Origin of the sequence: Ideonella livida, assembly GCF_010499455.1 — a bacterium.
Taxonomy (GTDB): Bacteria; Pseudomonadota; Gammaproteobacteria; order Burkholderiales; family Burkholderiaceae_C; genus Ideonella; species Ideonella livida.
Map to the genome: position 1 here is coordinate 223,791 of NZ_JAAGOH010000001.1, position 112,994 is coordinate 336,784.

Genomic DNA, 112,994 nt, shown 5'->3' on the forward strand with positions numbered 1-112,994 from the left:
GTAGACCGGGATGGACGAGACCTCGTTGGCGTCCAGCACCTTGATGCCCAGGGCCAGCAGGCGCTCGGTGCTCTTGACCGAGGACGACACCGCACCGGCGATTTGGTCCTTCAGGGGGGCCAGCGCGTCGATGAAGCAGTTCACCGTCGAGCCCGTGCCCACCCCCACGATGCTGCCCGGGACCACATGGGCCACGGCAGCCTGGCCCACGAGGGCCTTGAGTTCGTCTTGCGTCATGCGCCGATTATCCCCAACTCGGCGAAAATCAAGGGTTTTCCGCCTCCGCTCCCGCCCCATGGCCCTCATCCCCTACGCCCTCGCCCGCCCCTTCCTCTTCGGCATGGATCCGGAGGCTGCGCACGACCTGACGATGCAGCGCCTGGCCCAGTTCCAGAACACGCCGCTGCAGTGCCTGTGGGCGCAGCCCCGGGTCAGCGACCCGGTGACCGTGGCGGGGTTGAAGTTCCCCAACCGGGTGGGTCTGGCCGCAGGCCTGGACAAGAACGGCCGCTGCATCGACGGCCTGGGCGCCATGGGCTTCGGCTTCATCGAGGTGGGCACCGTCACGCCCAAGGGCCAGCCCGGCAACCCCAAGCCGCGCATGTTCCGCCTGCCCGAGCGCCAGGCCCTGATCAACCGCCTGGGCTTCAACAACGAGGGGCTGGACAGCTTCCTGGCCAATGTGAAGCGGGCGCACAGCTTCCGCGCCGCCGGCGGCGTGCTGGGCCTGAACATCGGCAAGAACGCCGCCACCCCGATCGAGAACGCGGTGGACGACTACCTGATCGGCCTGGAAGGCGTGTTTCCGCATGCCGACTACATCACCGTCAACATCTCCAGCCCCAACACCAAAAACCTGCGCGCGCTGCAGAGCGACGAGGCGCTGGACGGGCTGCTGGGCGCGCTGACCGAGCGCAAGGCCCGCCTGAGCCAGGCCCAGGGCCGGCAGGTGCCCATGTTCCTGAAGATCGCGCCCGACCTCGACGAGGCCCAGATCGGTGTGATTGCCGCCACGCTGCGCAAGCACGGCGTGGAAGGGGTGATCGCCACCAACACCACCCTCAGCCGGGAGGCGGTGCAGGGCCTGCCCCACGCCCAGGAGGCCGGGGGCCTGTCCGGCGCGCCGGTGCTGGCCGCCAGCAACCGGGTCATCGCCGCCTTGCGCGCCGCGCTGGGCGCGGCTTACCCCATCATCGGCGCCGGCGGCGTGCTCAGCGGCGAAGATGCCCGCAGCAAGCTGGCCGCCGGCGCCGACCTTGTGCAGGTCTATTCAGGCCTGATCTACCGGGGCTCGGCCCTGGTGCCCGAGGCGGCCCGGGCCCTGGCCCGCCGCCCCTGAGGCGGCCACCGCGGCCGCCCGCATCCCACGTCCTACAAACACCCACTGGGAGATCCACATGTCTGACACCCCCTCCGCCGTGCGCCACTACGGCTTCGCCGGCGCCGGCCTGTCCTGCGCGGTCATTGCCCGCGAGCTGGCCGAGGCCGGCCACCGCTGCACCCTGTTCGAGGCCCGCCCCCATGTGGCCGGCAACTGCCACACCGAGCGTGACGCCGACTCCGGGGTGATGGTGCACATCTACGGCCCGCACATCTTCCATACCGACGACGACGAGGTCTGGGCGCTGGTCAACCGCTACATGCGCTTCATGCCCTACGTGAACCGGGTGAAGGCCGTCACCGGCGGGCGGGTGTTCTCGCTGCCCATCAACCTGCTGACCATCAACCAGTTCTTCGGTCAGACGCTCAACCCGACCCAGGCCCGCGCCTTCATCGAGGCCCAGGCCGACACCTCCATCACCGACCCGCAGACCTTCGAGGAGCAGGCGCTGCGCTTCATCGGCCGGCCCCTGTACGAGGCCTTCTTCCGTCAATACACGCTCAAGCAGTGGGAGGTGGACCCCAAAGACCTGCCCGCGTCCATCCTCAAGCGTCTGCCGGTACGTTTCAACTACGACGACAACTACTTCGCCCACAAGCACCAGGGCATGCCCGAAGAGGGCTACACCGCGATGGTCGAGCGCATGCTGGACCACCCGAACATCACCGTGCACCTGGGCCAGCGCCTGGAGACCTCGCAGGTGGGTCAGTACGACCACGTGTTCTGGTCCGGCCCGCTGGACGCCTACTTCGGCCACCGCGAAGGCCGCCTGCCCTACCGCACCCTGGACTTCGAGCGCTTCGACGCCGAAGGCGACGTGCAGGGCTGCGCGGTGCTGAACTACTGCGACGACAGCGTGCCCTTCACCCGCATCACCGAGCACAAGCACTTCGCCCCCTGGGAGACGCATGCGCGCTCGGTCTGCTACCGCGAGTTCAGCCGCCGCTGCGGCGAAGACGACATCCCCTACTACCCGGTGCACCTGACCCAGGGCGATGACGTGCTCAAGCGCTACCAGGCGCTGGCCGCCGCCGAAGCCGGCGTGACCTTCGTGGGCCGCCTGGGCACCTACCGCTACATGGACATGGACGTGACCATCCGCGCCGCCCTGGACGCCGTGCGCGCCTTCCGGGCCGCCCGCGGCGCCTGATCGGTGCAGGCCGCGCCGGGGCTCAGTACACCAGGGCGCCGTCGCGGCCGATCATCGACAGGCTGCGGTAGCCCGGCGCCCGCCGGTTGACCGCCACCGGCAGGTCGGCCACCTGCACCTGTGGCGGCAGACCCGCCAGGGTGCGCCACACGCCGGCCGCCGTGGGGCGCGGGCCACTGCGGCGCAGGCTGTCCAGCAGCAGCCGGGCGGCGATGTAGGACTCCGTCATCGCCAGCGTCGGGCTCAGGTCGGCCGGCCCCCACCGCTTGTAGGCCGCCAGGAACTCGCGCGAGAGCAGGCGCTTGGGGTCCCGCGGGTTGGGCACCAGCTGCGAGATCAACACCCCACGCGCGGCCTGAGGCCCCACCACCGCCGCCAGCTGCGTGGCCTCGGCCGACGACAGCGCGATGAGCTGCGCCCGCCCGCCAGCCTGGGTGTAGAGCTTGGCGAAGTTGGCCACCGCCGCGGTGTTGGAGGCCAGGATCACCGCATCCACGCCCTGCCCGGCCAGGGTCTGGGCCGCCGCCATCACCTCGGCGCTGCCCGTGGGATGGGTGTGCACCCCCAGCAGCCCCACCTTCTCGGCCTGGGCCTGCTGGCGCACCAGGGCGCTGACCTCCTCCCCGTCGGCATCGTCGGTGGTCACCAGGGCCACCCGCCGGCTGGCGATGGTGCCCAGGTGGCGGAAGACCGACTCCACCTCATCGGCATAACTGCCCCGGGTGAGGACCACCCCCGCCGGCAGCGGGGCCAGGGCCTGCACGCTGCCACTGAAAACCCCGACCAACGGCAGCTGCCACTGCGTCAGCCAGCCGCCCGGAGTCCCCTGGGCCAGCTCTTGCACGCTGTGGCGGCCCACCAGACCGAACAGGGCCACCGGCTGACGGGCCAGCGCTTGGCGCACCTGCTGCACCACCTGGCCACGCTGCTCGTCCAGGGTCAACAGGCTGACCGGCCCGCCCGGCACCGGGTCCTGGGCATTGGCCTCGTCAAAGGCGATCTGGGCCCCCAGGCGGACGTGATACCCCAGTCCCCCGTCCACGCCGGTCAGCGGCGCCACCTGCAGCACGGTCAGCTGGGCCAGGGCGGCCGGGGATCCGGCCATCAGGCTGCCAGCCAGGGCGGCGCAGCGCCACAGGCGGCCCGGGGCCGCGGGTCGGACCGCCTGCGGCGGCAGTGTCTTTGGCATACACCCTCACGTTCATTGCAAAACAATTGAACGTTAATATCTTGTTCATTTTCAAGACATCGGGGAATGCCCTGCGGCGTCCAACGCTGCACCCGCCCCAGCGGGGCCGGTGCGGGCTCAGGCCGGGGCGGCGGTCTGCAGGTGCGGCAACTCCAGCAGGAACACGGCCCCATTGCCGCCGGGACGGTTCTCCGCCCACAGCCGCCCGCCGTGCTGCTCCAGGATGCCGTAGCTGATGGACAGGCCCAGGCCGGTGCCCTTGCCCACGGGCTTGGTGGTGAAGAAGGGGTCAAACAGCCGGGTGAGGTGCTCGGGCTGGATGCCGGTGCCGTTGTCGGCAAAGGCCAGGCGGGTCCAGCGGCCGTCGCCGTGCCCACTGATCTCCAGCCGGGGTGTCACACCGGGCCGGCCGCTGGCGGCGTCCCAGGCGTTCTGGATGAGGTTCATCATCACCTGCAGCAACTGGCCGGCACTGCCCATGACCATACACGGCGGCCCCGGCGTCCAGACCACCTCGAAGCCGGGGGCCGTGCCCTTGCGCACCCAGTGGATGGCCCGCTCGATGACCCCATTGAGGTCCAGCGGTGCGCGCTCTCCCCGGTCCATGGCCGAGAAGCGCTTGAGCCCGTTGACGATGTCGGCCGTGCGCTGCGCGCCCTCCAGCGTGCCATCCATCAGCGAGGGCAGGTCCGCCAGCAGGTGGTCGATGCGCAGCTTGACCCTCAGGGCGGCCCGCTCGGCCTCGGGCAGCCCCGCATGCACCGCACCCAGATAGGTGCGCAGCCGTTCGGTGTAGCGCTGCAGGGCGTGCACATTGCCCAGCACAAAGCTGATGGGGTTGTTCAGCTCATGGGCCACGCCCGCCACCAGCCGCCCCAGCGAGGCCATCTTCTCGCTGTGCAGCAGCTGCTGCTGGGTGCGCTTGAGGGCCTCATGCGCCTCGCGCAGCTGGTGATAGGCCCGTTTGATCTCGCCCATGGGCCGGCCCACGAAGACCATGCCCACCCGCCGCCCGCTGGCGTCCATGCGCGGGGTGCAGTTGAAGTCCACCGGCACGCGCTGGCCCTGGGCGTCGGTCAGCTCCACCTCCACCACGGTGCCGCTGCGCTGCGGTGCCGGCGTGGCCAGCACATGGCGGATGCGCGCGGCGCCGCCCTCGTCGGCCACCAGTTCGGTCAGGGGCAGGCCACGCAGGGCCTGCTCGGGCCGCCCCACCAGCTCACACAGGGCGGCATTGGTCTCCTCGATGCAGCCCGCCTCGTTGCAGGCGGCCAGCACGTCGCTCATGGCCGTGAGCAGGCTGAAGATGAACTGCTGGCTCTGCTCCAACTCGGCGTTCTTGTGCTCCAGGGCGATCTCGTCGGCCACCAGCTGGGAGTAGACCTCGTCCATCTTGTGGATCACGTCCAGCCAGGTGGACTCGTCCACGCCTTCCAGCTCCGGTCCGGGCAGGCCCGGTGCGGCAGGAGGCAGAAGGCTGGCGTGTCGGGGGGCGGGAGGCATCAGGAGACTCCTGGGGCGGGGGGCTCAGGGGCAGCGGCATCCGCCACCGCCAGTTGGTCCAGCAACTGCTGCAAACATTGTTCCAGGGTGGCCACGGCCTCGGGCACGCCCGGCGTGGCCGCCGGGGCCCGGGGCTCGGGCGCGGTCTCGCACAGCAGCTGCAGACGGCCCGCCGCCTGCTGGACCGCCTCGGCCCCCACGGTGCCGGCCGCGCCCTTGAGGGCATGGGCCAGGCGCAGCAGGCCCTCGCCGTCGGCGGCGGCCAGGGCAGCCCGCAGCCGGGGGCCGTCCTCGGCATGGTGGGCCCGGAAGGCGCGCAGCACCCGCAGCAGCAGGTCGACCCGGCCACCGCAGTGGGCCAGGCCACGCGACCAGGACAGGGCCTGCACCCCGCGCCAGGCCGGCGGAGGCCGCGCCCCGCCGGCCACGGGATCGGGCAAGGCCGGCGCCGCCGTCTCGGCGGCGCTCAAGGACACGGCCCGGTCCCTGCCGGGGGTGGCGGCCATCGTCATGCCTGGTGGCATGTCAGGCGGCGGGACCGCCGGCGCGTGGGCCCCGGGCAGCCAGCGCAGCAGCTCGGTGGCCAGCAGGTCCGGGTCCACCGGCTTGGTCATGAAGCCGTCCATGCCTGCAGCCAGGCAGGCCTGCCGGTCCTCGGCAAAGGCATTGGCGGTCAGGCCCAGGACCGGCAGGCGCAGCTGCAGCGGCGGCCCACGCAGGGCACGGGTGGTGGCCAGTCCATCCAGCACCGGCATCTGCATGTCCATCAGCACCAGGTCCACCGGCAGCCGCGCCAGCAGGGCCAGGGCCTGGCGTCCGTCGGCCGCCGTCTCCACCTGCACCCCGAAGTCGGCCAGCAGGTCCTGGGTGACCTCCCGGTTCACGGGGTTGTCCTCCACCAGCAGCACGCGGGCCGGCGGCTGGCGGGCCAGCAGCTGCTGCACGGCCTGCTCGGCCGTGGCCAGCGGTCCGGTGGGCAGGCGTGCTGGCAGGCCCTGGGAGCCCGTGCGCAAGCGGACGGAGAACCAGAAGGTGCTGCCCTGCCCGGGCTGGCTGCTGGCCCCGGCGTCACCGCCCATGAGCTGGGCCAGCTTGCGGGTGATGGCCAGGCCCAGGCCGGTGCCCCCGTGCTGCCGGGTGATGGAGCTGTCGGCCTGCTCAAAGGGCGAGAACAGTCGGGGCAATTCAGACTCGGCCACGCCCATCCCGGTGTCCTGCACCTCCAGGCGCAGGAGCCAGTGGCCATCGGCCTGGACCGGACCGGCTAGGGCACGCAGACACACCTCGCCTCGGTCGGTGAACTTGACGGCGTTGCTCACCAGATTGAGCAGCATCTGCCGCAGACGCGTGGGGTCGCCATGCAGCGGCTGCCCTGGCGGCGCCGGCTCCACCCGCAGCCGCAGGCCCTTGGCCGCGGCCTGGGGCCCCAGCAGGGCCTGCACCTCGTCGAGCAGGGCCTGCAGACAGAAGTCGCGCCCCTCCAGCTCCACCCGGCCGGCCTCGATCTTGGAGAGGTCCAGGATGTCGTTGAGCACCGCCAGCAGGTGGCGGGCGGCGGTGTTGACCTTGTCAAGCCGGTCGGCCTGCTGGGGGTTGACCGCGGAGCGCCGCAGCAGCCGGGTCAGGCCCAGGATGGCGTTCATGGGCGTGCGGATCTCGTGGCTCATGTTGGCCAGGAAGGTGGTCTTGGCCCGGTTGGCGGCCTCGGCGCGCTCGCGGGCCTCGGCCAGCTGCGCGGTGCGCTGGGCCACCAGCTCCTCCAGGTGGTGGCGGTGGGCCTCCAGTTCCAGGCGCAGGCGCCGCTGCTCGGTGATCTCCTGGGTGAAGCCTTGCAGGGCGACCACGCGCTCGCCCCGAACCACCGGCAGGCCGGCGGTGCGCACCCAGCGGTTGGGGCCCAGGTGGTCGGCCAGGGGCAGCTCCAGGTCGTAGGGCTCGCGCAGGCGCACCGCGCGGGCCACCGCCTCACGGGTCGCGGCCATGCCCTCGGGCTGGTAGAGCGTCTCCAGCATCTGGCCGGTGAAGGGCGCGCCCGGTGACAGGTCGGCGATGCGGTTGACTTCCTCGGTGGCGTGGCCCACGCCGCTGACCAGGTCAAAGCGCCAGCCGCCGATCTTGGCCAGGCGGCTCATGGCCCCCAGCAGCTCGGCGTTGTCGGTCAGGCGCCGCTCGTCCTCGCGCTGCGCCGTCACGTCGCGGGCGATGCCGGCCACCCCCATCAGCCGGCCCTGGCCATCGAGCAGCGGCCCCAAGGTGGTGTGGAAGGTGCGCAGCCCGTCGGCCAGCGGCAGTGTGAATTCGAACTGGCGCTGGCCGCCATCGCGCATGACCGCCTGGGCCTCGGCCCGCAGCTGCGCGGCCTGGACCGGCGGCAGCAGGTGGGTGTCGTCCTGACCGATGACCGATTCGGCCGGCCGCCCGGCCAGCCGGGCCCCCGCGGCGTTGAACAACAGGTAGCGGCCGGCCGTGTCCTGGGCAAAAAGGATGTCGGTGCTGCTTCCGGCCAGCCACTCCAGCAGGCGCAGGTTGCGCAGCTCGGTTTCTTGCTGCTGGTTCTGGGCCTCGGCCCGGGCCAGGGCGCGGCGCTCGCGCAGCAGAAAGACCGCGATGCCGGCGCACAGCATGGCCGCCAGCACCGCGGCGGCCAGCGCCACCGCATCGTGCAGCACCCCTTGCCAGAGGTCAGCCTCCCGCACGCTGGTCAGCAGCCACCAGTCGGTGCCGGCCAGGGGGGTGACCAGGCCACGCACCGGCTGCCGGTCCTGGTCGTGGCCCTCACGCACCTCGCCCAGCGCCAGCTCGCCGCGGGCCACCCGCCCGGGCAGCCACAGGGGCGGCTGCGCAGCCAAGGCAGCGGGCAGCTGGCCCGGCCGCACCACCTGCCCGCCTTCCACCCGCAGCAGCTCGGTGTGGACCGGCAGGCCGCCGCCGGGCCCCACGGCCCGGGCCGGCAGCAGGTGCGCGGGCAGCACGGCATGGAACAGGGCCACGGCCCCGGCCGGCTGCCCGGTGCGCACCAGGGGCACCACCAGGTCGAGGCCGCCGTGGCCGTCGGTGCGCAGCCCGCTCAGCCGCGTCTGGCCATCAAGGGCGGCCTGGCGCACCAGGGTTAGGATCTGTTCGGAGAGTTCATGGTGGCTGCCAACCTCGCGCAGCAGCACCCGGCCCTGGCCATCCAACAGGGTCACGTCCTGCAGGTGGTTGATGGTGCGGGCATCGACCAGGCGAGCCATCAGCCGCTCGGCGGCCTGGGGCGAGCCACCGCCCTGCCAGTCCCGGTGCAAGTCGGCCATGTAGGTGCTGCCGCGCACAAACTCCGCCTGGCTCACCCGGTCGGCCAGCCAGCCGGCCACCTGCTGGGCCTGCTGGCCGCTGTAATCCTGCAACTGGGGCACCAGCCGCTGCAGGGCCTGGTGGTGGCTCAAGGCCAGCGCGATGGTGGCCGCCGCGGCCACACCCACCGCCAGCACCGCCATGGCCAGCGGCAGGCGCACGACAGGCACGCGGCCGGCTGGCTCGGCCCCCGCCGCGGCCTGCGGGCGACGCAGCACCAGGTACAGGCCCAGCGTCACCCCGGCCACCGCCAGCCAGTCCGTGAGCCCGTCCAATCCGGCCAGCACGCCCGGGTCGTCCACCAGCCAGTCCAGCAGCAGGTCGGACAGCAGCACCCAGGCCGATGCGCCCACCCCAAAGGCCAACGCCACGCGCCCGGCCCAGCGGCGCTGCGCGGCCGGCGTGCGTCCACCGGTGCTGTCGCTCATGCGCGTCTCCATCGACGTCCCACGCCTCGTGTCTCCTCAACGCGCGGCCTCTTGGGACCGGCAGAGGCCCGATGCTGCCACGACCGGACAGATCATGGCGGCAACGCCCGTCCGGCGGTGGGGGCCGCCCGGCCGCCGACGCGGGCCGGACGGTCTCAATGCACCGTGCAGACCATGCAGGGGTCGAAGGAACGCACGATGTGCTGCACCGCCACCGGCTGGGTCTCACCCGGTCGCACCGGGGCGCCGGCCAGCGCGGCCTCCAGGGCCCCGGGGCGGCCTGCGGCGTCACGGGGCGAGAAGTTCCAGCTGGTGGGCGCCACGATCTGGTAGTGCGCCAGCCGGCCACCCTCGATGCGCAGCCAGTGGCCCAGGCTGCCGCGGGCGGCCTCGGTGAAGCCGGCTCCTTGGCCCTCCTCGGGCAGGACCGTGGGGACGGCAAACGGCTCACGCGGCACGATGGCGCCCAGCCAGCCCTCCATCATCGGCAGCACCCGGGCCAGTTCCAGCAGACGCGCCAGCACCCGGGCCAGCACCGAGGACCCGGCCCGCGCCACCAGCGCGGCCACCAGCGGCTGGCCGCTGGCCAGCTGCCGGGCCAGGGCGCCGGTCTCGACCACCTGACCGGCCAGGCGCGGGGCCTTGTTCCAGGTGTAGGCCCCCGGTTTGTCGGGATCGGGCCGGGTGAGGCCCCGGGCCGGGTGCAGGGGGCCGCCGGCGTCGGCCAGCCAGGCGTGGGTGCAGTCCTCGGTGATGCGGCCGGTGTCCACGGGCTGCAGCCCGCCGTCGCGCCACACCCCGCCGGCCAGGGCATGCCCGCCGCCGGGCAACCGGTAGGCGCCCAGGCTCAAGGTCTGGCCGGGCCCGGGGCCCAGGCGGTCCAGCCCCAGGTCGGCGGCCACGGTGAGGAACAGGCGCAGATCGCCGCGGCCGGGGTCCCGGGCCTGCCAGGCGGCCAGGGCGGTCTCGTCGGCCAGCGCGGCCACCTCCTCCAGCGGGGCGGCAAAGAGCACCTGCTCCAGAAAGGCACGGAACTCCCGCAGCTTGGCCAGCAGCCGGATGCGCTCGGCCGGCTCCAGGGCCCGCGAACTGCCGCCCGGCAGCACGGCGTGGGTATGGGGCCACCGCCCGCCCAGGGTGCCCAGCAGCGTGAACCAGCGCTGGCGGGCGGCCAGGGCCTGGCGGGCATGCAGGCCCTGGCCGCAGGGGGCGGCCGGCCCGCCACCGCCAGGCCCGTCTTGGACGACCGCGGCCAGGCGGTCGGCGGCGCTGGGGGCGGACCAGCGGCGGCAGGCCTCGGCATGCCAGGGGCGGTCGGCATAGACCGGCCGGGTGAAATCCGGGGTGAAGAACAGGTAGAAGTGCGCCAGGTGGTCGGCCAGGTTCTCGCAGGCCAGCATGAGGTTGGTGGCCAACAGGCCGTTGGGCGGCGGGCTCACCCCGGCGGCGTCGGCCAGGGCCTGGGCCGCGGCCACCGACTGGGAGACCGAGCAGATGCCGCAGATGCGGGGCACGATGACCAGCGCGTCCAGCGGGTCGCGCCCGGGCAGGATCTGCTCGAAGCCGCGGTACATGGTGGCATTGACCTGGGCGGCCGCCACCCGGCCGTCCTGCACCGTCAGCTGCACCTCCAGGTCCCCCTCCACGCGGTTGAAAGGGCCCATGAGCAGGCGGCGGGTGCCGGCGGGCGGGGTCGCGGGGGCATCGGGATCGGGCATGGGCGGCACGGGGCGGGGGTTCACTTCAGGCGGGTGCGGCGCACCACGGGGGGCGTCACCACATGGTCGGCCGTGGCGTTGGTCTTGACGCGCTTGGGGGTGGCGCTCTTGCTCAGGCTGGCCAGGGCCACGAACCAGGCCTTGGGCATGTCGGTGGGCAGGCCGATGGGGATGCCGGCGACCTTGGGCGTGGCATGGAAGGGGTGGCCGGGGTCCTGGAAACCGGGCTCGGTGCAGCTGATGCAGGCGTAGCCGCCGCGGGTGCAGCTGCCCTCGCCGTTCCACAGCCGGGTGTTGCAGTCGGCATGGGCCTGGGTGCCCTTGCAGCCCATGTGCTCCATCATGCAGCCCAGGTCGCTGGGCTTCTCGGCACTGGCCTTGAATTCGTAGAACTCATTGCGGGTGCAGCCGTGGTGCACCAGCTGGTCGGCATAGAAGCGCGGGCGCTGCAGCGGATCCAGGTCGGCGGCGCTGAACTGGTTGGCCGCCAGGGCCATGAGGCTGTCCATCACCCAGCCGGGGTGGGTGGGGCAGCCGGCGATGTTGACCACCGGCAGACCGTCCCCCGCGCGGAAATCAGCGCCCAGCAGGCCACCGGGCACGTCGTCGTCGTACTGCAGGCCGCAGGCTTCGGTGGGGTTGGGCCCGGCGGCGGTGACGCCGCCCCAGGCGGCGCAGGCGCCCACGGCCACCACATGGCGGGCCACGCCGGCCAGGCGCCGCACCCACTGCACCATGGGCACGCCGGTGCCTGCCAGCAGGTGGAAGCGGCCGGTGCCCTGCGGCCCTTGCAGCAGCGAGCCCTCCACCGCCAGCACGTCCAGCGCCACCCGGCCCTGCAGGCAGTCCTCCAGCACGGCCAGCAGCTCGTCGCCGCTCTCCAGCGACAGCGAGGGGTGCCACAGCAGGCGGATGCCGGCGGCCTGGAGCTGCCCCATGAAGTCGGGCGTCTCGTCGTTGAGCAGGGACATGCTGCAGCCGCCGCAGCCCCCCGATTGCAGCCAGAGCAGATTCATGCGGACGCTCCTGCGTGAAACGGGGCCTCGTCCAGGCCCAGGCGTTGCAGCTTGGCCCTCAAGCCCATGCGCGAGAGGCCCAGCTCGGCCGCCGCGCGGGTTTTGTTCCAGCGGTGGCGCAGCAGCACTTCGCGCAGCACCATCGCCTCCACCGCCTCCAGGCGCTCCTGCAGGGTGCCGCTGGCGGGCAGGCCCGGCTGGCCGGCGGGATCGGGCAGGCGGGTGCCGGCACGGCCCCGCAACACGCGCGGCGAGAAGGCGGCGGCCGGCAGCTCGGCGCCCTCGCTCAGGGCGATGGCGCGGGCGATCTCGTTGCGCAGCTCGCGGATGTTGCCGGGCCAGGGGTAGGCCACCAGGCAGGCCAGGGCATCGTCGCCCAGGCGCAGGCCCGGCCGGCCCAGCTCGGCCCCCACGTCCTGCAGCAGACGCTGGGCGATGGGGGCGACGTCGCCCGGACGCTCGCGCAGGGCGGGCATCTGCAGGGTGACGCCGGCGATGCGGTAGTACAGGTCCTCGCGGAAGCGACCGGCCCGCACCTCCTCCTCCAGCTGGCGGTGGGTGGCCGCCACCACGCGCACATCCACCGGCACGGCACGCGGCGAGCCCACCGGGCGCAGCTCACCTTCCTGCAACACCCGCAGCAGCTTGACCTGGAAGGCGGGCGAGGTCTCGCCGATCTCGTCGAGGAAGACGGTGCCGCCGTGGGCGCGCTGGAACAGGCCCACATGGTCCTCAAAGGCGCCGGTGAAGGCACCGCGCTTGTGGCCGAAGAGCTCGCTCTCCAGCAGGGTGTCGGGGATGGCAGCGCAGTTCTCCAGCACGAAGGGGCCCGCATGGCGCGGGCTGGCGTAATGCAGGGCACGGGCCAGCAGCTCCTTGCCGGTGCCGGACTCGCCCAGGATGAGCACCGGCAGGTCATAGCGGGCCAGGCGGGCGGCCATGTCGCACACCCCGTCCAGCGGACTGCCCGGGGCCCGCACGATGCGCTCGAAGTCGAAGGCCGCCCGGGCTTCGCCCAGGCGGCGCTGGCGCCGCTCGCGCAGGGCAGGCGCGCCGGCGCGCAGGTCCAGCTCCAGGCGGCTCAGGCCGCGCTGCAGGTGGCGGGCCTCCACCGCGGTGCGCACGGTCTGCAGCAGGTGGTCGGGCACCCAGGGCTTGAGGATGTACTGGTAGATGCCGGCGTCGTTGATGCCGGCAATGATGTCCTCGCTGTCGGTGTAGCCGCTGATGACGATGCGCACCGTCTCGGGCCAGCGCTCGCGCACCTCCTTGAGGAAGGCCACGCCGGTCTGGCCGGGCATGCGCTGGTCGCAGAGGATGACGTCCACCTCCTGGCGCTGCAGCCAGTCGCGGGCCTCGTCGGCACTGCCGGCGGTGAGCACGCGAAAGTCTTCGTCCAGCGTGCGGCGCATGGCGTCCTGGGAGCGCACCTCGTCGTCCACCACCAGGACCAGGGGCAGGTCGTCGGCCGGTGGCACAGGAGGCGGCAGGAAGGAATCAGCGGACATGGGGAGACGGCGGGTCGGTCGATTGTGCCGGCGGGGGGCCGGGGCGCGGGCCCGGGCGGACCCGCAGGGGGGACGCTCAGCGGTGAAGCGCCAGGTGGCGCGGGGTCCAGGCCTCGGGGCTGCGGTACACAAAGTGATGCCGCGCCACGTGGTAACTGGGGTCGAAGCCGTAGAAGTTACGGCGCATGCGCGCCAGCTCCTCGGCGCGGTAGACGGCCAGGGGCTTGGCGGCCTCATCGGCGGCGCGGCGCGCCTGCTTGGCCGCCAGCGTGGCGGGCAGCGCCGGGTCGGCGGCCAAGGCCAGGGCACGGTCCAGGGCGGCCTGCTCCAGCCCGGCGCTGGCGGGGGTGAGCACCGCGTCCAGCAGGCCCAGCGCCTGCGCGGCCGCCGCCCCCAGGGGCAGGCGGCCCTGCGTGATCTCACGGGCCCGCTCGGCGCCCACGCGGCGCGGCAGGGTGTAGGTCCAGTACTCGCTGCCGTAAAGGTTGCCCATGTTCTTGTAGTGCGGGTTGAGCACCACGCCGGCATGGCTCCAGAGCTGGTCCGCGGCCAGGGCCAGAAAACAACCGCCCGCTCCGGCATTGCCGCGCAGCAGCGCCACGGTGAGCTTGCCGGTGCACTGCAGCACGGCCAGTGCGGCATCGTCCATCGCCTCGATGTGGCGCCAGGAGGCGTCGGCCGCGCTGTCTCCCGGCCGGTGGGCCGCCGCCTCGATCTCATGCAGGTGGATGCCGTTGCTGAAGAAATCCGGTCCGCCGGCCAGCACCAGCACCCGGGTGTCGTCCTGCGCCACCTCGGCCAGGGCGGCGGCCAGGCGCCGGCACTGGCGCTCGCTCATCGCCCCGTTGTGGAAGGCAAAACGCAGCCAGCCCACCTGCGCGCCAGGCGGGCCCAGGCGCTGGTAGTGCAGTTCGTCCCACTCCAGCGGCTCCGGCAGGCCGCCGGCCGCAGGGTGGCTGGGGCGCTGCAGCGGCACGGGCAGCTCGGGCAGCGCGGCGGCTTGCGCATCAAACGCCAGGGTGGTGGCCAGCTTGAGGCCGGCCGCCGGGCCGCAGGGGGCGGCGCCGGCCGTCCACGGCGCCTGCGGGCGCCGCACCTGGCCCACCCACAGGCCGGCCAGGGGCTGGCCGTCGTCATCGGCGGGCCAGGGCAGTGCGTCCGGGCTGAGGGCGCCGTCGCCGGCGCGGCAGGCCAGCAGCACGGCCGGACCGCGCCGTGCCAGCAACTGCCCGGGGTGGGCCGCCACGCCGCGGGCGCGGGCGGCGGCCACGGCCTGGGCCAGGGACGCGGCCGTGGCGGCATGGCCGTCAAACATGCGGCAGGGCTGGCCCCAGAGGGTGGCCGGCAGGCCGGGATGGCCGTCGGCGGCGTTCAAGTGGGCCCGCAACTCGGGCAGCGTCGCGGTGGCCAGGTCCAGGGTGCGATCGGCCGCGCGCAGCAGGGGTTGCCAGCCCAGGGTGGCGGGCGGCTCGAGGGCGTCGGGCAGGTCAGCGCGCCAGTCTTGGGCACCGCCAGGCAGGGACGGGGCCCCCTCACCCGCCGTGACCGACGGGGCCTGGCGGCGGGCTTGCACCCACCGCGCCAGGGCGCGGGCCACGGCGCGGCTGGCGGCGACGTTCACCTCATGGCGGTACAGGCTGCTCTTGGGCACGTCCGGGCGCAGTGCAAAACCGGCGCTGGCCCAGACGCGGCCGGTGTCCAGCCCTTCGTCGGCCTGCAGCACGGTCACGCCCCAGGCGCCGGGCGGGCGCAGCACGGCCCAGTCCAGCGCGCTGGGACCGCGGTCACCCGGCGGGCCGGGGTGCACGATCAGGCAGGGCAGGCGCTGCCAGATCGCCTCGGGCAGGCGTCGCTTCAAAAAGGGCGCAAGCAGCAAGTCGGGCTGGAACAGCGCCAGCGCCTCCTCGGTCACGGCGTCGGCAATGTCCAGCTCCACCGACACGGTGTGGCCGGCCGCGCGCAGGTCCGCCCACAAGCGCTGGCTCAGGCCATTGAAGCTGTGGCACAGCAGCAGGAGGCGCAGCGGGCGGCCCGCCGCCGCGGGGAAGGTCTCAGCCCACACGGTCTTTGGGTCTCAGTGGTGAAGATCGGCCAACAGGGCCCGGGCGGCCTTGCGGCCCATGTGGATGGCCAGCCGGGCGGCAATGTCGTCCAGCCCGGCGTTGAACTCGCGCCAGCCTGTGGCCTGCAGCGCGCGCTGCGCCACGCGTGGGGCGTCGGGCCCAAAGTGCTCCAACAAGCGGGGCATCAGGGCCTGGCGGGCCTGAGCCAGGGTCGCCGCGTCGGCTGGCGCCTCAGGTGGCTGGTGTTCCGCCGTGTCGGGCCCCGCCCGCAGGCGGGAGCCGAAGCTGCGGCTGTTCACCTCGACCACGGCCACACCGGCGGCTTCTATCCATCCCGCCTCCTGCAACAGGCGCAGGCCCTGCCGGGCCTCGGCCTGGCGCTCGGAGCCGGCCTCGGCCACCTGCAGCAGCAGTTTGCCGGCCGCATCCCGCCCGTTGACCATCACCAGCAGCGCCCGCAGCCGGGGGGTCAGGCTGACGGTGGCGGCCTGCGCCGCGTCGTGGCGCGACAGCGCGGCCTGCCCGGCGGCGGTCTTGCGGAAGATGGTCTCGGACAGCAGGGCCATGGGGGTCTCCTCTTTTGTGGGTGTGGCGGGGCCGGCGGGCCGAGCCGGCGCAGGCAGGTCAGGTGGGCGGCAGGCTCCTGTGGGGGTAACGGGTTCAGCAGATGCGCGGCAGGGGCTCACCGCTGAGCCAGTCCACCACGCGCTGGCCGCCAAAGCGGGTGGCCATCTGCACAAAGTGGTGCGGGTCGTCGGTGAGCACACCGATGCGCGCAGCCTGGCGGCCCAGGGGGTGGGCGCGCAGGGCCGCCAGCGCGGCGTCGGCCGCCTCAGGCGCGACGATGGCGATCAGCTTGCCTTCGTTGGCGATGTAGAGCGGGTCCAGGCCCAGCAACTCGCAGGCGGCTTCCACCTGGGGCAGCATGGGGATGGCGGCTTCTTGCAGCAGCATGCCGGCGCCGCTTTGTGCGGCGATTTCATTGAGGGTGGTGGCCAGGCCGCCGCGGGTGGGGTCACGCAGGGTGCGCACCGCGCCTTCGGGCACGGCGGCCAGCAGGTCGGCCACCAAGGTGTGCAGGGCGGCGGTGTCGGAGGTGATGGCAGTCTCAAACTCCAGCGATTCACGCAGCGAGAGCACGGCCACACCATGCTCGCCCATCGTGCCCGAGACCAGCACCACATCACCCGGCCGGCCACGGGCGCCGCCCATTTGCCGGCCCGGCGGCAGCGCGCCCAGGCCGGTGGTGCTGATGAAGACACCGTCGCCATGGCCCTGCTCCACCACCTTGGTGTCGCCGGTGACGATGGGCACGCCGGCCTCGGCCGCCGCAGCGGCCATGGACTGGACGATGCGTTTCAGATCCGCCAGCGGAAAGCCTTCTTCGAGGATGAAGCTGGCGGAGAGGTACAGGGGCTGGGCGCCCATCATGGCCACGTCGTTCAAGGTGCCGTGCACGCTGAGGCAGCCGATGTCGCCGCCAGGAAAGAACAGCGGGGAGATGACGTGCCCGTCGGTGGCCATGACGAGGCGGTGGCCCGGGGGCGGTGCGGGGAGCGCGGCACCGTCGTCGCCTTGGCGGAGGAATTCGTTGTCAAAGGCGCTGGCGAACAGCTCGCGGATGAGCTGGGCGCTGGCCCGGCCGCCGGCGCCGTGGTTCATGTCCACGCGGCCGGTTTTGAAGTCCAGGGGGCGGACGTAGTCTTTTTTGGCGGTCATGGGGTGGGGTGGATTCAGGTCGTGTGGGGGCTGGGCATCAGGCAGAGGTGGGCGTGCACAGGCGAGGGGTGCGCCATGGGGCTCGTGTCCCCCGGCCTGCGGCCTCCTCCTTGACCTCGCCCCACGGCACACCCCTCACCTGTGTTCGACGGCTGGAGGCTGGCCACGGTGGGCAGGCCACAGGGCGTACCCGATCAGGCGGGTGGGTGGCCCTGCAGAGCGAAGTCAAGGGGGAGACCCGCGCCGCAGGCGAGGGTCGGAGGACATGAGCGGCGCAGGGCCACCCGCCCGCCTGATCCCACGCCACGCTGCGCAAGTAAGTCATCACGCCGCCACCACCGGAATGTCGCGGAAGCGGCCGTAGCTGTAGTGGGCGGCGCAGGCGCCCTCGGAGGACACCATGCAGGAGCCCATGGGGTTTTCGGGCGTGCAGACGGTGCCGAAGAGTTTGCAGTCGGTGGGGCGCTTGACGCCGCGCAGGATGGCGCCGCATTCGCACTGCTTGTGGTCGGGCACGGGCTGGTAGCGCAGGCCGAATTTGCGCTCGGCGTCAAACGCGGCATAGGCCGGGCGCAGTTGCAGCGCGCTGTAGGGCACTTCACCCAGGCCGCGCCATTCAAAGCTGGGGCGCAGTTCCATCACCTCACTCACCACGGCCTGGGCGGCCAGGTTGCCCTCGGGCGTGACGGCGCGGGTGAATTCGTTTTCCACCTCGGCGCGGCCGGCGTTGACCTGGCGCACCAGCATCAGCACCGCCTGCATCACGTCCAGCGGCTCAAAGCCGGCGATGACCACGGGCTTGCGGTACTCCTCGGCAAAGTGCTCGTAGGGGCCGCTGCCGATGATGATGCTCACATGGGCCGGGCCGATGAAACCGTCCAGCGGCACGGTGCCCCACTGCCGCACCTCCGGGCTTTGCAGGATGTGGGTGATGGCGCTGGGCGTGAGCACGTGGTGGCACAGCACGCTGAAATTGCCCACGCCGCGCTGCTGCGCTTGGCGCACCACCAGCGCGGTGGGCGGGGTGGTGGTCTCAAAGCCGATGGCCAGGAACACCACCTCACGGTCGGGATGGGCCAGGGCCAGTTTCAGCGCATCGGCGGCGGAATAGACCATGCGGATGTCGGCGCCGCGGGCCTTGGCTTTCATCAGGCTGAGGCTCTGGCTGGCCGGCACCCGCATCACGTCGCCATAGGTGCAGAGGATCACGCCGTCGGTGCCGTCGCCCGCGGGGCCCAGCGCCAGCGCAATGGCCTGGTCCACCCGGCCGATGGGCAGCACGCAGACGGGGCAGCCAGGGCCGTGGATCATGCGCACCGCCGCCGGCAGCAGCTCGGTGATGCCGTAGCGTGAGATGGCGTGGGTGTGGCCGCCGCAAAACTCCATGAAGTGGTAGCGGCGGCCGGGCTGCACCTCGGCGGCAATGCGGCCGGCCAGGCCCTGGGCCAGGGCACCGTCGCGGAATTCGTCGATGTACTTCATGCGGCGGCTCCCGGGGCAGTGGCGATATCGCCTGGCGCGGCGGCGTCCAGCGCGGCCATTTCAGCGAACAGGGCCAGGGTGCGCTCGGCTTCCTCCGCGTCGATCACGCCGATGGCATGGCCCACGTGGACGATGACGTACGCGCCCGGCTGCACACCGGGGGTGAGCGCACCGCTGACGGTTTTGCGGATGCCGCCCAGGTCGATCAGCAGTTGATCGTCCTCACGGCATTCGATCACTCGGGCGGGTAGGGCCAGGCACATGGTGGTGGGGTCTCGCGGATGAGGGGTGTGGGTTCAGGGACGGGCCGCCAGGCGCCAAGCGGCCATTTGGACTTGGCCCAGGCTCAGGCCGCCGTCACCGGGCGGGGCGGCCTGGGCGTGCAGCACGAGCAGGCCAGCGGCTTGCAGCCGGGCCACCAGGCCTTGGCTGAGCAGGCGGTTGATGAAACAGCCGCCGCCCAGGGCGACGGTGCCCACGCCTTGGGCGCAGGCATGGTGTTGCACCCAGGCGGCCAGGGCCTGGACCAGGGTGTGGTGGAAAGCGGCGGCAGCTTGGGCTTGAGGGGCTGGCACCTCGGCTGCGGCCCCCCCGGAGGGAACCCCAGGTGCGACCTCCGGGGCGGCGTCCAGCAAGCGCGCCACCAGGCCCGGCCAATGCAGGGTGCCCGCCGCATCCACCTGCCACGCGCCCGGCCAGGGCGGCACGGCCAAGCCACCGGCCTGGGTCGCCCAGGCTTCCAGCCGCATGGCGGCCTCGGCCTCATGGTTTTGGTGGCTCAGGCCGCCGATCAAGGCGGCGGCGGCATCAAACCAGCGGCCGGCGCTGGTGCAACGGGCAGCGGCCAGGGCACTGCGGGTGGCGGCCACCGAGGCCACCGCCCCGCCCTGCCCCGCCGGGCCCCAGGTACTGGCTTGGCGCTGCAGCCACGACGCCAAGGCGCCTGCGCCGGGCACGGTGGGCCAGCGCTGCACCAGCTCCGCCCCCCTGCCCGCCTGGGCCAGCAGGCCGGCGGCCAGGCGCCAGGGTTCGGTGGCGGCCTTGTCGCCCCCCGGCAGGGGCAGCGGCGGCAGGTGGGCCAGCCGCCGCACCGGAGCCGCCGCGCCGGGCGCCAGCGCCAGCAGCTCGCCGCCCCAGACCTGGCCGTCATCGCCCAGGCCGGTGCCGTCCAGCACCAGGGCCAGGGCTGGGCCGGCGTGGCCGTGTTCCGCCAGCACAGCGGCGGCGTGAGCGGCGTGGTGCTGCACCGGCACGGCGGGCACGCCCCAGCCGGCGGCCAAGGCCTGGGCGTGCTGGGTGCTGAAAAAGTCGGGGTGCAGGTCATGGGCCACGGCGGCAGGCCGCACCGCCAAGAACTGGCACAGGCGCTCGGCCGACTCCACCAACGCCTGGCGGCTGGCGACGCTGCCCAAATCGCCCACGTGAGGCGAGAAAAAGGCCTCAGCCCCCCGGGTGAGGCAGACGGTGGCCTTGAGCCAACCCCCTGTGGCCAGCACGGGCGGCGCCTCGGCGGCCCAGGCGGGCAGCGGGATGGGGTCGGGCACGTAACCCCGGGCGCGGCGCACGAAGGGGAAGCGGACGGTGGGGGCGGCCGCCTCCATGCCCCGGCTAGGGCCACCCCCCGTGGCAGGACCCGTGGCAGGCCCCGTCGGTGGCGTGGACACCGCCACCATCGGCCGGCGCACGCTGTCGTCCAGCCGGCCCAGGATCTCGCGGTCATTCACCAGCAGCGCGTCCACCAGGGGGCGGCCGTCGGCCTGCAGCGCGGCCAGGCGGCTCAGGGCCTCGGCCTCACGGGTCACCAAGGGCTCACCGCCGGGGTTGGCGCTGGTCATCACCCACAGCAGGCCGGGCTGGGGCTGCTGACGCCAGGCGGTGCCGGCGGGGCGGCCCAGGGCTTCATGCACCAGCAGCTCATGCAGCGGGGTGGCGGGCAGCATCACGCCCCACTCGGCCAGGCCCGGGGCCACGCCGGGGTGGGCAGCCGCCACACCGGGCTGGCAGGGCAGCAGCAGGACGGGGCGGGCCGGGCTGGTCAAGGTGGCCAGCACCTCAGCGGCCGCCTGCTCACGCACAGCCCCGGCGGGCAGGCCCAGACCGGCCTGCACCCACAGGGCGGCGCTGGCCACGGTGGGCAGCATCAGGGCAAAGGGCTTGCTGGCGCGCTGCTTGGCGGCGCGCAGGCGGGCCAGGGGCTCGGGCTGAAGCGCATCGGCCACCAGGTGGTAGCCGCCTGCGCCTTTGATGGCCAGCACCTGGCCGGCACGCAGGCAGGCGACGGCGGCGGCCAGGGCGTCACCGGCCTCCACGCATTCGCGCCCATCGGGCGTCCACAGCGCCAGGCGCGGGCCGCAGGCTGGGCAGGCGATGGGCTGGGCATGGTGGCGGCGGTCGGCGGGGTGGGCGTATTCGGCCGCGCAGGCCGGGCACAGGGCGAAGCCGGCGAGACTGGTCTGCGGCCGGTCATAGGGCAAGGCGCGGGTGACGGAGAAACGCGGCCCGCACTGCGTGCAGTTGATGAAGGGGTGACGCCAGCGGCGGTTGGTGGGGTCGAACAACTCGTGCAAGCAGTCCGCGCAGGGGGCGGTGTCGGGCGGCAGGCCGGTGCCGGGGGTGGCGCCCTGCTCACTGGCGTGGATCTCAAAACGGCCCGCCGGCGCGGCGGCGTCCAACGGCAGCGGCTGCTGGCGGATGGCGCTGATGCGCGCCAGCGGCGGCGGGCACTGGCGCAGGCGGCGCAGCGCCTCGTGCAAGGCCGCCTCGGGGCCTTGCAGCTCCAGCCGCAGGCCTTGGCCGCCGTTGCGCACCCAGCCGCTCAGGCCCAACTCCGCCGCCTGCCGCACCCACCAGGGCCGAAAGCCCACGCCCTGCACGGCGCCCTGCACGGCCACCGCCCAGCGGGACAGCGCCGGCGCGGGGGCCAGCGCGGCGGCGGGCGAACGGGTGGACGGGTCCTGGGCCATGGGGGTACGGCGCGGCGTGGGCGTAGGGGGTCAGCCCTGCGACTGCAGCCGGGCTTCCAGCTCGGCGATGCGGGCGCGGGCGGCAGCCAGCTCGGCCGCCAAGGGGTCGGCCGCCGCAGGCGCAGCGGTGGCGGCCGAGGTGGGGGCTTGCAGCAGCCAGTCCAGCCAGGCGTCCATGCCGGTGCCCGTACGGGCCGAGACCAACAGCACCTCGATGCCGGGGTTCACCCGCCGGGCGTAGTCCATGCACTGGGCGACATCAAAGTCCAGGTGCGGCAGCAGGTCCACCTTGTTGAGGATCATCAGCCGCGCCGCAGCGAACATGTCCGGGTACTTGATGGGCTTGTCCTCACCCTCGGTGACCGAGAGGATGGCCACTTTGCCGGCTTCGCCCAGGTCCCACATGGCCGGGCAGACGAGGTTGCCGACGTTCTCGATGAACAGGATGGGGCCGGCGTGGTCGTGGTCGTGGCTGTGCGCGTGGCTGTGCGCGTGGTCGTGGTCGTGGTCGTGACCGTGCGCATGGCCATGCAGGTCCAAGCGGCCAAAGGCCTCGCCCACCATTTGGGCATCCAGGTGGCAGCCCTTGCCGGTGTTGACTTGAATGGCCGGGGCGCCGGTGGCGCGGATGCGGTCAGCGTCGTGGCTGGTCTGCTGGTCACCTTCGATCACGGCCACGGGCAGGCCGGGGGCGCGGGCCTTGAGCGCCTGGATGGTGGCGCACAGCAGCGTGGTCTTGCCCGAGCCGGGGCTGGACACCAGGTTCCAGGCGGTGACGCCGTGCGCGGCGAAATGCGCCCGGTTCTGCGCGGCCAGGCGGTTGTTCTCGCCCAGCACATCGGCCTCCAGCTTGATGGCGCGGGCTTGGCTCATGCCCGGCACCGAGACGCGGGCCGCGCCGGCGCCGTAGTGCAGGTCACCATTGGGCAGCACGGCGGCCACGCTGGCGGGGGGGGCCGGCGCATGGGCGTGGTCATGGGCATGCGGATGGGCATGCGGATGGCCGTGGTCATGTTCGTGGGGGGCGTTCGCCGCGCCGGGGGCGCAACCGCAGACGACACACATGGGGCAGCTCCTGAAATCGAGGCTTGGGGTGTTGGGGGAGGAAAAGGGCTCAGGGCGTGGCGGGCGCCGGGTCATCGTGCACCAGCAGGTCCACCACGCGCAGCTCGGTGCCGCTGGTGGGCTGCAGGCGGGCGCTGCCGCAGCTCGGGCAGTCGTCCAGCCGGCTGCGGATGGGCACGCTGCTGTTGCAGCCCAGGCACCAGGCGGTGCCGGGCGGCTCGTCGATCAGGATGTCGGCGCCGGCCAGCACGGTGCCGGGCGTGAGGGTGGACAGGGCAAAGCGCAGCGCCCGTACCTCCACGCCGGCCAGGGCACCGGCCTCCAGGCGCAGCTGGCTGACCCGGGTGAAGCGCTCGCGGGCGGCGGCGTCCTCCACCAGGCGCAACACGCCGCCGGCCAGACTGAGTTCATGCATGGTCGGGGCTCCGGTTCACGTCGATGTCAAAGGCCACGCAGGGGTCAAAGGCCACGGCCAAACGGCGCGCGCCGTCGGCATCGGCCGCGGGCAGGCGCTGCAGGGCCTGGGCCAGCACGCCCTGGGGGTGAAAGTTCCACTCGGTGGGGGCCAGCACCTGGGCGGCCAGCAGGCGGCCGGGGTCGGTCGGGTCCAGCGCCACATGGTGCACCAGCAGGCCCCGGGCCATCTCGATCCAGGCGATGCCACGGCCGGGGCCCAGGGGCATGGCCCCCAGGTCCAGCCAGTGCGCGCCTTGCGGCGCGGCCAGGCGCAGCACCTCCACCAAGCGCGCCAGCAGGCGGGTGCCGGCATGGTGGGCCGGGGCCCACAGCGGGTCGCCATGGCGCGACCAGGGGCCGGTGTCCGGCACCTCCCCCCGCCAATGCGGCTGCTGGGCGAAGGCGGGAGCACCGGCCGGCGCCGCGTGGCCTTCATGCAGCCGCTGGGCCAGCCAGGGCAGGGCCACCGCCGGTTCACGCAGCGGCGCCAGGGCGCAGGCGGGTGTGGTCAGCGTGACCAGGGCAGGCCATTGACGCCGCAACAGGCGGGCCAGTGCGTGCTCCTGCCGCTGCGCCCAGGCCAGGGCAGCGGCGCCGTCGGGGCGGTCTTCGTGGGCCTTGAGCCAGTCGGCCGGGGGCTGGCCGAGCCACTTCTGCGCCAGCCAGTCGGGCCAGGCGGCCAATCGGTCGGCGGGAGCCCAGTCGTCGCGCCAGAGCGGGCAGGCCCGCAGCAACACGGCGGCGGCAGGGGCGGCGGGTTCACCCGGCAGCAGGGCGGGCCAGTCTTGGGTGATGCGCAGCACCTGCTCCCGCGCGGTGGCCAGCCGGTGACGCTGCCGGGCTTCGTCGGTGGGCACCGGGGCCCGCCCCTGTGCGGCGGCAATGGCCTGCTGCGCGGCCCAGCGGTGGGCATGGCCGCACAGGCTGAAGACGGTGGCCAGCAGGCCAGGCCAGGCGGCTGCCGATTGGCCCCGCGCCAGGCGCGGCACCCAGTCAGGCCGGGTGCTGACCACAGCGCGGGGCCCCGGCCCCGGGCGCAGCGTGACCCGGCCGGCCAACGCCTCCGGCCCAGTGCCGGGCGCCGCCCGCTGGTCGGTGAGGGGCAGGTCGGGCGCGTTCATGCCGACCCCTGCGGTCCCAGGGCGGAGCGGCCCAGCAAAAAGCCGCGCCGTGCTGGCACCGGGGGCAAGGCCGGCGGTGGCAGGGCTGTGGCGGCTGGCGTGGCGGGGGCGGCCGCCCCGGCCATGGGGGCCTGCCGCAGCTGGCGCAGCACCTCCAGCCCGGTGGCAACGGCGGCGCCATGGTCGGCAAAGCCCTGCATGGGCGAGAACAGGGAACAGACCTCCAGGGCGCCCAGCTCACCGGCCATGCCGCTGCCCTCGAAGGCGCCGATGAAGTCAAGTTCGTGGCCGCCGAGGCGGCGCCAAGCCCGCTCACCCGCGGCCAGCCAGCCCGCGGTGACGGCGGCCACCGCGTCCTGCCGCAGCAGGGGCAGGCGCACCAGGTTCATGAACCAGGGGGTGACCAGCACGCCGCAGGCCCAGGGCAGGCGCTCGTTCTCTTGCACCATGGCCGGCTGCAGCTCAAAGCCCAGGGCCTGCACCCGCAGGCCAGGGTGCAGCAGCGGCATGCCGGCCATGCGGGTAGTGGCGATGTGGCGGTAGTGCGCCTCCATCACCTGCAGCCGGTGCACCAGGCGCTGGGCGGGCGCCAGGGCATCGGGGTAAGAGTTCGGGGTCATGGCGGACAGGGGTGAAGAACGCACGGCCTTTGCGCCGCTCAGTCCAAGACCATGAACTGGTCGGCGGCCCCATCGCATTGGGGGCAACGCCAATGCGCGGGCAGCTGGGCAAAGGCGGTGCCCGGGGGAACCTGCCACTGCGGGTCGCCGGTGGCGGGGTCGTACACCCACCAGCAGATCTTGCATTCCAGGCGCGAGGCCGGGTCCAGCCGGCTGCGGTCGCCCAGGTAGCTGCCTTCAAAGCGCGGAGAGGTGGCGTCCATGCGGTGCTCCCGGGCGGTCAGCCCTGCTCCACCCAGGCCAGCACTTCGTGCAGGCGCTCGGCGGAGTCGGCCAGGTCTTCGGGGGCGGCGCAGGCCACCTCGGGGATGCGCACCACCTCCACGGCGTTGAGGATGACCGTGTCCTGGGAGTTGTAGTACACGACCCGCCAGGTGTGGGGCACGCAGGCGTTGGTGATGCGGCAGTTGCCGTAGCCACGCGAGAGGATGAGCACGCGGCCGGTGCCGATCTGAGCGTCCAGGTAGGCGATGTCCTCGGGCGCCAGCGGCAGCAGCGAGAGGTTGACCACCTCCGCCGGCTGGCCGGCCCGCCAGGTTTGGCGGTGGGCAGCCAGCTCGGTCAGCACCGAGCGGGCGTTGAGCACCCCGGGCGGCAGGGGCAGTGGCGCAGGCGCATGGCGGCCGTCCTCCTGGGCGGCGTGCACCAGCACCTCGGGCACCGGGCCGATCTCGATCCAGTCGTGCTGGCGGCCGTCGTCGGCCTGCAGCACCACCCGCCAGACGCCGGCAAACACCGACTCCTGCACCCGGACCTGGGCGCCACCGGCCATGTCGCCGGGCCGGCGCAGCACCTGGGCGCTGACCTCCCCTTCCCCCAGCACCTGGTTGACCAGCTGCAGGTCGGCCGGGGCCAGGCCGCCCAGGTCGATGGCGCTCACCGGCTGGCCGGCCACCGCCTGGTGCAGGTGGGCCAAGGCTTGGCGCAGCACCCCCACCGCGCCGTCGTGGCCGGCCAGGTCTTCGGGCTCGGGCAGCACAGGCGCGCGGTAGGTGGCCATGCCGCTGGGCATTTGCAGCACCTCCAGCCCCTCCTCAGTGGGCTGGCTGCCGGCGCCCAGGGCGACGACGGGGATGGGAAAGGGCTTGGCGGCGAAGTCGGGGTTCATTGGGGGGGTTCCGGGTGCGTGAGGTGCGGGGCGTGGGCGTTGCAGGACGGCGGCGGTGGTCTCAGTGGCAGCCGCTGGCGGCGCCGTGGCCACTCACCAAGGCAATGGGGGGGCGGCTGGCCGGGGTGGCCAGGGCCCGGCCCACCTGCTCCACATAGTCGGTCCAGTCCAGCATGCCGGCCACCGTGGCCACGTACTGGCCATCGCGCAGAAAGACCAGCGAGGGCCAGCGCTGGGCGCCGTAGCGCCGGGCCACCTCGTCCTCGCCTTCCCGGCGCACCACCCCCACGCTGAAGCGGCCGGGAAAGGCCTTCTGCAGCTCGGGCAGCACCACGGCCACGTCCAGGCCCTCGGGAAATCGCACCGGATCACCGCTGAAGAACAGCACCTGGTCGCCGCCCCGGACGGTGAAGGCGGCCAGGGTGTCAGGGGTGATCCAGTCGGCGCCGAACTGATCGGCCAGGCGGCAGACCAGCGCGTGCTCGGTGGGGGCACGCAGCGGTGTGGGCCGGTCTGTGGAGGCGGCGGGCTGGGGCACGGGGGCGATGGCGGTGGTCATGGCGTGGGGTATGAAACGGTGGCGGTGGGACGGTAGGCGTGGAGATGCCGAGGTGACGGGGATGGGGCGGTAGGCCCGGGGGGTTCAAGGCACGGCGGGGCCCCCGGTCAGGGCGGCGAGTTGGGCCGGGTCCATGGCCGAAGGCAGGGCGAAGGCGGCGTCGGCCTGGGCCCCCGCGGCCCAGCCGCCCATGGCCGCGGCCACCAGGTCCAGGGTAGCGTTGACCTCGGCGGCGCGGGCCGGGCTGAGCGCCTCGCGGGCGCCGTCGATGAAGACCAGCAGCCAGTCGCCCACGGCGGGGGGCTCCGGCAGCAAGACGCAGTTCACCCGCTTGCGCTCGCCGCGGCCGGCCACCTGGGCCCAGCCGGCCTCCACGGCCTGCACTTGCATGGGTATGCCAACGCACATGGCTCAGGCCTCCTGTCCCGTCCGCTGGACCAGAAAGCGCTCGTCGCCCAGGCGGCAGGCCTGGTCGGCGCCAGGGCGGCCGCTCTCGTAGGCGGCCAGCGCCAGCGTGGGCACGGTCACGCATTCGGCGCCGGCGGGCGCGGCCTGGCGCGGCCGCGGCCGGGCGCCCCAGTCGGCCAGCCGCTGCACGGCCGCCGCCAGGGCTGGGCCCATGGCGGCCTTCACGCTGGGGCGCAGGCTGCCGCCGTAGTCTTCCAGCTCCTCGGGCTGGCAGCCCACCAGCAGCACCTGCTCGGGGTAGTGGCCGGTCAGCACGGAGAGCATCAGCACCTCCTGAAAGCCGGTCTGGTGCAGGCTCATCTTCTTGGCGCCCAGAAAGCGCGGCACCTCGTCGTTGGCCACCAGCTTGAGGGTGCCGGGGGCCAGGCCGTAGTCAATCGCGTCAAAGATCAGCAGCTGGCGCGCGGCCTGCACCTGCTGCAGCAGGTACAGGCCCTGGGTGCCGCCATCGACCAGGCGCACATGGGGGGCGAAGTCCCAGCCCTGCTGCAGGGCCTCAACACAGCGCACGCCAAAACCCTCGTCGGCCCAGAGCACGTTGCCGATGCCCAGTACCACGATGAGGTCGTCGGGATCGGCCATGTCGGCGGCCGGGCTGTCACCCAGGGGGTTACAGGGTGGAACGGGCAGGCGGGAGGTCATGGGGCGGTAACTCGTCAAGAAAATGGAGGGGAGAGGCCGCAGCGGCGTCAGGCCGCGGTGTGCGGCGCCGCCGCGGCCCGGCGGCGCAGGCGCCGGGCCGCGGCCTGCGAAGGGCCGGACGCGCCTGCCACCACCACCGGCGGCAAGGGCTGCCCGGCACGCACCTGGCCACGCAGGGCGCGCCAGGCTTGCCAGGCGTCCCACTGCACTTGCAGATGCAGCCAGAAGGTGACCGTGGTGCCAAAGGCAATGGCGCAGCGCAGCGCGGTATCGGGCGACATGGCCCGGTGGCCCATCACCAGTTCGTTGACCCGCCGGCGCGAGACGCCGAGAAGGGCCGCAGCGCGGGTCTGGCTGATGCCCAGGGGCTGCAGGAACTGCCGCTCCAGGAAACGCCCCGGGTGCACCGGCAGCCGCAGCGGCACGCCAGCCGGAGGCTCGGGCGGCAAAGCATGGGCAGCGGCAGACGGGACCCGGGTGTCCATGGCGGCGTTCGCCCGGCTTACTTCTTGAAGGTGCGGTAGCCGGAGATCATGGTGCTGACGATGCTCTGGCGGCCCATGATGTCCTCGCGGATGGCGGCGTAGACATGCAGGGTGACGAAGATCACCATGCCCCACATGCCGAAGTGGTGCCAGGTGTGCACGTCCTGGCTCTGGCCCATCAGCGGGATGACCCAGCCAAACAGCCGGTCGGCCCAGGAGCCCGCGCCCAGGCCCTCGCCATACATGGCAAAGCCGGTGAGGATCATGAACACCGAGAACACGAAGAAGCCGCAGAACATGGCCAGGCGCGCCATGGGGTTGTGACCGACATAGCGGCTGGGCTGCGGGATCAGGAAGGCATACCACTTGAGCATGGTGATGACCTCCTGCCAGTACACCTTCTGGAACACCGGCAGGGTAAACAGCTCGCGGGCATGGTGGTTGCCCACGAAGGCCCAGTACAGCCGACCCAGCAGCCCGACGGCCATGACATAGCCCGCGGCGAAGTGGGCAAAGCGGATGTAGCCCATCAGGAAGTGGTCGCTGGCCTCACCGGGCATGGTGGGCAACGGGCTGCCGATGAAGTAGCCGGTGACGCACAGCACGGTGATGGCCAGGGCGTTGATCCAGTGCCAAATGCGCACCGGCGCCTCGTACACGTAGACGGCCTTGATGGTGGCACCGTGCTCAATGGCTCCGGGGTCGGTGCCCCGGGCGTCGTTGAGCTTGTCGATCGATGTGGATGACATGCGGGTCTCCTCCTCGCAGGGGTGGGGCGCCGGCCGGCAGGCCGGCGTTCAGGCTCGGACGTTCAGGCGCGCACCAGCAGCAGCAGGCCGACGGCGGTCAGGGCCCCGGCGGCCGTGCGCCACACCCAGGCCTGGGCCTGGCGCAGGGCGCGACCCAGGCCCAGCCCAGCCACGTGCAAGGCGGTGGTGGTGACGCCAAAGCCCAGGGCGTAGGCGGCGAAGGTGCCGCCCGCCGGCAGCTCGGCGCCGTGCGCCAGGCCGTGGAAGGTGGCGGCCACGGCCACCACCCCCAGGCCGGCGGCCGTCGGCAGGCGGGCCCCGGCCAGCAGCAGCGCGCCCAGGGCGGCCACGCTCAGGGCGATGGCGCCTTCGGTGCCGGGCAGGCCCAGGCCCGCGGCGCCGGCGGCGGCGCCCAGGGTCATGGCCGCCAGAAAGGCCGCCGGCCCCAGCCAGCGGCGGGCGCCCTGCAGCGCGGCGGCGCTCCAGACGCCCACCGCGACCATGGCCAGCAGGTGGTCCAGCCCCAGGGGATGGGCCAAGCCCTCGAACAAGCTGTGGGTGCCGTGCCCGGTGTGGGCCGAGGCCGAGGCGGCGGCGCCCAGCAGGGCCGCCAGGATGAGGATCTTCTTCATCGGGTGTCTCCTTGTGCGGCGGGGCCTCAGCGGACCTTGACGGTGCAGAGTTCGGCGCCTTCGTCACTCATGACGTGGGTCGAGCAGGCCAGGCAGGGGTCGAAGCTGTGCAGCGTGCGCAGGATCTCGACGGGCTGCTCGGGATTGACCATGGGCGTGTTCATCAGGCTGGCCTCGAAGGCGCCGATCTGGCCCTTGTGGTCACGGGGAGAGCCGTTCCAGGTGGTGGGCACCACGCACTGGTAGTTCTCGATCTTGCCGTCCTTGATCTTGATCCAGTGGCCCAGCATGCCGCGCGGCGCAGCCACCGTGCCCACGCCCTTGGCCTCCTTGGGCCAGGTGCTCGGATCCCACTTCTCGACGTTGGCGGTGGCGGTGTCACCGGCCTTGATGTTGGCGACGAGCTGTTTGAAGTCGTCCATCATCATTTCGCCGCAGTACTGGCTCTCCAGCGCCCGGGCCAGGGTGCGGCCGATGGTGGTGGGCAGCAGCTGCTTGAGGCTGTAGCTGGTCTCGGGCAGGCCCAGGGCCTTGGGGATGGCGCTGTTGATCATCTGGGCCGAGAACTCCAGCTGCTCCTTGGGACGCTGGCAGTAGGTGTTGCCCTTCTTGGCATGGGCGTAGGCCAGGATGTAGCGCGACAGCGGGCCCACCTCCACGGCATGGCCACGCCAGCGCGGGGCTTTGATCCAGCTGTACTTGGCCGATTCGTCCAGGCTCTCGATGTGGGTCTTGGTGCCCTTGGTGCCGGCACCGAGCTTGAAGTGGGGCTCGGTCACGCCGTCCCAGGGGTGCAGGCCCTGGGTCTCGTCGGCGTACTGGTACCAGCTGTGGCTGACGAACTCCTGCACCTGCTCGGGGTCACGCGGGTCGATGGGGTGGATCTCATCCCACTTGCCGTTCAGGATCACGCCGCCAGGCAGCTGGTGGGTGGCGTGGTCGTAGGGCACCTTCTCGTAGGTGCCGTAGTCGGCCACGTTGGTGGCCGACAGGCCGCCGCCATGCAGCCAGCCGGCTTGCTTGTAGATCGTGCCGATGGCCAACACGTCCGGGATGTAGACGTTCTGGTTGAACTCGATCATCTCCTTGATGCGGGCCTCAACGAAGTTCAGGCGCTCCATGTTGATGGGCGCGCCGGCGGCACCGTTGCCGTCGATGTTGATCGCGCAGGGCACACCGCCCACCAGGTAGTTGGGGTGCGGGTTCTTGCCGCCGAAGATGGTGTGGACCTTGACCCATTCCTTCTGCAGGTCCAGCGCCTCCAGGTAGTGGGTGACGGCCATCAGGTTGGCCTCGGGCGGCAGCACATAGGCCTTGGAGCCCCAGTAGCCGTTCATGAAGGGGCCGAGCTGGCCGCTCTCGACGAACTTCTTGAGCCGGGTCTGCACGTCGCGGAAGTAGCCGGGCGAGGACAGCGGATGGCTGGGCGAGACCAGCTGCTGCAGCTCGGAGGTCTTCTTCGGGTCGGCCTTCAGGGCGCTGACCACGTCCACCCAGTCCAGCGCGTGCAGGTGGTAGAAGTGCACCGCATGGTCATGCACCTGCAGGGTCTTGGCCATCATCTCGCGGATGAGGTGGGCGTTGAGCGGGATCTTGATGCCCAGCGCGTCCTCCACGGCGCGCACGCTGGTCAGGGCATGGCAGCCGGTGCAGACGCCGCAGATGCGCTCCACAAAGGCCCAGGCGTCGCGCGGGTCGCGGCCCTTCAAAATGACCTCCAGCCCACGCCACATGGTGCCGGTGGAGACCGCGTTGCGGATGACGTTGTTGGCGTCGACGTTCACCTCGCAGCGCATGTGGCCTTCAATGCGGGTGACGGGGTCGACGACGATGCGCTTGCCGCTGTTGTCCAGCTTGAAGCCTTGGGTTTCGATGACGCCCATGATGGGGTTCCTCGTGAATGCGTGTCAGGAAAGGCGGGGACGCCAGGCTTACTTGCCGGTCTCGCTCATGTCGGGCTTGGAGGCCACGCGCTTGATGACCGAGGCCGCGGCATGCGCGGCCACGGCGGCGCCCACCACCCCGGCGGCCGTGCCCCCGATCTGGTCGGCCGTGCCCTCGATGCCGAACTGGTGGATCGTGGTCAGACGGTCGTAGAACGAGCCCTTGTCCCAGAAGCCGTCCTCCGAGCAGCCGATGCAGCCGTGGCCGGCCTTGATCGGGAAGCTGGTGCCCTCGTTCCACATCACGGTGGAGCAGGCGTTGTAGGTGGTCGGGCCCTTGCAGCCCACCTTGTAGAGGCAGTAGCCCTTGCGCGCGGACTCGTCGTCAAAGGCCTCGACGAACTGGCCGGCGTCGAAGTGCGGCCGGCGGTAGCACTTGTCGTGGATGCGCTGGCTGTAGAACATCTTCGGTCGGCCCTGACGGTCCAGCTCGGGGATCTTGTCGAAGGTCAGCATGTAGGTGATCACGCCCGTCATCACCTCGGCAATGGGCGGGCAACCCGGCACCTTGATGATGGGCTTGTCGGTGATGACCTTGTGGATGGGCGTGGCCTGCGTGGGGTTGGGCTTGGCGGCCTGCACGCAGCCCCAGGAGGCGCAGGAGCCCCAGGCGATGATGGCCTTGGCGTCCTTGGCCACGCGCTTGAGCTTCTCGATGAAGGGCTTGCCCGACTGGATGCAGAACATGCCGTCCTCGTTGAGCGGCGGGTTCCCTTCCACGGCCAGGATGTAGTTGCCCTTGTACTTGGCCATGATCTCTTCCAGGATGGCCTCGGCTTGGTGGCCGGCGGCGGCCATCAGGGTGTCGTCGTAGTCCAGCGAGATCATCGACAGCACCACATCCTTGGCCAGCGGGTGCGCGCTGCGGATGAAACTCTCGCTGCAGCAGGTGCATTCCAGGCCGTGCAGCCACAGCACCGGGGTGCGCGGCTTGGTCTCCATGGCGTGCGCGATCTGCGGCACAAAGGCCGGCCCCAGCCCCAGCGAGGTGGCGGTGAGCGAGCAGTACTTCAGCAGGCTGCGGCGGGAAATGCCCTGCCGCCGCATCACCTCGTAAAAGGTTTCCATGTGTTCCATCTCCTCCGGACTCCGTGACGACCCCGCCAGACGCGGCGTGCGTGCTGAGTCTCAAGGCCCGTGCCCGCGGCGGCGGGTCTGGGGTATGTCCGGAGGCGCGCGCCCAAGCACCTGTCAACACTGGACTTTTTACGCGTCTGCCGACGCGCTCCCGACAGGACCGGAGGCCAGCCGGCCAGTACCCTGCCAATCCGGAAAGTCAACCGGCAACCATCTGGCCATTTCAGGCTTGAGCGCGCTCAAGCTTGACGACCCTGAAATTCAAGGGTTAACCCGCAGCCTTTGTCCGTAGACTGGAGCCCTCTGCCGCCCCCCCAACCGCCCACCATGTCCGCCGACCTGCCACCCCTGCCCCATGAGCACCTGGCCCGACCGATCCAGGACATCGACAGCGAGATCGTCCGGCTGGCCAGCGTCTGCGGACTGCACCTGCACGACCCCTACGTCATCACCCGGCTGCTGCATGGCGACAGCGGCGTCTGCACCCAGCACAACCCCCGCGCCTTCGACAAGCTGCGCCAGCTGCTGGAGATGCACTACGTGGTCACCTCACGGGCGGTGCTGAACCTGGGCGCGGACGAAGCCACGGCCATGGCCCAGGCCATCGCCGCCCAACTGCGCCGGCGCTTCGGCCCCGAGCGGGGCGCGGACGTGGCGCAGGCGTTGTATGAAGAGGTGGACGAGCCACCGCCGCCAGCCACGGCGGACCGCCCCGGGGACGGCGATGCAGCCGTGGAGCCCCCGGCCCGCTGAGTCGGCCCCTGCGGTCAGCCCGGCAGCCGGGCTCAGCCCTTGGCGGCCTCACCGGCCCACAGCAGGTCCAGCTGCGGGAAGCCCCACTGGGCCGGGTTCTCCCGGGCCACGATGCGGTCGCTGGCCTGCGACAGGTCCAGCAGCTCCGGCGTCAGCGGCAGCTTCTGCAGGGTGGAGTAGAAGACCCGCACCCACGGGGTGGTGAGCCGACCGGACTGCTGCTCCACCACCACCGCCAGCCGACCCGACTGCAGGCGCACCAGCGACCCCACCGGGTAGATGCCCACGCTCTTGACGAAGGCCTGGAAGATGTAGGGGTCCAGATGGCCCTGCCAGCTGGCCATGCGCGAGAGCGACTCCGCCGGGTCCCAACCCTTCTTGTAGGGGCGGTTGGAGGTGACCGCGTCATACACATCGCACACCGCCCCCATGCGGGCCAGCTGGCTGAGCGCTGTGCCCGGCAGGCGGTAGGGGTAGCCGGTACCGTCCATGCGCTCATGGTGGTGCAGGCACACGTCCAGCGCCTCCGGGCCCACCGCCCGGGCCTGGCTGAGCATCTCGTGACCGCGCACCGGATGGCTGCGCATGACGTGGAACTCCTCGTCGGTGAGCTTGCCCGGCTTGTTGAGGATGTGCAGCGGCATCACCGCCTTGCCCACGTCGTGCACCAGGCCCGCCAGGCCGGCCACGCGCAGCTGGTCCTCGTCCAGGCCCAGCTCACGGCCCAGGGCAATCATCAGCGCGCACACCGCCACCGAATGGAGGTAGGTGTAGTCGTCCAGGGTCTTCAGCCGCAACAGGCTCACCAGCGCCTGGCGGTTGCGCGAGACCGACTCGGCGATCTCATGCACCAGCGGCAAGCACTGCTCGGCGTCGATGGCGCGACCCATGCGCGCCTCGGCAAACATCGCGCTGACCTGCTCCTGGCCCTGGCGCACCAGGGCACGCGCCTGCACCAGCTCCTCCTGCAGGGGCCGGCCGGGCCGCGGGGCCCGGACAGGCTCGGCCGGCGACGGCGCCGGGGAAGGCGGCTGCACCGCGGCGGCAGCCGCCGCCGCCACCGGCAGCGCGGGCGCCGGCGGCGCGGCCACCGGGGCCACATCCTCGCCCAGGCCGGTGTCGATCCACACCCCTTCCAGGCGGCTGCCCTGCAGCTTGGCCAGGTCGGCCGGGTCCTGCAAGACAAAGCGACTCTTCCAAAAAGGATGGTCCAGCCAAGCCCCTTCCAGGCCATGGATGTGCATGCCCAGACGGACCTGGTGGACGGGGATCTTCTTGAGCATGCGCGCAGGGCGGCCGTAAGAAAGGTGGAAGGGGCAGGAGGGCGGCTTCAGGGTCTATCGGCCCGCCGCCCGCGGGCTTGAGCCACCGCCGCACGCCTGCCCGGCCTGTGCCGGGGCATCGCCCAGGCGACGCGGGGCCACAGGCCCGGACCCTATACTCAAACGGCCCCATCCGGCCCGCTGGCCGCCCCTGCCGCTTCCCCGAGCACGCCATGAAATTCCAAGGAACCGAGCAATACGTCGCCACCGACGACCTGATGCTGGCGGTCAACGCCGCCCTCACCCTGCGCCGGCCGCTGCTGGTCAAGGGCGAGCCCGGCACCGGCAAGACCATGCTGGCTGAGGAGGCCTCCAAGGCCCTGGGGCTGCGCTTGCTGGAATGGCATGTCAAGAGCACCACCAAGGCCCACCAGGGCCTGTACGAGTACGACGCGGTCAGCCGCCTGCGCGACAGCCAGCTTGGCGACGAACGGGTCAAGGACATCCACAACTACATCGTCAAGGGCGTGCTGTGGCAGGCCTTCGAGGCCGACGAGCCGGTGGCCCTGCTGATCGACGAGATCGACAAGGCCGACATCGAGTTTCCCAACGACCTGCTGCGCGAACTCGACCGCATGGAGTTCCACTGCTACGAGACGCGCCAGACCATCCGTGCCAAGCACCGGCCGCTGGTGTTCATCACCAGCAACAACGAGAAGGAGCTGCCCGACGCCTTCCTGCGCCGCTGCTTCTTCCACTACATCAAGTTCCCCGACGCCGACACGATGAAGAAGATCGTGGACGTGCACTTTCCGGACCTCAAGCAGGAGCTGCTGGCGGCCGCGCTCAAGAGCTTCTATGAGGTGCGCAACCTGCCGGGCCTCAAGAAGAAACCCAGCACCAGCGAACTGGTCGACTGGCTCAAGCTGCTGGTGGCCGAGGACATCCCGCCCGAGGCCCTGCGCAGCACCGACAGCGCCGTGAGCCTGCCGCCGCTGGTGGGCGCCTTGCTGAAGAACGAACAGGACGTGACCCTGTTCGAGAAGCTGATCTTCATGCAGCGCCACCACCGCTGAAGGCCGGGCGCGGCGGCGGCGCTAAAACTCGTCGGCCCGCGCGCGGCGGCTGCCCTGGGCCAGCCGCTGGCGGTTGGGTGGCCCCTGGGGCGGCGGCGGCGGATCGGGAGCCAGGCTGACCTGGTTGCGGCCGTCGGCCTTGGCCTGATAGAGCGCGGCATCGGCGCGGCGCAACAGCGCGGCCACCCCGTCGTCGCCCGGAGCCAGGCCGGCCACGCCGATGCTCACGGTCAAGCCCAAGCGCATGCCGTCGTCCAGCGCCACCGGATCGGCCTGCAGCTGCTGACGCAGCCGCTCAGCCACCTGCAAGGCCGTCAGGCCATCCACGCCCGGCAGCAGCAGCAGGAACTCCTCACCGCCGTGGCGGCTGGCCCGGTCGGTGGGCCGCAGCTGCCGGTCCAGCAGCCGGGCGGTGTGCACCAGCGCCAGGTCGCCGGCGTGGTGGCCCCAGCGGTCGTTGACCTGCTTGAAATGGTCGAGGTCCAGCATCAGCAACGCAAAGCCCGAGCCCAAGCGCAGGTGGCGCTGCCATTCATCCTGCAGCACGTCGTGCATGGCCCGACGGTTGAGCAGGCCGGTCAGCCCGTCATGGCGGGAGAGGTGCAGCAGCCGACGCGCCAGGCGGGTCAGCTGCATGCCGCCATAGGCCAGGTGGATGCCGTTGCAGGCCAGCAGCATGCCGTAGCCCAGCGGCAGGGCCAGGTCCAGGGAGGCCAGGTCCTGCAGATGGCGATGGGGCGAAGCGGCCACGCCGGCCAGCACCGCCAGCAATACCAGGGCCGCCAGGAGCCCGGGCAGGTGCACCACCCAGGCCACCACCGGGCCGAACTCGTGGCGCATGGGCCCGTGGCTGCGCAGGGCCGCCGCGCCGATGATGCCCCCGATGGCCAGCAGCATCACCCACGCACGGGTGGTGGACTGCTCCGGCGCCGGCCCCAGGTACACCAGCGTGGCCAGCAGCCCCAGTGCCAGGGCACCTTGCCAGCCTCGATGGGGTGGCAGCCCGAAGAACAGCTCCACCGCCCGCCACACCAGCACAAAGGGCAGCAGCAGGAACACATTGGCCCCCACAACCCCGACCCAGGGGGGCAGCAGCGGCCGCATGACCGCCAGACCCAGGCCGGCCGCGGTGCACAAGGAGAAAGCCGCCCAGGCCCGCATGGCCGGTCGGCTGGCAGGCAGCAGGCGTGCCCCCGCGGCCCAGCCCAGGCCGTACAGCGCCTGCTGCAAGGCCACGGCCACGTACAGGTGATAGACCCCGTCGTCGCTCACATCCGCCCCCCACATGCGGCCCGGCGTATCCGTCCGCAAGCCACATCTTGCCACCGGTCGGTGACAGACGGTCCTGCTCCCAGTGGGCGTCCACCGCAACCAGGCGCTGCGGCCGGCGCCGCCCTTGGGCACAATGGACCGATCCCGCCACCGGAACGGCCATGCTCATCGACTTCTTCTACACCCTGCGCACGGCCAAGCTGCCCGTGTCGGTCAAGGAGTTCCTGACCTTGCTGGAGGCCTTGCGCGCCGGGGTGATCGGCCCCTCGGTGGACGAGTTCTACCACCTGGCCCGCATGACCCTGGTGAAGGACGAGGCCCACTTCGACAAGTTCGACCGCGCGTTCGGCGCCTACTTCAAGGGCGTGGAGATGCTCACCGACTTCGGCCGCGAGATCCCGCTGGACTGGCTGCGCAAGGTGCTGGAGCGCGAGCTCAGTCCCGAGGAGAAGGCGGCCATCGAGAAGATGGGCTGGGACGAGCTGATGGAGACGCTCAAGAAACGGCTGGAAGAGCAGAAGGAGCGCCACGAGGGCGGCAGCAAGTGGATCGGCACTGGCGGCACCAGCCCCTTCGGCCACGGCGGCACCAACCCGCAGGGCATCCGCATTGGGGGGCCCGGGCGCCACAAGAGCGCCGTGAAGGTATGGGAACAGCGCGCCTACCGCGACTACGACGACAGCCTGGAACTGGGCACCCGCAACATCAAGGTGGCCCTGCGCCGGCTGCGGCGCTTCGCGCGTGAGGGCTCCGACCTGGAACTGGACCTGGGCGACACCATCCACTGCACCGCCGCCAACGCCGGCCTGCTGGACATCAAGATGGTGCCCGAGCGCCACAACAAGGTGAAGGTGCTGCTGCTGATGGACGTGGGCGGCACCATGGACGAGCACATCCACCGGGTGGAGGAGCTGTTCTCGGCCGCCAAGGGCGAGTTCAAGCACCTGGAGTTCTATTACTTCCACAACTGTGTTTATGACTTCATGTGGAAGAACAACCGCCGCCGCTACGCCGAGAAGTCCCCCACCTGGGACATCATCCGCAAGTACAACAAGGACTGGCGCCTGATCTTCGTGGGCGATGCCACCATGAGCCCCTACGAGATCCTGCAGCCCGGCGGCAGCGTCGAATACAACAACGAGGAACCCGGTGCCGAGTGGCTGCAGCGCCTGACGCACGCCTTCCCCAAGTTCGCCTGGGTCAACCCCGAGCCCCAGGGGGTGTGGGAGTACCACCAGAGCATCGCCATCGTGCAGAAGATCATGCAGCAGCGCATGTTCCCGCTGACGCTGCAGGGCCTGGAAGGGGCCATGAGGCTGCTGAGCAAATGAGTGCACCGGCAAGCTGCGCCGCCCGACCGTGGCGACGCCTGCTCGCCCTGGCGCGGGCAGCCCTGCTGGCGGCGGGCGGGATGGTGGCGATGCAAGGCTGCGCCCTGCTCGACGGCCCCCCCCAACCGGCTGCCCCCGCCGACGGCGACGCCCTCCCCTCCCCCGCCGCCGGCGCTTCCGCCCCGGCCAGTACCCTGCCCCGGGACGCCGAAGGACGGCTGCCGCGGTTGGAGATCCGTGCCCCGTCCGACCTGCGGGCGCTGCTGGAGCAGCACCTGGACCTGGCCCGCGCCATGCGCCTGCCCGACGCGGCCAGCGTGGACCCGGCCGAATGGACCCGCCTGATCGAGGCCGCCCCGGCCCAGGCCCGCGAACTGGCGCGGGTGCTGGGCCGCTTCAGCGCCCAGGTCAGCGTGGAGGTGGGCCCGGACATGGAAGAGCCCGCCGCGCCCACACCGGCCGCCACGGCACCGGGCCCGTCCACCGCCACCGCCAGCCAGGCGGTGCCGGACACGCGCCAGGCCATCGCCGTGACCCGGGTGGTGCTCAAGGTGCAGGCCGGTCCGAAGGCCCGGGTGCGCCGCCTGGCCCTGGACGTGCAAGGCGAGTTGGGCAGCGCCGCCGATCAGGGTGACGAGCAGGCCCGCGAGGTGCGCGACCGCCTGCGCAGCAGCTGGGGCCTGCCCGAGGGCAGCGACTTCACCAACGCCGCCTGGGGCGACGCCAAGACCGCGGTCATCGCCCAGCTGCGGGCGGCCGGCTACCTCAGCGCCACCTGGAGCGGCACCAGCGCCCAGGTCGAGACCGACGGCCGCTCGGTACGGCTGTTCCTGGTGCTCGACAGCGGCCCGCTTTACCGGGCGGGCGACATCGAAGTCACCGGGCTGGTCCACCACGACCTGGCCCAGGTGCGGGGGCTCGCGGGCTTCACCACGGGACAGGCCCTGACCGAGGCCCGGCTCATCGCCTACCAGGAGCGCCTGCAGAAGACCGGCCTGTTCGACCAGGTCAGCGTGGCCGTGGTGCCGGCCCAGGCGTCGGCGGCGGCCGCGCCGGTGCAAGTGCGGCTCCAGGAGTCCACCCTGCAGAGCGCCACCTTCTCGGTGGGCTACACCAGCAATGTGGGCCCCAAAGCCACGGTGGAGCACCGCTACCGCCGCGTGCTGGGCTGGCCGCTGACCTCACGGGTCAAGCTGGGCTGGGCCGCCTCGGAGCAGACCATCGACGGCGAACTCTCCACCTACCTGGACACCCGCTTTGAGCGCCGCCTGCTGGGCCTGGTCGTCAAGCGCGAGACCGACGACGCGGAGATCGTGTTGTCCCAGCGCTGGCGCCTGGGCCTGGCGCACGACACCACCGCCGACGAATGGCTGAACTTCATCGAGGCCGAACGCGCCCGCGAATGCGACGCCAACGCCAGCGGCGTCGGCTTCCACTGCGAAGACCTCAACGCCCTGTCCCTGAACCGCCACCGCATCTGGCGCCGGGTCGACAGTGTGCTGCTGCCCACAGACGGCTACAGCGCCCAGCTGCAGCTCGGCGCCGGCGCCACCGATGGCAACGACTCCAACCCGGGCCCCTTCGGCCGGCTCTACGGCCGGGTCATCGGCTACTGGCCCACCGGCCGCAACTGGTACCTGCAAGGCAAGCTGGAGGCCGGCCAGGTGCTGCGCCGCACCGGCCTGCAGGTGCCCGACTCCCAGCTCTTCCGCGCCGGTGGGGACGACTCGGTACGGGGCTACGCCTACCGCTCCCTGGCGCCGCTCAGCGACAGCGGCACCGTGCGCGGGGGCACCGTGCTGTGGACCGGCAGCCTGGAGATTGCCCGCCCCTTCACCCGTGAAACCCCCGCCTTCTGGTGGGCGGCCTTCGTCGACGCCGGGCGCGCCGCCGACCACTGGACCGACGCCGATCCGGCCTGGGGCTACGGCCTGGGCGTGCGCTGGCGCAGCCCGGTGGGCCCGCTCAAGCTGGACTGGGCCTGGGGTCAGGAACTGGGCCACGCCCGGTTGCACCTGAACATCGGCATCGCTTTCTGACGCGCCATGCCGGCTCCTTCTCCCGTCCCTGACGACACCGCCCCCTTGGGGCCCGCCCCTGCGCCCGACGGGCCGGCCACCTCACCCACGGCGCCGCCCGTGCCCGGGTCGGCCGGGCCCACCGGGGCACCGCCGCCGTCGCCCCCCACCCGCGCCCGGCGCGTGTGGCAGGCCCTGGTGCAGACCCTGGGCGGGGCCATCACCCGCCTGGCCCTGCTGCTGGCCCTGCCCGTGGTGGTCCTGGCCGCGCTCCTGGGCACGGCCACCGGCAGCCGCTGGCTGTTGTCCAGCGTGCCGGGGCTGCAGGTGGAAGGCCTGGCCCAGCCCCTGCTGGGCAGCCGCCAATGGACCGTCGAGCGGCTGCGATGGCAAGGCCAGGCCGGCGAGCTGCAGGTGCAGGCGCTGGAGGTGCGCCTGCAGGCCCTGGACTGGACCGCCTGGGGCCTGCCCGCCCTGCAGCTGGACCTGCTGGCCGCCCGGCAAGTCACCTGGCGCAGCGCACCCGCAGACCACACCACGCCCTCCGCCCCCCCAACGGACCTGCGCCTGCCGGCCGCCCTGCGCATCGAGCAGATCGCCGTGGAACGCCTGGAGGTGGACCAGGCCCCCGCCCTCACCGGCCTGCAGGCGGAGCTTGACCTCGGCCATGGGCAGCCCGACCACCACCGCCTGCAGCTGCGCCAGCTGGACCTGCCACAGGCCCGCCTGCAAGGTGAACTGACGCTGGGCGCCTTGGCACCCCTGCCCGTTTCCCTGCAGCTGGAGGCACGCGGCCGTTCCCCGGCTGCCGGCCATGCATTGGCCTGGAACGCCCAGGCCCGGCTGGACGGTCCGCTGGCGCGTCCGACCCTGCGGGCCAGCCTGCAGGGCCGCTGGCAGGGCCTGTTCCAGCGCGCGCAAGCCGAAGCGGTGCTGCAGCCCTTGCGCCCGTGGCCGGTGGAGCGCCTGTGGGTGGAAACGCGCGAGCTGGACCTGAACACCCTGGCCACACCGTGGCCGGCCACGCGGCTGGACGCCCGGTTGGAGCTGCAGGCTCAGGGCCCGGACCAGCCGGTGCAAGCGCGCCTGCGCCTGGACAACCGCCGCCCCGGACGCCTGGACGCCGGCCAGCTGCCGCTGCGCCGCCTGGACCTGGCGCTGGACAGCCGCCTGAGCACGCCGGCGGGCGGCGGCGCCCCCCAGCTGGAGGCCCTGCAGCTGCGCCAGCTGGACCTGGACTGGGACGACGGCCAGGGTCGCGGCGGACGCCTGCGGGGCAGCGGCGCCTACGGTGCCGAGGGCGGCCAGGGCAGCGCCAGCCTCCGGCTGGCCCTGGAGCGCTGGCGGGTGCAGACCGTCGGCCCCACCCTCTCGGACATGCGGCTGGACGGCCCGCTGCAGCTCAGCCTGCACGGCCTGCCCACGCCGGCCAGCTGGCTGGCCCCGCCGCCCACCACCCTAGAGGCCCAACCCGGCCCCCTCCCGCCCTCCCCAGGCCGCCCCGCGGCCGGCAACGCCCGACGCTGGGAAGCCCGCCTGCAGGCCGCGTTGACCGGCGCCCTGACCCCGGAGCCCGCCAGCGCCCCGGCCGGCCAAGACCCCCCCACCGCGGCGGCCCTGCCCCTGCAAGTCAGCGCCCAGGCCCTGCTGGGGCCGCGGTCGCTGCAGTTGCGCCAACTCCATCTGCAGGCGGGCGAGGCCAGCGCCCACCTCAGCGGCCAGGTGCAGCGCGAGGCGGGGCAGCGCTGGCGCTGGGACCTCCAGGCCCGCACGACCGCCTTCGACCCCCGCCTGTGGCTGCCCGCGGGACTGGCCGCCTCGCTGGGCCGCGGCGAACAGCGCTGGAACCTGGAAGCCCGCAGCCAAGCCGGCGTGGACCTGTCGCGCCTGCTGGACAGCCACCAACCCTGGCAGCAGCGCCTGCAGCAGGGCCTGCAAGGCAGCGCCCATGTGGCGCTGGGCCGCAGCCAATGGCAGGGCGTGCAATGGCAGGGTGAGCTGGACTGGCAACGCGCCGCGCTGGGCACGCAGGCCCGGCTGCAGCTGCAGGTGGGCCGCAACCAGCTGGACCTCGGGGGTCAGCTGCCCACCGACCCTGAACAGCCCGACCTGCCCCCGCGCTGGACCTTGCAGGCCGACCTGCCGCAACCGGACCAGCTCGACGCCTTGGCCCAGGTCCTGCTGCCAGCCAGCGTGCGGGAGCGCTACTGGCCACGCCAGGGCGCCCTGCTGGCCGAGGCCCAGGCCCAGGGCCTGCCCGGTGAGCTGCAATGGAGCGCACGGCTGCAGGCCCCGGAATGGCAGGCCCGCGACCTGCAGCTCCAGGCGTTGCGGCTGCACAGCGAAGGCCGCTGGCAGGGCGAGCACCTCCAGACCGTGGGGGCCCTGAGTGCCGACCGTCTGGCCTCGCCAGGTTGGCCCGCCGCCCTGCAGGCCCTGAGCCTGCAGTGGCAGGGCAGCCCCCAGCAGCACCAGATCAGCCTGGCGATGCAGGCCGACCAGGCGCCGCCAGAGCCATGGCGGCGCCTGCTGGGCAGTCCCCTGGCCCGCCAAAGCCGCCTGCGCCTGGAGCTGGCGGGCCGCTGGCAGGCCGAGCCCACCCGCAGCGAGGCCCCAGCAGCCCTGGCGGCCGCCACCGTCCCGCCATCCACCGCCCCCCTGGCCCCGGGGGAGGCTGTCACGCCCGTGGGCGACACGGCCGGCAGCCGCTGGCAGGCGGAATTCAAACGCTTGCAGCTGGACAGCCCGGACGCCCCCGGCCCCGTCTGGCTGGACGCCCAGGGCCTGCAGCTGAACCTGGCGCTGGACCGAGAAGGCCGGCCCCTGGGCCTGGCCCTGGCGCCCGGCGGCCTGGCGCTGGCCGGCGCCAGCTTGCGCTGGAGCGAGCTGCAGTGGCAGCCCCGGCCAGGACCCGGACTGGATCTGGTGCGAGCCGACGTGCAGCTCGACCCCTTGGCCGCCGCGCCCTGGCTGCAGCGCCTGATGCCCGAAATGGGTTGGCAGGGCGACCTGCTGCTGGGTGGCCAGGCCCGGGTGCGGCTGCAGCCCGGCAGTGCCCCGCGGCTGGCGCTGAGCCTGGAGCGCCTGTCTGGCGACCTGAGCCTGGCCGAAGACCTGCGCGCCGCCGGTCAGGGGGCGCAGGCGCTCGGGCTCAACGCCCTGCGACTGGGCCTGGATGCCGACAGCGGCCAGTGGCGCAGCTCGCTGGGTCTGGCCGGCCAGGCCCTGGGCGAGCTGGCCCTGGCTGTGCAGGCCCAGCCTGGCGACCCCGGCGCCTGGCCGGCGGCCGACACCCCGGTCTCCGGCGTCATGCAGGGGCGGGTGGCCAGCCTGGGCGTCTGGTCGGCCTGGGTGCCTGCCGGGTGGCGCCTGGGCGGTGAGGTCAATGCCCAGGCCCAGCTGGCCGGCACCCTCGGGCAGCCCCAGCTGACCGGCACCGTGCAGGGCGAAGGCCTGTCCTTCCGACACATGCTGCAAGGCCTCCACTTCCAGCGCGGCCGGGTGGACCTGACGCTGGAGGGCACCGAGATCGCCTTGCGCGCGTTGCATTTCGAGTCCGGACAGGGCGAGGTCAACGGTCAGGGACGCGCCTGGCTGGACGGCACGCCGCGCGCCGCCTTGACGGTGCAAGCGCGGGCCTTCCAGCTGCAAGGCCGGGTGGACCGCCGCCTGGTCACCAGCGGGGAGATCCAGCTGGCGTTGCGGCCCGATGCCTTGCAGGCCCGCGGCGACTTGCGTCTGGATTCAGGCTATGTGGACGTGAGCCACGGCAATGCCCCCGAGCTCGATGACGACGTGGAGCTCCTGGGCGCGGACAGTGACGCCACCACCGCGCCGGCCAATGCCCGCGCCCCCCGACGCACCAACTTGCAGCAGGACGTCGCGCTCACCCTGGACCTGGGCGAAAACTTCGTGGTGCGCGGCCGCGGCCTGGACAGCGAGCTGCGCGGCACGCTGCGCCTGACCACCCCCGAGAACCGCCTGCGCCTGCAAGGCGAGGTCAACACCCAGGGCGGTACCTACGCCGCCTACGGTCAGAAGCTGCGGGTGGACCGCGGCCAGGTGCTGTTCTACGGCCCGCTCGAAGACCCGCGGCTGGACATCTTCGCCGTGCGCTCCGACCTCGACAGCCTCAAGGTGGGCGTGGCCATCACCGGCACGGCGCTCAATCCCCATGTGCGCCTGGCCAGTGAGCCCGACATGACCGACCCCGAGAAGTTGAGCTGGCTGCTGCTGGGGCGCGCCACCGACGGCCTGGGACAGGCCGACGTGGAGCTGCTGCAGAAGGCGGCGCTGGCCCTGCTGGCCGGCGAAGGCGAAGGGGTGGTGGAAGGCCTGATCAAGAACTTCGGCCTGTCGGACTTCGCCGTGCGCCAGGAGACCGACGGCGACGTGCGGGCTACCGTGGTCAGTGTGGGCAAGCAACTGACGCGCCGTTGGTACGTGGGCTACGAGCGCAGCGTCAACGCCACCGCCGGCACCTGGCAGCTCATCTACCGCGCCGCGCAGCGCTACACCGTCCGGGCGCAGTCTGGCACCGAGGAGCGGTCGCTGGACCTGGTCTGGACCTGGCGCTGGGACTGAGCCCGCCACCCGCAGCGGACGCCCCACGCGCTCATGCCAAAATGCAGGGTTCGCGCCGGCGGCGGCCATCCGCCGTTCATCGCCGGCCCGAAGTGCCGCCATAGTTCAATGGATAGAACGGGGACCTCCTAAGTCTCAGATGCAGGTTCGATTCCTGCTGGGGGCGCCACACCCAACTGCGGTGTGCGTGCACGCGTGGCTGCAGGCACCGGTCACCGCCGGGCCCGACCGGCTCAGAAGGCTGTCAGTCACCGGCGGAAGAATCCACCGTCATTCACCCCAAGGGTCGGATCGGTCACGCTGGTGCTGTGGAGGGATCACGGAATCAGGACTGCGCCGCTGGCCCTGCCTTGTCCTTTGGCGGCTTTGGCCGATAAGGGACACATAGAGCTTCCCGGACCGCCCACCTCCGATGATCATGCGACTGCTTCCCTTGCGCCCGGCCACGTCCGGCGCGCCGGAACGGCCCAGCCGGGCGCTGCGCGCCTCCGTGCTCACCCGCAGCCTGGAAAACGGCCGCCAGGCCCACCGCCTGTGGCACGAGGCCCTGGTCAACCAACTGCTGGGACGCGCCAGCCCCGAGGCCATGCGCGCCGAGGAGGCCTGCTTTGACGACCGCTGCCCCTGTGGCGACTGGGTTCACGGCGAAGGCCTGCGCCGCTTCGGCCGCCTACCGGGCTTCAAGGAGCTGGTGCGCCAGCACCAGATGGTGCACCTGCAGGCCTCCAACGTGCTGAGCTTCCAGCACAGCGGGGCCAGCGCCCGCGCCCGGGCACTGTTCAAGACCGGCTATGCCGACGCCAGCCGCCGGTTGATGGCCGCCCTGGACCACCTGGAGCAGCAGTGCCTGACCCGGCTGCACGGCCCGCTGCGCGAGGACCACGAGGCATGAGGCCGCGGCCGCCGCCGAATCTCCCGGCCTGTCACACCCGCGTCGCCGACAGGGACGACGGCCCCGGCGCCTATACTGATTCTCCGTGCTGCGAGGCGGTGTGAACGGCACCGCGCGGCACCCCCGAAACCGTGAATGAGTGGATGTCCAAGATGGGTGCGAAGCTGAAGATGATGGGCCTGCTGAGCCTGGGGGCCGTCGCCGGAGCCCTGGTGACCATCCAGCTTCAGGCGGTGGCCCGCAGCAACTATGGTCCGATGCCGCTGGAGGAGGTGCAGCAGCTCTCCGCCGTGTTCGACATCGTGCGCAGCGAGTATGTGGAACCGGTCGACGAGCGCAAGCTGCTGCGTGACGCCATCGCCGGCATGGTCTCCGGGCTGGACCCGCACTCGGTGTACCTCGACAAGAAGTCCTTCAAGGACTTCCGTGAAGGCACCAGCGGCAAGTTCGTCGGCGTGGGCATCGAGATCGGCCAGGAAGACGGGCTGGTCAAGGTCGTCACCCCCATCGAAGGCTCGCCCGCCGACCGCGCCGGCCTCAAGAGCGGCGACCTCATCACCCGCATCGACGAGACGCCGGTGCGGGGCCTGAGCATGGACCAGGCGGTCAAGCGCATGCGTGGCGAGCCCGAAACCCGGGTGGTGCTGACCATCTTCCGCAAGAGCGAGAGCCGCAGCTTCACTGTGACGATCGTGCGCGAGGAAATCCGCGTGCAGAGCGTGCGCGCCAAGGTGCTGGAGCCGGGCTATGGCTGGCTGCGGGTGTCGCAGTTCCAGGAACGCACAGTGGAGGACTTCGCCCGCAAACTCGACGAACTGCTCCGCAGCGAACCCAAGCTCAAGGGCCTGGTGCTGGACCTGCGCAACGACCCCGGCGGCTACCTCGACGGTGCCCTGGCCATCTCCGCCGCCTTCCTGCCCGCCAACGCGGTGGTGGTCTCCACCAACGGGCAGGTGGCAGACGCCAAGGCCACCTTCCGAGCGTCGCCCGAGTTCTACCTGCGCCGCGGCGGCGTCGACCCCATCCGCCGCCTGCCGGCGGACGTCAAGAACATCCCGCTGGTGGTCCTGGTCAACGAAGGCTCGGCCTCGGCCAGCGAGATCGTCGCGGGTGCGCTGCAGGACCACAAGCGCGCCACCGTCATGGGCGCCCAGACCTTTGGCAAGGGCTCGGTGCAGACCGTCAGGGAGCTGGGCAAGGACACCGCACTCAAGATCACCACTGCGCGCTACTACACCCCCAGCGGCCGCAGCATCCAGGCCAAGGGCATCGTGCCCGACATCTGGCTGGACGAGACCGCCGAGGGTAATGTCTACGCCGCACTGCGCACCCGCGAGGCCGACCTGGGCGGCCACCTGGCCAATGGCGAGGAGCGTGATGAGGCCCGCGAGCGTGCCCGTGAGGAAGCCCGCCGCAAGTTGGAGGAACAGTACCAGCGCACCCGCGAGGCACCCAAGCCCCTGCCGGAGCTGGGCAGCGCCGAGGACTTCCCGCTGCAGCAGGCGCTCAACCACCTCAAGGGCAAACCGGTGCAGGCCAGCAAGACGGCCGGCGAGCGCAAGGCCGAGCCGACCCAGAACGACTGACCCCACGGAGCCGGCATGAACGACGACCAGCTGCTTCGCTACTCACGCCACATCCTGCTCGACGAGATCGGCATTGAAGGGCAGGAGCGGCTGCTGGCCAGCCAGGTGCTGGTCATCGGTGCCGGCGGCCTGGGCTCCCCCGTGGCCCTGTACCTGGCCAGCGCGGGCGTGGGCCGCATCGTGCTGGCCGACCATGACACGGTGGATGCCACCAACTTGCAGCGGCAGATCGCCCACACCTATGACCGGGTGGGCCAGCCCAAGGTGGAATCGGCACGCGCGGCCATGCAGGCCATCTGCCCGCAGGTCGAGGTGCTGGCGCTGCAGACCCGGGCGGACGAGGGTTTCCTGCAGACCTGGGTCCCACAGGTCGACCTGGTGATCGACTGCAGCGACAACTTCCGCACCCGCCATGCCGTCAATGCCGCCTGCGTGGCGCACCGCAAACCGCTGGTCTCGGGTGCGGCCATCGGCTTTGACGGCCAGATCTCGGTGTACGACAGCCGCAGTGGCGAGCATCCCTGCTACGCCTGCCTGTTCCCACCCGACACCACGTTCGAGGAGGTGCGCTGCGCCACCATGGGCGTGTTTTCGCCGCTGGTGGGCATCATCGGCACGATGCAGGCCGCCGAGGCGCTCAAGCTGCTGGCCGGTGTGGGCACTTCGCTGGCCGGCCGCCTGCTCATGCTCGATGGCCGCAACCTGGGTTGGGATGAGGTCCGCCTGGGCCGTCAGCCCCACTGCCCGGTCTGCGGCCACCCGGCCTGAGCAGGCCCGTCGCCCACGCGCGCCGGCCCTGGATGTCCGTCACCTCCAACCCGCCATGACGACCGACCGTTCCCCGCTCACCGCCCCCAATTTCCCCACCGCGCAGGAGGAAGCCGCCCGGGCCCGGCCGGTGCCCAACTACGACGGTCCGCAAAGCGCCTACCGTCTGGCCTTCACCGACACCGATTTCCTGCTGCGTCAGGAACTGCGGCCGGTGCGCATGCAGCTGGAGCTGCTCAAGCCGGAGCTGGTGCAGCAGGCCCAGGGCATCCACTCGACCATCGTCATCTTCGGCAGTGCGCGCATTCCGGCGCCGGACGACGCCGCGGCGCGCCTGGCCCAGGCCCAGGCCGATGGCGACGCGGCGGCGATCGCCCGGGCCCGCACCGCACAGGGCATGAGCCGCTTCTATGCCGAGGCCCAGCGCTTCGCTCGGCTCGTCACCGAGCGCTCGCGCAAACTGACCACCCCCATCGTGGTCAGCACCGGCGGCGGCCCTGGCATCATGGAGGCCGGCAACCGCGGTGCCTATGAAGCCGGGGGCAAGAGCGTGGGGTTGAACATCGTCCTGCCGCATGAGCAGGCGCCCAACCCCTACATCACCCCGGAGCTGTGCTTCCAGTTCCACTACTTCGCCCTGCGCAAGATGCACTTCCTCATGCGCTCGGTGGCGCTGGTGTGCTTCCCCGGGGGCTTCGGCACGCTAGACGAGCTGTTCGAGACGCTGACCCTGATGCAGACGGGCAAGTGCCGCAAGCGCCCGGTCCTGCTGTTCGGGCGCGAGTTCTGGACCCGCCTGCTCGACTTCGACTGGCTGGTGGAGACCGGCATGATCAGCGCGGGCGACCTGGGCCTGTTCCGCTTTGTCGAGACGGCCGAGGAGGCCTGGCAGGTACTGGCGCAGGACTACGGCCTGGACCCGGGCCCGGACGAATCGGGCCACTTCGCCGACGACGTCTGAGCCCTGGATGGGTGGCGGCACGGAACGAGCCGCCCTTCCCGGGCCCGTCCATGCTTCACTGCGGCTGCGGGTCCAGGGCCATGGCCAGCAAGGGCTCGGTCACCCCCACCGTGCCCAGCACCGTGGCCCGGCCGGTGTTCACATCCAGTCGCACCCAGCGGGGCGCGCCCCCCTCCAGCGGGTTGAGTGCCGCGTAGGCCTGGTCGGTCAGGATGTCGATGTCCATCTGGGCCGAGGCGAAGGGCCCGGCCAGCAGCGGCCCCACGGTGCGCAGCTGCCCGGTGTTGGGCGAGACCACCGGCGTGGCGCCTTCCCGGCTGCCCTGGATCATGAGCAGGCCGCGGTAGGCCTCGATCACGTAGTTGGTGGTGATCTTGGGATTGGCCTTGTTGTAGCTGTAGGCCGCCGCCACCAGGGACACCGGCCGGCCGTGCAGCGGATCCCCCGCCACAGCCTGCAGCGGCCCGTCGGGCTGCCAGCCGGGCAACTCGGCATTGCCATCCACCGCCTCGCCGGTGTCCGGATGCAAGCGCAGGTTCATGCCGGCATCGCTCACCACCCGCAGCCGGTCGGCCACCGGGTTGAAATCGAAGCCCACATGCCGGCCGGTCAGCGGCGCGCCCACCGGCCGCCCCAAGGGGGTCAGCACAGCCGTGTCCGGGTCCAGGGTGTAGAGCTGGCCGGAGCTGCCCAGCAGGTAGAACGTCTCGTTCTTGACCCGGTGGTCCAGGCCCAGCACGGTCTCGCCGGGCTGCAAGCCCTGCAGGGGTCGGCGCCAGAGCAGGTGCTGGGGCTGGGCGGCGTGGAAGGCCACCAGCTGATGCGAGGCGGTGACGGCCAGCGCCACCTCCCGTGCAGGCCCCACCCCACCAGGGGCGGTGGCAGCGCAGCCGGCCAGGGCGAGCACGCAGGCGGCCAGGGCCAGGGAGCGGAGGGCGGAAACTCGGGTCAAGGTGGGCATTGGGCAATCTCCGGAACAGTCAGGGGTCCGCCGGGCCGGCGCAGCGCCAGCCGATGAGACGGATGATCGGGGCAAATCCCGCCCCGGTGCCATCCCGGGGTCTTGGCCCATTGGACACAATCCACCCCATGCACAACACCCTCGTCTCCCTGATCGGCGCTCCGACGGACATCGGCGCCGGCGCACGTGGCGCCAGCATGGGGCCGGAAGCCCTGCGTGTGGCCCAGCTCGGTCCCATCCTCGAAACCCATGGCGTGCACGTCCTGGACCGGGGCAACCTCTCCGGTCCGGCCAACCCGTGGCTGCCCCCGGTGGACGGCTACCGGCACCTGGCCGAAGTGGCCGAGTGGAACCGCAAGGTCCACGAGGCGGTGTATGCCGAATTGCGCGTCGGCCGCCTGCCCATTCTGCTGGGCGGAGACCACTGCCTGGGCCTGGGCTCGATCAGCGCCGTCGCCCGCCACTGCCGCGACGCCGGCAAGAAGCTGCGGGTGCTCTGGCTGGACGCGCACGCCGACTTCAACACCAGCGCACTGACCCCCAGCGGCAACATCCACGGCATGCCGGTGGCCTGCCTGTGCGGGCATGGCCCGCAGGAGCTGACTGGCATTGGCGGCCAGGTGCCAGCCATCAGCCCGAAGTGGGTGCGTCAGATCGGCATCCGCAGTGTGGACCCGGGCGAGAAGCGCTTTGTGCATGAGCAGGGGCTGGAGGTGTTCGACATGCGCTTCATCGACGAGATGGGCATGCGCCACACCATGGAACTGGCCCTGGCCACGCTGGACGCCAACACCCACCTGCATGTGAGCTTTGACGTGGACTTCCTGGACCCGGACATCGCCCCGGGCGTGGGCACCACCGTGCCGGGGGGGCCCACCTATCGGGAAGCCCAACTTTGCATGGAGATGATCGCCGACACCGGCCGGCTGGGCAGCCTGGACGTGATGGAACTCAATCCGGCGCTGGATGTGCGCAACAAGACGGCGGCCCTGGCGGTGGACCTGATCGAGAGCCTGTTCGGCAAGAGCACCCTGATGCGGGCCTGAGCCGGCCTCAGCGCGGGCAGCTGCCGTGCTGACGGCGGAAGTCGCGCGGGCGCTGCGGGGAGGCCCCCGCATGCAAGCCACGGCGGGCCCGGCGGGCTTCCGCCTCCGCCTGCTGGTAAGGACCCGGCCGCCGGCCCCAACCGGCGTCCCAGGCCCAGCCGGCGCCCACCAGGGCCGCGCCCAGGTCCTCCCGCCCGGGAGCGAGCCTCACCACGGCCACCACCCGCCCCCAGTCGTCCCGCGCCCGAGAGCGCACCTGGACCTTGCGGCCCTGCGCATGGGTCTGCAACCAGCGCGTGGCCTCCGGCCCCCCGGCCTGGCAGCGTTCGGGGGCGTCCACCCCGTGCAGCCGGATCTTGACCGGCGCACCGTCGCGGGCCGGGCGCACCCACAAGGTGTCACCGTCGGTCACATGGGTCACCGTGCCGGTCCAGACCTCTGCCGGCCGGGCCGACGCCACGGCGGGTGCCGTCAGCAGCCCTGCGGCCAATGCCAGCACGCCGGCCCCGACGCCGGCTGCCATCCTGGTGGCCTCCCCTGGCAGCACGCCCCTCATCCACCCCAGGCCGAGGCGGCCAGCCCCCAGAGCCAGTAGGCCAGCGCGGCCAGCAGCAAGAGCCAGGTGAGGATCACCAGCCAGACGCCGCGGAAAAAGTGCGGCAGGCGGCCGATGTGGGCCTGCGCCTGGGCCAGGCATTCCTGCCACAAGGGGCGGGGTGTCAGGCGCACCACCAGCAAGATGCCCAAGGGGATGATCAGCAAGTCGTCGAGTTGGCCCAGCAGCGGGATGAAGTCGGGCACCAGGTCCAGGGGGCTCAAGGCGTAGGCCAGCACCAGGAAGGCCAGCCAGCGCACCCCGCGCGGCGTGTGGCCATGGTGCGCCAGTTTCCACAATGCCATCACCTTCAGCGCCAGTCCGGGCGCACTCACGCGCTGCCACCAACGCCACCATCGCGGGGTCATGCCCATGCCTTGCCTGTCTCGGGAATCTTGGCCATCCACCATTTGACCCGAAGTCGCCAGATTTCTCCCGGCGGTTTGCCCGCCGGTGTCCCGCCGGCGCGGGACAGGCCTCGCCCGGCGCCGCCGCGCCCCGCGGTGGGCCACAGGTCCACCGGAGGCCTCAGCTTGGCACACCCGCGCCCACGGCCAGGGGGCGCCGGCGCGCCAAGCTGACACGGCCCGCGTGGCACACCCTGGGGAGATCCCGGATGACAGCCCCCCCGAGACTGGCCGATAGCGGGGCAGCCGCCGGGCACATGGCTTGCACCGCAAGCGTCATCCTGACACCTGACCTGGAGACAACCCCATGCGCAAGTCCTTCCTGCTGACCGCCGCCGTCCTGTCCCTGCTGGGCACCGCCGCCCAGGCCAACGATGGCGCGACCATCTACAACCAGAACTGCGCCATGTGCCATGTGCCGGGCCTGGCCAATGCGCCCAAGTTCGGCGACAAGGCCGCCTGGGGTCCCCGCCTGGGACAAGGCAAGGAAGCGCTGGTGAAAGCCGCCCTGGCAGGCAAGAACGCCATGCCGGCCCGCGGCGGCAATCCCAAGCTGACCGACGAGCAGGTGGCCGCCGCCGTGGAGCACATGCTGGCCGCGGTGAAGTGACACGCTGAGCGTTCAGGCACGCCGCCGGCGCCGCGGCACCGGCGGGGCCGCCTCGGCGTCCAGCGCCTGGTCCGCCTGGTCCAGCATGCGCCGCAGCCGGTCGGCCAGTTTCTCGGTGCTCAGCCGCTCCCGCAGCCGCTCGACCATCAGGGGCAGGGCCAGCGGGCTGGGCGCCTGCAAGGCCACGGCACGCAGGCGCGACGCCCGCAAGGTCGCCAAGGTCTGACGCAACCGCTCCACCTCCAGCTCCTGGGACAGCACTTCGGCCTGCGCCTGGGTAAGCAGGCGGTTGCCGGCGTCATGCTGGCGGAAGACCTCGTAGAACAGCGAGGCCGAGGCCTGCAGTTGCCGCACCCCCTTGCCAGCCCCCGGAAACCCGGTGAACACCAGGCCGGCCACCCGGGCGATCTCGCGAAAGCGCCGCTGCGCCAGCTCACTGGCGTTCAGGCTGGCCAGCACATCGTCGAGCAGCGCCTGCGGTGTCCCCTCCTCCAGCAGCTCGCCACGCCACAAGGCGTCCAGCACCACCGGCTCGGCCGAGAGCAGTTCCAACCCGTAGTCGTTGACGGCGATGGAGAAGGTGTTGGGCCGGTCCCGTCCCAGGCGCCAGGCCAGCAGCCCCCCCAGGCCCAGGTGCGCACTGCGACCGGCGAAGGCGTGCAAGAAGAGGTGGTGCCCCTCCCGGGAGCGCCAGGTCTCCACCAGCACCTCGCCCGGCAGGGGCAGGGCCGACAGCCGCGCCTGCGCCTGCAGCATGGGCTGCGCGGCCACCAGCTCGGGCTCGTCAAAGCGGCCTTGAGCCGCCTCGTGCACCAGGGACAGCGCCGCATCGGCCATCTCGCTGGAGAGCGACATGCGCGACCCACTCCACACCACCACCCGGCCCTTGGGCGACTTGGCCGCCCGCACATAGGCGGTGAGCTCGCGGCTGCGGACAAACTCCAGCACCCGCCCGGCGAACACGAAAGCGTCACCGGGCGAGAGCCGGGCGATGAAGCTCTCCTCCACCGTGCCCAGGGTGCCGCCATGCAACCAGGCCACCTTCATGGCGGCGTCGGCCACGATGGTGCCGACCTGCAGCCGGTGGCGCCGGGCGATGCCGGCATCAGGCACCTGCCAGCGGCCCTCCACCACCTGCAACTTGTGGTGTTCCGGGTAGGCCGCCAGGCTCTCACCGCCACGGCTGGCAAAGGCCAGCGCCCAGGCAAAAGCATCGGGCGTCAGCTGCCGGTAGGCCCAGGCTTGGCGCAGCTCCTGCAGCAGGGCAGCCGCGCCAGGCTGCCCCCCGGGCCCACTGGCGTCGGCCTCAAAGCCGCCCCCCAGCGCCAACGTGACCAAGTGCTGCACCAGCACGTCCATCGGCGCCTGCGGGCTGCGGCGGCACTCGACCCGCCCGGCGGCCACGGCGCGACGCGCCCCGGCGGCCTCCACCAGCTCAAACGTGTGGGTGGGTACCAGCGTCACGCGGCTGGGGCGCCCCGGCGCATGGCCCGAACGCCCCGCGCGCTGCAGCAGGCGGGCGATCCCCTTGGGCGAGCCGATCTGCAGCACCCGCTCCACCGGCAGGAAATCAACGCCCAGGTCCAGCGAGGACGTGGCCACCACCGCCTTGAGCCGCCCGTCCTTGAGTCCCTGCTCCACCCACTCCCGCACGCCACGCTCCAGCGAGCCGTGGTGCAGGGCCACCAGGCCGGCCCAGTCCGGCCGGGCGTCCAGCAGCAGCTGGTACCAGGCTTCGGCCTGCGAGCGCACGTTGGTGAAGACCAGCGTGGTGCCCGGCTGGGCCTCGATCTCCCGCACCACCGCCGCCTGCATCGACGCGCCCAGGTGCCCGGCCCAGGTGAAGCGCCCGGGCTCGGCCGGCAGCAGGGTGTCGATGACCAGGGACTTGTCCAGGCGCCCCCGCACCAGACGGGCCGGGGCCGGATGGGTCAGCGTGGCCATGGCCTCCTCCAGGTTGCCCAGGGTGGCCGACAAGCCCCAGACCACCAGCCCCGGGTTCAGGCGCCGCAACCGGGCCAGCGCCAGCTGCACCTGCACGCCGCGCTTGCTGCCCAGCAGCTCGTGCCACTCGTCGACGATGACGGTGTGCACGCTGGCCAACTCCTCCGAGGCCCGGGCGCGGGTGAGCATCAGGCACAGCGACTCCGGGGTGGTGACCAGGGTGGTGGGCCAGCGGCGGTCCTGACGCGCCCGCTCGGCCGAGGGGGTGTCGCCGGTGCGCAGGCCGCAGGTCCAGCCCGGCGCCAAGGCGCTCAAGGGAGCTTGCAGGGCCAGCAGGGTGTCGGCCGCCAGGGCGCGCATGGGCGTGAGCCACAGCACCCCCAGCGGGGGCGCCGTGCGAGCCCCCGCTGCACCGGCACCCGCCGCCAGACCGCGCAGCAGGGCACCGCCCCAGACAGCCAGCGTCTTGCCTGCTCCGGTGGTGGCATGCAGCAGACCACTCTGGCCCTCGGTCATGGCCTCCCACACCTCCTGCTGGAAGCCGTGGGCCTGCCAGCCGCGCGACTCGAACCAGGCCTGCAGGGCGGCGCGCGGGCCGCGGAAGACCGCGGCGCTCACGCCGCCGCCCAGGGTGCGGTCAGGATCCAACCCTCCAGCGGATCGACCTCGGGCGGCCAGCCATGTCGCGGCTGGTCCAGCGACCAGGCCACCTGCATCAGGCAGAGCACCGCGTCCAACAGATCGCCACGGGGCTCCTGACACAAGGCCTGGCACTGCTCAGGTGAGGCCTGCAGACGCAGGCCCAGGCGGGTGCAGCCGGCCCGCAGCGCCTGCAGCAGCTCGCCACGGGCCTGCTCCCGGTCAGGCGTCTGCCGGGCCACGTCGTCGCTCTTGTAGGAGCGCCGGCCCAGCACCTCGCGGGCCAGCAGGCCGGGATAGGCCTCCAGCGCCAGACGCTGGGGATCGCCGTCGTGCAAGCCGGGCAGGCTCACCCCCGCGGCCAGCAGGCCCGCCACCCCGGCATGGAGCATCCAGGCCACTGGCGGGTTGACCCACTTCATGGATGGCGAGGCCCCAGCCGGACCGTCGCAGCGGCGGTGGGCAAACTTGCCACCGGCGGGCCGCCCAGCGCAGAAGGCGGCAAAACGCGCCCGCAAGTCGTCCCGTTGCTGGCAGGTGTAGTGCCGCATCAGGGGTGCCCAGGACAGGGGCCAGCCCTGTGCCACCACCAGCTCGCGGGGCAGGCCAAAGGGGAGGTCAAAGCCACCGATCCACGGCCCGGGCTCCCGCAGGCTGTCCTGCCAGTCAGGCAGGCTGGCATGCCGGCGCCAGCCCTGCAGATGCACCACCGACCCCTGGCGCCAACCCTGGGCCTCCACAATGGGCTTGCGCCGGCTGGGCGCGCTGCTGAAGTCCACGCCCCGAAGGGGCACGGACGGGGCCGGGGAGCGGACAAGGGCGTTCATGAGCGGGTGAAGTCGAATACAGGGGGGCCTGCGCCCATTGCGCGGTGCCAAGCAGGGGGGGATCAGGGCCGGGATCCCCCGCCGGAGGGGAGAGGCAGGCCCGAGTTTGGCGGAAACTCCGCTCCGCCACCGGCCACAGGGTCTGCACAGATTGACAGCCCCATGGCCCCTGCGGAGCATTTGACTGCCGCGGTGTGCCCAGCCCAGGAGTACCGTCGTGATCGTCCAACCCCACACCTCTCTCGCCACCCGCCGGTGGCTGGCCGCCTGCACACTGGCGCTGGCCAGCGCGGCCGTCCAGGCCGCCCCCACCACCACCCGGTTCGAGCCCACCACGCAGGTGCAGGGTCAGGCCCTGCTGCTCAACGGCACCGGCACACGGGTGCGCGCGGTGTTCAAGGTCTACGACATGGCGCTCTACACCACCCGCAAGGTGTCGACCACCCAGGACCTGCTGAACCTCGGCGGGGCCAAGAAGCTGCATTTCGCCGCCCTGCGGGAGCTGCCCGGCACCGACCTGGGGCTGCTGTTCCTCAAGGGTCTGCAAGCGAACTCCACCAAGGAACAGGTGCAGAAGCACACGACCTCCTCCACCCGGCTGATCGAAATCTTCTCCGGCAAGAACAAGCTCATGCCGGGCGACACCTTCACCATGGAATTCATCCCCGACAAGGGCACGCAGTTCTACATCCAGGAGCAGGCGCAGGGCGGCCCGGTGGGGGATGCGGAGTTCTTCGAGATGATCCTCAAGATCTGGTTCGGCCCGGCCTCGGTGGACACCGGCCTGCGCGACGCGCTGCTGGGCCAGCGCTGAACACCCACCGCCCCGTCCCGACCGCCCGTCCCCCACCGCCCCGCCGACACGCCACTGTCGCGCGGCGCGCCTACGCTGATCCGATGTCGTCTGAGCATCCCTCCTCCCCGTGTCCCGCCGGCGGACGCCGCTGCCGGTGGGCCGCCCGGGTGCCCGCCCGCGCTTGGACGACCCTGGTCCTGGTGGCCGCCGCGGCACTCAGTGGCTGCACCGGGCTGCAATTGCAAGTGCGCAGCCCGGAAGCCGAGGCCCTGGATGGCCAGCCACCCGAGATCAGCACCACCTGGCGGTACGGCCAGTTCTGTGGCAAGGACCACCCGGCGCTGGATCCCGCCCAAGGCCCCCTGGGCCAGATCCGCTTCCTGCTGGGCCTGAGCCCGGTGGACGACGTGGACAGGGCCTGCCAGTTCCACGACATCTGCTACGTCGCCAACGGCAGCCCCTCGCGCCTGTGCGACAAGGCCCTGTCGTGGAACCTCAAGCTCATCGCCACGCGGCTGCCCAAGGTGGAGCACGAACTCTTCGGCGTGGTGCGCGACCGCGGCGCCCTGATGACCGACCCCTGCGCCCGGCTGGTGACCGAGATCGAGCACTATGCCGAGGTGGCCGCCGGCCTGAATGCCGACGACCTGCGCGACCGCGTGGTGGGCGGCCTGAGCGGCGTGGCCCTGGCCGTGGCCAGCGCCCCCACCCACCTGCTGGGCAGCGCCCTGTCCACGGTCTCGGGCGTGGGCCAGCAGCCCTCGCTTTGCCTGGCCACCGAGCCCCTGCCCCTGCTGTTTCCCTCCAGCCCGCAGGAGCTCAACGCCTTGCGCGGGTGCTACCGCGAACCCCAGGGGTTCGGGGCCTGTCCACTGGCCCCGCGACGCAGCCGCCATGACGGCCACCCCGCACTGCCCGACGCCGACCCCCTGACGGTACCGGCGGCCAGCGCGGCGCCCGGCTGAAGCCGGCCGCGCCGGTGCCGCCCGCCGGCAGACTGACCGTGGCGCAAGTGGGGCCAAGCCCCAGCAGCGACAATGGCGGGTTGCCCTGACCGGGCTCGCCGAGCCGCAGGCCGACTGCGGCCGGCCCGATTCCCCAGCCTTGCGCACCGCCATGAGCCACGCCGCCGCCCTTTCGCCCGAACGTCCCAAGCCGCTGTCGCGCTACCGTCCCTTCTGGGCCAAGCGCTTCGGCCCGGCCCCTTTCCTGCCCATGAGCCGCCAGGAGATGGACCAGCTGGGCTGGGACAGCTGTGACGTCATCATCGTCACCGGCGACGCCTATGTGGACCACCCCAGCTTCGGCATGGCGGTCATCGGCCGGACCCTGGAGGCCCAGGGCTTTCGCGTGGGCATCATCGCCCAGCCCGACTGGTCCTCGGCCGAGGCCTTCAAGGCGCTGGGCAAGCCCAACCTGTTCTTCGGCGTGGCGGCCGGGAACATGGACTCGATGATCAACCACTACACCGCGGACCGGAAGATCCGCAGTGACGACGCCTACACACCGGGCGGCGTGGCCGGCAAGCGGCCCGACCGGGCCACGCTGGTCTACACCCAGCGCTGCCGCGAGGCCTTCAAGGACGTGCCGGTGATCATTGGCGGCATCGAGGCCTCGCTGCGTCGCATCGCCCACTACGACCACTGGCAGGAGAAGGTGCGCCGCTCCATCCTGGTGGACGCCAAGGCCGACATGCTGTTGTACGGCAACGCCGAACGCGCCATCGTCGAGATCGCCCACCGCCTGGCCCAGCGCAAGCCGCTGGAGAGCATCACCGACGTGCGCGGCACCGCCTTCCTGCGCAAGCCCGACGAGGCCTCGCTGCACGGCTGGTACGAGATCGACTCCACCGAGGTGGACCAACCCGGCAAGATCGACCGCCTGCTCAACCCCTACCTGACGCTGGAGGAGCAGGCCGGCGAGGCCGGCGCCAGCTGTGCCCGCAGCGAAGCCGCCCCCGACGGGACGGCGACGCCTTCCCCGGCCGACGGCGCCCAGCCCATCCGCATCGTGCGCCAGCCGCTGGCCAAGACCGACGGGCGGGCGGTGACCACACCACGTGCCCAGACCGTCATCCGCCTGCCCGCCTATGAGCAGGTCAAGAGCGACCCGGTGCTCTACGCCCACGCCAGCCGCGTGCTCCACCTGGAGACCAACCCCGGCAACGCCCGCGCGCTGGTGCAGCGCCACGGCGAGGGCCCGGCACTGCGCGACGTGTGGATCAACCCGCCGCCGCTACCGCTGTCCACCGCCGAGATGGACCTTGTGTTTGACCTGCCCTACGCCCGCGCGCCCCATCCGCGCTACGCCGACGCGCAAGGCAGCCACGACGGCGCCACCAAGATCCCGGCCTGGGAGATGATCCGTTTCTCGGTCAACATCATGCGCGGCTGCTTCGGCGGTTGCACCTTCTGCTCGATCACCGAACACGAGGGGCGCATCATCCAGAGCCGCAGCGAGGACTCGGTCATCCACGAGATCGAGGCCATCCGCGACAAGGTCAAGGGCTTCACCGGCGTCATCTCCGACCTGGGCGGCCCCACCGCCAACATGTACCGCCTGGGCTGCCGCTCCCCCGAGATCGAGGCCGCCTGCCGCAAGCCCAGCTGCGTCTACCCCGGCATCTGTCCCAACCTCAAGACCGACCACGGCCCGCTGATCCAGATGTACCGGCGCGCCCGCGCGCTCAAGGGCGTCAAGAAAATTCTCATCGGCTCGGGCCTGCGCTACGACCTGGCGGTGGAGTCGCCCGAGTACATCAAGGAGCTGGTCACCCACCATGTGGGCGGCTACCTCAAGATCGCGCCGGAGCACACCGAGGGCGGCCCGCTGTCCAAGATGATGAAGCCGGGCATCGGCACCTACGACCGCTTCAAGGCCCTGTTCGACCAGTTCAGCGCCGAGGCCGGTAAGCAGCAGTACCTCATCCCCTACTTCATCGCCGCCCACCCGGGCACCAGCGATGAGGACATGATGAACCTGGCGATCTGGCTCAAGCGCAACGGCTTCCGTGCCGACCAAGTGCAGACCTTCTACCCCAGCCCCATGGCCACCGCCACGGCCATGTTCCACAGCGGGCTGAACACGCTCAAGGGCATCAGCCGCCAGGCGGGCAAGAGCGAGAAGGTGGACATCGTGCGCGGCGAGCGCCGCCGGCGCCTGCACAAGGCCTTCCTGCGCTACCACGACCCCAACAACTGGCCGCTGCTGCGCGAGGCGCTCAAGGAGATGGGCCGTGCCGACTTGATCGGCAACGGCAAGCACCACCTCATTCCGCTGTGGCAGCCCCAGACCGACGGCGGCTACCAGAGCGCGCGGCGCAGCAACTCCACCCCAGTGGGCAAGGCGTCGGCCGGAGCGCAGACGGCCAGCCGGCCTGCGGCCCCCAAGGCGGCCGCCCCCGGACGCCTGCTGACCCAGCACACCGGCCTGCCACCGCGGGCCGGCACCCGCGCCAAGCCGGTCAAGGGCAAGCCGCCCGGCCGTTGAGCCCCGCCGACCGGTGGCCCGGCCGGGCCGCCGGGCCTGGCAGCGGGATCGGGGACGATCCGTGGCGGGTCTGCGGCAATTCAGCGGCGGTGCGGCAGGCGTACCATCTCGGCCGCGCCGCATGGCGACGACGACAGGAGGAGCCCCTCATGAACCCCTTTCAGATCCCCAGCTGGCGCGGCCTGACCCGCGCCGGCCTGCTCACCCTGGCTGCCTGGGCCCTGATCCCGGTCGCCTCGCAGGCCCAAGCCCCGGCCGCCCCGGTAGCACCCACCGCGCCTGCGCGCGCCCCCATCCTGCCACCCACGCCGGAGCAGGTGCGCAGCCAGGAATCCGGCGGCCGCCCGGCCACCGGGATGTCGACCCCGGCCGCCAACCCGACGGCGGGCCAGCAGGCCACGGCGGCAACCCCGCCGGCCACGCCCGGCAAGGCAGTCGCCCCGGCAGCCGGCGCCGGTGCCCAGGCCGGCAAGGCGACCGGCAAATCCGCCGCCAAGGCCACCGGCCAGGCCGGGGCCAAAAAGGTGGGCAAGGCCGCCGGGGCCAAGGCCGGCGCCAAGGCCAAGCACGGCAAGGCCGCCAAGGCGGGCAAGGCCGGCAAATCGCCCAAGGCGGACAAGCCAGGCAAGGCCACCAAGGCGGCCAAGCTTGCCAAGGCCGACAAGGCGGCCAAGGCGGCCAAGGCGGCCAAGGCCCGCAAGCAAGCCGGCGCCGCCCGGCCCCGTCAAGCCCAGTCCCGGGCCGCCAACGCCCTGCGCTGACCCCCATCAGGCCGCCGCCTGCCCGCGCCGCCGCCATGAACGACCTGTTGAACGCCTCCACCGCCGGGCTGCCCATCGAGCCCATGCCACCGTCCCGCCTGTTCCTGAGCTTGGAGGGGCGGCTGCGCCGGCGCGACTACTGGCAGCGCGGCGTGCTGCCGCTGCTGCTGGTGCTGGTGGTGGGCACCGCCCTGCTCAACATTGCCGGCCTGCCGTTGGAGCGTGCCGAGGGCCTGATGAACCTGGTGCTGGCCTGGCCCATGCTGGCCGTCTCGGTCAAGCGCTGGCACGACCGCAACCGCTCCGGCTGGTGGATGGCCGTGCTGCTGGTGCCGGTGGTGGGCTGGCTGTGGCTGCTCATCGACAACGGTTGCCTGCGCGGCGACGCCGGCCCCAACGACTACGGCCCCCCGCCGGCCTGAGCCCGGACACCCCGAGGCCGCCTCAGGGCCGCAGCAAGGCGGGCAGGCCCGTGGCCAGGGGCGGCACCAGGGCGATGAGCACCGTGCCCACAAAGATCGCGCCCATGGCCGGCAGCACCGACACCGCCACCGTGCGCAGCGGCTGCCGGAACATGGCCGAGGCAAAGTAGAGGTTCATGCCCGCGGGTGGGCACAGGAACCCCGCCTCCATCGCCGCCAGGAAGATGATGCCGAAGTGCAGCGGGTCCAGCCCATAGGCCCGGGCCAGGGGCAGCAGCAGCGGCACCAGCACCACGATGGCGGCGTAGATCTCCATGAGCGCGGCCGCCACGAAGAGGAAGGCGCACAACGCCACCAGGAACAGGGTACGGTCCGGGATGGCCGACTGCACCCAGTCCACCGCCAGGTCGGGAATCCCGGCATCGACCAGGAAGTTGGTCAGCGCCAGGGCCATGCCCAGGATCAGCATCACCCCGCCGATGATCTGTGCCGACTCGGCCAGCACACGGCCCACCGCGGCCGCGCCCAGCTCCCGGCGCAGCACGGCCTGAGTGAACAGCGCATAGGCGGCGGTCAGCGCCGCGCTCTCCACCGGCGTGGCCCAGCCCCCCAGCAGCGACCCCAGGGCCACCGCCGGTGCGGCCAGCTCCCAGCGGGCGATCCAAGCCGCACGCAGCGCGGCGCGAGCATCCGGGGCCGAAGCCGGGGCTGGGGCCGTACCAGCATCGCGGCGCAGGAACCCGCCCAGCACCAGCAGCACCACCACCATGAGCAACGCGGGCACCACACCGGCCAAGAACATCTCGGCGATGGGCACCCGGGCGATCACCGCGTACAGGATGAGCGGCACCGAAGGCGCCAGCAGCACCCCCAGCGCGCTGGCGCTGGTCACCAGGCCAATGCCCCGCTGCTCCGGATAGCCCGCCTGACGCAGCAGCGGCAGCAGCAGGCCGCCCAGCGCCAGGATGGTCACGCCACTGCCGCCGGTGAAAGCGGTGAAGGCCGAGCACAGGAGGGCCGCGGCCACCACGGTGCCACGTGCGCCCCCCCCAAACAGGGCCACGAACAGGGCCGACAGGCGCTGGGCCGCCTGAGTGCGGGCCAGCACCAAGCCCGCCAGGGTGTAGAGCGGCAGCGCGGGCAGGGAGGCGTTGACGGTGATCTGGTAGTGCGACAGCGCCACGGAGGCCAAAGGCAGACCTTCATGCCAGAACAGCAGCAGCGCCAGGCCGCCCAGGATGGCGAACACCGGCGCCCCGGCCAGCAGCAGCACCAGCAGGCACAGCGCGCCCGGCAGCAGCGGCGGCGCGGCCGGGCCAGCCCCGTCCATTCCCCCCACCGACCACGCGGCCCAGGCGCCCAGCGCCGGCAGAACCCGCAAGGGCAGCGCCCACCCCGTGGGCCGGACCTCGACGCGGCGGGTGAACTGCAGACCCAGCCAGGCAAAGCCCAGGGGCATCGCCGCCTGGACCCACCACACGGCCATGCCGTAGGCCAACGGTTGAGGCGCCTGCATTTCGGACTGCACCAGGCGGGCGCTGGCGCCGGCCAGCAGGCCGCACAAGGTGCCTGTGCCGGCCAGCACCAGCGCCCGTACCCCGGCCTGCACGCGGGCTGTACCCCACCGGGCCAGGCTGCTGCCCAGGGCGCTGAGGTGGCCGTGGCGCTCGGCGGCCAGGGCGCCGGCCATGGTCATCAGCAGGCCCAGGTGCTGCACCAGCACCGAGGCGTTCTGCACACCGGCGCCCAGCAGCGGTCGCGCCAGCATCTCAGCCAGCGGTATGCCCACCATCAGCGCCAGGGCCAACCCAGCCAGCACCTCGTCAGGCCATGGCGGGCGGGCCGTGGGCTGAGCGGGCGCGACCGGACTCATCGCTGACCCGCGCGGTAGGCGCGGACATGGGTGAAGACCTCGTCAAAGGTCTCGGCCGGCACCATGGTGCCGCGGATGCGGGGGTAGAGCTGTTCGGCGAGCTGGTGCCACTCGCGCAGCTGCGCCTCGTTGGGACGGCTCACGGTCAGGCCGCGTCGAACCATGGCGGCGGTGGCCTCGTCCACCTCCTTGCGCGCCTGGGTCCGCATGGCCAAACCGGCCTTCTCACCGGCCTGGAGCAGGGCCTGCTGGCCCGCCGGGCTGAGCGCAGCCCAGGCTCTTTGCGTGAGCACCAGGGCCCCGACGATGGGCGCCCAGTTGATTTCCAGCATGTGCCGGGCGGTGCCATGCACCTGGCTGGCCAGGGCAAAGTACGGGGTGCTGGGCAGCACGTCGATCATGCCGGTCTGGATGGCGGCCAGAGCGTCACCTGTCTCCAGGGGCACGGGCGTGTAGCCCAGACCTTTCATGATGGCCTGCTGTTCGGGCTCGGAGCCCCAAGCGAAGAAGCGCCGGCCCTTGTAGTCGCCGGGCAGCACGGCCGGCTGCGTGCTAAAGAAACGCACCCAGCCCGCGTCTCCCCAACCCAGGACCACAAAGCCCTTGTCCAGGAAGCGCTTCTCCATGCCTGCGCGCATCCGGTTGCGCACATAGTCCAGCTCCTCCCAGCTGCGAAATAGCAAGGGCAGGTTCTGCAGCGCCGCAATGCCAGGTTCGATGTCGCGCAGACCCACGACCGACATCAGCCCGCCCTGGAGCTGGCCGATGCGCATGCGCCGGACCATTTCGGCCTCGCCCCCCTGGCTGCCGTCGGTGAACACGACAAAGCGCGCGCCGGGGCCCTGGGCGGCGCGCCAGGCCTCACCCAACTCCAGCAGTTCCTGGTGGTAGAGCGAGTGCTTGGGCACCACGCTGGCGATGCGCAGCTGCACGGCGGGCGTCTGGGCGCGCAAGGGCGCAGCCCAGGGCAAAGTGGCCAGGCCGGCGCCCAGCAGCTGTCGTCTAGAAGCGGTCATCGAGGGTATCCAGTAGCCACTGCGCCCGGTCGCGCATCACGGCATGGGTCAGGGAGGGATGTTGCGCGGCAATGGCCAGGGCCTCGCGCAGCAGGCGTTCAAAGCGGTCGCGGTCCTGGGAGGCCAGGGCCTCGGCCTCGGCCAGGGGCACGCCGGCTTGGCGGCCCTGGGCCAGCGCCCGGGCCCGGCTGAAATAGGCGTCAGCCCGTGCCCGGTTGCCGTTGGGCAGGGCGGCCTCCAGCGTGCCCAGCAGACTGGCCAGGGCCCCTTCAGCCAGGGTGGGCGCCAGGGCGTCGGCCTGCCGGGCCAGCTGCACCACGGCCGGCAGCTCGGCCACGCGCTCGGGCTCGCCCTTGCGCAAGGAGATGGCACCGGCCCAGGCGGCCGCCGCCCAATAGGCCAGCTCGGCCTGCTCGGCACGCAACGGCACCGGCCGACCTTCGCGCAGCGCCGCCTGCAGCCCGGGGGTCCCGACCTCCAGCGTGCGCAGGGCCTGCCCGGCCGCGCGGTCGTAGAGTCGGGCGGCGCGCTCGCGCAGGGCCAAGGCCCGCCGCGGCTGCTGCTGCTCGAGTTGCTCGGCCTCCAGCGCCACGAAGGCGTAGGTGTACTGGGTCAGGCCTGAGGCCACCGCGGTGGCCAGCGGCAGGTGGTCAGGCTGCGCGCGCAACACCGACTCCGACAGCTTCAGGTAGAAGGCTGCCGCCTCGCGGGCCAGCTGGGGGTCATCCTCCGGGCTGGCGCCCTGGGACGCGAGCGCATCGGCCAGGGGCCGTTGCACCCACCCGGCACAACCGCCCAACAGCAGGACCAGCACCAGTCCCCCAACCCTTCCCAGATGGCGCAAACGCGCAGCCCGCATGACAGCTCCCGGCAGCCCAGAGGGCGACGCAGCCGCAATGTAGGCAGCGCGGGTGACAGCGCAGTGTCACCGCCGGCCGCGGAGGATCAGTAGCGTCCGGTCAGGCCGGCCGTGCGCAGGTAGATCCGCGCCACCCAGGCCACGACCACACGGCCCAGCCAGGCGCGCCAACCCCGTGGCCGCGCCGCCGGCGCCACCTGGCGGGCGCCCTGCAGCGCGCGGTCGAACCAGGCCCGCAGGCCGGCGGCGAAGGCGGCATCGCGCACCACGGAATTGGCCTCCAGATTCAGCAGCAGCGACAGGGGATCGACATTGGACGAGCCCACCGTGGCCCACCGGCCGTCCACGCCCACCGCCTTGGCATGCAGGTGGGCGGCGGTGTACTCGTGGATCTCCACGCCTTCGGCCAGCAGCTCGGCGTAGAGCGCCCGGGCGGCCCAGCCGGCCAGCTGGTAGTCCAGCTTGCCCTGCAGCAGCAGCCGCACCCGCACGCCACGGCGCGCGGCGCGCAGCAGCACCCGGCGAAACACCCGCCCGGGGTAGAAATAAGGCGTCACCAGGTCGATGCTGGCCTGCGACTGGTGAATCGCCTCGATCATGGTCCGCTCGATGGTGCGGCGCTGGCGCAGGTTGTCGCGCACCACGAAGGCGGCCGACACGCCGAGGCTCGGCGCCGACCCGGGGGTGGCCTCCACCGCCGGCCCTGCGGCGGCTTCGGGCCGGGGCAGCACCATGCGGACCTGCCGCCACAGGGCGCGGGCCTGGTGCAGGGGTTCGGCGGCGCGCCAAAGCTGCACCACCTCCTGGCGCCAGTCGTGGCCAAACATGGCGCGGGTCCACACGGCCCGCACCGTCTGCTCCACCGCCAGGGCCACCGGCCCCTCCAGCCGCACGGCCAGGTCCAGACGAGGCGCCTCGCTCCAACCATGGGTCAGGTCGTGGCAGTCGTCGATCAGGTTGATGCCGCCGACGAAGGCCACCTGGCCGTCGACCACGCACAGCTTCTGGTGCAGCCGGCGCAGCTGGCTGGGCTGCAACCAGTGCCACCAGCGGCGCAAGGGCCGAAAGACCACCCAATCCACGCCACTGCCGTGCAGCTGGGCGGCCAGCCAGTCCAGCGCCGCCAGGCTGCCAAAGCCGTCGACCACCAGGCGCACCCGCACGCCGCGCACGGCGGCACGCCGCAGGGCCGCCAGCACTTGAGCAGCCGCAGAATCTTCGGCCAAAATGTAAGTGGCCACCCACACTTCATGATGGGCGCCTGCCAAGGCGCGGGCCATGGCGGGAAACAGCGATTGCCCGCCTTCCAGCAAGGTCACCTCGTGCCCGTCCTGGTACACCGCGCGGGCGGCGGCGTACCAGCCCAGGGAGGCGGTCCAGGCCTGAGGGGGGGCACCCGTCTCGGCGGTGGGAGGTGGCGTCGTGGACATGGTCCAGCGGTGGAGGTGACGGCCACACGCGGCAGCCCTCAGGCCCGCGCCAGCTCCGCCACCAAGGGCAGATGGTCCGACAGCCGGGCCCAGGCCGGCCCGCGGGGAGACTGCAGGGCCACGCAGCGCAGGCCGCGCAGGTACATCCGGTCCAGTCCAAACAAGGGCAGCCGGGAGGGGAAGGTCAGCACCCGCGCCGCCCCGGCGCTGGCTTGGGCCCGTAGCAGGCCCGCGGCGGCCAGGTGCTGGTCCAGCCGTTCGGACCAGTCGTTGAAGTCGCCAGCCACCAGCACCGCCTCATCGGCCGGCACCTCACGCCGCAGGTAGTCGCCCAGCCGCCGGGCCTGGCGCACACGGCTGCCGTGGATCAGGCCAAAGTGGGCCACCACCACATGCAGTGGCCGCCCATCCCACTGCAGTTGCACATGCAGCAGGCCACGCTGCTCCAGTCGGTGGTCGGACACGTCATGGTGGCGCACCTGGCCCACCGGCAGACGGGAGAGCAGCGCATTGCCATGCTCCCCCTGCCGGGTGACGGCGTTGGTGCGGTAGACCGACTCAAAACCCTCGGGCGCAAGAAAGTCCGCCTGCCCCTGGTCAGGCCAGCCCAGGTGGGTGTGATCAAAGCGGCGGGCATCGCCGGCATGGAACAGCCGCACCTCCTGCAGGCAGACCAGATCGGCCTGCAGGCCGTGGATGGCGCGGCCCAGGTTGTGGATCTCCAGCCGCTTGCGCGGCCCCACCCCGCGCACGCCCTTGTGGATGTTGTAGCTGACCACCCGCAGGCGCGAGAGCGTGGTCGCCGACCCGCCTGACGCCTCGTATCTCATGGTGCGCAGGGCGGCAGCGCCAGACGCCGCGGCAGTTGCAGGATGGCCTCGGCGTTGGAGGGTGAGAAGCAGCGGTCGGCCGCCTCGGGCCAGGGCAGCCAGGCCCAGGCGGTGTGCTCGCGCGGGGCCAGCACCGGCGTGGTGCCCGCCGGCACGCACAGGCCGAAGACCTGCTCGGTGTTGTGGGTCACGCCCGGAGCGTAGCGGTGGCGCCAGCGTGGGTAGATCTCGTAGACGTTGGCCAGCTGCCAGTCCACCAGCGCCGAGGGGGGCACGGCGGCAGTGCCGACGACGATGCCGGTTTCCTCGGCCACTTCTCGGGTGCAGGTCTCGGCCCAGGGTTCGTCCAGCCGGTCCTTGGAGCCGGTCACGCTTTGCCAGAACCCCGGCACATCGGCCCGCTCCAGCAGCAGCACGCGGCCGTCCGGGTCGTGGATGACCACCAGCACCGACTGGGGGATCTTTGGCGGCTTGGCCACCGGGGCCGGGGTGGGCGACATGGGGGGCGAATCGGCGGCCGAAGTTTCGGGCGCGGCGTCGGACGGCATGCTCATGCCACGATGATAGGAGCCCGCCCCGACCCCATGCGCAGGCGGGTCAGCGCAGCCGGGCGATGGCCGGCCGCAACCGGGCCACCTGGCGCGCATGGCGGATCCGCAGCCCCGCCGCCACGGCGGTGACGGAGAGAAAGCCGGGGCGGCTGGCCTGCAGCCGGCGCCGCGCCCGGGCGAGTCCGGCCAGGCGGGACATGCAGGCCCGACGGGCCTCAAGCCGGCTTGACCTGGTCCTTGACCTGCTGCAGCGCCGCCGGGTCTTCCATGGTGGTCAGGTCGCCGGGGTCGCGGCCTTCGCACACGGCTTGGATGGCACGGCGCAGCAGCTTGCCCGAGCGGGTCTTGGGCAGCACCGAGACGAACTTGACCATGGCCGGGCGGGCCACGGCACCGAGCTGGCCGTCCACCACCTTCATGATCTCAGCCTCATGCGCCTTGGCGCTGGCCACGTCGGCCGCCTTGGACGGATCCTTCAGCACCGCAAAGGCCACGGCCACCTGGCCCTTGAGCGGATCGGCCACGCCCACCACCGCCACCTCGGCCACGTTGGGGTGGCTGGAGATGCTTTCCTCGATCTCCCGGGTGCCCAGGCGGTGGCCGGCCACGTTGATCACGTCGTCGGTGCGGCCCAGGATGAAGAAGTAGCCGTCGGCGTCCTTGATGCCCCAGTCAAAGGTGCTGTACATCACCTTGTTGTGGATGCTGGACCAGTAGGTCTTCACATAGCGGGCGTCGTCGCCCCACACGGTTTGCAGGCAGCCCGGGGGCAGCGGGCCTTCCACCGCGATCACGCCCTTCTTGCCGGGTTCGGTGATCTCCTCGGCGGTGGTCTCGTCGATCAGCTTGACGTCGTAGCCGTACACCGCCTTGCCCGGCGAGCCGAACTTGGTGGGCGCGGTCTCCACGCCGTTGCAAATGGCCATGATGGGCCAGCCGGTCTCGGTCTGCCAGTAGTTGTCGATGATGGGCTTGTGGATGGCGCCCGCGATCCAGGTGGCGGTGGGCTCGTCCAGCGGCTCCCCGGCCAGGAACAGCGCCTTCAGGCTGGACAGGTCGTACTGGGTCAGGAAGGCCGGGTCCTGCTTCTTGAGCACGCGCGCGGCGGTGGGCGCGCTGAACATCACGCTGACCTTGTACTTTTCCACCAGGCTCCACCAGATGCCGGCATCCGGGCGGATGGGCAGGCCCTCGTACATGATGGTGGCCATGCCGTTGATCAGCGGGCCATAGATGATGTAGCTGTGGCCCACCACCCAGCCGATGTCGCTGGTGGAGAAGTAGGTCTCGCCGGGGTTGCCCATGTAGATGTGCTTCATGGACGCGGCCAGGGCCACGGCGTAGCCGCCGGTGTCCCGCTGCACGCCTTTGGGCTTGCCGGTGGTGCCGCTGGTGTAGAGGATGTAGCTGGGGTGGGTGCTGTCCACCCACTCGCAGGGCACCTGGGCATCCATCACGCCAGCGCGCAGGCTGGCGTAGTCCTCATCACGGCCCGCCACCTTGGCGAACTCGGCCAGGCCCCGGTCCACCATCAGCACCTTGGCGGGCTTGTGGCCGGCCAGGCTGATGGCCTCATCCAGCAGGTGCTTGTAGGGCACGCTCTTGCCGCCGCGCATGCCGGCATCCGCGCTCACGATGACCGTGGGCTGGGCGTCGTCAATGCGGCTGGCCAGTGAGTGGCTGGCAAAGCCGCCGAACACCACCGAGTGGATGGCGCCGATGCGCACGCAAGCCAGCATGGCAAAGCAGGCCTCGGCAATCATCGGCATGTAAATCAGCACCCGGTCGCCCTTCTTCACGCCCAGTTGCTGATAAATCGCCGCCATGCGGTTCACCTCGGCATGCAGCTCGCGGAAGCTGTAGGCCTTCTCGGTGCCGGTCTCGGTGGAGACGAAGATCAGCGCGTTCTGGTCCGGCCGGGTGGCCAGATGGCGGTCCACCGCGTTGTGGCACAGGTTGGTCTGCCCACCCGCGAACCACTTGGCAAACGGCGGGTTGCGGTAGTCGCACACCTGCGCATAGGGCTGGTGCCAATCGATCAGCTGGGCTTGCTCGGCCCAGAAGCCGTCACGGTCCTGGATGGAGCGGCGGTGGAAGTCGGCATAGCTCGTCATGGGTCTTGTCTCCTGGCGGATGGCTCTCAAGGGACTCTCAAGAATTGGGGACGGGCGCAGACCGCGGGGTCTGGGGCGCACCAGCGTGAATTCATAATTCAAAATGATGCTCCTGACAGGCGCCTGTCACCCACCGGGCGGGCTTGACCTGACGCAAGGGAAACGGCCCCCGGGACCCCTGCCCGGCAGGAACGCCAGTCACCCCACCAGCAGATCATGGGGCGAATCACGGCGGGCAAATTGCCCGGTCCTCGGCGGGCGAGCCACCCTGGGCGCCCACCGCTCGCCTGCCTATCGTCTGGGTCATTCCCACCCACCACCCGGCCTGCCGCCGCACCCGACGATGCGCCCCCCTCCCCCACCCTCCCTCCACCGCACGCCGGGCCCCGGCATGCCCCGCCCGGCGCGGACGCTGGCCCTGGCGGGGGTCACCCTGCTCGCCACCACGCTCACCCTGCCAGCGGCCTGGGCCGACATGCAAGCCGGCAGCGGCAGCTGCGGCCAGGCGCTGAGCGACCCGGCCAACGACCTCTCCGTCGCCCATGCCGCCCAGCAGCCCGCCAGCCTCATCACCTGCAGCGCCGGCTACCTGGCGGCCAAGTGCGGGGACTACGCCACCGCCAACGTCATCTTCGACAAGTGCATGGCCAAGGGCTATGCCGGCGCCATGATCTGGAAGGCGCACATGCTGGAGAACGGCCACGGCGTGGAGCGCGACCTGGGCCAGGCGGCCGCGCTGTTCCGCCAGGCCTCACAAAGCGAGGACGAGCAATACGCCGCCCTGGGCAAGCTGCACTACGCCAGCGCCCTGTTGGAGGGCCGGGGCGTCGCCCGCGACGAAGCCGCCGCGCGCCAGTGGTTTGAGGCCGCCGCCGCCCAAGGCAGTGACGACGCCAAGGAATTCCTGCGCACAGGCCACCACACCGCCTCCCGCGATGCCTTCGGCCGCGGCGTGGGCCAGGCGCCCGGTGCAGACAGCACGGCACAGCGCCTGCTGCGCAAGGTGCAGACCGCGCTGCCTGCCCTGCCCGACCTGTCGGCCACCTGGGCACTGCTGGCCGGCCTGTGCGCCCTGCTGGGCCTGGGCGGCTGGCGGCAGTGGCAGGCCACCACCACGGCCACCACCACGGCCACCACCACGGCCGCCCCCCCACGCCGCCCCGCCACCGCCAAGACCTGACCCCCGAGACCCACCCATGACCACCTCTCTGGAACACGCCCTCCACGGGATCAGCCAACTGTTCTTGCTGCCGGTGCTGCTGGCCATCGGCCTGCTGTTTGCCTACGCCTTCGTCGCCCTGGGCGCCTGTGCCGTGCAGGCCTGGCAACGCCATCGCGGGCAGGCCGCCGGCTTTGAGCTGCGCCACGCCGGCCGCCAGCCACCTCCCCCCAGCCCGGCGGCGTTGGAGCTCCTGGCCCTCAAGCGCCTGGAACCCGTGCGCATTGCCACCCGGGTGGCGCCCATGCTGGGCCTGGTGGCCACCATGATCCCGATGGGGCCCGCACTCCAAGCCATGGCCGGCGGCCAGATGGCCGAAGTGGCACAGGGGTTGACCGTGGCCTTCTCCGCCGTGATCCTGGCGCTGATCGCGGCGGCCATCACCTACAGCGTGGCCCAGGTGCGGCGCCGCTGGTACGCCAGCGATCTGCTGTGGCTGCAGTCGGGTGAGCCACAGGCGGAGCCCGCCGGCACCCCGGTGAAGGAGGCCAGCGCATGATCACCGAACGCCTGCTGCACGACGAGGACGAGGACCCGGTGCTCTCGCTGGTCAACCTCATCGACGTCTTTCTGGTCATCATCGCCGCCCTGCTGCTGGCGGTGGGCCAGCACCCCTTGCGGCCCTTTGCCCAGGAGGAGGACTACACCCTGATCCGCCGCCCGGGCCAGGCGGACATGGAAATCATCACGCGCAAAGGCCAGAAGCTGGAACACTACCGGGCCGAATCCGCCCCGCCCACGGACAGCGGCGGTGGCCAGGGCGTGCGTGCCGGCGTGGCCTACCGCCTGCCCGACGGCAGCATGATGTTTGTGCCTGAATGACCCTGCCTGCCTTGCCACCGCCCGCCACTGGCCCCGCCTTGCGGCTGGGCAGCCGCCTGCTGTGGCGGCTGGTCGGCGCCACCACGCTGCTGCTGCTGGCCCTGCTCTGGATGGCCTGGCACGACTGGCGCGAGCAACTCGCCACCGACCTGCCCGCCACCGCTGAGCTGGCCAGCCAACTGCTGCATGACGACCTGGCGGGCCGGGCGGGCGCCTTCAACCGCCCCCAGCTCACCGCCACGCTGGCGCCCCTGGCCCCGCTGGCGCGCCGCGCCGCCTTCTGCGCCGAACTGCGCAACCTGCAGGGCCGGCTGATGGACCAGGGCTGCCTGCCCCGGCTGCCGCCCGCTTCGCTCACCGGGGCGGCGGGTCCGCCAGCGGACTTCGGCCTCTTGCTGGTCGGCGCTGAGCCGTCGCCAGCCGACTGGCCCTGGCCGGCGCGGGCCGCCCGCTGGTTGGCCACGGCAGGCGGTGCACCCGCCAGCCAGACCCACACCCTGGTGCTGCCCGAAGGCCTGAAGCTGGGCACGCTGGAGCTGGAGCCCGACTGGACCCACGAGGCCGGCCAACTCGGCCGCCACCTGGGCCTGATCGCCCTGGGCGGCCTGGCCCTGCTGGCCGGCCTGCTGCACATCGCCCGCACCGCCACCCGCCAATGGGCGCAAGACCACCGGCAGCAGCAGCAACTGGCCAGCCACCTGCTGAACGCACGGGAGCAAGAGCGCCGCCGCCTGGCCCGCGAGCTGCATGACGAGCTGGGCCAAAGCCTCACCGCCCTGCATGCCGAAGCCGCCGTGGTGGCACTGGTCAGCGCCGGCGCCGCCGGCACAGCCCCCGCCCTGACCCAAAGCGCCCAGGCCATGCGCCGCCTGCTGGCCCAGATGCAAGAAGGCCTGCAGCGCGTGCTGGCCGATCTGCGCCCGCAGGCCCTGGACCGCTTTGGCCTGCCCAGCGCCCTGCAGGCCCTGGCCCGGCAAACCCGCCTGCATGCCGATGGCACCCCCCTCACCGTCACCCTGCAGCTGCCGGAGCCCTGGCGCCCGCTGCCGGCCGACCACGACATCCACGTCTACCGCATCGTGCAGGAAGCGCTCACCAACGCCTGGCGGCACAGCGCTGCCCGCCACGCCACGGTAAGCCTGCGCCCGGACGGCGACCTGCTGCACCTCAGCGTGCAAGACGATGGCCAGGCCAGCCCGCTGCAACCGGTGCAGCCCGGCCACGGCCTGCTGGGCCTGCATGAACGGGTGGCCGCCCTGGGCGGCACGCTGCGCTGCACCCACCCCGAGGGCGGGGGCCTGTGCCTGAGCGTGCGCCTGCCCTGCCCCCGCCCCACACCGGCCAGCGCCCCCACCGCCGCCACGCCCCCACCTGAAAGCCCCGCATGATCCGAGTGATGCTCGTGGACGACCACGCCGTGGTGCGCGAGGGCTACCGCCGCCTGCTGGAATGCCAGGGCGACCTGCAGGTGGTGGCTGAAGCCGGGGACGGCCAGCAGGCCCTGCAGGATTGGCGCCACACCCAACCCGATGTGACCGTGGTGGACCTGGCCCTGCCCGGCCTGGGCGGGCTGGAGCTGATCACCCGGCTGCGCCAGCGTGAGCCCCGCTGCCGCCTGCTGGCCTTCAGCATGCACCGCGACCCCGTCTGGGCCACACAGGCCCTGCGTGCCGGCGCGCTGGGCTATGTGACCAAGAGCAGCCCACCCGAAACCCTGGTGCAGGCCGTGCGCACGGTGCACGACGGCCGCCGCGTGATCAGCCCCGACATCGCCACCGAGGTGGCCACCGCCCTGCTGGACGCCCAAGGCGCCGAAACCGGCGCCCCGGCCGGCCTGAGCCCCCGGGAGTTTGAGGTGCTGCGCGCTCTGGTGGCGGGCCGCGAGGTGGCCGACATCGCCGAGGCCCTGCACCTCAGCCCCAAGACCGTGCACAACCTGCACTACCAGATCAAGGCCAAGCTGGGCACGCGCAGCGACTTCGAGCTGGCGCGCCTGGCGTGGCAAAACGGCTGGATGGACGCCTGAGACGGGGCGCGCCGTCGCCTCAGGGCGCGCTCGCCCACACCGGCGCATCGGTCCCCGGCGGCACGGCCGGCCGCCACGGTGTGGCCCAGGGCGCTGACCAGTCCCAGGCGCTGGGCATCACCCGCAGCGGGCCAAAGCCGCTGGCCTCGTCCTGCCAGTGGCCTTCGGGCGAGAGGGGCGGCAGCGCCAGGTCCCGCGGCGTGCGGCCCAGCTGGCGCAGCCACTGGCCCACGCCGGCCAGGCTCACGTCCACCGTCCAGCTGCCGCCTTCCTGCTGCTGGCGCCACAGCGCCACTTGGGTGCCCAGGGCCAGCAGGTGGCCGGCCGCATGGTCCAGCACCTGCACCGGCAGGGCGCGGGGCGTGGACTGCCCGGCGGCCTCGGCCTCCTCGTGGTTCAGGCCCAGGGCGCTCTGCACCAGGGAGTCAAAGCCACGCTGCTGCGCCCAGGGGCCCACCTGGCCCCAGGCGCTAAGCCGGGCCACCACCAAGCCGGGCCGCAGGCGGGTCAGCGCCTCGGCCGTCCAACCGCGGGCTTCCAGGGCGCCCGGGCGGTAGGCCTGCAGCCAGACGTGGGCGCCGGCCACCAGGGTGCGCAGGCGCTGGGCGTCGCCCGGCGCGCGCAGGTCCAGCACGGCCGATCGCTTGCCCCGGCTGGTCTCCGGCAGCACGGCGATGTTGGGCAGGTGCGGCCCGTTGACCAGCAACACCTCGGCCCCCAGCCAGGCCAGGGCCCGGCCGGCCACCGGGCCAGCCAGGATGCGGCTGAAGTCCAGCACGCGCAGCCCCTGCCAGGGCGGCGCGTGCGGTCCCTGCAGGGCGGGCCAGCGGCGGGGCGGCGCCTCGGGCTGGCCGGGGGGGGTGGGAAGGCGGCGGACCTGGACCGGCAGGGTGAAGTCCTGGCGGGCGGCCAGCGCCACGGCCTGCGGATGGACCGCCCACTGCGCCGGGGTCCGCAGGGCCACGCCCACGCCGCCAGCGGCCATCAGCGCGGCCTCCAGCGCCGGTGCGGACCAGCCGGCCAGGGCCGCCGCCACCGCCTCACGCGGTGTGAGCGCGCCGGTGGGCAAGCCCAACAGCGCCAGCAACCGGTCCCGGTGATGGGCAAAGTTGGCATGCACCCGCACCCAGCCCGGGGCGCCGCGGGCCTGCCCGCAGGGGTAGAGCCCGCTCACGGGGTCCCACACCGGGGGCGTCTGGCCGTCCACCTGCAGATGGCTGCCGAACAGCCGGGCTGCTGCCCAGCTGTCCACCCGCAGGCGGCTGCGCTGCGCCACGGCGGCTCCGGCCCGCCAGTCCAGGGCCAGCCAAGCTGCCAGGCCCGCCGCCGCCACACTGGCCTGCGCCGCCACCGTGACCGCAAAGGAGGACGGCAGCACGGCTGCCGGCCCGGTCAGCGTCACCTGGTCCAGTGCCGCTGGGGGCAGGCCCAAGCCGGTCCAGAGTGAGGCCAGGAGGTGCGGGGCCCCTTGAGGGGCCGGTGGCGCAGGAGGATGGCCAAGGACGTCGAGCATGGCGGTGTGGCGGGTAAGGAAGTGACCGGCCGCATTTCAGGCCGGCGGCCAACGCCCGTCCAGATGGACGCAATCGATCCACCTGGGCAGGGGCGGTGCCACGCGCTAGGCTGGGCGGGCACGCCGCCCCCCCTGCCCTGCCCCATGACCCAGGACCTCCCCACCGCCGACGCCCCGCTTTGGTGGACGGCCGATCAGGCCGCCGCCCACCTGGGCGTACGCCGCACCAGCCTCTACAGCTATGTCAGCCGCGGCCTCTTGCCAGCCCATCCCCTTCCCGGCGGCCGGGGCAAGCGCTACCGGGCCGACGATGTGCGCCGCCTGGCCGCGCAACGCCGCCAGGCCCGGGGTGGCCCGCAGGTGGCCGGCGCCGCGCTGGACTGGGGCCAGCCGGTGCTGTCCTCCGCCCTGAGCCATTTGTGGCAGGGCCGGCTGCACTACCGCGACCAGGACGCCGTGGCCTGGTCGCAGACCGCCAGCCTGGAGGACACGGCCCAGCTGCTGTGGGGCGAGGCGGTGGCATCGCCCGGCCCCTCAGCCACCCCGGACGACGGGCCGTCCGCCAGCGCCCCGCTGCTGTCCTGCACACCCGCACAGGCGCTGCAGGCCGTGCAACGTGCGCTGGGCGGCCAGCCCCCCGACCTGACCGGCTGGCCGCTGGTGCGGCAGGTGGCCCAGGCCCTGCTGGCGGCCGGCGCGCCACCGGCAGCGCCGCCTCCGCCCACCGGCCTGCCCGATGGCCCCCTGCACCTGGCCCTGGCAGCCCGGTGGGGCGTGCCCTCCCAACCCGGCTGGGCCGGGCACCTGCGCCAGGCCCTGGTGCTGTGTGCCGACCATGAACTCAACGCCTCCACCTTCGTGGCCCGCTGCGCCGCCGCCACCGGCGCCCCCGAAGCGGCCTGCGTGGCCGCCGCGCTGGCCACGCTGACCGGCCCACGCCATGGCGGCGCCACGGCGTTGATCGAAGCCGATTGGGACCGCTGGTTGCAGGCGGCCCAGGGCACCGCCCGGGCGCTGGCCGCCGTGGTGCGCCAGCTCCTGGCCGACCGGGGCCCACTGGCGGCCGGCTGCGTGGCCTTTGGCCATGTGCTCTACCCGCAGGGAGACCCGCGCGCCGCCGCGCTGCTGGCTGCGCTGCCGGCCGACCCGGCGCTAGACCGTCTGCTGGCGGAGGTGGTGCGCCAATCCGGGCTGGCACCGTCGCTGGACTTCGCCCTGGTCGCCCTGCGCCGCGCCCTGGGGCTGCCGCGCGGCGCGGCTTTCCAGCTCTTCGCACTGGGTCGCACCGTCGGCTGGATCGCCCATGCCCGCGAGCAGCGGCACAGCGGCGGCTTCATCCGCCCCCGTGCGCGTTATGTGGGTCCGTTGCCGGCGCCAGCCGCGGCGGCCGCAGGCCCCGCGGCACCGCCCAAGGGGCGCGTGGTGCGTTGCGTCGGCCCCGGGCGACGCTGAGAACGCCGCGGCGCCGTAGGCCCCGCGGCCCGTGACCTCTGCCGAGGCCCGACCGGGGCCTGCGTGGGGTCTGCTCAGCCCAGGGCCGCCACCACCTCGGGCGGGGCCTGCACCAGCTCGATCAGCACGCCTTCACCGCCCACTGGGAATTCGTCATTGCCCTTGGGGTGGATGAAGCAGATGTCAAAGCCCGCGGCCCCCTTGCGGATGCCGCCCGGGGCGAAGCGCACACCTTGGGCCGTCATCCATTCCACGGCCTTGGGCAGATCGTCCACCCACAGGCCCACATGGTTGAGCGGGGTGGCGTGCACGGCGGGCTTCTTGTCGATGTCCAGCGGCTGCATCAGGTCCACCTCCACGGCGGTGGGACCGGTGCCCAGCGCGCAGATGTCTTCGTCCACGTTCTCACGCTCGGAGACAAAGGTGCTCTTGACCGACAGGCCGAAGACATCGACCCACAGGCTTTTAAGGCGCTGCTTGTCGGTGCCGCCGATGGCGATCTGCTGGATGCCGAGGATTTTGAAGGGTTTGGGGGTGGCACTCATGGCGGGCCTCACTCAAACGAGATGATCGACTGGTCCACCGACAGGCTCTCGCCCACCTTGGCCTGCACGTCCTTGACCACGCAGTCCTGGGTGGCCACGAGGATGTTCTCCATCTTCATGGCCTCGATGACGGCCAGCTTCTCGCCGGCCAGCACCTTCTGACCCGGCTGCACGGCCACTTGCACCAGCAGGCCGGGCATGGGCGAGAGCAGGAACTTGGAGAGGTCCGGCGGTGCCTTGTAGGGCATGAGCTTGTGCAGCTCGGCCGCGCGCGGCAGCAGCACCAGGGCATCGAGCTGGGTGCCGTTGTGGATGACGCGGATGGCCAGCGGGTTCTTGCCGGCCACGCGCTCCACCTGGGCGCTGAAGGGCACGCCGTTGACCGTGCCGGTCATGCGCACCTCACCCAGCTTGGTGTGGCTCTGGATGAGGTAGGTCTTGCCCGCCACGCTCACCGGGGCGGTGCCAGCAGCGGGGTTGAAGTCACCCAGGGTCACGGGGTGGTAGACATGCTGGCCTTCGGCGCCCAGTTGCACCACCACCAGCTCATCGTTGTGCGCCACCTCATGGCCCGGCAGCTGGCCGCTGATGCCGGCCGCGCGCTCGCGGGCCTTGCGGCGCACAAAGGCGGCCAGGGCGACCAGGAACATCGGGTCGTCGTGGGGCACGTCCTCGGCCTTGAAGCCTTTGCTGTAGTGCTCGGCAATGAAGCCGGTGTTGAAGGCGCCGGTGACGAACTTCGGGTGGGCCAGCAGCGCGGCCTGGAAGGGGATGTTGCTGCTGATGCCTCGGATGACAAAGCCGTTGAGGGCCTCGCGCATCTTGGCGATGGCGTCGTTTCGGTCTTTCCCGTGCACGATGAGCTTGGCGATCATCGAGTCGTAGAACATCGGGATCTCGCCGCCTTCGTACACGCCGGTGTCCACGCGCACGCCACCAAAGCGGCCGTCAGCGTACGCCGGGCCTTGCAGGGTTTCGGTGCCTTGCGCCAGGTTGGCCGCCGGCGGCGCGTACTTCACCAGCCGGCCGGTGGAGGGCAGGAAGTTGCGGAACGGGTCTTCGGCGTTGATGCGGCACTCGATGGCCCAGCCTTCCTTCTTCACGTCGGCCTGGCCGAAGGCCAGCTTCTCGCCGGCCGCCACGCGGATCATCTGCTCGACCAGGTCCAGGCCCGTGATGCACTCGGTCACCGGGTGCTCCACCTGCAGGCGGGTGTTCATCTCCAGGAAGTAGAAGTCCTGGTCCTTGCCGACCACGAACTCCACCGTGCCGGCCGACTGGTACTTCACCGCCTTGGCCAGCGCCACGGCCTGCTCGCCCATGGCCTTGCGGGTGGCGTCGGAGATGAAGGGGCTCGGCGCCTCTTCGATCACCTTCTGGTGGCGACGCTGGATCGAGCACTCGCGCTCGTTGAGGTAAACCACGTTGCCGTGGCTGTCGCCCAGGATCTGGATCTCGATGTGGCGCGGCTCGAGCACGTACTTCTCGATGAAGACGCGGTCGTCGCCGAAGCTGTTGCGGGCCTCGTTGCGGCAGGACGAGAAGCCCTCGAAGGCCTCCTTGTCGTTGAAGGCCACGCGCAGGCCCTTGCCGCCGCCGCCCGCCGAGGCCTTGATCATCACCGGGTAGCCGATGCCTTTGGCGATCTCGACGGCCTGCTCGGGCGTGTCGATGGCGTCGTTGTAGCCCGGGATGGTGTTGACCTTGGCCTCGTTGGCCAGCTTCTTCGAGGCGATCTTGTCGCCCATGGCCGCGATGCTGAAGTGACGCGGGCCGATGAAGGCGATGCCTTCGTCCTCACAACGCTTGGCAAAAGCCTCGTTCTCCGACAGGAAGCCGTAGCCGGGGTGGATGGCTTCGGCGCCGGTGGACTTGGCCGCGGCGATGATCTTGTCGGCCACCAGGTAGCTCTCGCGGCTGGGCGCCGGACCCAGCAGCACGGACTCGTCGGCCAGGGCCACGTGGCGGGCCTCCTTGTCGGCCTCGGAATACACCGCCACGGTGGCGATGCCCATCTTCTTGGCCGTGGCGATGACGCGGCAGGCGATCTCGCCGCGGTTGGCAATCAGGATCTTCTTGAACATGTTTGTTTTTCTCCGCGCGGCGTGATCAGAGGGGGATATTGCCGTGCTTGCGCCACGGGTTGTCCAGCTTCTTGTCCTTGAGCATCACCAGGCTGCGGCAGATGCGCTTGCGGGTTTCGTGCGGCTGGATCACGTCGTCAATGAAGCCACGGGCGCCAGCCACGAAGGGGTTGGCAAAGCGGGCCTTGTATTCGGCTTCCTTGGCGGCCAGCTTCTCAGGATCGCCCTTGTCTTCGCGGAAGATGATCTCCACCGCCCCCTTGGCGCCCATCACCGCGATCTCGGCATTGGGCCAGGCGAAGTTCACGTCGCCGCGCAGGTGCTTGGACGACATCACGTCATAGGCGCCGCCATAGGCCTTGCGGGTGATGACCGTGACCTTGGGCACGGTGCACTCGGCGTAGGCGTAGAGCAGCTTGGCACCGTGCTTGATGATGCCGCCGTACTCCTGGCTGGTGCCGGGCATGAAGCCGGGCACGTCCACAAACGTGATCACCGGGATGTTGAAGGCGTCGCAGAAGCGCACGAAGCGCGCCGCCTTGATGCTGCTCTTGATGTCCAGGCAGCCGGCCAGCACCAGCGGGTTGTTGGCCACGATGCCCACGGTGGCACCGTCCATGCGGGCAAAGCCGATGACGATGTTGGCCGCGTAGTCGGGCTGGATCTCGAAGAAGTCACCGTCGTCCACGACCTTGAGGATCAGCTCCTTCATGTCGTAGGGCTTGTTGGGGTTCTCCGGCACCAGGGTGTCCAGCGAATGGTCCAGGCGGGTGGCCACGTCCTGGCTGGGGCGCACCGGCGGCTTGTCCTTGTTGTTCAAGGGCAGGTAGTTGAAGAAGCGGCGCAGCATCAGCAGCGCTTCCACATCGTTCTCAAAGGCCAGGTCGGCCACGCCGGACTTGGCGGTGTGGGTGATGGCACCGCCCAGCTCCTCGGCGGTCACGTCCTCGTGCGTCACGGTCTTCACCACCTCGGGGCCGGTGACGAACATGTAGGACGAGTCCTTGACCATGAAGATGAAGTCGGTCATGGAAGGGCTGTACACCGCGCCGCCGGCGCAGGGGCCCATGATCATGCTGATCTGCGGGATCACGCCGCTGGCCATGACGTTGCGCTGGAAGACCTCGGCATAACCGCCCAGGCTGGCCACGCCTTCTTGAATGCGCGCCCCGCCCGAGTCATTGAGGCCGATCACCGGGGCGCCGACCTTCATGGCCTGGTCCATGACCTTGCAGATCTTCTCGGCGTGTGACTCGGACAGTGCACCGCCGAACACGGTGAAATCCTGGCTGAAGGCGAAGGCCAGGCGGCCGTTGATCATGCCGTAGCCGGTGACCACGCCGTCGCCGGTGATCTTGTTGTCTTGCATGCCGAAGTCCACGCAGCGGTGCTCGACGAACATGTCCCATTCTTCAAAGGTGCCCTCGTCAAACAGCAGCTCCAGACGCTCGCGGGCGGTGAGCTTGCCCTTCTTGTGCTGCGCGTCGATGCGCTTCTGGCCACCGCCCAGACGGGCCTTGGCACGCTTTTCTTCCAGCATCTGGAGGATGTCTTGCATTTGGAGGGGCTCCTCGTTCGTCTTCGGGAAACAGGTCAGGGGGTGAGCGGCACGGGGCCGCTCAGGAAAACAGGTCCAGCAGCCGGCGTGCGGCCACCGAGGCGGCCAGCCGGCCGGCGCGCACCTCGGCGCCCCAGCCGCCCAGCTGGGCTTGCACGGCAGGGTGCGCACGAAAGCGCGCCTTCAGGCCGGCGTCGATGCGCTCCCACATCCAGGCTTCGTCTTGGGCGCGGCGGCGCGCAGCCAGGTGGCCGCTGGCGGTCTGCAGCTGGCGGTATTCGTTCACCGTGGTCCAGAAGGCATCCACCCCAGTGCCCTTCAAGGCGCTGATCTCCAGCACGCGCGGGTGCCACAGCGTGGCGTTGCCGGTGTCATGACTGGGATGCCCTTGTTGGCCGAACAGGCGCAGGGCGGAGGTGATCTGCGCCCGGGCGCGGGTGGCGGCATGGGGATCGATGTCGGCCTTGTTGATGACCACCAGGTCGGCCAGCTCCATCACGCCTTTCTTGATGGCCTGCAGGTCGTCGCCGGCATTGGGCAGTTGCAGCAGGCAGAACATGTCGGCCATGCCGTGCACGGCCGTCTCGCTCTGGCCCACGCCCACGGTCTCGATGATGACCACGTCGTAGCCGGCGGCCTCGCACACCAGCAAGGCCTCGCGGGTGCGCTCGGCCACGCCGCCCAGGGTGCCGCTGCTGGGGCTGGGGCGGATGTAGGCGGCTTCCTGCACGCACAGCTGCTCCATGCGGGTCTTGTCGCCCAGGATGGAGCCGCCCGAGACGGTGGACGACGGGTCCACCGCCAGCACGGCCACGCGGTGGCCCTGGGCGATGAGGTGCAGGCCCAGGGCCTCGATGAAGGTGCTTTTGCCCACACCCGGCACGCCGGAGATGCCCAAGCGGAAGCTGCGGCCGGTGTGGGGCAGCAGGGCGTTGAGCAGCTCGTCCGCCCGCGCGCGGTGGTCCGGCCGGGTGGACTCCAGCAGGGTGATGGTCTTGGCGATGGCGCGCCGGCGCGGCGCGATCTCTGCCGTCAGGATCTGGTCGTGCAGGCGCTGGTCGGCCTCGGGCAGCGGCGCGGGGGCTGCGGCGGGCGCAGCGGAAGGGTCCTGCGGGATGGGCATGGTGGAGAAGACGGGGCGCAAGGCCCGCAGGGCAGTCGGTGGGGCGAGGCCGCTTCAGCGCGCCGCGGACCGGGCCGGGCGCAGGTAGTACAGGTCCCACTCGCCTTCGGCCTGCAGCACGAAGCCGTGGCGCAGGTAAAAGCGGTTGGCGTCGGAGTGCTTGAGCGCGGTCACGCTCACGGCCTTGTGCTGTTCGTCAGCTTCTTTGAGCACCTGCTGCAGCACCCAGGCCCCTACCCCTTCGCCCTGGGCGCTGGGGTGGATGTAGAGGTGGTCCAGCAGCCAGTCGTGCTCGCGCGGCACCAGCACCACAAACCCCACCAGCGCCCCGTCCTTGAGGATGTGGCGGGTGTAGGCCGGCAGGTAGCCGCGGGAGAGGCGCTCGCGGGCACGCTGGGGGTCGAAACGGCCCACACGCTCCAGGCTCTCGCGCATGGCGGCCAGGCGCAGGGACAGCAGCGCGTCGAAGTCGTCCTCGCCAGCGGGCGCAAGCTTGAGGTCGGGGCGGTCGGTGGTGGGCATGGCAATGAGGCCGGCAGGCGGTCTACGAAGACGAGATGTGTCCAGTATCACGCGCCGCCGGCCCGGGTCATTCCAACTTCAGTTGGCCGCCTGCGCGGCCTTGATCTGCTCCAGCACATCCTTGGCGCTGGCCGGAATGGGCGTGCCCGGACCGTAGATGCCCTTGACGCCGGCGTCCCAGAGGTAGCCGTAGTCCTGCGCCGGGATCACGCCACCGACGAAAACGATGATGTCGTCGGCGCCCTGCTTCTTCAGCTCGGCGATGATGGCCGGCACCAGCGTCTTGTGGCCGGCGGCCAGGGTGGACACGCCCACCGCATGCACGTCGTTCTCGATGGCCTGGCGGGCGCACTCTTCGGGCGTCTGGAACAGCGGGCCCATGTCCACATCAAAGCCCAGGTCGGCAAAGGCGGTGGCCACCACCTTGGCACCGCGGTCGTGGCCGTCCTGGCCCAGCTTGGCGATCATCACCCGCGGCCGGCGGCCGGCCTCATCGGCAAAGGCGGCGATCTCGCCCTTGAGCTTGTCCCAACCCTCGGCGGAGTCATAGGCGGCGGCGTACACGCCGGTCACTTTTTGGATGTCCGCACGGTGGCGGCCATAGACCTTCTCCAGCGCGTCGCTCACCTCACCCACGGTGGCGCGCAGGCGGATGGCGCGGATGGACAGGTCCAGCAGGTTGCCCTGCCCCGACTGCGCGGCGGCGGTGAGGGCGTCCAGGGCGGCCTGCACGGCGGCGCCATCACGGGAGGCGCGGATCTGCTGCAGGCGGGCGATTTGCGCCTCGCGCACCTTGACGTTGTCAACCTCCAGGATCTCGACCGGATCCTCCTTGGCCAGCTTGTATTTGTTGACGCCCACGATGACGTCACGGCCCGAGTCGATGCGCGCCTGCTTCTCGGCCGCGCTGGCTTCGATCTTGAGCTTGGCCCAGCCGCTGTCCACGGCCTGGGTCATGCCGCCCATGGCCTCCACCTCTTCGATGATGGCCCAGGCCTTGTCGGCCATGTCCTGGGTGAGCTTTTCCATCAGGTAGGAGCCGGCCCACGGGTCCACCACGTTGGTGATGTGGGTCTCTTCCTGGATGATGAGCTGCGTGTTGCGGGCGATGCGGGCCGAGAACTCGGTGGGCAGCGCGATGGCCTCGTCCAGCGAGTTGGTGTGCAGGCTCTGGGTGCCGCCAAAGACGGCCGCCATGGCCTCGATGGTGGTGCGCACCACGTTGTTGTAGGGGTCCTGCTCGGTCAGGCTCCAGCCCGAGGTTTGGCTGTGCGTGCGCAGCATCAGGCTCTTGGGGTTCTGGGCGTTGAAGCCCTTCATGATGCGGGCCCACAGCAGGCGGGCGGCACGCATCTTGGCGATCTCCAGGTAGAAGTTCATGCCCACCGCCCAGAAGAAGCTCAGGCGGCCGGCGAACTCGTCCACGTCCATGCCCTTGGCGATGGCGGTTTTCACATACTCCTTGCCATCGGCCAGGGTGAAGGCCATTTCCAGCGCCTGGTTGGCGCCCGCTTCCTGCATGTGGTAGCCGGAGATGCTGATCGAGTTGAACTTCGGCATCTTCTGCGCCGTGTACTCGATGATGTCGCCGATGATCTTCATCGACGGCTGCGGCGGGTAGATGTAGGTGTTGCGGACCATGAACTCCTTGAGGATGTCGTTCTGGATGGTCCCGGACAGCTTGTCCTGGCTGACGCCCTGCTCCTCGGCGGCCACCACATAGCCCGCCAGGATGGGCAGCACGGCGCCGTTCATGGTCATGGAGACCGAGACCTTGTCCAACGGGATGTCGTTGAACAGGATCTTCATGTCCTCCACCGAATCAATGGCCACGCCGGCCTTGCCCACATCGCCGGTCACGCGCGGGTGGTCAGAGTCATAACCGCGGTGGGTGGCCAAATCGAAGGCCACGCTCACGCCCTGCCCACCGGCGGCCAGGGCCTTGCGGTAGAACGCGTTGGACTCCTCGGCGGTGGAGAAGCCGGCGTACTGGCGGATGGTCCAGGGGCGCACCGCGTACATGGTGGCCTGCGGGCCGCGGATGAAGGGCTCGAAGCCCGGCAGCGTGTTGGTGAAGGGCAGCCCCTGCACGTCTTCAGCGGTGTACAGCGGCTTGACGGTGATGCCCTCGGGCGTCACCCAGTTGAGCTTGTCCAGGTCACCGCCGGCAGACTTGGCCGCGGCCTTGGCCCACTGTTCCAGCGAGGCGGGGTTGAACTCTTGGGATGCGGACATGCGGAAAACTCCAGAACAGGGGCGGGGCGGCGACAGTCCCTTCCCCAAGGAAGGGGCCGTCGGGGGGTGCCGCCACCGCAAAACGGGGGCGCTGTGGGCGGTCAGGCCGGCTGCGGGCAGACCCTGCAGCGCGTCGATCACCATGATACATGATGCATAATTATGAATTCAAGGTTGACGTTGACCTGACTCAAGGCTCCAATCCGGGCCCCTGCGGCCCTCCCAGGCCTCCGCCCTGCCCGCCATGTCCGACACCGACAACTCGCTCGCCCCGCGCGCCCTGTACCAGCAGGTGGCTGAACGCCTGCGCGAACAGATCTTCAACCGCGAGCTGGAGCCCGGCAGCTGGATCGACGAACAGAAGCTGGCCGGCGACTACGGCATCAGCCGCACCCCCCTGCGCGAGGCCCTGAAGGTGCTGGCGGTGGAGGGGCTGGTGACCATGAAGGTGCGCCGCGGCGCCTATGTCACCGAGATGTCCCCGGCCGACGTGACCCAGGTCTACCGCCTGCTGGCCCTGCTGGAGAGCGACGGCGCCGCCGAGGTGGCCGAGCGCGCCAGCCCGGCCGAACTGGCCGAGCTGGACCAGTTACACCGCCAGCTGGAAGCCCAGGCCGGCCAGCGCGACCAGTTCTTCCAGACCAACGAGCAGTTCCATATGCGCCTGCTGGCCATGGGCCGCAACCGCTGGCGCGAGCAGATCGTGACCGACCTGCGCAAGATGATGAAGCTCAACCGCCACCATTCCCTGTTCCGCCAGGGCCGGCTGGCCGAGTCGCTCGAAGAGCACCGAGCGCTGATGCTGGCCCTGCAGCGCCGTGATGGCGCGCAGGCGGCGCAGCTGATGAAGCGCCACTTCGAGAACGGGCTGGCTGCGGCCAGCGCCTGAGGCCGCCCGGCCGGCGCGCCCCCGGCCCTGCCGCTCAGGGGCCCAGCTTGACGTTGATGCCGGTGAAGAAGGTCGAGTCCAGCATGCGCGTGCCTTGTGCCGGCTCGCTGTTGTAGGTCTGGATCAGGCCCAGGTTGAGCGAGAGGGTGCGCGTCACCGACACGGTCAGGCCCGCGTTGAGCTTGGCCTGCGTGTTCTTGGTGCCCGACACCGCCGGGTAGGCCTCCAGCCGCTGGTTGAACGACACGGTCTCGGTCAGCTGGTGCGCGGAGTTCTCGCCCACGATCACGCTGGTGGTGGCAAAGGAGGACTGCAGGCGCCCGTCGATGAGCTGCTGCTGCCCATAGCGCGCGAGCGTCCGGCTGGCACCGCCGTAGACGTCGAAGGTGTGCTGCGGCGTCTTCACCCAGTGGTGGCCCAGGCCGGTACCCACCAGGGTGCGCAGCGACAGGTCGGTCACCCGGTCATGCTCGACGCCGAGCTTGGCGAATCCGAACCAGTCGGCCGTGATGTTGTGGTCGTACTGCCCGTCCAGGGCCCATTTGCCGGCGGTGGTGGTGGAGGTGCCCTCCACCCGGCTCTGGCCTTCGGTGACAGCGCCCACCAGGCTCAGCTTGGTGTCCACGGTCTGGCGGGAGAGGTCCAGATTCAGCAGCAGGTTCTGCGTGCTGGTGTTACCGGTCGTGGTGTTGAGGGACGCCCCGGCTTGTCCCCGCCACAGGCCGTCCTGGGGATCGGCGGCGCGGGCCGGGGGAGCGGTCAAGGCGGGGCTCAGTACGCAGGTGGTGACGATCCAGGCTGCAGGCGCCAACTTCATTCAGGTTCCTCTTCTCGAAAAAAGGGCGCAAGACTAACCGGCTTTGGACAGCCGGCGGCCCGGGCAGCGCCACCCGGCCCGCCGCTGCCCGGAACAGGGCTGCGGCCACCCCGCTCATCGCCGCATCGGCCGACCCGGCGCTGCCTAGCATCGTGGCCACCCCCACCTTCCTGGCCCGCCAGGGCTTGTCATGCCCACCGCCCCCGTCCCCAACGCTGCCACCGACGCCGCCACCGGCCGGCCACCCCGCCTGCGCCTGGGCGATGTGCTGGTGCAGCAGAAGCTCATCTCCGAGCAGCAGCTGCAGCAGGCGCTGGAGGAGGGTCGCCAGAGCGGCAAGCGTCTGGGGCGGCTGCTGATCGAGCGCGGCCAGGTCACCGAGGACGCGGTGGTGCAGGCCCTGGCCACCCAGCTGCGCATCCCCTTCGTCAACCTGCGCACCTTCCCGCTGCGCAGCGAGACGGTGCGCCTGCTGGCCGAGTCCCCGGCCCGGCGCCACCGCGCGGTGGTGCTGGAGGACAAGGGCGACCACCTCACGGTGGCCATGGCCGATCCCCTGGACCTCTTCGCCTACGACGAGCTCACCCGCCTGCTGCGCCGGCCGCTGCAGATGGTGGTGGTGGCCGAGAGCCAGCTGCCCGCCGTGCTGGACCGCCACTACCGGCGCAATGAGGAGATCACCGGCCTGGCCAAGGCGCTGGAGAAGGACGTGGGCGACGCCCTGGACTTCGGGACCCTGCAGGCCAGCCTGGGCCAGGAGGCCGCACCGGTGGTGCGCCTGCTGCAGTCGCTGTTCGAGGACGCGGTGCAGGTGGGCGCCTCGGACGTGCACCTGGAGCCGCAAGAGCGCGAGCTGCTCATCCGCAACCGGGTGGACGGGGTGCTGCAGACCCAGGCCCAGGCCGACAAGCGCATTGCCGCGGCGCTCACCCAGCGCCTGAAGCTCATGGCCAGCCTGGACATCTCCGAGAAGCGCCTGCCGCAGGACGGTCGCTTCAGCCTGCGGCTGAAGGAGCGCACGCTGGACGTGCGCCTGTCCACCCTGCCCTGCCAGTACGGGGAGAGTGTGGTCATGCGCCTGCTGGGGCAGGACCAGTCGGTGCGGCGGCTGGGCTCTATCGGCATGCCCGCGGCCATGCTGGAGCGCTTTGACGCCATCATCCACCGCGCCTCGGGCATGGTGCTGGTCACCGGGCCCACCGGCTCGGGCAAGACCACCACCCTGTACGCCGCCCTGGCCGAGATCGACGCCGACACCCACAAGGTGATCACCGTGGAGGACCCGGTGGAATACCGCCTGCCCGGACTGACCCAGGTGCAGGTCAACGACAAGATCGAGCTGAGCTTTGCCCGGGTGCTGCGCGCCTGCCTGCGCCAGGACCCCGACGTGATGCTGGTGGGCGAGATGCGCGACCCCGAAACGGCCGAGATCGGCCTGCGCGCGGCCATGACCGGGCATATGGTCTTCTCCACCCTGCACACCAAGAGCGCCATCAGCACACCCTTCCGGCTGCTGGACATGGGGGTGCCCGGGTTCATGGTGGCCACCTCGCTGCAGGCCGTCATCGCGCAGCGCCTGGTGCGCACGGTCTGCGCGCACTGCGCCGAGCCCCAGCCCTTGAGCCCGCAGCAGCGGGCCTGGCTGCAGGGCGTGGCCGGGGAGCGTGCCCACGCGCTGCGGCCGCTGCGCGGGCGCGGCTGCACCGCCTGCAACAGTACCGGCTACCACGGCCGCCAGGGCGTCTACGAGATGCTGGAGATGGACGCCGAGCTGGCCCAGGCCGCCACCCAGGCCGACCCCACACGCTTCCTGGCAGCGGCCCGGGCCCGCATGGCCGGCCGCACCATGACCGACCACGCCCTGGAGTTGCTGGGCGCCGGCCGCACCAGCGTCGACCAGGCCATGCGCGTGGCCACTGACCTAGACTGAGGCGCGCCATGCCCGCCTACCAATGGAAGGGCCGCAACGCCCGCGGCGAGAAGGTCAGCGGCGAAGCCGACGCGCCCGACGAGGACAGCCTGGCCGCGCAGCTCATCGCCTCGGGCGTCACCCCGGTGGAGCTGCGGCGCCGCGGCCAGGCCAGCGCCGAGCCACGCCCCAGCCTGGCGCAGAGCCTGCTGGCCCAGCGTGTCAACGGCGAGGACGTGCTCATCCTCTCGCGCCAGCTCTTCACCCTGCAGAAGGCCGGCGTGCCCATGCTGCGCGCCCTGGTGGGCCTGGAGGCCTCGGCGGCCAAACCCGCCCTGGCCGCCCTGCTGGCCGATGTGCGGGCCAGCCTGGACCAGGGACGCGACCTCTCGGCCGCCCTGGCCCGCCACCCCGAGGCCTTTGACGCCTTCTATGTGGCCATGGTGCGGGTGGGGGAGATGACCGGCCGGCTCACCGAGGTCTTCCGGCACCTGGCCGGCCATGTGGAGTTCGAACTGGAGGTGCGCGCCCGCATCCGCCAGGCGCTGCGCTATCCGGCCATGGTGGGCGTGGCCATCCTGGCGGCGCTGGTCACCATCAACCTCTTCGTGATGCCCACCTTCGCCGACATGTTTGCCAGCATGAAGGCGGAGCTGCCGCCGCTGACCCGGCTTTTGCTGGGCGTCTCCGACACCATGGTGCGCCACTGGCCGCTGCTGGGCGCGGCCGCAGCCGCCCTGGTCCTGGGCCTGCGCGCGGCACTGGACAGCCCGGCCGGGCGCTACCGCTGGGACCGCCTGAAGCTGCGGCTGCCCATCGTCGGGCCCATCGTGCTCAAGGCCACGCTGGCGCGCTTTGCGCGCAGCTTCTCGCTGGCCTCGCGCAGCGGCGTGCCCGTCAGCCAGGCCATGACGGTGGTGGCCGAGACGGTGGACAACCACTGGGTCGCCGCGCGGGTCGAACAGATGCGCGACGCGGTGGAGCGCGGCGAGAGCCTGTCGCGGGCGGCCGCCGCCTCGGGCGTCTTCACCCCGGTGGTCATGCAGATGATGGCCGTGGGCGAGGAGACCGGCGCCCTGGACGAGTTGCTGGACGACATCGCCAGCCTCTACGAGCGCGAGACCGACCATGCCATCAAGGGCCTGTCCAGCGCCATCGAGCCGGTGCTGCTGCTGGTGATCGGCACCCTGGTGCTGGTGCTGGCCCTGGGCGTCTTCACCCCCATGTGGAACATGGGCCAGGCCGCCATGGGCCGGCCGCACTGACACGGCGGAGGACCCTATGGATCAACACCCCCTCAACCCCGGGCAGCCACCGCCGATAACGGACGGAGTGACCGGCAAACACGTCGCCCCGGTCCCGTCCCCACCGGCCTGAAGGCCGTGCCACGTGCGCCCAGATGAAAGGTCAACCATGTCTTCCCTGCCTGCCTCCCACCGCGTCCGCCATGCCGGCTTCACCCTGATCGAGCTGGTGATGGTCATCGTCATCCTGGCCGTGCTGGCCGCGGTGGCGATCCCCAAGTTCGTGGACCTGGGCGCCGACGCCAAGTCCGCCGCCCTGTCCAGCGTGGCCGGCTCGCTGACGTCCGCCTCGGCCGTCAACTACGCCGCCCGCAAGGCCAACGGCGCCAACGGTGCGGCCGTGGCCAACTGCTCGGATGTCGCCGGCCTGCTGCAGGGCGGCATGCCCAGCGGCTACGCCATCACCGCCGCCACGGTGGCGGCCAACGCCACCGTGGCCTGCACCCTCACCCAATCGGCCACCGGCAACACCGCCACCTTCTCGGCCACCGGCATCAACTGACGCGGCCAGGCTCGCCACCCCCACCATGGCCGCCACGCCCCGGGGTGCGGGGAGCCGCCGCCACGGCACCGGCTTCACCCTGCTGGAGCTGGTCACCGTCCTGGTGATCCTGGGTGCCCTGGCCGTGGTCGCCCTGCCGCGGCTGCCGGACCTGGACGGCTGGCGGCTGCGGGCCTGGGCCGACAGCCTGGTGGCCGAGGTGCAGACCGCCCGGCGCATGGCCCTGCACCAGCGCCGGCCGCTGACCGCCCGCTTCACGACCACCGGCTACCAGCTCAGCACCGCCGGCGGCGCGGTGCTGCGCAGCCTGCCCTGCCCCTCCAGCGTGCCCAGCTGCCTGGGCGGTCAGGTGCCCTCCAGCATCACCTTCAATGCGGACAACACCGGCGCCGCCCTCACCAGCACCGGCGCGGCGCTGGGCCTGCGGGTGGGGGATTCCAGCGGCGCGGAGGTCCAGCGCCTGACGCTGGAGACCGAAACAGGCCTGATTCGCGCGGCTCTTTGAGGCAACGGGTAGGCGGCGGCTGCCTAGCATGCCCAGCAGGATCCGCCCTGTCCGCCATGCCCAGCCCCGCCGCCCTCCTCCCTTCAGCCACCGCTGTATTGCCGCATGCGCGCCAGGATCTGGGCGCGTGGCGCCGCCAGGCAGGCCCGGCCCGCCAGCACGGCCTGTCCATGCTGGAACTGATCCTGTTCATCGTCATCGTCAGCGTCACGCTGGCGGGGGTGGCCGCGGTGATGGGCCTGACCGCCCAGCGCAGTGCCGACCCGCAGGTGCAGCGCCAGGCCCTGGCCATCGCCGAGTCCCTGCTCGAGGAGATCGAGGGACTGCCCTTCACCTGGTGCGACCCGGACGACCCGCTGGTGGCCACCGTCACCGCCCTCACCGGCTGCACCACCCTGCCCGAGGCCCTGGGGCCGGAGAGCGGCGAGAGCCGCTTTGGCAGCCTGCGCTTTGACCATGTGAGCGACTTCCACGGCTACGTGATGAACGGCGTGACCGACCTGGCCGGGGCGCTCATTCCGGAGCTGTCGGCCTACACCGCCCGGGTCAGCGTGGCCCCGGCCAGCCTGGGCACCCTTACCGCCGCCAGCGGTGACCTGCTGCGCATCACCGTGCAGGTCAGCGGCCCGGGCGGCATCAGCCTGAGCCTGGAAGGCTACCGGAGCCGCCATGCGCCCAACACCGCGCTCTGAACTGGCAGCCCGCCCGCAGCGGGGCTTCACCCTGCTGGAGGCGGTGATGGTCATTGTGCTGACCGGCATCGTCGCCTCGCTGGCCGGCCAGTTCATCGTCGCGCCGGTGCAGGCCTACCTGGCCCTGTCGGCCCGCGCCCGGCTGGGCGACATGGCCGACACCGCCCTGCGCGGCATGGGCCGCGAGCTGCGGGCCGCCCTGCCCAACAGCGTGCGCGTCAGCGCCGACGGGCGCACCGTGGAATTCATTCCGACCACCGCCGGCGCCCGCTACAAGAGCCAGGGCCTGGGTGCCCTGCTGGACGGCGTGCTCACCCCCACCTTCAGTGTGCTGGGCCCGGGGCTGAACCTGAGCAGCGCCAACCAGCAGCTGGTCTTTCGCAACCTGGGCGCGGCCGTGCCCGGCCAGGACGCCTACGCCCCCAACGGCACGCTGCTCGAACAGCTCAGCTCCAACCGCCGCCAGGCCCTCAACCTGGCCGGCCTGACCAGCACCCTGAGCCTGCTCAGCCTGGCCCCCCTGCCCACCGGCACCATCAGCCCGCCCTACCGCGTCTTCGCCGTGCTGCAGCCGGTGAGCTTCCATTGCGACCTGGCCACCGGCCGCCTGACCCGGCACAGCGCCTACGGCTTCCAGGCCAGCCAGCCGGTGCCACCGGCCGGCACCGCCCATGTGCTGGCCGAAGGCGTCACCGCCTGCGCCTTCAGCCTCGACCCTGGCCTGCAGGGCAACGCCCTGGTGCAACTGCGCCTGACCCTGGGGGCCAGCGGCGCCCTCTCCGGCCAGGAAAGCCTCTCCCTCCATCACGCCCTCCATGTGGACAACCTGCCCTGAGCGCGGCCAGGGCTTCACCCTGGTCAGCGCCCTGTTTCTGCTGGTGGTGCTTTCCGCCCTGGGCGCGGCGATGGCGCGTGTGGCCACCTCGCAGCACCTGGGGGCAGCACTCGAGCTGGATGGCGCGCGCGCGCTGCAAACCGCCCGCGCCGGTCTGGAATGGGGGACTTGGCAAGTGATGCGCAATCCGGCGCCGCCATCGGCCGCACCGGCCTGCTTTGCCACCACCACACTGAGCCCCGGCGGCAGCCTCAGCGGCTTGGTGGTCAGCGTGCAGTGCACGCGAACGCCCACCACCGGCACGGTGCTCGATGGCACCACCGGCCTGGTCTTCTTCACCCTGCAGGCCACCGCCTGCAACCAGCCGGCTGCGGGCGTCTGCCCCAACCCCAACCCCGGCGACACCTATGTGGAGCGCCAGCTCAGCTGGCAGGTGGTGCGATGAACGCGACACCTTCACACCACCGCGGCAGCCCCCTGGGGCTGCGCCGGGTGCTGGGCTGGGCCCTGGGCTGGGTGCTGGGCGGCTTGATCGGCGGGGCACCGGTCCAGCCGGCGCACGCCCAGACCTGCCTGACCGACGACTTCTCCAGCGGCACCCTCAACGCCAGCCTGTGGAACGTGGCGGGCACCGGCTTCCTGCCCCAGGTGGTCAACGTGGGCAGCCCCAGCAGCCCCCTGTACCGCCTGCGACTGACCGACAACGGCAACAACCGCGCCACCATGACCCAGCTGCGGCGCTGGTTCCCGGCCTCCAGCAACCGCATCACGGTGGAGTTCGACTTCTACGCCTACGGCGGTGGGGGCGGTGGCGCGGATGGCGTGGGCCTGGTCCTGTCCGACGCCAGCGTTCCCCCCTTCCCCGGGGCACCCGGGGGCTCGCTGGGCTATGCCCAGAAGACCGGCGGCAATGGCTTCAATGGCGGCTGGCTGGGCTTCGGACTGGATGAGTTCGGCAACTACGCCAATCCCACCGAAGGCCGCGGCGGCTACCCCACGGGCTGGAGCGCCCCGGCCGGCGCCAACCAGGCCCCCGGCTGGCAGCCCGACGCCATCGCAGTGCGCGGCAGCGGCAGCGGCACCACCGGCTACGCCCTGCTGGCCAGCACCGGCGACCTGGGCACCATGGAAACCTCCTCCACCTCGCCCTGGCGTTTCCGCTTCACCGTGGACAACAGCGTGGGCAGCGGCGTGTGGGCCAAGGTGGAATACCTCTACGGCAGCAGCTGGGTGACGCTGGTGCCCAGCTTCAACGTCATGGCCAGCGGCAGCGGGCAGTCGCGCATCCCCGGCGACCTGCTGCTCTCCCTGGCCGCCTCCACCGGCGACCTGACCAACATCCACGAGATCGACAACGTGCGCATCTGCGCCAACCGCATCAACGCCGTGGGCAGCTCGGCCAACCCCGCCAGCTTTGAATGCCTGGAGACTGGGCAACTGAGCGTCTGGAGCGCCAGCGCCCGCAAGCCGCTGTTCACCAAACTCACCGGCACCCCCTTCCGCTTCGACGTCGCCGCACTCAAATCCAGCGGCGCCCTGGAAGATGGCATGGTGGCTGCCGGCGGCTATGCCAAGACCGTCACGGTGGAACTGTTTGACGCCACCACCGGCGCCGCCTGCGCGGCCCTGTCCTCGCCGGTGGCCAGCCAGACCCTGACCTACGTCTCCGGCGATGGCGGGCGCAAGACCCTCAGCGCGGACTTCACCCTCAACCGCGCCTACCCCAGCCTGCTGTGCCGCGTGACGGACGCCAATGCCGGCAGCCCCGTGGTGGCCTGCGGCAGCGACCGCTTCAGCGTGCGGCCGCCGGCCTTCACCACGCTCAGCGCCAGCCTGGTGGCCGACGCCACCGGCAGCAGCGCCACCGCCACCCCGACGGCCCCCGCCGGCAGCCCCTTCACCCTGGGCGCCGGCACCGGCACCCCGGGATATGCCGGCACCCCCGAGGTGGACGCCACCTTGCTGGAGTGGACCGGCGCCCCCAGTGGCGGACGACCCGCGCCGGGTGTGGGCACACTCAGCGGCGCCTTCACCACCGCCGCCAGCGCCAGCACCGGCAACGGCGCCAGTGGCAGCTTCAGCTACAGCGAGGTGGGCTACTTCCGCCTGCGTGCCGGGGCGGTGGTCGACAGCAGCTTCACCACCACATCCGCTGACCCGGCCAACGGCGACTGCACTGCCGACGCCAGCAACACCCTGGTCAACGGCCGTTACGGCTGCCGCATCGCCAACACCGGCGCCAGCGGCCATGTGGGCCGCTTCGTGCCCGCCAGGCTGGCCGTGACCCCCGGTGCGCTGACCCACCGCAGCGCCGCGGCCTGCAGCCCGGCCTCCACCTTCTCCTACCTGGGCGAGTCCTTCAGCCTGAACCTGGGCCTGACCGCCCAGAACACCGGCGGCGCCACCACCCTCAACTACAGCGGCGCCTACGCCCGTCTCGCACTGGCCAGCACGGCCAGCTGGAGCCTGGCCGGCGTGGCCGGCACCACCCCATTGCCGGCCAGCGGTGCCGGCGCACGCAGTCAGGTGCGCAGCGCCAGCGGCAGCTGGAGCGGCGGCACCGCCAGCGTCAGCCTGGTGGCTGCCGTGGCCCGGGCGACCAGCGTGGAGGCGCCCCTGGCCGCCGACCTGGGCGTGAGTGCCACCGACCCCGACGGGGTGGCCCTGGCCACCCCCGACCTGGACACCGACCTCAACGGCACGCCGGACCGGGTTCGCCTGGCCAGCGTGGACCTGCGCCACGGCCGGCTCAAACTCGACAGCGCCCAGGGCGCCCCCACCAGCCCCCTGCTGCTGCCCCTGGCGGCGCAGCACTGGAGCGGCAGCGGCTGGACCGACAACATCGCCGACAGCTGCACCCGGGTGCCCGCCAGCGCCGTCGCCCTGGGCCACCTCACCCGCCAGCTCACCGCCAGCACCACCCGCCTGTCGGGAACCAGTTTTGCCCTGAGCGCCGGCCGCGGCAACCTGGTGCTGGCCGCGCCCGGTGTCGGGCGCCAGGGCACCGTCGACATCGCCCTCAACCTGGGCGCCGGCCTGAGTGACGCCAGCTGCCTGCAGCCCTGGGTGCCCCTCAGCCTGACCACCACCGGCGCCAACCTGCAGGCCCTGCGGGGCGCCTGGTGCGGCAGCACCAGCCTGGACCTGGACCCTTGGGCGCGCGCCACCTTCACCGGCAGCCGCGGCGCCGACCACCTCATCGACATGCGGGAGCGGTACTGACATGCGCTGGCCCTTCTTTGCCCGGCGCCGGCCCGACGCCTCTGCCCAGCAGCTGTGCTTCATGCCCACGCCGCAGGGCCTGGTGTGGCTGCGCAGCCGCCCCAGCCCCGGGGGCCCCGAGGTGGTGCGCCACGGCCTGCTGCAGCGCCCCGACACCCTGGGCGAGGCCGACTGGAGCGAGGCCCTGGCCGAGATCGGTCGCCCCGCCACCCCGGCCATGGCCGTGCTGCCGCTGGCCGACTACCAGCTGCTGCAGATCGAGGCCCCGCCAGTGCCCCCCGAGGAATTGCGAGCGGCCGCGCGCTGGCGCATACGCGAGCTGGTCGACGGGCACGTGGACGACATCACGCTGGACGTCTTGCACGTCGGCCCGCCGCCCGGCCCGGGCAGCAGCCCGCAGCCCCTGTTCGTGGTCGCCGCCCCCAACCCGCGGGTGGCAGCCTGCGGCGAGCTGGCGCGCCGGGCGGGCTGGGCCTTGTCCGTGGTCGACGTGAGCGACCTGGCCCAACGCAACCTGCACACCGCCGCCTCCGCCACGCTGGACCTGAGCGACCGGGCCACCGCCTGCCTGGTCCGCCATGCCGACCAGTGCCTGCTGACCCTGTGCGTGGGCGAGGAGCTCTATGACACCCGGCGCCTGGCCTGGGACGAGCGCCTGCCCGCCCAGGCGGCCGCGGCCCAAGGGGCCCGGGACACCGGCCTGGACGACGCCGGCGCCCCGCGCCTGCTCATCGAACTGCAACGCTCCTTTGACGTATGGGAGCGCTCCTGGCCCGACCTGCCCATGAGCCTGCTCTGGCTGGACCTGCAGGACGACACCCCCACCCTGGCCCCCTGGCTGCAAGACCAGCTGGGCATGCGCTGCCTGCCCCTGAGCGTGCCCGAGGCCCCCCCCGAGTGGGCCGATCTGTCCGCCGTCACCCGCCGGCAACTGCTGCCACTGCTGGGCCTGCTGCGGCGCCAACCCTTCGTCCAGCCCTGAGCCGGCACACCATGGCCCAGCAAATCAACCTCCACACCCCCATCCTGCTGCAGCCGGTGCGGGTCTTCTCGGCCCGCACCATGGCCACGGCCCTGGGCGTTCTGGCCCTGGGCCTGCTGGGGCTGACCGGCGTGCTGCTGGGCCACCAGCACCGCGCCGCCCAGGAAGCCCAGGCCACCGCCGCCCGGCAGCAGTTGGAGCTGACCCAGCTGCGTGCTGCCCTGGCTGAGGCCGAACGTACCGCCGACCCCCAGGCCCTGCGCCAAGAGCTGGCCCGCCTGCAAGAGGCCGAGCGCCAATGGCACCAGGCCCGGCAGGTGAACCTGCACGAGATGCTGCCCGCCGGACAGGGCCATGCCGAACTGCTGGCCTGGACCGCCCGCGAACTGCCGCCCGCGGTCTGGCTGCGTCAGCTCCAGCTCGCCCCAGACGAGGTGCTGCTGGAAGGCGCCACCCTGGACACCCTGAGCCTGCAACGCTGGCTGGCCCGGCTGGCCAGCCGTGGCGACCTGCACAGCACGCCCTGGCGGGAGCTGACGGTGCAGCAGGTGCCACCGGCCGGGACCAGCCGAGGCCCTGAGGGGTCCAGCCCCCCACTGAGCACGGGCGGACTGCCCCCCGGCAGCTGGGCCTTCCGGTTGCGGGCCGCCCGCCACACGCCACCGGAACATGCGCCACCGCCCGCCGCCGCCCCCGGAGGCTCGCCATGAAGACCAAGATGACGGCCACCTTGCGGCGCTGGGCGCGCCGCCTGGACGCACTGAGCCTGCGCGAGCGGGTGGTCGGCTTCGTGGCCGCCATCGTGCTGCTGCTGACACTGCTGGACCAGGCCGTGGTGCAACCCGCCCTGCAGGCCAGCGCCCAGCGACAGGCGCTGCTGCGCCAGCAGGCCGACGAGCTGCAACGCCTGCGCCAGCAGCTCGCCAGCCTGACGCGGGACGACGGCTCCGAACGCGCCCGCGAACTGACCCCGCTGCGCGAGGCGCTGGCCCAGGCACAGCGCCGGCAAGCGGGCCACGCCGCGGCAACGTCCGGACAGGCATCGCCAGCCGTAGTGGCCGCCGCCGCGGCCGAGCTGCCCGCCCTGCTGCGCCAGCTGCTGATGCGCCAGCACCCGCAGGTGGTGCTGGAAGCCCTGCAACTGCAGGCCCGCGCGCCCCTCACCGCGGCCCCGGCCGCCACTGCCACCACCCCCCTGGCCCAGACACCGGGCGCAGCGCTGTCCACCGCCACCTCAGCCAACCCCGCTGGCGGCCCTCCGGGATGGCAAGCCACCGAGCTGCGCCTGCGCGGGCCCTACGCGGCCCTGGTCAGCAGCCTGCAGGCGCTGGAGACTGGATTCCCGCAGCTGCGCTGGGGTGAAGCCCATTTGCAGGCCCCCCCCACCACCACCGACGGCCCGCCTCAACTGCGTCTGCGGGTGTGGACGCCGCAGGAGCCGGCACCATGACCCCCGTCCCGCGGTCCACCCTCCATCCCGGCCACCCGGGCTGCTCCTGCGGCGTGCCGGCGCCTCTGCGCCCGGCCCTGCGTCGGCTGCTCACCGCCTGGGTCGTGGGCGGGCTGGTGACGGGCGGGCTGGTGACGGGCGGGCTGGCAAGCCCCGCCAACGGACAGGCGCTGCCACCCGGCCCGGCCTCCGGCCCCCGTGCCCTGGGCCGCATCCCCACGCCCCCCACGCCCGCGTCCCATGCCGTCGTTCGCACGCCAGCCGTCGGCGCACAGCACACGGCCACCGCCCTCCCGCCGCCGCCGGCCACCCTCCCGCGCGACCCCCTGCGACCGCCCGCGGCGGCACTGACGGCCGCAGGCGGTGACCCCGCCTCCCCAGGCGGCGGTGCCGCCACCCCGGCCCCCTCGCCCACGACCTCCCGCCCGCCACGGCTGGTGATCGTGATGGACGGCGTGCCACGCGTGGTGGAGCGTGGCTGGCCACGCCGGCCCGGCGAACGCCTGGGAGACACCCAGCTGGAGCGGGTGGACCCCCAGGCCCTGTGGCTGCGCGACCCCCAGGGCCAGCTCCAGCGCTGGCCGCTCTATCCCGGGGTCACGCTGCAACCCTCCTCACGACCAGCAGAGCCGGCCCCCACGCCCGGCGCCAAGGAAGCCCGACCATGACGCCGCGCCCCCGCCTCCACCGTCCACGCCCGTGTCCGGACACCGCTGCCGCCTCCCAAGCCGGAACGCCACGCCCCCCTCGCGCGGCCGCCGGGGCTGCGCTGGTGCTGCTGCTGCACCTGCTGGGCGGCTGCGCGCCACTGCCCATGACCGAACGGCCCGAAGCCCTGCGCCAGGACCCGGTGCAGACCGTGCTGCAGACCCGGGCCCGGCCGCTGGCTGAGGGCACCACCTCCGCCGCCCCCGCGGCCGTCCCGGGGGCCGGTGAACGGGGCCCGGGCCCCCGCACCGCCGCTGCCGTGCCGGCCCCCGTCCCGGCCCGGGTCGCCAGCGCCACGACCGCCCCCCCCGCGCCGGCAGCACCGCCCGAGCCACGTTTTGACCTCATCGTCAACCAGGCCAACGCACGCGATGTCTTCCTCGCCCTGGTGGCGGAGTCACCCCAGTACAACCTGATGGTCCATCCCGATCTGGGGGGACAGCTCTCGCTGACGCTGCGGCGGGTCACCTTGCGCGAGGCCCTGGAGGCCATCCGCGAAGTCCACGGCTACGACTTCCGCTTCGAGGGCCGACGCATCACCGTGCTGCCCCCGCAGCTGCAAACCCGGGTGTTCACCGTCAACTACCTGCATTCCCAGCGCAAGGGCCGCAGCGAGGTGCGCGTGAGCAGCGGCGCCGCCCCCACCGCCGCACCGGGGGCGGCCGGCAGCACCAATGCCATGGTGCAGCCTGAAAGCAGCGCCTTGAGCACCGAAGTGCGCGCCGACCTGTGGGCCGAGCTGGACACCGCCGTCAAGGCCCTGGTGGGCCGGGACGGCGGCCGCAGCGTGATCGTCAGCCCGCACACCGGCCTGATCGCGGTGCGCGCCATGCCCGAAGAGCTGCGGCAGATCGAGCAGCTGCTGCGTGCCACCCGGCTGGCCATACAGCGGCAGGTCATGCTGGACGTGAAGATCGTGCAGGTGGAGCTCAGCGAGAGCTTCCAGAGCGGCATCGACTGGTCCCTGCTCAAGGGCAATGCCGCCCTGGGCAGCCTGGGCGGCAGTGGCCAGAACGCACTCCTGGCCAACGACGCCGGACTGCCGGTGCTGCCCGCAGGCACGGTGGCCGGCAGCGCACTGGGTCTGCCTGGCGCCGGCGGCGGCCTGTTCGGCTTGTCCATCGGCACCACCGCCTTCCAATCGGTGCTGGGTTTCCTGGAAACCCAAGGGGAGGTGCAGACGCTCTCCAGCCCCCGCCTGGCCACGCTCAACAACCAGAAGGCCGTGCTCAAGGTGGGAACGGACGACTACTTCGTCACCAACGTCTCGGGCGGCACGGTCAACAACAACGCCGGCGGCGGCACCAACAACAGCACCACCCTGCCGACGCTGACCCTCACCCCGTTCTTCTCGGGCGTCGCCCTGGACGTCACGCCGCAGATCGATGAGGGCCACATGATCACCCTGCATGTGCACCCCTCGGTGAGCACGGTGAGCGAGCGCTCCAAGCAGGTGGACCTGGGCGCCTTGGGCAGCTACAAGCTGCCCCTGGCCTCCAGCAGCATCAACGAGACCGACACCGTGGTGCGCATCCCCGACGGCCAGATCGTCGCCATCGGTGGCCTGATGGAGCAGTCGGCCAGCCGGCAGACCTCCGGCCTGCCGGGCAGCAGCCGCAGCGCCTTGGGCGCCACCGTGTTGGGCAACCGGGGCAACAGCGCCCGCAAGAAGGAGCTGGTGGTCCTGATCCGTCCCAGCATCATCCGCAGCGAGGAGGACTGGCAAGCCCAGACCGACGCCGCCTGGCAGGCCCTGCAGCAGCAAGCCCCCACCAAAGTGATCCGCCTGGAAGGGGCCGCCAGCCCGCTGGCGCCCACCCCGCCGGGCTCCGTCCCACCCGCGGCGACGCCGCCGGCCACCACCACCGCCACCACGAACACGCTCCCCGCCAGCGCGCGGCCATGAAAAAAGGGCCCCGTAGGGCCCTTTGGTCGGCAATGGACACCCGGTGCGGCGCCTGGCGGCGCGCACACAGGCGGCCGCGTGCTCAGCGCTGCTCGACCGGCTTGACGGTACGGGCGGCGGCGCCGGTGAACAGTTGACGCGGACGGCCGATCTTGTACTCGGGGTCGCTGATCATCTCGTTGAGCTGGGCGATCCAGCCCACGGTACGGGCCAGTGCGAAGATGGCGGTGAACAGCTGCACCGGGATGCCGATGGCGCGCTGGACGATGCCCGAGTAGAAGTCCACGTTCGGATAGAGCTTGCGGGCGACGAAGTAGTCGTCTTCCAGCGCGATCTTCTCGAGGGACATGGCCAGCTTGAACAGCGGGTCGTTCTCCAAGCCCAGCTCCAGCAGCACTTCCTTGCAGGTTTCCTGCATCAGCTTGGCGCGCGGGTCGTAGTTCTTGTAGACGCGGTGACCGAAGCCCATCAGCTTGACGCCGCTGTTCTTGTCCTTCACCTGGTTCATGAACTCACCGACCTTGGCCACGCCACCCTTGGCCTGGATCTCGGTCAGCATGTTCAGGCAGGCCTCGTTGGCGCCACCGTGGGCCGGGCCCCACAGGCAGGCCACACCGGCGGCGATGGCGGCGAACGGGTTGGTGCCCGAGGAGCCGCACAGACGCACGGTGGAGGTGGAGGCGTTCTGCTCGTGGTCGGCGTGCAGGATGAAGATGCGGTCGAGCGCTCGCTCGATCACCGGGTTCACCTTGTACTCCTCGCACGGGGTGGCAAACATCATGCGCATGAAGTTGCCGGCGTAGGACAGGTCGTTCTTCGGGTAGATGAACGGCTGGCCGATGGAGTACTTGTAAGCCATGGCGACCAGCGTGGGCATCTTGGCGATCAGACGGATCGCCGCGATCTCGCGGTGCTCAGGGTTATTGATGTCGGTGCTGTCGTGATAGAACGCCGACAGGGCGCCCACCAGACCGGTCATCACGGCCATCGGGTGCGCATCACGACGGAAGCCGCGCAGGAAGAACTGCATCTGCTCGTTGACCATCGTGTGGTTGAGCACACGCTGGTGGAACGTGCCGCGCTGCTCGGAGTTCGGCAGCTCTCCGTACAGCAGCAGGTAGCAGGTGTCCAGGTAGTCGCAGTGCACGGCCAGCTGCTCAATGGGGTAGCCGCGGTACAGCAGCTCGCCCTTGTCGCCATCGATGTAGGTGATGGTGGACTGGCACGACGCGGTGGACAGGAAGCCCGGGTCGTAGGTGAACTTGCCGGTCTGGCCGTAGAGCTTGCGGATGTCGATCACGTCAGGGCCCACGGTCCCCTTGTAGATCGGCAGGTCCATGCTGGGGCTGCCGTCAGAGAACGACAGGGTGGCTTTCACGTCGGACGGGGTCATCGTCGAGTCCTTTCTTGTGAGAAATCGTCAACCGGGTTGGCGCATCTGCGCCAGAACTTCGCGAACCACGGGCTGGTCCAGCGTGCCTTCGGGGTCCTTGCGGGCGAGCAAGAGGTCCAGCAGATCGTTGTCGGCCAGATCCATGAGCAGCTGAAGCCCTTCCACCTGGCCCACGGTCAGCGTGGACTCGTGGCGGCGGAAGAAGCGTTCAACAAACAGATCGTTCTCCAGCAGACCCCGGCGGCAGCGCCACTTCAGGCGGCTGATGGTGGGCGCGTCGACCAGGGTGTTGTCCATCTGGGTAAGGGAGTGAAGCGGGAGAAGGACCTGGGGCGTGGCTTACACCGCGCGGCGGACCATCAGTTCCTTGATCTTGCCGATGGCCTTGGTGGGGTTCAGACCCTTGGGGCACACGTCCACGCAGTTCATGATGGTGTGGCAGCGGAACAGGCGGTACGGGTCCTCGAGGTTGTCCAGGCGCGCCGCGGTGTCGTGGTCGCGGCTGTCCGCGATGAAGCGGTAAGCCTGCAGCAGACCGGCCGGGCCGACGAACTTGTCCGGGTTCCACCAGAAGCTCGGGCAGCTCGTGGAGCAGCTCGCGCACAGGATGCACTCGTACAGGCCGTCCAGCTCCTCGCGCTCCTCGGGCGACTGCAGACGCTCCTTCTCGGGCGGCGGCGTGTCGTTGACCAGGTAGGGCTTGATGCTGTTGTACTGCTTGAAGAACTGGGTCATGTCCACGATCAGGTCGCGGATGACCGGCAGGCCCGGCAGCGGACGCAGCACGACCGTCTGCGGCAGGGTCCGCATATTGGTCAGGCAGGCCAGGCCGTTCTTGCCGTTGATGTTCATCGCGTCCGAACCGCACACGCCTTCACGGCAGGAGCGACGAAACGAGAGGGTCGGATCGACCTTCTTGAGCTTGACCAGGGCGTCCAACAACATGCGCTCATTGCCTTCGAGTTCGATCTCGATGGTCTGCATGTAGGGCTTGGCGTCCTTGTCGGGGTCGTAGCGGTAGATCTGGAAGGTGCGCTTGTCAGCCATGATTACTTCGTCCTATCGCTGCGGTATCAGAAGGTACGGACCTTGGGCGGCACCGACTCGACGGTCAGCGGCTTGAGGTTCACCGGCTTGTAGTCCAGGCGGTTGCCTTCGGAGTACCACAGGGTGTGCTTCATCCAGTTCGCATCGTCGCGGTTCGGGAAGTCGTTGTGCGCGTGGGCGCCACGGCTCTCCGGACGGGCGGCGGCAGAGGTCATCGTGGCCTTGGCGGCCTCGATCAGGTTCTCCACCTCCAAGGCCTCGATGCGGGCGGTGTTGAAGACCTTGGAGTTGTCCTGCAGGCCAATCGATTTCACGCGCTCGGCCACTTCCAGGATCTTCTGGACCCCTTCATCCATGCTGGCCTGGGTGCGGAACACGCCGGCGTGCTTCTGCATGGTCGAGCGGATGTCGTTGGCCACGTCCTGGGCGTACTCGCCGTTCTTGGCCGAATCCAGGCGCGCCAGGCGGGCCAGGGTCTTGTCGGCTGCGTCGGCCGGCAGCGGCTTGTGGTTCTTCTGCTTGAGCGCAGCGGCCACGATGTGATTGCCCGCGGCGCGGCCGAAAACCACCAGGTCCAGCAGCGAGTTGGTGCCCAGACGGTTGGCGCCGTGCACCGACACGCAGGAGCATTCGCCCACGGCGTACAGGCCGTTGACGATCTCGTTGGGCGCGCCATTCTTGGGCACCACCACCTGGCCGTTGACGTTGGTGGGGATGCCACCCATCTGGTAGTGGATGGTCGGCACCACCGGGATCGGTTCCTTGGTGATGTCGACGTTGGCGAAGTTGTGGCCGATCTCGTAGACCGAGGGCAGACGCTTCATGATCGTCTCGGCGCCCAGGTGGGTCATGTCGAGCAGCACGTAGTCCTTGTTGGGACCGCAGCCGCGACCTTCCTTGATCTCCTGGTCCATCGAGCGGGACACGAAGTCACGCGGGGCCAGGTCCTTCAGGGTGGGCGCATAGCGCTCCATGAAGCGCTCGCCATTGCTGTTGCGCAGGATCGCGCCTTCACCGCGGCAGCCTTCGGTCAGCAGCACGCCCGCACCGGCCACGCCAGTGGGGTGGAACTGCCAGAACTCCATGTCCTCCAGCGGGATGCCGGCACGTGCCGCCATGCCCAGGCCGTCACCGGTGTTGATGAAGGCGTTGGTGGAGGCCGCGTAGATGCGGCCGGCGCCACCGGTGGCCATCAGCACGGTCTTGGCTTCGAGGATGTGCAGGTCCCCGGTCTCCATCTCCAGCGCGGTGACGCCGACCACGTCGCCGTCCACATCGCGGATCAGGTCCAGTGCCATCCACTCCACGAAGAAGTTGGTGCGGGCTTTGACGTTCTGCTGGTAGAGGGTGTGCAGCAGGGCGTGACCGGTGCGGTCCGCCGCGGCGCAGGCACGCTGCACCGGCTTCTCGCCGTAGTTGGCGGTGTGGCCGCCGAACGGACGCTGGTAGATGGTGCCGTCGGGGTTGCGGTCGAACGGCATGCCGAAGTGCTCAAGCTCGTAGACGACCTTGGGCGCTTCCCGGCACATGAATTCGATCGCATCCTGGTCGCCGAGCCAGTCGGAGCCCTTGACGGTGTCGAAGAAGTGGTAGTGCCAGTTGTCTTCGGACATATTGCCCAGCGAGGCACCGATGCCGCCTTGGGCGGCCACGGTGTGCGAGCGGGTCGGGAAGACCTTGGAGAGGACGGCCACATTCAGGCCGGCCAGGGAGAGCTGCAGCGACGCGCGCATGCCGGAGCCACCGGCACCGACGATGACGACGTCGAACTTGCGCTTGGAGATGTTCTGGGCCATGGGGGTACTCACAATCTGTTGTCAGGTCAGCGGCGGGCGGCCATCACAGGCGCCACAGGACCTGAACGGCCCAGCCGGCGCAACCGGCCAGCCACACCAGGGTGAAGACATGCAGCGCCAGGCGCAGGCCCACCGGCTTGACGTAGTCCATCCAGATGTCGCGCACACCCACCCAGACGTGCCAGGCCAGCGCCACGATCACGGCGAAGGTCAGGCACTTCATCCACTGGGCGGAGAAGATGCCGGACCATTTGTCGTAGCTCATCTCACCGGGCATCAGGACCTGCGCCAGCACCACCAGGGTGAACAGGGTCATCAGCACGGCGGTGACGCGCTGGACCAGCCAGTCGCGCAGACCATAGTGCGCACCGACCACGGTGCGCTTGGAACCGAAGGTAACTGCCATTTGGAGTCTGCCTCTAGAGAATCAGTACAGGCCGAAGAGCTTGGCGCCCAGCAGCACGGTCAGGGTGACGCTGGCGGCCAGCACCACCAGGGCCGACTGGCGCCCCTGTTCCTTGCTGACGGTGTGCGAGATGTCCATGCGGACATGGCGCACGCCGGCCATCAGGTGATGCAGGTAGGCCCAGATCAACGCCAGGGTCACCAGCTTGACCAGCACCGCCGGCACAAAACCGATGCCCGAGACAAAGGCTGCGCGGAAGGACTCGAAGGAGACCTCGGAGGACACGCTGGTGTCGAACAGCCAGATGACCAGCGGCAGCAGGAAGAACATCAGCAGGCCACTGATGCGGTGGAGGATGGAAACAATGCCCGCCGGCGGCAGCCGGTAGTGGGGAAGATCCGACAACGCGTTGATGTTGCGGAACTCCGGGCGTTGCTTGAGCGTGTCTGCCATGGGGGTGTCCTTGTTGTGGGCGCTCGTGTGACGGTCAGGAGGGGGGATGGACCAGGGTCCGGGTTTTCCCGCAATACCCTGGGGTAATCACGGTGAAACCAAAGGATTTTATTGCAACGCAACAAGCTTTCTCAGGGCTTGCCACAGTGTCCGTGTCGCGAATGGGCACGTTCAATGTCGGGTTGGCACCGCGTCGCGGACGTGCATCAGTTGAGTTCGTTGCGGTAGTAGTGGGCGTTGGTGTTGTACAGGCCGCGGCGCAGCTCCACCGGCTTATCACCGTAGGTGTGGGCCAGGCGCTCCACGCTCAGCAAGGGCGCGCCAACGGGCACGCCAAGCAGTTCGGCAGAGGCGGCGTCCGCCACGACCGCCCGGATCTTTTCCTCGGCACGGATCATCCGCACACCGAATTCGGTCTCAAACAGGGCATACATCGGGCCCGCGTAGCTGGCCAGGCGCTCGGCGGTCAGCCCCTTGAAGGGCCCAGCCGGAAGCCAGATTTCGTCAAGCACCACGGCCACGCCCGCACGCGACAGCGTGCGGCGGATGACCAGCGCGCTCTCGCCAGCCTTGAGGTCTAGCGCGCGGCCGACATCGGCCGGGGCCCGCATGCGCTTGCACTCCAGGAAATGGCGCGCCATACCGGAGGCCACACCGTCATCGGGGGCCAGCCGCAGGAAGCGGTACTGGATGTTCTCCTCGGCATGCGTGGCCACAAAGGTGCCCTTGCCCTGGCGACGCACGACCAGGTTCTCGGTGGCCATCTCATCAATGGCCTTGCGCACCGTGCCCTGGCTGACCTTGAAGCGGGCGGCCAACTCCATCTCGCTGGGAATGGATTCCCCAGGCTTCCACTCGCCACTCTGCAGGCTGCGCACCAGCAGCGCCTTGATCTGCTGGTAGAGCGGGCTGAACGCCGGGCCGGCCGATGCCGCCGGGGCGTCGGTCTCAGGGGGTTCAGGCAGGGAGGCGGAAGGCATGGGGCGACATTGCAGCACAGGGCGACGACTGCCGTCCACCCTCAGACATCAATTGTCTTATATAAGACATAAGATCCTTGACGTCTTGTAAGGTTCACTTCTAGACTCGGGAGTTAGACTCTCGTTTTCCCTGAAAGCAGGGAAGGCGCTTGGCACCCGCCCGCAGGGCCGGCAGACGCGTCCGGGGCGAGCCCCGGGGCTGATCCGCCCGCCATGGCACGGGGCACGACACTTCCCACCGCTCCCCAAACCCTCCTCGGAGACCTCGACATGAGCAAGACCCCCGTTCGCGTGGCCGTCACCGGCGCCGCTGGCCAGATTGGCTACGCCCTGCTGTTCCGCATTGCCTCCGGCGAAATGCTGGGCAAGGACCAGCCCGTCATCCTGCAACTGCTGGAGATCCCCGACGAGAAGGCCCAGAACGCGCTCAAGGGCGTGATCATGGAGCTGGAAGACTGCGCCTTCCCGCTGCTGGCCGGCATCGAAGCCCACAGCGACCCGATGACCGCCTTCAAGGACACCGACTACGCCCTGCTGGTCGGCGCCCGTCCCCGCGGCCCCGGCATGGAGCGCGCCGACCTGCTGGCCGCCAACGCCCAGATCTTCACCGCCCAGGGCAAGGCCCTGAACGCCGTGGCCTCGCGCAACGTGCGCGTGCTGGTGGTCGGCAACCCCGCCAACACCAACGCCTACATCGCCATGAAGTCGGCCCCGGACCTGCCGGCCAAGAACTTCACCGCCATGCTGCGCCTGGACCACAACCGCGCTGCCTCGCAGATCGCCGCCAAGATCGGCTGCGCCGTGGGTGACATCGAGAAGCTGGCCGTGTGGGGCAACCACTCGCCCACCATGTACGCCGACTACCGCTTTGCCACCGTGAACGGCCAATCGGTCAAGGACACCATCAACGACCACGACTGGAACGCCAACACCTTCCTGCCGACCGTGGGCAAGCGTGGCGCCGCCATCATCGCCGCCCGTGGCCTGTCGTCGGCCGCCTCGGCCGCCAACGCCGCCATCGACCACATGCGCGACTGGGCCCTGGGCACCAACGGCAAGTGGGTCACGATGGGCATCCCGTCGAACGGCGAATACGGCATTCCCAAGGACGTCATGTTCGGCTACCCCGTGACCTGCGAAGGCGGCGAATACAAGATCGTCGAAGGCCTGGAAATCGATGCCTTCTCGCAAGAGTGCATCAACAAGACCCTGGCCGAGCTGCAAGGCGAACAAGACGGCGTCAAGCACCTGCTGTGATCCGGTGCGCGGCGGTCTCGACCCCGCGCTCCGCCGCTCACCAGTGCACTCCGGCGTCACGCGGCGACCGGCACACGACAAGGGGCCTCTGGCCCCTTTTTCACGTCCCTCCTCTCCACCCACACCATGAGCACCGGAGTCCACCCTCGCCAGGCCCTGTTCGACGCCAACGACCCGCCACCGCCCTCGCTGCCCGTGTGCGACCACTACTGCGGCGTGGAGGCACGCATGCGCAAGAGCCTGGCGCTGCAGGCCGAACTGGGTCCGGTCTTTGATATCACGCTGGACGGCGAGGACGGCGCCCCGGTGGGCGGCGAGGCCGAGCACGCCGCCCTCATGGCCAGCTTGGTGATGGGCGCGGACAACCGCCATGACCGGGTGGGCGTGCGGGTGCAGGCGGTGGACCATCCCGCCTTCGAGGCAATGGTGGACACCGTGGTGGCACAGGCCGGCCAGCGCGTGGCCTACCTGATGGTCCCCAAACCCCGCGGCCTGCAGGACCTCCAGCGTGCCATCGACCACATCGATGCCTCCGCCCGGCACCACGGCCTGGGCCGCCAGATCCCGGTCCATGCCCTGGTCGAGACCCACGGCGCCCTGCGTGAGGTGCAGGCCCTGGCCGCCCACCCCCGTGTGGAATCGCTGTCTTTCGGCCTGATGGACTTCGTCTCGGACCACCGCGGGGCCGTGCCCCGGTCGGCCATGTCGGTGCAGGGCCAGTTCCAGCACCCTCTGGTGGTACGCGCCAAGCTGGAGATCGCCGCCGCCTGCCATGGACACGGCAAGGTGCCTTCACATTGTGTGGTCACCGAATTCCGCCACCTGGAAGCGCTGCGTGAGGCGGCACTCCGTGCCGGCCGGGAATTCGGCTACACCCGCATGTGGAGCATCCACCCCGACCAGATCCGCACGCTGGTCGACGCCTTCGCCCCCGAGGCCGACGAGGTGGCCCTGGCCGCCGACATCCTGCAGGCCGCCCAGGCGGCGCAATGGGGCCCCATCCGCCACCACCACGGCGGGCAGGACACCCTGCACGACCGCGCCAGCTTCCGCTACTTCTGGCATGTGCTGGAACGTGCCGAGCGCACCGGACGCCTGCCGGAGCCGGTGCGCCAGGCCTATTTCAGCGGCTGAGCCACACCCCCTGGCCGGCCACGCACCCGTCAGCTGCGCGTGGCCTGCCTCTGGCAAACTTGCACATGGCCAGGGATCACCCGCGGGCGAATGGCGTCCGGGCGGTGCGAATTCTCTTGGCAAGTCTTATATAAGACATAAAATACCGGAGTTTCCCGTAGCGAGCCGGAATGCATCCGGCCGCCCCGTGGACCCCCCTTCACTGCACGGAGCACCTCATGCTGCAAGCCTATCGCCAACATGCCGCCGAACGCGCCGCCCTCGGCATCCCGCCCCTGCCGCTCGATGCCAAGCAGGTCGCCGACCTGATCGAACTGATCAAGAACCCGCCGGCTGGCGAAGAGGCCTTCCTGCTGGACCTGCTGACCCACCGTGTGCCCCCGGGCGTGGATGACGCCGCCAAGGTCAAGGCCAGCTTCCTGGCCGCTGTGGCGCATGGTGACCTGACCGTGGGCCTGATCTCGCGCGCCAAGGCCACCGAGCTGCTGGGCACCATGGTGGGCGGCTACAACGTGCAGCCGCTGATCGAACTGCTGGACGACGACGCCGTGGCCGGCGTGGCCGCAGAAGGGTTGAAGAAGACCCTGCTGATGTTCGACTACTTCAACGACGTGGCCGCCAAGGCCAAGGCCGGCAATGCCAAGGCCCGGGAAGTCATGCAGTCGTGGGCCGATGCCGAGTGGTTCACCAGCCGTCCGGAAGTGCCCAAGAGCATCACCGTGACCGTGTTCAAGGTGCCGGGCGAGACCAACACCGACGACCTGTCGCCGGCGCCGGACGCCACGACCCGTCCGGACATCCCCATGCACTACCTGGCGATGCTGAAGAACACCCGCCCCGACGCGGCCTTCAAGCCTGAGCAGGACGGTGTGCGTGGTCCGGTGCAGTACATCGAGGACCTCAAGAAGAAGGGCCACCTGGTGGCCTACGTGGGCGACGTGGTGGGCACCGGCTCCAGCCGCAAGTCGGCCACCAACTCGGTGATCTGGGCCACCGGCCAGGACATCCCTTTCGTGCCGAACAAGCGTTTCGGCGGCGTCACCCTGGGCGGCAAGATCGCCCCGATCTTCTTCAACACCCAGGAAGACTCCGGCTCGCTGCCCATCGAGGTGGACGTGACCTCGCTGGAAATGGGTGACGTCATCGAAGTGCTGCCGTACGACGGCAAGCTGCTGAAGAACGGCGAGACCGTGGCCAACTTCGCCCTCAAGAGCGAAGTGCTGCTGGACGAAGTGCGCGCCGGCGGCCGCATCAACCTGATCATCGGCCGCTCGCTGACCGCCAAGGCCCGCGAAGCCCTGGGCCTGCCCGCCTCCACCCTGTTCCGTCTGCCCCAGGCGCCGGCCGCCAGCAACGCCGGCTTCACCCTGGCGCAGAAAATGGTCGGCCGTGCCTGCGGCCTGCCTGAAGGCCAGGGCATCCGCCCGGGCACCTACTGCGAGCCCAAGATGACCACCGTGGGCAGCCAGGACACCACGGGCCCGATGACCCGCGACGAGCTCAAGGACCTGGCCTGCCTGGGCTTCTCGGCCGACCTGGTGATGCAGTCCTTCTGCCACACCGCCGCCTATCCCAAGCCGGTGGATGTGCGCATGCACCGCGAGCTGCCCAAGTTCATCAGCAACCGCGGCGGCGTGGCCCTGCGTCCGGGTGACGGCGTGATCCACAGCTGGCTCAACCGCCTGCTGCTGCCCGACACCGTGGGCACTGGCGGTGACAGCCACACCCGCTTCCCGATCGGCATCTCCTTCCCTGCCGGCTCCGGCCTGGTGGCCTTCGGTGCGGCCACCGGCGTGATGCCGCTGGACATGCCCGAATCGGTGCTGGTGCGCTTCAAGGGCCAGATGCAACCCGGCATCACCCTGCGCGACCTGGTGCACGCCATCCCGCTGTACGCCATCAAGGCCGGCCTGCTGACCGTCGAGAAGAAGGGCAAGAAGAACGTGTTCTCCGGCCGCGTGCTGGAGATCGAGGGTCTGCCCGACCTGAAGGTGGAGCAAGCCTTCGAGCTGTCTGACGCCGCCGCCGAGCGCTCGGCCGCCGCCTGCACGGTGCAGCTCAACCCCGAGCCGATCGCCGAATACCTGCGCTCGAACGTCGTGCTGATGAAGAACATGATCGCCGACGGCTACGCGGACGCCAAGACCCTGGCCCGCCGCATCGAGAAGGTCGAGCAGTGGCTGGCCAAGCCCGAGCTGCTCAAGGCCGATGCCGACGCCGAGTACGCTGCCGTCATCGAGATCGATCTGGCCGACATCAAGGAGCCGATCGTCTGCTGCCCGAACGATCCGGACGACGCCAAGTTCATGTCCGAAGTCACCGGCACCCAGATCGACGAGGTCTTCGTCGGCTCGTGCATGACCAATATCGGTCACTTCCGCGCCGCCGGCGAGATCCTGAAGGGCAAGAAGGACATCCCGGTGCGTCTGTGGGTGGCCCCGCCGACCAAGATGGACGCCTCGGAGCTGACCAAGGAAGGCTACTACGCCACCCTGGGCGGCGCCGGCGCCCGCATGGAAATGCCGGGCTGCTCGCTGTGCATGGGCAACCAGGCACAGATCAAGGAAGGTGCAACCGCCATGTCGACCTCGACCCGCAACTTCCCGAACCGCCTGGGCAAGAACACCAACGTGTTCCTGGGCTCGGCCGAGCTGGCTGCGGTGTGCTCCAAGCTGGGCCGCATCCCGACCGTGGAGGAGTACATGGCCGAGATCGGTGTGGTGACCAAGAACGCCGACAAGATCTACAAGTACATGAACTTCGACCAGATCGAGGAGTACGTGGAGACCGCCAAGGGCGTGAACGCCTGAGGCTGAGGACCACGCGCCGCCCCGTGCGGCGCCTGGCCTGCCGCGAAAAAGAAGCCCCACGGGCACCCCAGGCCCGCCGGTCCCGCCGGCGGGCCTTTTTTTGCGCCTGCCGGCGCCCCGTCTGGGACGGAGACGGGGCCGAAGGTCCGCCCCTGCGGCCGCCGGGCTGGCCCACAGCGGCACGACTCCCCATAATCAGCCGTCCAGGGAGACCAGGGAACCCGCCATGCCCCAGCACGACCCCGCGCCCGCGCCCCCCATCACCCGCGATCCGCGGGACCCCAGCTCCTCGCTGCAGGCGGCGCTGCGCAACTACCACACGCTGGACGTCCGCTTCACCGGCAACGGCGGCGAGTACTTCCGCATCTGGATCGTCAGCAGCCTGCTGACCGCCCTCACCCTGGGCCTGTACTGGCCCTGGGCCAAGGCCCGTCGCCTGCGCTACTTCTGGTCCCACACCCTGGTGGGCGGCGAGCCACTGGCCTACCACGGCAACCCGCGCCAGATGTTCAAGGGCCAGGCCCTGATCGGCGTGCTCTTCCTGCTGTACAGCGTGGCCGGGCAGTTCTCGGTGCTGGGTGGTGTGGTGGCCCTGCTGGCGGTGGCCGGCCTGTGGCCCGCGCTCTTCCGCTCGGGCATGGTGTTCAAGCTTGGCAACACCAGCTGGCGCGGCCTGCGCCTGCATTTCTGCGGGGGCCTGCCCGAGGCCTACCGCGCCGTGCTGCCCTTTCTGCTGCCGCTGCTGGGCCTGGTGCTGCTGGGCACACTGGCGCCGCAGGACGCCCCG

At 71.2% G+C, this 112,994-nt stretch carries 99 protein-coding genes and 1 tRNA gene (2 of these 100 cut by a window edge); 43 read left to right on the top strand and 57 right to left on the bottom strand.

What is annotated here, in order from left to right:
• Positions 1-237: the 5' portion of a ribose-5-phosphate isomerase RpiA gene (rpiA, locus tag G3A44_RS01115; protein ID WP_163455639.1), read on the bottom strand. Its footprint begins 426 nt before the window's first position; the window shows 237 of its 663 coding nt (coding positions 1-237); its start codon is at positions 235-237; the stop codon falls past the left edge of the window.
• Positions 238-295: 58 nt separating this feature from the next.
• On the opposite strand from rpiA, the gene G3A44_RS01120 reads away from it, so the two are divergent.
• Positions 296-1,339, top strand: a complete 1,044-nt coding sequence (locus G3A44_RS01120) for a quinone-dependent dihydroorotate dehydrogenase (RefSeq protein ID WP_163455640.1) — start codon at positions 296-298, stop codon at positions 1,337-1,339.
• Positions 1,340-1,397: 58 nt separating this feature from the next.
• Entirely contained in the window at positions 1,398-2,531 is a 1,134-nt protein-coding gene (locus tag G3A44_RS01125; RefSeq protein WP_163455641.1) for a UDP-galactopyranose/dTDP-fucopyranose mutase family protein, read from the top strand.
• A 22-nt stretch (positions 2,532-2,553) separates the two neighbouring features.
• On the opposite strand, the gene G3A44_RS01130 is transcribed toward G3A44_RS01125, so the two are convergent.
• The 26 genes from G3A44_RS01130 to G3A44_RS01255 all read right to left on the bottom strand — a co-directional run bounded on the left by G3A44_RS01130 (position 2,554) and on the right by G3A44_RS01255 (position 32,429).
• On the bottom strand, positions 2,554-3,720 hold the full coding sequence (locus G3A44_RS01130) for an ABC transporter substrate-binding protein (protein WP_163455642.1): 1,167 nt from the start codon (positions 3,718-3,720) through the stop codon (positions 2,554-2,556).
• 117 nt (positions 3,721-3,837) lie between these two features.
• The gene (locus tag G3A44_RS01135) at positions 3,838-5,223 is read right to left on the bottom strand and encodes a sensor histidine kinase (protein WP_163455643.1); all 1,386 of its coding nucleotides are present in this window, start codon (positions 5,221-5,223) and stop codon (positions 3,838-3,840) included.
• Complete coding sequence (locus tag G3A44_RS01140) at positions 5,223-8,984, bottom strand: PAS domain-containing hybrid sensor histidine kinase/response regulator (RefSeq protein WP_163455644.1); 3,762 nt, start codon at positions 8,982-8,984, stop codon at positions 5,223-5,225. Before G3A44_RS01140 ends, G3A44_RS01135 begins: the two co-directional genes overlap by 1 nt.
• 155 nt (positions 8,985-9,139) lie before the next feature.
• Entirely contained in the window at positions 9,140-10,702 is a 1,563-nt protein-coding gene (locus G3A44_RS01145; RefSeq protein WP_163455645.1) for a nickel-dependent hydrogenase large subunit, read from the bottom strand.
• 20 nt (positions 10,703-10,722) lie between these two features.
• Positions 10,723-11,718 (bottom strand): NADH-quinone oxidoreductase subunit B family protein, encoded by a 996-nt coding sequence (locus G3A44_RS01150; RefSeq protein ID WP_163455646.1) that lies wholly within the window; start codon positions 11,716-11,718, stop codon positions 10,723-10,725.
• A complete protein-coding gene (locus tag G3A44_RS01155; RefSeq protein WP_163455647.1) occupies positions 11,715-13,226 on the bottom strand; it encodes a sigma-54-dependent transcriptional regulator in 1,512 nt (503 codons plus the stop codon). The genes G3A44_RS01150 and G3A44_RS01155 overlap by 4 nt, the downstream gene beginning before the upstream one ends.
• A 76-nt stretch (positions 13,227-13,302) precedes the next feature.
• The gene (locus G3A44_RS01160) at positions 13,303-15,288 is read right to left on the bottom strand and encodes an enoyl-CoA hydratase-related protein (RefSeq protein WP_310734303.1); all 1,986 of its coding nucleotides are present in this window, start codon (positions 15,286-15,288) and stop codon (positions 13,303-13,305) included.
• A 12-nt stretch (positions 15,289-15,300) separates the two neighbouring features.
• Positions 15,301-15,855, bottom strand: a complete 555-nt coding sequence (locus tag G3A44_RS01165) for a hypothetical protein (RefSeq protein ID WP_163455648.1) — start codon at positions 15,853-15,855, stop codon at positions 15,301-15,303.
• Positions 15,856-15,949: 94 nt separating this feature from the next.
• Complete coding sequence (gene hypE, locus G3A44_RS01170) at positions 15,950-17,008, bottom strand: hydrogenase expression/formation protein HypE (protein WP_163455649.1); 1,059 nt, start codon at positions 17,006-17,008, stop codon at positions 15,950-15,952.
• A 324-nt stretch (positions 17,009-17,332) separates the two neighbouring features.
• On the bottom strand, positions 17,333-18,490 hold the full coding sequence (gene hypD / locus G3A44_RS01175; RefSeq protein ID WP_163455650.1) for a hydrogenase formation protein HypD: 1,158 nt from the start codon (positions 18,488-18,490) through the stop codon (positions 17,333-17,335).
• Positions 18,487-18,753 (bottom strand): HypC/HybG/HupF family hydrogenase formation chaperone, encoded by a 267-nt coding sequence (locus G3A44_RS01180; protein ID WP_163455651.1) that lies wholly within the window; start codon positions 18,751-18,753, stop codon positions 18,487-18,489. The genes hypD and G3A44_RS01180 overlap by 4 nt, the downstream gene beginning before the upstream one ends.
• A gap of 33 nt (positions 18,754-18,786) precedes the next feature.
• The gene (locus G3A44_RS01185; RefSeq protein WP_163455652.1) at positions 18,787-21,453 is read right to left on the bottom strand and encodes a carbamoyltransferase HypF; all 2,667 of its coding nucleotides are present in this window, start codon (positions 21,451-21,453) and stop codon (positions 18,787-18,789) included.
• A gap of 30 nt (positions 21,454-21,483) precedes the next feature.
• Positions 21,484-22,518, bottom strand: coding sequence for a hydrogenase nickel incorporation protein HypB (gene hypB / locus G3A44_RS01190; RefSeq protein WP_163455653.1), 1,035 nt, complete (start codon positions 22,516-22,518; stop codon positions 21,484-21,486).
• A gap of 49 nt (positions 22,519-22,567) precedes the next feature.
• Positions 22,568-22,933, bottom strand: a complete 366-nt coding sequence (locus G3A44_RS01195; RefSeq protein WP_163455654.1) for a hydrogenase maturation nickel metallochaperone HypA/HybF — start codon at positions 22,931-22,933, stop codon at positions 22,568-22,570.
• Entirely contained in the window at positions 22,926-24,095 is a 1,170-nt protein-coding gene (locus G3A44_RS01200; RefSeq protein ID WP_163455655.1) for a hydrogenase formation protein, read from the bottom strand. Before G3A44_RS01200 ends, G3A44_RS01195 begins: the two co-directional genes overlap by 8 nt.
• Positions 24,092-24,715 (bottom strand): [NiFe]-hydrogenase assembly chaperone HybE, encoded by a 624-nt coding sequence (gene hybE / locus G3A44_RS01205; protein WP_163455656.1) that lies wholly within the window; start codon positions 24,713-24,715, stop codon positions 24,092-24,094. Before hybE ends, G3A44_RS01200 begins: the two co-directional genes overlap by 4 nt.
• Positions 24,716-24,753: 38 nt before the next feature.
• Positions 24,754-24,978 carry a rubredoxin gene (locus G3A44_RS01210; protein ID WP_163455657.1) on the bottom strand — a complete coding sequence of 75 codons (225 nt, stop codon included), beginning with the start codon at positions 24,976-24,978 and terminating at the stop codon, positions 24,754-24,756.
• A 17-nt stretch (positions 24,979-24,995) separates the two neighbouring features.
• Complete coding sequence (locus G3A44_RS01215; protein WP_163455658.1) at positions 24,996-25,883, bottom strand: hydrogenase expression/formation protein; 888 nt, start codon at positions 25,881-25,883, stop codon at positions 24,996-24,998.
• A 61-nt stretch (positions 25,884-25,944) separates the two neighbouring features.
• A complete protein-coding gene (locus tag G3A44_RS01220) occupies positions 25,945-26,442 on the bottom strand; it encodes a thioredoxin domain-containing protein (RefSeq protein ID WP_163455659.1) in 498 nt (165 codons plus the stop codon).
• 84 nt (positions 26,443-26,526) lie between these two features.
• Positions 26,527-26,832 carry a HypC/HybG/HupF family hydrogenase formation chaperone gene (locus tag G3A44_RS01225; RefSeq protein ID WP_375138610.1) on the bottom strand — a complete coding sequence of 102 codons (306 nt, stop codon included), beginning with the start codon at positions 26,830-26,832 and terminating at the stop codon, positions 26,527-26,529.
• Between the two features lie 21 nt (positions 26,833-26,853).
• Positions 26,854-27,492, bottom strand: coding sequence for a HyaD/HybD family hydrogenase maturation endopeptidase (locus G3A44_RS01230; RefSeq protein ID WP_239061633.1), 639 nt, complete (start codon positions 27,490-27,492; stop codon positions 26,854-26,856).
• A gap of 107 nt (positions 27,493-27,599) precedes the next feature.
• Positions 27,600-28,037: a HigA family addiction module antitoxin gene (locus tag G3A44_RS01235; RefSeq protein WP_163455662.1), complete on the bottom strand. Its 438-nt coding sequence runs from the start codon at positions 28,035-28,037 to the stop codon at positions 27,600-27,602.
• A 17-nt stretch (positions 28,038-28,054) separates the two neighbouring features.
• Entirely contained in the window at positions 28,055-28,786 is a 732-nt protein-coding gene (gene cybH / locus G3A44_RS01240) for a Ni/Fe-hydrogenase, b-type cytochrome subunit (RefSeq protein ID WP_163455663.1), read from the bottom strand.
• A gap of 62 nt (positions 28,787-28,848) precedes the next feature.
• Positions 28,849-29,418 (bottom strand): HupE/UreJ family protein, encoded by a 570-nt coding sequence (locus tag G3A44_RS01245; protein WP_163455664.1) that lies wholly within the window; start codon positions 29,416-29,418, stop codon positions 28,849-28,851.
• Positions 29,419-29,444: 26 nt separating this feature from the next.
• The gene (locus G3A44_RS01250) at positions 29,445-31,301 is read right to left on the bottom strand and encodes a nickel-dependent hydrogenase large subunit (protein ID WP_163455665.1); all 1,857 of its coding nucleotides are present in this window, start codon (positions 31,299-31,301) and stop codon (positions 29,445-29,447) included.
• Positions 31,302-31,349: 48 nt separating this feature from the next.
• Complete coding sequence (locus G3A44_RS01255; protein ID WP_163455666.1) at positions 31,350-32,429, bottom strand: hydrogenase small subunit; 1,080 nt, start codon at positions 32,427-32,429, stop codon at positions 31,350-31,352.
• A 336-nt stretch (positions 32,430-32,765) separates the two neighbouring features.
• Here G3A44_RS01255 and G3A44_RS01260 point away from each other — a divergent pair, with 336 nt between their 5' ends.
• Positions 32,766-33,191 carry a hypothetical protein gene (locus G3A44_RS01260; protein WP_163455667.1) on the top strand — a complete coding sequence of 142 codons (426 nt, stop codon included), beginning with the start codon at positions 32,766-32,768 and terminating at the stop codon, positions 33,189-33,191.
• Positions 33,192-33,223: 32 nt separating this feature from the next.
• Here the strand turns inward: G3A44_RS01260 and G3A44_RS01265 are convergent, their stop codons facing one another.
• Positions 33,224-34,474 carry an HD-GYP domain-containing protein gene (locus G3A44_RS01265; RefSeq protein ID WP_163455668.1) on the bottom strand — a complete coding sequence of 417 codons (1,251 nt, stop codon included), beginning with the start codon at positions 34,472-34,474 and terminating at the stop codon, positions 33,224-33,226.
• 212 nt (positions 34,475-34,686) lie between these two features.
• On the opposite strand from G3A44_RS01265, the gene G3A44_RS01270 reads away from it, so the two are divergent.
• A complete protein-coding gene (locus G3A44_RS01270; RefSeq protein WP_163455669.1) occupies positions 34,687-35,529 on the top strand; it encodes an AAA family ATPase in 843 nt (280 codons plus the stop codon).
• A 21-nt stretch (positions 35,530-35,550) separates the two neighbouring features.
• Here G3A44_RS01270 and G3A44_RS01275 read toward each other — a convergent pair whose 3' ends face one another.
• The gene (locus tag G3A44_RS01275) at positions 35,551-36,816 is read right to left on the bottom strand and encodes a GGDEF domain-containing protein (protein WP_163455670.1); all 1,266 of its coding nucleotides are present in this window, start codon (positions 36,814-36,816) and stop codon (positions 35,551-35,553) included.
• A gap of 146 nt (positions 36,817-36,962) precedes the next feature.
• Here G3A44_RS01275 and G3A44_RS01280 point away from each other — a divergent pair, with 146 nt between their 5' ends.
• From G3A44_RS01280 to G3A44_RS01315, 8 genes are all read left to right on the top strand, one after another.
• Positions 36,963-38,132 carry a vWA domain-containing protein gene (locus G3A44_RS01280; RefSeq protein ID WP_163455671.1) on the top strand — a complete coding sequence of 390 codons (1,170 nt, stop codon included), beginning with the start codon at positions 36,963-36,965 and terminating at the stop codon, positions 38,130-38,132.
• Positions 38,129-40,171 carry an autotransporter assembly complex protein TamA gene (locus tag G3A44_RS01285; RefSeq protein WP_239061634.1) on the top strand — a complete coding sequence of 681 codons (2,043 nt, stop codon included), beginning with the start codon at positions 38,129-38,131 and terminating at the stop codon, positions 40,169-40,171. The genes G3A44_RS01280 and G3A44_RS01285 overlap by 4 nt, the downstream gene beginning before the upstream one ends.
• A gap of 6 nt (positions 40,172-40,177) precedes the next feature.
• Positions 40,178-44,734 (top strand): translocation/assembly module TamB domain-containing protein, encoded by a 4,557-nt coding sequence (locus G3A44_RS24015; protein ID WP_163455672.1) that lies wholly within the window; start codon positions 40,178-40,180, stop codon positions 44,732-44,734.
• Positions 44,735-44,828: 94 nt separating this feature from the next.
• Positions 44,829-44,903, top strand: a tRNA-Arg gene (locus G3A44_RS01295).
• Positions 44,904-45,152: 249 nt separating this feature from the next.
• Positions 45,153-45,626 carry a CZB domain-containing protein gene (locus tag G3A44_RS01300; RefSeq protein ID WP_163455673.1) on the top strand — a complete coding sequence of 158 codons (474 nt, stop codon included), beginning with the start codon at positions 45,153-45,155 and terminating at the stop codon, positions 45,624-45,626.
• A 152-nt stretch (positions 45,627-45,778) separates the two neighbouring features.
• Positions 45,779-47,212 carry a S41 family peptidase gene (locus G3A44_RS01305; RefSeq protein ID WP_163455674.1) on the top strand — a complete coding sequence of 478 codons (1,434 nt, stop codon included), beginning with the start codon at positions 45,779-45,781 and terminating at the stop codon, positions 47,210-47,212.
• 15 nt (positions 47,213-47,227) lie between these two features.
• A complete protein-coding gene (locus tag G3A44_RS01310) occupies positions 47,228-47,980 on the top strand; it encodes a HesA/MoeB/ThiF family protein (RefSeq protein ID WP_163455675.1) in 753 nt (250 codons plus the stop codon).
• A 55-nt stretch (positions 47,981-48,035) separates the two neighbouring features.
• Positions 48,036-48,941, top strand: a complete 906-nt coding sequence (locus G3A44_RS01315; RefSeq protein WP_163455676.1) for an LOG family protein — start codon at positions 48,036-48,038, stop codon at positions 48,939-48,941.
• Positions 48,942-48,996: 55 nt separating this feature from the next.
• Here the strand turns inward: G3A44_RS01315 and G3A44_RS01320 are convergent, their stop codons facing one another.
• Positions 48,997-49,893, bottom strand: a complete 897-nt coding sequence (locus tag G3A44_RS01320; RefSeq protein WP_239061635.1) for a DUF4394 domain-containing protein — start codon at positions 49,891-49,893, stop codon at positions 48,997-48,999.
• 137 nt (positions 49,894-50,030) lie between these two features.
• Here G3A44_RS01320 and rocF point away from each other — a divergent pair, with 137 nt between their 5' ends.
• A complete protein-coding gene (gene rocF, locus G3A44_RS01325; RefSeq protein WP_163455678.1) occupies positions 50,031-50,948 on the top strand; it encodes an arginase in 918 nt (305 codons plus the stop codon).
• 7 nt (positions 50,949-50,955) lie between these two features.
• On the opposite strand, the gene G3A44_RS01330 is transcribed toward rocF, so the two are convergent.
• Both G3A44_RS01330 and G3A44_RS01335 read right to left on the bottom strand, forming a co-directional pair.
• Positions 50,956-51,471 (bottom strand): thermonuclease family protein, encoded by a 516-nt coding sequence (locus G3A44_RS01330; RefSeq protein ID WP_163455679.1) that lies wholly within the window; start codon positions 51,469-51,471, stop codon positions 50,956-50,958.
• 29 nt (positions 51,472-51,500) lie between these two features.
• On the bottom strand, positions 51,501-51,911 hold the full coding sequence (locus tag G3A44_RS01335; RefSeq protein ID WP_163455680.1) for a YkvA family protein: 411 nt from the start codon (positions 51,909-51,911) through the stop codon (positions 51,501-51,503).
• A 346-nt stretch (positions 51,912-52,257) separates the two neighbouring features.
• On the opposite strand from G3A44_RS01335, the gene G3A44_RS01340 reads away from it, so the two are divergent.
• Positions 52,258-52,560: a c-type cytochrome gene (locus G3A44_RS01340; RefSeq protein WP_163455681.1), complete on the top strand. Its 303-nt coding sequence runs from the start codon at positions 52,258-52,260 to the stop codon at positions 52,558-52,560.
• 12 nt (positions 52,561-52,572) lie between these two features.
• Here G3A44_RS01340 and G3A44_RS01345 read toward each other — a convergent pair whose 3' ends face one another.
• Together G3A44_RS01345 and G3A44_RS01350 are read right to left on the bottom strand one after the other, a co-directional pair.
• Positions 52,573-55,122, bottom strand: coding sequence for a ligase-associated DNA damage response DEXH box helicase (locus G3A44_RS01345; protein ID WP_310734306.1), 2,550 nt, complete (start codon positions 55,120-55,122; stop codon positions 52,573-52,575).
• The gene (locus G3A44_RS01350; protein WP_163455682.1) at positions 55,119-55,970 is read right to left on the bottom strand and encodes a DUF429 domain-containing protein; all 852 of its coding nucleotides are present in this window, start codon (positions 55,968-55,970) and stop codon (positions 55,119-55,121) included. The genes G3A44_RS01345 and G3A44_RS01350 overlap by 4 nt, the downstream gene beginning before the upstream one ends.
• A 217-nt stretch (positions 55,971-56,187) precedes the next feature.
• Between G3A44_RS01350 and G3A44_RS01355 the strand changes: the two genes are divergently transcribed.
• The 5 genes from G3A44_RS01355 (at position 56,188) to G3A44_RS01375 (ending at position 61,438) form a co-directional block, all read left to right on the top strand.
• Positions 56,188-56,784: a chalcone isomerase family protein gene (locus G3A44_RS01355; protein WP_163455683.1), complete on the top strand. Its 597-nt coding sequence runs from the start codon at positions 56,188-56,190 to the stop codon at positions 56,782-56,784.
• 149 nt (positions 56,785-56,933) lie between these two features.
• Positions 56,934-57,731 (top strand): phospholipase A2 family protein, encoded by a 798-nt coding sequence (locus G3A44_RS01360; RefSeq protein ID WP_163455684.1) that lies wholly within the window; start codon positions 56,934-56,936, stop codon positions 57,729-57,731.
• Positions 57,732-57,882: 151 nt separating this feature from the next.
• A complete protein-coding gene (locus tag G3A44_RS01365) occupies positions 57,883-60,255 on the top strand; it encodes a YgiQ family radical SAM protein (RefSeq protein WP_163455685.1) in 2,373 nt (790 codons plus the stop codon).
• Between the two features lie 149 nt (positions 60,256-60,404).
• Positions 60,405-61,016, top strand: coding sequence for a hypothetical protein (locus tag G3A44_RS01370; RefSeq protein ID WP_163455686.1), 612 nt, complete (start codon positions 60,405-60,407; stop codon positions 61,014-61,016).
• Between the two features lie 35 nt (positions 61,017-61,051).
• Entirely contained in the window at positions 61,052-61,438 is a 387-nt protein-coding gene (locus G3A44_RS01375; protein ID WP_163455687.1) for a DUF805 domain-containing protein, read from the top strand.
• Between the two features lie 22 nt (positions 61,439-61,460).
• Here G3A44_RS01375 and G3A44_RS01380 read toward each other — a convergent pair whose 3' ends face one another.
• The 8 genes from G3A44_RS01380 to G3A44_RS01415 form a co-directional block, all read right to left on the bottom strand.
• Positions 61,461-63,311, bottom strand: a complete 1,851-nt coding sequence (locus G3A44_RS01380; protein ID WP_163455688.1) for a TRAP transporter large permease subunit — start codon at positions 63,309-63,311, stop codon at positions 61,461-61,463.
• Complete coding sequence (locus G3A44_RS01385; RefSeq protein ID WP_163455689.1) at positions 63,308-64,327, bottom strand: TRAP transporter substrate-binding protein; 1,020 nt, start codon at positions 64,325-64,327, stop codon at positions 63,308-63,310. Before G3A44_RS01385 ends, G3A44_RS01380 begins: the two co-directional genes overlap by 4 nt.
• Entirely contained in the window at positions 64,314-65,105 is a 792-nt protein-coding gene (locus G3A44_RS01390) for a TRAP transporter TatT component family protein (protein ID WP_163455690.1), read from the bottom strand. Before G3A44_RS01390 ends, G3A44_RS01385 begins: the two co-directional genes overlap by 14 nt.
• 167 nt (positions 65,106-65,272) lie before the next feature.
• Positions 65,273-66,616: a cardiolipin synthase ClsB gene (clsB, locus tag G3A44_RS01395; protein WP_163455691.1), complete on the bottom strand. Its 1,344-nt coding sequence runs from the start codon at positions 66,614-66,616 to the stop codon at positions 65,273-65,275.
• A 38-nt stretch (positions 66,617-66,654) separates the two neighbouring features.
• On the bottom strand, positions 66,655-67,446 hold the full coding sequence (locus G3A44_RS01400; protein ID WP_163455692.1) for an endonuclease/exonuclease/phosphatase family protein: 792 nt from the start codon (positions 67,444-67,446) through the stop codon (positions 66,655-66,657).
• Positions 67,443-67,946, bottom strand: a complete 504-nt coding sequence (gene nudB, locus G3A44_RS01405) for a dihydroneopterin triphosphate diphosphatase (protein WP_163455817.1) — start codon at positions 67,944-67,946, stop codon at positions 67,443-67,445. The genes G3A44_RS01400 and nudB overlap by 4 nt, the downstream gene beginning before the upstream one ends.
• 97 nt (positions 67,947-68,043) lie before the next feature.
• A complete protein-coding gene (locus G3A44_RS01410; protein WP_163455693.1) occupies positions 68,044-68,196 on the bottom strand; it encodes a hypothetical protein in 153 nt (50 codons plus the stop codon).
• Between the two features lie 16 nt (positions 68,197-68,212).
• On the bottom strand, positions 68,213-70,111 hold the full coding sequence (locus G3A44_RS01415) for a propionate--CoA ligase (protein WP_163455694.1): 1,899 nt from the start codon (positions 70,109-70,111) through the stop codon (positions 68,213-68,215).
• 391 nt (positions 70,112-70,502) lie between these two features.
• Here G3A44_RS01415 and G3A44_RS24020 point away from each other — a divergent pair, with 391 nt between their 5' ends.
• The 5 genes from G3A44_RS24020 to G3A44_RS01440 are packed head-to-tail and all read left to right on the top strand — an operon-like array spanning position 70,503 to position 74,178.
• Positions 70,503-71,291: a tetratricopeptide repeat protein gene (locus tag G3A44_RS24020; protein ID WP_163455695.1), complete on the top strand. Its 789-nt coding sequence runs from the start codon at positions 70,503-70,505 to the stop codon at positions 71,289-71,291.
• A gap of 16 nt (positions 71,292-71,307) precedes the next feature.
• Positions 71,308-71,829 (top strand): MotA/TolQ/ExbB proton channel family protein, encoded by a 522-nt coding sequence (locus G3A44_RS01425; protein ID WP_163455696.1) that lies wholly within the window; start codon positions 71,308-71,310, stop codon positions 71,827-71,829.
• Positions 71,826-72,152, top strand: a complete 327-nt coding sequence (locus G3A44_RS01430) for a DUF2149 domain-containing protein (protein WP_203561248.1) — start codon at positions 71,826-71,828, stop codon at positions 72,150-72,152. The genes G3A44_RS01425 and G3A44_RS01430 overlap by 4 nt, the downstream gene beginning before the upstream one ends.
• Entirely contained in the window at positions 72,149-73,540 is a 1,392-nt protein-coding gene (locus G3A44_RS01435; RefSeq protein ID WP_163455697.1) for a sensor histidine kinase, read from the top strand. The genes G3A44_RS01430 and G3A44_RS01435 overlap by 4 nt, the downstream gene beginning before the upstream one ends.
• The gene (locus tag G3A44_RS01440) at positions 73,537-74,178 is read left to right on the top strand and encodes a response regulator (protein WP_163455698.1); all 642 of its coding nucleotides are present in this window, start codon (positions 73,537-73,539) and stop codon (positions 74,176-74,178) included. The genes G3A44_RS01435 and G3A44_RS01440 overlap by 4 nt, the downstream gene beginning before the upstream one ends.
• A gap of 19 nt (positions 74,179-74,197) precedes the next feature.
• On the opposite strand, the gene G3A44_RS01445 is transcribed toward G3A44_RS01440, so the two are convergent.
• The gene (locus tag G3A44_RS01445) at positions 74,198-75,691 is read right to left on the bottom strand and encodes a CoA transferase (RefSeq protein ID WP_163455699.1); all 1,494 of its coding nucleotides are present in this window, start codon (positions 75,689-75,691) and stop codon (positions 74,198-74,200) included.
• A gap of 144 nt (positions 75,692-75,835) precedes the next feature.
• Between G3A44_RS01445 and G3A44_RS01450 the strand changes: the two genes are divergently transcribed.
• Complete coding sequence (locus G3A44_RS01450; RefSeq protein ID WP_163455700.1) at positions 75,836-77,143, top strand: citrate synthase family protein; 1,308 nt, start codon at positions 75,836-75,838, stop codon at positions 77,141-77,143.
• Between the two features lie 74 nt (positions 77,144-77,217).
• On the opposite strand, the gene G3A44_RS01455 is transcribed toward G3A44_RS01450, so the two are convergent.
• From G3A44_RS01455 to scpA, 6 genes are all read right to left on the bottom strand, one after another.
• Positions 77,218-77,688, bottom strand: coding sequence for a VOC family protein (locus G3A44_RS01455; protein ID WP_163455701.1), 471 nt, complete (start codon positions 77,686-77,688; stop codon positions 77,218-77,220).
• An 8-nt stretch (positions 77,689-77,696) separates the two neighbouring features.
• Positions 77,697-79,772 (bottom strand): acetyl-CoA carboxylase biotin carboxylase subunit, encoded by a 2,076-nt coding sequence (locus tag G3A44_RS01460; RefSeq protein ID WP_163455702.1) that lies wholly within the window; start codon positions 79,770-79,772, stop codon positions 77,697-77,699.
• Positions 79,773-79,797: 25 nt separating this feature from the next.
• Positions 79,798-81,330, bottom strand: a complete 1,533-nt coding sequence (locus tag G3A44_RS01465; protein WP_163455703.1) for an acyl-CoA carboxylase subunit beta — start codon at positions 81,328-81,330, stop codon at positions 79,798-79,800.
• Positions 81,331-81,391: 61 nt separating this feature from the next.
• A complete protein-coding gene (gene meaB, locus G3A44_RS01470) occupies positions 81,392-82,453 on the bottom strand; it encodes a methylmalonyl Co-A mutase-associated GTPase MeaB (RefSeq protein ID WP_163455819.1) in 1,062 nt (353 codons plus the stop codon).
• A gap of 54 nt (positions 82,454-82,507) precedes the next feature.
• Positions 82,508-82,975 carry a GNAT family N-acetyltransferase gene (locus G3A44_RS01475; RefSeq protein ID WP_163455704.1) on the bottom strand — a complete coding sequence of 156 codons (468 nt, stop codon included), beginning with the start codon at positions 82,973-82,975 and terminating at the stop codon, positions 82,508-82,510.
• 78 nt (positions 82,976-83,053) lie between these two features.
• Complete coding sequence (gene scpA / locus G3A44_RS01480; RefSeq protein WP_163455705.1) at positions 83,054-85,210, bottom strand: methylmalonyl-CoA mutase; 2,157 nt, start codon at positions 85,208-85,210, stop codon at positions 83,054-83,056.
• Between the two features lie 244 nt (positions 85,211-85,454).
• Between scpA and G3A44_RS01485 the strand changes: the two genes are divergently transcribed.
• Complete coding sequence (locus tag G3A44_RS01485; protein WP_163455706.1) at positions 85,455-86,099, top strand: GntR family transcriptional regulator; 645 nt, start codon at positions 85,455-85,457, stop codon at positions 86,097-86,099.
• A gap of 34 nt (positions 86,100-86,133) precedes the next feature.
• Here the strand turns inward: G3A44_RS01485 and G3A44_RS01490 are convergent, their stop codons facing one another.
• Entirely contained in the window at positions 86,134-86,916 is a 783-nt protein-coding gene (locus tag G3A44_RS01490) for a DUF481 domain-containing protein (protein ID WP_163455707.1), read from the bottom strand.
• A 190-nt stretch (positions 86,917-87,106) separates the two neighbouring features.
• Here G3A44_RS01490 and G3A44_RS01495 point away from each other — a divergent pair, with 190 nt between their 5' ends.
• The 13 genes from G3A44_RS01495 to G3A44_RS01555 all read left to right on the top strand — a co-directional run bounded on the left by G3A44_RS01495 (position 87,107) and on the right by G3A44_RS01555 (position 100,931).
• Positions 87,107-88,846 (top strand): GspE/PulE family protein, encoded by a 1,740-nt coding sequence (locus tag G3A44_RS01495; protein ID WP_163455708.1) that lies wholly within the window; start codon positions 87,107-87,109, stop codon positions 88,844-88,846.
• An 8-nt stretch (positions 88,847-88,854) separates the two neighbouring features.
• Positions 88,855-90,090, top strand: a complete 1,236-nt coding sequence (locus G3A44_RS01500) for a type II secretion system F family protein (RefSeq protein WP_163455709.1) — start codon at positions 88,855-88,857, stop codon at positions 90,088-90,090.
• 148 nt (positions 90,091-90,238) lie between these two features.
• A complete protein-coding gene (locus G3A44_RS01505; RefSeq protein WP_163455710.1) occupies positions 90,239-90,631 on the top strand; it encodes a type II secretion system protein in 393 nt (130 codons plus the stop codon).
• 25 nt (positions 90,632-90,656) lie between these two features.
• Positions 90,657-91,136: a pilus assembly FimT family protein gene (locus G3A44_RS24025; protein ID WP_163455711.1), complete on the top strand. Its 480-nt coding sequence runs from the start codon at positions 90,657-90,659 to the stop codon at positions 91,134-91,136.
• 170 nt (positions 91,137-91,306) lie between these two features.
• Entirely contained in the window at positions 91,307-91,828 is a 522-nt protein-coding gene (locus G3A44_RS01515) for a type IV pilus modification PilV family protein (protein ID WP_163455712.1), read from the top strand.
• Complete coding sequence (locus G3A44_RS01520) at positions 91,806-92,663, top strand: type II secretion system protein (protein WP_163455713.1); 858 nt, start codon at positions 91,806-91,808, stop codon at positions 92,661-92,663. The genes G3A44_RS01515 and G3A44_RS01520 overlap by 23 nt, the downstream gene beginning before the upstream one ends.
• Complete coding sequence (locus G3A44_RS01525; protein WP_163455714.1) at positions 92,644-93,108, top strand: pilus assembly PilX family protein; 465 nt, start codon at positions 92,644-92,646, stop codon at positions 93,106-93,108. The genes G3A44_RS01520 and G3A44_RS01525 overlap by 20 nt, the downstream gene beginning before the upstream one ends.
• Positions 93,105-95,885 (top strand): L-type lectin family protein, encoded by a 2,781-nt coding sequence (locus G3A44_RS01530; RefSeq protein ID WP_163455715.1) that lies wholly within the window; start codon positions 93,105-93,107, stop codon positions 95,883-95,885. The genes G3A44_RS01525 and G3A44_RS01530 overlap by 4 nt, the downstream gene beginning before the upstream one ends.
• Before the next feature lies 1 nt (position 95,886).
• Positions 95,887-96,867: a hypothetical protein gene (locus G3A44_RS01535; protein ID WP_163455716.1), complete on the top strand. Its 981-nt coding sequence runs from the start codon at positions 95,887-95,889 to the stop codon at positions 96,865-96,867.
• Positions 96,868-96,878: 11 nt separating this feature from the next.
• Positions 96,879-97,577 carry a hypothetical protein gene (locus G3A44_RS01540; RefSeq protein ID WP_163455717.1) on the top strand — a complete coding sequence of 233 codons (699 nt, stop codon included), beginning with the start codon at positions 96,879-96,881 and terminating at the stop codon, positions 97,575-97,577.
• Positions 97,574-98,317, top strand: coding sequence for a type II secretion system protein M (locus G3A44_RS01545; protein WP_163455718.1), 744 nt, complete (start codon positions 97,574-97,576; stop codon positions 98,315-98,317). Before G3A44_RS01540 ends, G3A44_RS01545 begins: the two co-directional genes overlap by 4 nt.
• Complete coding sequence (locus tag G3A44_RS01550; RefSeq protein ID WP_163455719.1) at positions 98,314-98,985, top strand: hypothetical protein; 672 nt, start codon at positions 98,314-98,316, stop codon at positions 98,983-98,985. Before G3A44_RS01545 ends, G3A44_RS01550 begins: the two co-directional genes overlap by 4 nt.
• A 104-nt stretch (positions 98,986-99,089) precedes the next feature.
• Complete coding sequence (locus tag G3A44_RS01555; protein ID WP_163455720.1) at positions 99,090-100,931, top strand: pilus (MSHA type) biogenesis protein MshL; 1,842 nt, start codon at positions 99,090-99,092, stop codon at positions 100,929-100,931.
• 82 nt (positions 100,932-101,013) lie between these two features.
• Here G3A44_RS01555 and gltA read toward each other — a convergent pair whose 3' ends face one another.
• The 7 genes from gltA to G3A44_RS01590 all read right to left on the bottom strand — a co-directional run bounded on the left by gltA (position 101,014) and on the right by G3A44_RS01590 (position 107,006).
• Positions 101,014-102,324 carry a citrate synthase gene (gltA, locus tag G3A44_RS01560; RefSeq protein WP_163455721.1) on the bottom strand — a complete coding sequence of 437 codons (1,311 nt, stop codon included), beginning with the start codon at positions 102,322-102,324 and terminating at the stop codon, positions 101,014-101,016.
• Between the two features lie 27 nt (positions 102,325-102,351).
• Positions 102,352-102,621 carry an FAD assembly factor SdhE gene (locus tag G3A44_RS01565; protein WP_163455722.1) on the bottom strand — a complete coding sequence of 90 codons (270 nt, stop codon included), beginning with the start codon at positions 102,619-102,621 and terminating at the stop codon, positions 102,352-102,354.
• A 42-nt stretch (positions 102,622-102,663) separates the two neighbouring features.
• A complete protein-coding gene (locus tag G3A44_RS01570) occupies positions 102,664-103,371 on the bottom strand; it encodes a succinate dehydrogenase iron-sulfur subunit (RefSeq protein ID WP_163455723.1) in 708 nt (235 codons plus the stop codon).
• Positions 103,372-103,397: 26 nt separating this feature from the next.
• Positions 103,398-105,167, bottom strand: coding sequence for a succinate dehydrogenase flavoprotein subunit (gene sdhA / locus G3A44_RS01575; RefSeq protein ID WP_163455724.1), 1,770 nt, complete (start codon positions 105,165-105,167; stop codon positions 103,398-103,400).
• Positions 105,168-105,210: 43 nt separating this feature from the next.
• A complete protein-coding gene (gene sdhD, locus G3A44_RS01580) occupies positions 105,211-105,573 on the bottom strand; it encodes a succinate dehydrogenase, hydrophobic membrane anchor protein (RefSeq protein WP_163455725.1) in 363 nt (120 codons plus the stop codon).
• A gap of 21 nt (positions 105,574-105,594) precedes the next feature.
• Positions 105,595-106,026, bottom strand: a complete 432-nt coding sequence (gene sdhC, locus G3A44_RS01585) for a succinate dehydrogenase, cytochrome b556 subunit (RefSeq protein ID WP_163455726.1) — start codon at positions 106,024-106,026, stop codon at positions 105,595-105,597.
• 206 nt (positions 106,027-106,232) lie between these two features.
• Complete coding sequence (locus tag G3A44_RS01590) at positions 106,233-107,006, bottom strand: GntR family transcriptional regulator (RefSeq protein ID WP_163455727.1); 774 nt, start codon at positions 107,004-107,006, stop codon at positions 106,233-106,235.
• A gap of 270 nt (positions 107,007-107,276) precedes the next feature.
• On the opposite strand from G3A44_RS01590, the gene G3A44_RS01595 reads away from it, so the two are divergent.
• From G3A44_RS01595 to G3A44_RS01610, 4 genes are all read left to right on the top strand, one after another.
• Entirely contained in the window at positions 107,277-108,263 is a 987-nt protein-coding gene (locus G3A44_RS01595) for a malate dehydrogenase (protein WP_163455728.1), read from the top strand.
• Positions 108,264-108,389: 126 nt separating this feature from the next.
• Positions 108,390-109,397, top strand: a complete 1,008-nt coding sequence (locus tag G3A44_RS01600; RefSeq protein WP_163455729.1) for an HpcH/HpaI aldolase/citrate lyase family protein — start codon at positions 108,390-108,392, stop codon at positions 109,395-109,397.
• A 218-nt stretch (positions 109,398-109,615) separates the two neighbouring features.
• Entirely contained in the window at positions 109,616-112,207 is a 2,592-nt protein-coding gene (gene acnB / locus G3A44_RS01605; protein ID WP_163455730.1) for a bifunctional aconitate hydratase 2/2-methylisocitrate dehydratase, read from the top strand.
• A 226-nt stretch (positions 112,208-112,433) separates the two neighbouring features.
• Positions 112,434-112,994 carry the 5' end (the start) of a YjgN family protein gene (locus G3A44_RS01610; RefSeq protein WP_163455731.1) on the top strand. The gene runs 645 nt beyond the window's last position, so the window shows 561 of its 1,206 coding nt (coding positions 1-561); its start codon is at positions 112,434-112,436; its stop codon lies beyond the right edge, outside the window.

Excerpts from the sequence above, each read along its gene's own strand:
- hypD (WP_163455650.1), bottom strand. The coding sequence starts at position 18,490 with ATGAAGTACATCGACGAATTCCGCGACGGTGCCCTGGCCCAGGGCCTG.
- G3A44_RS01535 (WP_163455716.1), top strand. The coding sequence starts at position 95,887 with ATGCGCTGGCCCTTCTTTGCCCGGCGCCGGCCCGACGCCTCTGCCCAG.
- G3A44_RS01270 (WP_163455669.1), top strand. The coding sequence starts at position 34,687 with ATGAAATTCCAAGGAACCGAGCAATACGTCGCCACCGACGACCTGATG.
- G3A44_RS01435 (WP_163455697.1), top strand. The coding sequence starts at position 72,149 with ATGACCCTGCCTGCCTTGCCACCGCCCGCCACTGGCCCCGCCTTGCGG.
- G3A44_RS01245 (WP_163455664.1), bottom strand. The coding sequence starts at position 29,418 with ATGAAGAAGATCCTCATCCTGGCGGCCCTGCTGGGCGCCGCCGCCTCG.
- G3A44_RS01280 (WP_163455671.1), top strand. The coding sequence starts at position 36,963 with ATGCTCATCGACTTCTTCTACACCCTGCGCACGGCCAAGCTGCCCGTG.
- G3A44_RS01475 (WP_163455704.1), bottom strand. The coding sequence starts at position 82,975 with ATGCCCACCACCGACCGCCCCGACCTCAAGCTTGCGCCCGCTGGCGAG.
- G3A44_RS01515 (WP_163455712.1), top strand. The coding sequence starts at position 91,307 with ATGCTGGAACTGATCCTGTTCATCGTCATCGTCAGCGTCACGCTGGCG.
- G3A44_RS01440 (WP_163455698.1), top strand. The coding sequence starts at position 73,537 with ATGATCCGAGTGATGCTCGTGGACGACCACGCCGTGGTGCGCGAGGGC.
- gltA (WP_163455721.1), bottom strand. The coding sequence starts at position 102,324 with ATGACCCCGTCCGACGTGAAAGCCACCCTGTCGTTCTCTGACGGCAGC.
- G3A44_RS01370 (WP_163455686.1), top strand. The coding sequence starts at position 60,405 with ATGAACCCCTTTCAGATCCCCAGCTGGCGCGGCCTGACCCGCGCCGGC.
- G3A44_RS01200 (WP_163455655.1), bottom strand. The coding sequence starts at position 24,095 with ATGAACGCGCCCGACCTGCCCCTCACCGACCAGCGGGCGGCGCCCGGC.
- G3A44_RS01540 (WP_163455717.1), top strand. The coding sequence starts at position 96,879 with ATGGCCCAGCAAATCAACCTCCACACCCCCATCCTGCTGCAGCCGGTG.
- G3A44_RS01140 (WP_163455644.1), bottom strand. The coding sequence starts at position 8,984 with ATGAGCGACAGCACCGGTGGACGCACGCCGGCCGCGCAGCGCCGCTGG.
- G3A44_RS01340 (WP_163455681.1), top strand. The coding sequence starts at position 52,258 with ATGCGCAAGTCCTTCCTGCTGACCGCCGCCGTCCTGTCCCTGCTGGGC.
- G3A44_RS01400 (WP_163455692.1), bottom strand. The coding sequence starts at position 67,446 with ATGAGATACGAGGCGTCAGGCGGGTCGGCGACCACGCTCTCGCGCCTG.
- G3A44_RS01275 (WP_163455670.1), bottom strand. The coding sequence starts at position 36,816 with ATGTGGGGGGCGGATGTGAGCGACGACGGGGTCTATCACCTGTACGTG.
- G3A44_RS01130 (WP_163455642.1), bottom strand. The coding sequence starts at position 3,720 with ATGCCAAAGACACTGCCGCCGCAGGCGGTCCGACCCGCGGCCCCGGGC.
- G3A44_RS01235 (WP_163455662.1), bottom strand. The coding sequence starts at position 28,037 with ATGGACACCCGGGTCCCGTCTGCCGCTGCCCATGCTTTGCCGCCCGAG.
- scpA (WP_163455705.1), bottom strand. The coding sequence starts at position 85,210 with ATGTCCGCATCCCAAGAGTTCAACCCCGCCTCGCTGGAACAGTGGGCC.
- G3A44_RS01155 (WP_163455647.1), bottom strand. The coding sequence starts at position 13,226 with ATGTCCGCTGATTCCTTCCTGCCGCCTCCTGTGCCACCGGCCGACGAC.
- G3A44_RS01445 (WP_163455699.1), bottom strand. The coding sequence starts at position 75,691 with ATGCTCGACGTCCTTGGCCATCCTCCTGCGCCACCGGCCCCTCAAGGG.
- G3A44_RS01380 (WP_163455688.1), bottom strand. The coding sequence starts at position 63,311 with ATGAGTCCGGTCGCGCCCGCTCAGCCCACGGCCCGCCCGCCATGGCCT.
- G3A44_RS01565 (WP_163455722.1), bottom strand. The coding sequence starts at position 102,621 with ATGGACAACACCCTGGTCGACGCGCCCACCATCAGCCGCCTGAAGTGG.
- sdhA (WP_163455724.1), bottom strand. The coding sequence starts at position 105,167 with ATGGCCCAGAACATCTCCAAGCGCAAGTTCGACGTCGTCATCGTCGGT.
- G3A44_RS01430 (WP_203561248.1), top strand. The coding sequence starts at position 71,826 with ATGATCACCGAACGCCTGCTGCACGACGAGGACGAGGACCCGGTGCTC.
- G3A44_RS01260 (WP_163455667.1), top strand. The coding sequence starts at position 32,766 with ATGTCCGCCGACCTGCCACCCCTGCCCCATGAGCACCTGGCCCGACCG.
- hypB (WP_163455653.1), bottom strand. The coding sequence starts at position 22,518 with ATGTGTGTCGTCTGCGGTTGCGCCCCCGGCGCGGCGAACGCCCCCCAC.
- G3A44_RS01310 (WP_163455675.1), top strand. The coding sequence starts at position 47,228 with ATGAACGACGACCAGCTGCTTCGCTACTCACGCCACATCCTGCTCGAC.
- G3A44_RS01385 (WP_163455689.1), bottom strand. The coding sequence starts at position 64,327 with ATGACCGCTTCTAGACGACAGCTGCTGGGCGCCGGCCTGGCCACTTTG.
- G3A44_RS01500 (WP_163455709.1), top strand. The coding sequence starts at position 88,855 with ATGCCCGCCTACCAATGGAAGGGCCGCAACGCCCGCGGCGAGAAGGTC.
- G3A44_RS01215 (WP_163455658.1), bottom strand. The coding sequence starts at position 25,883 with ATGAACCCCGACTTCGCCGCCAAGCCCTTTCCCATCCCCGTCGTCGCC.
- G3A44_RS01210 (WP_163455657.1), bottom strand. The coding sequence starts at position 24,978 with ATGGACGCCACCTCTCCGCGCTTTGAAGGCAGCTACCTGGGCGACCGC.
- G3A44_RS01265 (WP_163455668.1), bottom strand. The coding sequence starts at position 34,474 with ATGCTCAAGAAGATCCCCGTCCACCAGGTCCGTCTGGGCATGCACATC.
- G3A44_RS01120 (WP_163455640.1), top strand. The coding sequence starts at position 296 with ATGGCCCTCATCCCCTACGCCCTCGCCCGCCCCTTCCTCTTCGGCATG.
- G3A44_RS01220 (WP_163455659.1), bottom strand. The coding sequence starts at position 26,442 with ATGACCACCGCCATCGCCCCCGTGCCCCAGCCCGCCGCCTCCACAGAC.
- G3A44_RS01490 (WP_163455707.1), bottom strand. The coding sequence starts at position 86,916 with ATGAAGTTGGCGCCTGCAGCCTGGATCGTCACCACCTGCGTACTGAGC.
- G3A44_RS01180 (WP_163455651.1), bottom strand. The coding sequence starts at position 18,753 with ATGTGCCTGGCCCTACCCGCCCGAGTGATCGAATGCCGTGAGGACGAT.
- hypE (WP_163455649.1), bottom strand. The coding sequence starts at position 17,008 with ATGACCGCCAAAAAAGACTACGTCCGCCCCCTGGACTTCAAAACCGGC.
- G3A44_RS01145 (WP_163455645.1), bottom strand. The coding sequence starts at position 10,702 with ATGCCCGATCCCGATGCCCCCGCGACCCCGCCCGCCGGCACCCGCCGC.
- G3A44_RS01455 (WP_163455701.1), bottom strand. The coding sequence starts at position 77,688 with ATGAGTGCCACCCCCAAACCCTTCAAAATCCTCGGCATCCAGCAGATC.
- hybE (WP_163455656.1), bottom strand. The coding sequence starts at position 24,715 with ATGACCCCGAACTCTTACCCCGATGCCCTGGCGCCCGCCCAGCGCCTG.
- G3A44_RS01495 (WP_163455708.1), top strand. The coding sequence starts at position 87,107 with ATGCCCACCGCCCCCGTCCCCAACGCTGCCACCGACGCCGCCACCGGC.
- G3A44_RS01255 (WP_163455666.1), bottom strand. The coding sequence starts at position 32,429 with ATGGAAACCTTTTACGAGGTGATGCGGCGGCAGGGCATTTCCCGCCGC.
- G3A44_RS01300 (WP_163455673.1), top strand. The coding sequence starts at position 45,153 with ATGCGACTGCTTCCCTTGCGCCCGGCCACGTCCGGCGCGCCGGAACGG.
- G3A44_RS01590 (WP_163455727.1), bottom strand. The coding sequence starts at position 107,006 with ATGCCTTCCGCCTCCCTGCCTGAACCCCCTGAGACCGACGCCCCGGCG.
- rocF (WP_163455678.1), top strand. The coding sequence starts at position 50,031 with ATGCACAACACCCTCGTCTCCCTGATCGGCGCTCCGACGGACATCGGC.
- G3A44_RS01195 (WP_163455654.1), bottom strand. The coding sequence starts at position 22,933 with ATGCATGAACTCAGTCTGGCCGGCGGCGTGTTGCGCCTGGTGGAGGAC.
- G3A44_RS01285 (WP_239061634.1), top strand. The coding sequence starts at position 38,129 with ATGAGTGCACCGGCAAGCTGCGCCGCCCGACCGTGGCGACGCCTGCTC.
- G3A44_RS01465 (WP_163455703.1), bottom strand. The coding sequence starts at position 81,330 with ATGCAAGACATCCTCCAGATGCTGGAAGAAAAGCGTGCCAAGGCCCGT.
- G3A44_RS01505 (WP_163455710.1), top strand. The coding sequence starts at position 90,239 with ATGTCTTCCCTGCCTGCCTCCCACCGCGTCCGCCATGCCGGCTTCACC.
- nudB (WP_163455817.1), bottom strand. The coding sequence starts at position 67,946 with ATGTCGCCCACCCCGGCCCCGGTGGCCAAGCCGCCAAAGATCCCCCAG.
- G3A44_RS01315 (WP_163455676.1), top strand. The coding sequence starts at position 48,036 with ATGACGACCGACCGTTCCCCGCTCACCGCCCCCAATTTCCCCACCGCG.
- G3A44_RS01225 (WP_375138610.1), bottom strand. The coding sequence starts at position 26,832 with ATGCAAGTGCAGGCCGTGGAGGCCGGCTGGGCCCAGGTGGCCGGCCGC.
- acnB (WP_163455730.1), top strand. The coding sequence starts at position 109,616 with ATGCTGCAAGCCTATCGCCAACATGCCGCCGAACGCGCCGCCCTCGGC.
- G3A44_RS24015 (WP_163455672.1), top strand. The coding sequence starts at position 40,178 with ATGCCGGCTCCTTCTCCCGTCCCTGACGACACCGCCCCCTTGGGGCCC.
- G3A44_RS01185 (WP_163455652.1), bottom strand. The coding sequence starts at position 21,453 with ATGGCCCAGGACCCGTCCACCCGTTCGCCCGCCGCCGCGCTGGCCCCC.
- G3A44_RS01365 (WP_163455685.1), top strand. The coding sequence starts at position 57,883 with ATGAGCCACGCCGCCGCCCTTTCGCCCGAACGTCCCAAGCCGCTGTCG.
- G3A44_RS01460 (WP_163455702.1), bottom strand. The coding sequence starts at position 79,772 with ATGTTCAAGAAGATCCTGATTGCCAACCGCGGCGAGATCGCCTGCCGC.
- G3A44_RS01530 (WP_163455715.1), top strand. The coding sequence starts at position 93,105 with ATGAACGCGACACCTTCACACCACCGCGGCAGCCCCCTGGGGCTGCGC.
- G3A44_RS24025 (WP_163455711.1), top strand. The coding sequence starts at position 90,657 with ATGGCCGCCACGCCCCGGGGTGCGGGGAGCCGCCGCCACGGCACCGGC.
- G3A44_RS01550 (WP_163455719.1), top strand. The coding sequence starts at position 98,314 with ATGACCCCCGTCCCGCGGTCCACCCTCCATCCCGGCCACCCGGGCTGC.
- G3A44_RS01150 (WP_163455646.1), bottom strand. The coding sequence starts at position 11,718 with ATGAATCTGCTCTGGCTGCAATCGGGGGGCTGCGGCGGCTGCAGCATG.
- G3A44_RS01425 (WP_163455696.1), top strand. The coding sequence starts at position 71,308 with ATGACCACCTCTCTGGAACACGCCCTCCACGGGATCAGCCAACTGTTC.
- G3A44_RS01570 (WP_163455723.1), bottom strand. The coding sequence starts at position 103,371 with ATGGCTGACAAGCGCACCTTCCAGATCTACCGCTACGACCCCGACAAG.
- G3A44_RS01410 (WP_163455693.1), bottom strand. The coding sequence starts at position 68,196 with ATGTCCCGCCTGGCCGGACTCGCCCGGGCGCGGCGCCGGCTGCAGGCC.
- G3A44_RS01250 (WP_163455665.1), bottom strand. The coding sequence starts at position 31,301 with ATGGGCGTCATCGAAACCCAAGGCTTCAAGCTGGACAACAGCGGCAAG.
- G3A44_RS01520 (WP_163455713.1), top strand. The coding sequence starts at position 91,806 with ATGCGCCCAACACCGCGCTCTGAACTGGCAGCCCGCCCGCAGCGGGGC.
- G3A44_RS01135 (WP_163455643.1), bottom strand. The coding sequence starts at position 5,223 with ATGCCTCCCGCCCCCCGACACGCCAGCCTTCTGCCTCCTGCCGCACCG.
- G3A44_RS01335 (WP_163455680.1), bottom strand. The coding sequence starts at position 51,911 with ATGACCCCGCGATGGTGGCGTTGGTGGCAGCGCGTGAGTGCGCCCGGA.
- G3A44_RS01230 (WP_239061633.1), bottom strand. The coding sequence starts at position 27,492 with ATGGCCGATCCCGACGACCTCATCGTGGTACTGGGCATCGGCAACGTG.
- cybH (WP_163455663.1), bottom strand. The coding sequence starts at position 28,786 with ATGTCATCCACATCGATCGACAAGCTCAACGACGCCCGGGGCACCGAC.
- G3A44_RS01125 (WP_163455641.1), top strand. The coding sequence starts at position 1,398 with ATGTCTGACACCCCCTCCGCCGTGCGCCACTACGGCTTCGCCGGCGCC.
- G3A44_RS01525 (WP_163455714.1), top strand. The coding sequence starts at position 92,644 with ATGTGGACAACCTGCCCTGAGCGCGGCCAGGGCTTCACCCTGGTCAGC.
- sdhC (WP_163455726.1), bottom strand. The coding sequence starts at position 106,026 with ATGGCAGACACGCTCAAGCAACGCCCGGAGTTCCGCAACATCAACGCG.
- sdhD (WP_163455725.1), bottom strand. The coding sequence starts at position 105,573 with ATGGCAGTTACCTTCGGTTCCAAGCGCACCGTGGTCGGTGCGCACTAT.
- G3A44_RS01165 (WP_163455648.1), bottom strand. The coding sequence starts at position 15,855 with ATGGCCCTGCTGTCCGAGACCATCTTCCGCAAGACCGCCGCCGGGCAG.
- G3A44_RS01595 (WP_163455728.1), top strand. The coding sequence starts at position 107,277 with ATGAGCAAGACCCCCGTTCGCGTGGCCGTCACCGGCGCCGCTGGCCAG.
- G3A44_RS01305 (WP_163455674.1), top strand. The coding sequence starts at position 45,779 with ATGGGTGCGAAGCTGAAGATGATGGGCCTGCTGAGCCTGGGGGCCGTC.
- clsB (WP_163455691.1), bottom strand. The coding sequence starts at position 66,616 with ATGTCCACGACGCCACCTCCCACCGCCGAGACGGGTGCCCCCCCTCAG.
- G3A44_RS01485 (WP_163455706.1), top strand. The coding sequence starts at position 85,455 with ATGTCCGACACCGACAACTCGCTCGCCCCGCGCGCCCTGTACCAGCAG.
- G3A44_RS01330 (WP_163455679.1), bottom strand. The coding sequence starts at position 51,471 with ATGGCAGCCGGCGTCGGGGCCGGCGTGCTGGCATTGGCCGCAGGGCTG.
- G3A44_RS01545 (WP_163455718.1), top strand. The coding sequence starts at position 97,574 with ATGAAGACCAAGATGACGGCCACCTTGCGGCGCTGGGCGCGCCGCCTG.
- G3A44_RS24020 (WP_163455695.1), top strand. The coding sequence starts at position 70,503 with ATGCCCCGCCCGGCGCGGACGCTGGCCCTGGCGGGGGTCACCCTGCTC.
- G3A44_RS01450 (WP_163455700.1), top strand. The coding sequence starts at position 75,836 with ATGACCCAGGACCTCCCCACCGCCGACGCCCCGCTTTGGTGGACGGCC.
- G3A44_RS01375 (WP_163455687.1), top strand. The coding sequence starts at position 61,052 with ATGAACGACCTGTTGAACGCCTCCACCGCCGGGCTGCCCATCGAGCCC.
- G3A44_RS01415 (WP_163455694.1), bottom strand. The coding sequence starts at position 70,111 with ATGACGAGCTATGCCGACTTCCACCGCCGCTCCATCCAGGACCGTGAC.
- meaB (WP_163455819.1), bottom strand. The coding sequence starts at position 82,453 with ATGCCCATCCCGCAGGACCCTTCCGCTGCGCCCGCCGCAGCCCCCGCG.
- G3A44_RS01350 (WP_163455682.1), bottom strand. The coding sequence starts at position 55,970 with ATGAACGCCCTTGTCCGCTCCCCGGCCCCGTCCGTGCCCCTTCGGGGC.
- G3A44_RS01600 (WP_163455729.1), top strand. The coding sequence starts at position 108,390 with ATGAGCACCGGAGTCCACCCTCGCCAGGCCCTGTTCGACGCCAACGAC.